Source organism: Halobellus litoreus (assembly GCF_024464595.1).
GTDB lineage: Archaea > Halobacteriota > Halobacteria > Halobacteriales > Haloferacaceae > Haloquadratum > Haloquadratum litoreum.
Genome location: NZ_JANHAW010000003.1, coordinates 287,863 through 399,580 on the forward strand (window position 1 = coordinate 287,863; position 111,718 = coordinate 399,580).

The 111,718-nt window shown below is 64.0% G+C and carries 113 protein-coding genes and 1 pseudogene (2 of these 114 running past the window's edge); 61 read left to right on the forward strand and 53 right to left on the reverse strand.

The window, feature by feature from the left end; genetic code table 11:
• Positions 1-156, reverse strand: partial view of a glycosyltransferase gene (locus NO360_RS15630; protein ID WP_256308781.1) — the beginning only. 975 nt of this gene lie to the left of the window's left edge; the window shows 156 of its 1,131 coding nt (coding positions 1-156); its start codon is at positions 154-156; the stop codon falls past the left edge of the window.
• A gap of 222 nt (positions 157-378) precedes the next feature.
• Here NO360_RS15630 and NO360_RS15635 point away from each other — a divergent pair, with 222 nt between their 5' ends.
• Together NO360_RS15635 and NO360_RS15640 are read left to right on the forward strand one after the other, a co-directional pair.
• Positions 379-1,512 carry an FG-GAP repeat domain-containing protein gene (locus tag NO360_RS15635; RefSeq protein WP_256308782.1) on the forward strand — a complete coding sequence of 378 codons (1,134 nt, stop codon included), beginning with the start codon at positions 379-381 and terminating at the stop codon, positions 1,510-1,512.
• Between the two features lie 446 nt (positions 1,513-1,958).
• On the forward strand, positions 1,959-2,480 hold the full coding sequence (locus tag NO360_RS15640) for a DUF7344 domain-containing protein (RefSeq protein ID WP_256308783.1): 522 nt from the start codon (positions 1,959-1,961) through the stop codon (positions 2,478-2,480).
• A gap of 53 nt (positions 2,481-2,533) precedes the next feature.
• On the opposite strand, the gene NO360_RS15645 is transcribed toward NO360_RS15640, so the two are convergent.
• Positions 2,534-3,157 (reverse strand): DUF7344 domain-containing protein, encoded by a 624-nt coding sequence (locus NO360_RS15645; protein ID WP_256308784.1) that lies wholly within the window; start codon positions 3,155-3,157, stop codon positions 2,534-2,536.
• 468 nt (positions 3,158-3,625) lie between these two features.
• Between NO360_RS15645 and NO360_RS15650 the strand changes: the two genes are divergently transcribed.
• Both NO360_RS15650 and NO360_RS15655 read left to right on the forward strand, forming a co-directional pair.
• On the forward strand, positions 3,626-4,783 hold the full coding sequence (locus NO360_RS15650) for a Gfo/Idh/MocA family protein (protein WP_345780211.1): 1,158 nt from the start codon (positions 3,626-3,628) through the stop codon (positions 4,781-4,783).
• Positions 4,784-4,903: 120 nt separating this feature from the next.
• Positions 4,904-5,350 (forward strand): hypothetical protein, encoded by a 447-nt coding sequence (locus tag NO360_RS15655; RefSeq protein WP_256308785.1) that lies wholly within the window; start codon positions 4,904-4,906, stop codon positions 5,348-5,350.
• Positions 5,351-5,468: 118 nt separating this feature from the next.
• Here NO360_RS15655 and NO360_RS15660 read toward each other — a convergent pair whose 3' ends face one another.
• The 7 genes from NO360_RS15660 to NO360_RS15690 all read right to left on the reverse strand — a co-directional run bounded on the left by NO360_RS15660 (position 5,469) and on the right by NO360_RS15690 (position 14,192).
• Entirely contained in the window at positions 5,469-6,371 is a 903-nt protein-coding gene (locus NO360_RS15660; RefSeq protein WP_256308786.1) for a sugar phosphate isomerase/epimerase family protein, read from the reverse strand.
• 447 nt (positions 6,372-6,818) lie between these two features.
• Positions 6,819-7,928, reverse strand: coding sequence for an ABC transporter ATP-binding protein (locus NO360_RS15665; RefSeq protein ID WP_256308787.1), 1,110 nt, complete (start codon positions 7,926-7,928; stop codon positions 6,819-6,821).
• Positions 7,925-8,899: an ABC transporter ATP-binding protein gene (locus NO360_RS15670; protein WP_256308788.1), complete on the reverse strand. Its 975-nt coding sequence runs from the start codon at positions 8,897-8,899 to the stop codon at positions 7,925-7,927. The genes NO360_RS15665 and NO360_RS15670 overlap by 4 nt, the downstream gene beginning before the upstream one ends.
• On the reverse strand, positions 8,896-9,834 hold the full coding sequence (locus NO360_RS15675; RefSeq protein ID WP_256308789.1) for an ABC transporter permease: 939 nt from the start codon (positions 9,832-9,834) through the stop codon (positions 8,896-8,898). The genes NO360_RS15670 and NO360_RS15675 overlap by 4 nt, the downstream gene beginning before the upstream one ends.
• 2 nt (positions 9,835-9,836) lie before the next feature.
• Complete coding sequence (locus tag NO360_RS15680; RefSeq protein ID WP_256308790.1) at positions 9,837-10,763, reverse strand: ABC transporter permease; 927 nt, start codon at positions 10,761-10,763, stop codon at positions 9,837-9,839.
• Positions 10,764-10,778: 15 nt separating this feature from the next.
• Entirely contained in the window at positions 10,779-12,494 is a 1,716-nt protein-coding gene (locus NO360_RS15685) for an ABC transporter substrate-binding protein (protein WP_256308791.1), read from the reverse strand.
• 276 nt (positions 12,495-12,770) lie between these two features.
• Positions 12,771-14,192, reverse strand: coding sequence for an aldehyde dehydrogenase family protein (locus tag NO360_RS15690; RefSeq protein WP_256308792.1), 1,422 nt, complete (start codon positions 14,190-14,192; stop codon positions 12,771-12,773).
• 90 nt (positions 14,193-14,282) lie between these two features.
• Between NO360_RS15690 and NO360_RS15695 the strand changes: the two genes are divergently transcribed.
• Together NO360_RS15695 and NO360_RS15700 are read left to right on the forward strand one after the other, a co-directional pair.
• A complete protein-coding gene (locus NO360_RS15695) occupies positions 14,283-15,170 on the forward strand; it encodes a DMT family transporter (protein WP_256308793.1) in 888 nt (295 codons plus the stop codon).
• Positions 15,171-15,216: 46 nt separating this feature from the next.
• On the forward strand, positions 15,217-15,606 hold the full coding sequence (locus NO360_RS15700; protein ID WP_256308794.1) for a hypothetical protein: 390 nt from the start codon (positions 15,217-15,219) through the stop codon (positions 15,604-15,606).
• Between the two features lie 4 nt (positions 15,607-15,610).
• On the opposite strand, the gene NO360_RS15705 is transcribed toward NO360_RS15700, so the two are convergent.
• The 3 genes from NO360_RS15705 to NO360_RS15715 all read right to left on the reverse strand — a co-directional run bounded on the left by NO360_RS15705 (position 15,611) and on the right by NO360_RS15715 (position 18,371).
• Entirely contained in the window at positions 15,611-16,750 is a 1,140-nt protein-coding gene (locus NO360_RS15705) for an amidohydrolase family protein (RefSeq protein ID WP_256308795.1), read from the reverse strand.
• Positions 16,751-16,884: 134 nt separating this feature from the next.
• Positions 16,885-17,244, reverse strand: coding sequence for a Rieske (2Fe-2S) protein (locus tag NO360_RS15710; RefSeq protein ID WP_256308796.1), 360 nt, complete (start codon positions 17,242-17,244; stop codon positions 16,885-16,887).
• Complete coding sequence (locus NO360_RS15715; RefSeq protein ID WP_256308797.1) at positions 17,241-18,371, reverse strand: amidohydrolase family protein; 1,131 nt, start codon at positions 18,369-18,371, stop codon at positions 17,241-17,243. The genes NO360_RS15710 and NO360_RS15715 overlap by 4 nt, the downstream gene beginning before the upstream one ends.
• Positions 18,372-18,530: 159 nt before the next feature.
• Between NO360_RS15715 and NO360_RS15720 the strand changes: the two genes are divergently transcribed.
• From NO360_RS15720 to NO360_RS15730, 3 genes are all read left to right on the forward strand, one after another.
• Positions 18,531-20,213: a thiamine pyrophosphate-binding protein gene (locus NO360_RS15720; protein WP_256308798.1), complete on the forward strand. Its 1,683-nt coding sequence runs from the start codon at positions 18,531-18,533 to the stop codon at positions 20,211-20,213.
• A gap of 81 nt (positions 20,214-20,294) precedes the next feature.
• Positions 20,295-21,284, forward strand: coding sequence for a C-terminal binding protein (locus NO360_RS15725; RefSeq protein ID WP_256308799.1), 990 nt, complete (start codon positions 20,295-20,297; stop codon positions 21,282-21,284).
• A 73-nt stretch (positions 21,285-21,357) separates the two neighbouring features.
• Positions 21,358-22,494 (forward strand): acyl-CoA dehydrogenase family protein, encoded by a 1,137-nt coding sequence (locus NO360_RS15730; RefSeq protein ID WP_256308800.1) that lies wholly within the window; start codon positions 21,358-21,360, stop codon positions 22,492-22,494.
• Positions 22,495-22,619: 125 nt separating this feature from the next.
• Here NO360_RS15730 and NO360_RS15735 read toward each other — a convergent pair whose 3' ends face one another.
• The gene (locus tag NO360_RS15735) at positions 22,620-23,999 is read right to left on the reverse strand and encodes an aspartate aminotransferase family protein (RefSeq protein WP_256308801.1); all 1,380 of its coding nucleotides are present in this window, start codon (positions 23,997-23,999) and stop codon (positions 22,620-22,622) included.
• 142 nt (positions 24,000-24,141) lie between these two features.
• Here NO360_RS15735 and NO360_RS15740 point away from each other — a divergent pair, with 142 nt between their 5' ends.
• The 3 genes from NO360_RS15740 to NO360_RS15750 all read left to right on the forward strand — a co-directional run bounded on the left by NO360_RS15740 (position 24,142) and on the right by NO360_RS15750 (position 26,754).
• Complete coding sequence (locus tag NO360_RS15740) at positions 24,142-24,960, forward strand: enoyl-CoA hydratase/isomerase family protein (protein ID WP_256308802.1); 819 nt, start codon at positions 24,142-24,144, stop codon at positions 24,958-24,960.
• Positions 24,961-25,168: 208 nt separating this feature from the next.
• Positions 25,169-26,344, forward strand: coding sequence for a thiolase domain-containing protein (locus NO360_RS15745; protein WP_256308803.1), 1,176 nt, complete (start codon positions 25,169-25,171; stop codon positions 26,342-26,344).
• Entirely contained in the window at positions 26,341-26,754 is a 414-nt protein-coding gene (locus tag NO360_RS15750; protein WP_256308804.1) for a Zn-ribbon domain-containing OB-fold protein, read from the forward strand. Before NO360_RS15745 ends, NO360_RS15750 begins: the two co-directional genes overlap by 4 nt.
• A gap of 73 nt (positions 26,755-26,827) precedes the next feature.
• Here NO360_RS15750 and NO360_RS15755 read toward each other — a convergent pair whose 3' ends face one another.
• The 4 genes from NO360_RS15755 to NO360_RS15770 form a co-directional block, all read right to left on the reverse strand.
• Complete coding sequence (locus tag NO360_RS15755) at positions 26,828-27,760, reverse strand: SDR family NAD(P)-dependent oxidoreductase (RefSeq protein ID WP_256308805.1); 933 nt, start codon at positions 27,758-27,760, stop codon at positions 26,828-26,830.
• Positions 27,761-27,831: 71 nt separating this feature from the next.
• The gene (locus NO360_RS15760; protein ID WP_256308806.1) at positions 27,832-29,502 is read right to left on the reverse strand and encodes a class I adenylate-forming enzyme family protein; all 1,671 of its coding nucleotides are present in this window, start codon (positions 29,500-29,502) and stop codon (positions 27,832-27,834) included.
• Between the two features lie 481 nt (positions 29,503-29,983).
• On the reverse strand, positions 29,984-30,763 hold the full coding sequence (locus NO360_RS15765) for an IclR family transcriptional regulator (RefSeq protein WP_256308808.1): 780 nt from the start codon (positions 30,761-30,763) through the stop codon (positions 29,984-29,986).
• A 185-nt stretch (positions 30,764-30,948) separates the two neighbouring features.
• Positions 30,949-31,593, reverse strand: a complete 645-nt coding sequence (locus tag NO360_RS15770; RefSeq protein WP_256308809.1) for a sensor domain-containing protein — start codon at positions 31,591-31,593, stop codon at positions 30,949-30,951.
• Between the two features lie 198 nt (positions 31,594-31,791).
• On the opposite strand from NO360_RS15770, the gene NO360_RS15775 reads away from it, so the two are divergent.
• The 4 genes from NO360_RS15775 to NO360_RS15790 all read left to right on the forward strand — a co-directional run bounded on the left by NO360_RS15775 (position 31,792) and on the right by NO360_RS15790 (position 35,437).
• On the forward strand, positions 31,792-32,190 hold the full coding sequence (locus NO360_RS15775; RefSeq protein WP_256308810.1) for a DUF5518 domain-containing protein: 399 nt from the start codon (positions 31,792-31,794) through the stop codon (positions 32,188-32,190).
• Positions 32,191-32,616: 426 nt separating this feature from the next.
• Positions 32,617-33,453, forward strand: a complete 837-nt coding sequence (locus NO360_RS15780) for a type II CAAX endopeptidase family protein (protein WP_256308811.1) — start codon at positions 32,617-32,619, stop codon at positions 33,451-33,453.
• A gap of 165 nt (positions 33,454-33,618) precedes the next feature.
• Positions 33,619-34,497, forward strand: coding sequence for a CPBP family intramembrane glutamic endopeptidase (locus tag NO360_RS15785; protein ID WP_256308812.1), 879 nt, complete (start codon positions 33,619-33,621; stop codon positions 34,495-34,497).
• Positions 34,498-34,708: 211 nt separating this feature from the next.
• Positions 34,709-35,437: a hypothetical protein gene (locus NO360_RS15790; RefSeq protein ID WP_256308813.1), complete on the forward strand. Its 729-nt coding sequence runs from the start codon at positions 34,709-34,711 to the stop codon at positions 35,435-35,437.
• 154 nt (positions 35,438-35,591) lie between these two features.
• Here the strand turns inward: NO360_RS15790 and NO360_RS15795 are convergent, their stop codons facing one another.
• Together NO360_RS15795 and NO360_RS15800 are read right to left on the reverse strand one after the other, a co-directional pair.
• On the reverse strand, positions 35,592-36,284 hold the full coding sequence (locus NO360_RS15795) for a CPBP family intramembrane glutamic endopeptidase (RefSeq protein WP_256308814.1): 693 nt from the start codon (positions 36,282-36,284) through the stop codon (positions 35,592-35,594).
• A gap of 219 nt (positions 36,285-36,503) precedes the next feature.
• Positions 36,504-37,355, reverse strand: coding sequence for a hypothetical protein (locus tag NO360_RS15800; RefSeq protein ID WP_256308815.1), 852 nt, complete (start codon positions 37,353-37,355; stop codon positions 36,504-36,506).
• 271 nt (positions 37,356-37,626) lie between these two features.
• On the opposite strand from NO360_RS15800, the gene NO360_RS15805 reads away from it, so the two are divergent.
• Positions 37,627-37,884, forward strand: a complete 258-nt coding sequence (locus NO360_RS15805; protein WP_256308816.1) for a DUF5789 family protein — start codon at positions 37,627-37,629, stop codon at positions 37,882-37,884.
• Between the two features lie 51 nt (positions 37,885-37,935).
• Here the strand turns inward: NO360_RS15805 and NO360_RS15810 are convergent, their stop codons facing one another.
• Together NO360_RS15810 and NO360_RS15815 are read right to left on the reverse strand one after the other, a co-directional pair.
• Positions 37,936-39,546 (reverse strand): hypothetical protein, encoded by a 1,611-nt coding sequence (locus NO360_RS15810; protein ID WP_256308817.1) that lies wholly within the window; start codon positions 39,544-39,546, stop codon positions 37,936-37,938.
• Complete coding sequence (locus tag NO360_RS15815; RefSeq protein ID WP_256308818.1) at positions 39,543-40,340, reverse strand: ABC transporter ATP-binding protein; 798 nt, start codon at positions 40,338-40,340, stop codon at positions 39,543-39,545. The genes NO360_RS15810 and NO360_RS15815 overlap by 4 nt, the downstream gene beginning before the upstream one ends.
• Before the next feature lie 197 nt (positions 40,341-40,537).
• On the opposite strand from NO360_RS15815, the gene NO360_RS15820 reads away from it, so the two are divergent.
• Complete coding sequence (locus NO360_RS15820; protein WP_256308819.1) at positions 40,538-41,536, forward strand: DUF7544 domain-containing protein; 999 nt, start codon at positions 40,538-40,540, stop codon at positions 41,534-41,536.
• An 11-nt stretch (positions 41,537-41,547) separates the two neighbouring features.
• Here NO360_RS15820 and NO360_RS15825 read toward each other — a convergent pair whose 3' ends face one another.
• Complete coding sequence (locus NO360_RS15825) at positions 41,548-42,888, reverse strand: cyclic 2,3-diphosphoglycerate synthase (RefSeq protein ID WP_256308820.1); 1,341 nt, start codon at positions 42,886-42,888, stop codon at positions 41,548-41,550.
• Positions 42,889-42,998: 110 nt separating this feature from the next.
• Here NO360_RS15825 and arcC point away from each other — a divergent pair, with 110 nt between their 5' ends.
• On the forward strand, positions 42,999-43,940 hold the full coding sequence (arcC, locus tag NO360_RS15830; protein WP_256308821.1) for a carbamate kinase: 942 nt from the start codon (positions 42,999-43,001) through the stop codon (positions 43,938-43,940).
• Between the two features lie 51 nt (positions 43,941-43,991).
• On the opposite strand, the gene NO360_RS15835 is transcribed toward arcC, so the two are convergent.
• Positions 43,992-44,432, reverse strand: coding sequence for a DUF2267 domain-containing protein (locus tag NO360_RS15835; protein WP_256308822.1), 441 nt, complete (start codon positions 44,430-44,432; stop codon positions 43,992-43,994).
• 211 nt (positions 44,433-44,643) lie between these two features.
• On the opposite strand from NO360_RS15835, the gene NO360_RS15840 reads away from it, so the two are divergent.
• The 10 genes from NO360_RS15840 to NO360_RS15885 all read left to right on the forward strand — a co-directional run bounded on the left by NO360_RS15840 (position 44,644) and on the right by NO360_RS15885 (position 54,615).
• The gene (locus NO360_RS15840) at positions 44,644-46,080 is read left to right on the forward strand and encodes a PAS domain S-box protein (protein ID WP_256308823.1); all 1,437 of its coding nucleotides are present in this window, start codon (positions 44,644-44,646) and stop codon (positions 46,078-46,080) included.
• A gap of 217 nt (positions 46,081-46,297) precedes the next feature.
• Positions 46,298-46,942, forward strand: a complete 645-nt coding sequence (locus tag NO360_RS15845) for a phosphoribosyltransferase (RefSeq protein WP_256308824.1) — start codon at positions 46,298-46,300, stop codon at positions 46,940-46,942.
• 136 nt (positions 46,943-47,078) lie between these two features.
• On the forward strand, positions 47,079-48,302 hold the full coding sequence (locus NO360_RS15850; RefSeq protein ID WP_256308825.1) for a CBS domain-containing protein: 1,224 nt from the start codon (positions 47,079-47,081) through the stop codon (positions 48,300-48,302).
• Between the two features lie 109 nt (positions 48,303-48,411).
• Positions 48,412-48,858 (forward strand): Hsp20/alpha crystallin family protein, encoded by a 447-nt coding sequence (locus tag NO360_RS15855; RefSeq protein WP_256308826.1) that lies wholly within the window; start codon positions 48,412-48,414, stop codon positions 48,856-48,858.
• Positions 48,859-48,992: 134 nt separating this feature from the next.
• Positions 48,993-49,211 carry a YgaP family membrane protein gene (locus tag NO360_RS15860; RefSeq protein ID WP_256308827.1) on the forward strand — a complete coding sequence of 73 codons (219 nt, stop codon included), beginning with the start codon at positions 48,993-48,995 and terminating at the stop codon, positions 49,209-49,211.
• A 261-nt stretch (positions 49,212-49,472) separates the two neighbouring features.
• Positions 49,473-50,369, forward strand: coding sequence for a HEAT repeat domain-containing protein (locus NO360_RS15865; protein WP_256308828.1), 897 nt, complete (start codon positions 49,473-49,475; stop codon positions 50,367-50,369).
• Between the two features lie 108 nt (positions 50,370-50,477).
• Positions 50,478-51,251 carry a pyrroline-5-carboxylate reductase gene (proC, locus tag NO360_RS15870; protein WP_256308829.1) on the forward strand — a complete coding sequence of 258 codons (774 nt, stop codon included), beginning with the start codon at positions 50,478-50,480 and terminating at the stop codon, positions 51,249-51,251.
• Entirely contained in the window at positions 51,248-52,078 is an 831-nt protein-coding gene (gene proB / locus NO360_RS15875; protein ID WP_256308830.1) for a glutamate 5-kinase, read from the forward strand. Before proC ends, proB begins: the two co-directional genes overlap by 4 nt.
• The gene (locus NO360_RS15880) at positions 52,075-53,424 is read left to right on the forward strand and encodes a glutamate-5-semialdehyde dehydrogenase (protein ID WP_256308831.1); all 1,350 of its coding nucleotides are present in this window, start codon (positions 52,075-52,077) and stop codon (positions 53,422-53,424) included. Before proB ends, NO360_RS15880 begins: the two co-directional genes overlap by 4 nt.
• Positions 53,425-53,565: 141 nt before the next feature.
• Positions 53,566-54,615 (forward strand): ATP-binding protein, encoded by a 1,050-nt coding sequence (locus tag NO360_RS15885; RefSeq protein ID WP_256308832.1) that lies wholly within the window; start codon positions 53,566-53,568, stop codon positions 54,613-54,615.
• A gap of 51 nt (positions 54,616-54,666) precedes the next feature.
• On the opposite strand, the gene msrA is transcribed toward NO360_RS15885, so the two are convergent.
• Together msrA and NO360_RS15895 are read right to left on the reverse strand one after the other, a co-directional pair.
• Entirely contained in the window at positions 54,667-55,215 is a 549-nt protein-coding gene (gene msrA / locus NO360_RS15890; protein WP_256308833.1) for a peptide-methionine (S)-S-oxide reductase MsrA, read from the reverse strand.
• 279 nt (positions 55,216-55,494) lie between these two features.
• Positions 55,495-55,980 carry a dihydrofolate reductase gene (locus NO360_RS15895; RefSeq protein WP_256308834.1) on the reverse strand — a complete coding sequence of 162 codons (486 nt, stop codon included), beginning with the start codon at positions 55,978-55,980 and terminating at the stop codon, positions 55,495-55,497.
• Between the two features lie 142 nt (positions 55,981-56,122).
• Between NO360_RS15895 and NO360_RS15900 the strand changes: the two genes are divergently transcribed.
• Both NO360_RS15900 and NO360_RS15905 read left to right on the forward strand, forming a co-directional pair.
• A complete protein-coding gene (locus NO360_RS15900; protein WP_256308835.1) occupies positions 56,123-56,452 on the forward strand; it encodes a rhodanese-like domain-containing protein in 330 nt (109 codons plus the stop codon).
• Positions 56,453-56,581: 129 nt separating this feature from the next.
• Complete coding sequence (locus NO360_RS15905) at positions 56,582-57,820, forward strand: MFS transporter (protein ID WP_256308836.1); 1,239 nt, start codon at positions 56,582-56,584, stop codon at positions 57,818-57,820.
• A 50-nt stretch (positions 57,821-57,870) separates the two neighbouring features.
• On the opposite strand, the gene NO360_RS15910 is transcribed toward NO360_RS15905, so the two are convergent.
• Positions 57,871-60,990 carry an FAD-binding and (Fe-S)-binding domain-containing protein gene (locus NO360_RS15910; protein WP_256308837.1) on the reverse strand — a complete coding sequence of 1,040 codons (3,120 nt, stop codon included), beginning with the start codon at positions 60,988-60,990 and terminating at the stop codon, positions 57,871-57,873.
• A 101-nt stretch (positions 60,991-61,091) separates the two neighbouring features.
• A complete protein-coding gene (locus tag NO360_RS15915; protein WP_256308838.1) occupies positions 61,092-62,861 on the reverse strand; it encodes an L-lactate permease in 1,770 nt (589 codons plus the stop codon).
• A gap of 364 nt (positions 62,862-63,225) precedes the next feature.
• Between NO360_RS15915 and NO360_RS15920 the strand changes: the two genes are divergently transcribed.
• Together NO360_RS15920 and NO360_RS15925 are read left to right on the forward strand one after the other, a co-directional pair.
• A complete protein-coding gene (locus NO360_RS15920) occupies positions 63,226-63,846 on the forward strand; it encodes an HTH domain-containing protein (protein ID WP_256308839.1) in 621 nt (206 codons plus the stop codon).
• Positions 63,847-63,931: 85 nt separating this feature from the next.
• On the forward strand, positions 63,932-65,818 hold the full coding sequence (locus tag NO360_RS15925) for an Nramp family divalent metal transporter (RefSeq protein WP_256308840.1): 1,887 nt from the start codon (positions 63,932-63,934) through the stop codon (positions 65,816-65,818).
• A 121-nt stretch (positions 65,819-65,939) separates the two neighbouring features.
• Here the strand turns inward: NO360_RS15925 and NO360_RS15930 are convergent, their stop codons facing one another.
• From NO360_RS15930 to NO360_RS15950, 5 genes are all read right to left on the reverse strand, one after another.
• On the reverse strand, positions 65,940-67,064 hold the full coding sequence (locus NO360_RS15930; protein WP_256309016.1) for an MFS transporter: 1,125 nt from the start codon (positions 67,062-67,064) through the stop codon (positions 65,940-65,942).
• A gap of 138 nt (positions 67,065-67,202) precedes the next feature.
• The gene (locus tag NO360_RS15935) at positions 67,203-68,699 is read right to left on the reverse strand and encodes a TrkH family potassium uptake protein (protein ID WP_256308841.1); all 1,497 of its coding nucleotides are present in this window, start codon (positions 68,697-68,699) and stop codon (positions 67,203-67,205) included.
• A 48-nt stretch (positions 68,700-68,747) separates the two neighbouring features.
• Positions 68,748-69,545, reverse strand: a complete 798-nt coding sequence (locus tag NO360_RS15940) for an SDR family oxidoreductase (protein WP_256308842.1) — start codon at positions 69,543-69,545, stop codon at positions 68,748-68,750.
• A gap of 235 nt (positions 69,546-69,780) precedes the next feature.
• A complete protein-coding gene (locus NO360_RS15945) occupies positions 69,781-70,335 on the reverse strand; it encodes a hypothetical protein (RefSeq protein WP_256308843.1) in 555 nt (184 codons plus the stop codon).
• A gap of 219 nt (positions 70,336-70,554) precedes the next feature.
• Entirely contained in the window at positions 70,555-71,979 is a 1,425-nt protein-coding gene (locus NO360_RS15950) for a hypothetical protein (RefSeq protein WP_256308844.1), read from the reverse strand.
• Positions 71,980-72,067: 88 nt separating this feature from the next.
• Here NO360_RS15950 and NO360_RS15955 point away from each other — a divergent pair, with 88 nt between their 5' ends.
• The 3 genes from NO360_RS15955 to NO360_RS15965 all read left to right on the forward strand — a co-directional run bounded on the left by NO360_RS15955 (position 72,068) and on the right by NO360_RS15965 (position 73,243).
• On the forward strand, positions 72,068-72,394 hold the full coding sequence (locus NO360_RS15955) for a hypothetical protein (RefSeq protein WP_256308845.1): 327 nt from the start codon (positions 72,068-72,070) through the stop codon (positions 72,392-72,394).
• A 100-nt stretch (positions 72,395-72,494) separates the two neighbouring features.
• On the forward strand, positions 72,495-72,923 hold the full coding sequence (locus NO360_RS15960; RefSeq protein WP_256308846.1) for a cupin domain-containing protein: 429 nt from the start codon (positions 72,495-72,497) through the stop codon (positions 72,921-72,923).
• The gene (locus NO360_RS15965; protein ID WP_256308847.1) at positions 72,920-73,243 is read left to right on the forward strand and encodes a cupin domain-containing protein; all 324 of its coding nucleotides are present in this window, start codon (positions 72,920-72,922) and stop codon (positions 73,241-73,243) included. The genes NO360_RS15960 and NO360_RS15965 overlap by 4 nt, the downstream gene beginning before the upstream one ends.
• Positions 73,244-73,334: 91 nt before the next feature.
• Here NO360_RS15965 and NO360_RS15970 read toward each other — a convergent pair whose 3' ends face one another.
• The 3 genes from NO360_RS15970 to NO360_RS15980 form a co-directional block, all read right to left on the reverse strand.
• On the reverse strand, positions 73,335-73,547 hold the full coding sequence (locus NO360_RS15970; RefSeq protein ID WP_256308848.1) for a hypothetical protein: 213 nt from the start codon (positions 73,545-73,547) through the stop codon (positions 73,335-73,337).
• Between the two features lie 184 nt (positions 73,548-73,731).
• Positions 73,732-74,808 carry a copper-containing nitrite reductase gene (gene nirK / locus NO360_RS15975; protein ID WP_256308849.1) on the reverse strand — a complete coding sequence of 359 codons (1,077 nt, stop codon included), beginning with the start codon at positions 74,806-74,808 and terminating at the stop codon, positions 73,732-73,734.
• 231 nt (positions 74,809-75,039) lie between these two features.
• Positions 75,040-75,306 carry a DUF2249 domain-containing protein gene (locus NO360_RS15980; RefSeq protein WP_390282200.1) on the reverse strand — a complete coding sequence of 89 codons (267 nt, stop codon included), beginning with the start codon at positions 75,304-75,306 and terminating at the stop codon, positions 75,040-75,042.
• A gap of 121 nt (positions 75,307-75,427) precedes the next feature.
• Between NO360_RS15980 and NO360_RS15985 the strand changes: the two genes are divergently transcribed.
• Positions 75,428-76,558 (forward strand): TIGR04053 family radical SAM/SPASM domain-containing protein, encoded by a 1,131-nt coding sequence (locus NO360_RS15985; protein ID WP_256308850.1) that lies wholly within the window; start codon positions 75,428-75,430, stop codon positions 76,556-76,558.
• 56 nt (positions 76,559-76,614) lie between these two features.
• On the opposite strand, the gene NO360_RS15990 is transcribed toward NO360_RS15985, so the two are convergent.
• Positions 76,615-77,538, reverse strand: a complete 924-nt coding sequence (locus tag NO360_RS15990; protein WP_256308851.1) for a DUF5995 family protein — start codon at positions 77,536-77,538, stop codon at positions 76,615-76,617.
• 192 nt (positions 77,539-77,730) lie between these two features.
• Between NO360_RS15990 and NO360_RS15995 the strand changes: the two genes are divergently transcribed.
• Together NO360_RS15995 and NO360_RS16000 are read left to right on the forward strand one after the other, a co-directional pair.
• On the forward strand, positions 77,731-78,288 hold the full coding sequence (locus tag NO360_RS15995) for a hypothetical protein (RefSeq protein WP_256308852.1): 558 nt from the start codon (positions 77,731-77,733) through the stop codon (positions 78,286-78,288).
• A gap of 292 nt (positions 78,289-78,580) precedes the next feature.
• Positions 78,581-78,952, forward strand: a complete 372-nt coding sequence (locus NO360_RS16000; protein WP_256308853.1) for a hypothetical protein — start codon at positions 78,581-78,583, stop codon at positions 78,950-78,952.
• A gap of 79 nt (positions 78,953-79,031) precedes the next feature.
• Here NO360_RS16000 and NO360_RS16005 read toward each other — a convergent pair whose 3' ends face one another.
• Both NO360_RS16005 and NO360_RS16010 read right to left on the reverse strand, forming a co-directional pair.
• Entirely contained in the window at positions 79,032-81,314 is a 2,283-nt protein-coding gene (locus NO360_RS16005; protein ID WP_256308854.1) for a nitric-oxide reductase large subunit, read from the reverse strand.
• A gap of 224 nt (positions 81,315-81,538) precedes the next feature.
• Positions 81,539-82,693, reverse strand: coding sequence for a multicopper oxidase domain-containing protein (locus tag NO360_RS16010; RefSeq protein ID WP_256308856.1), 1,155 nt, complete (start codon positions 82,691-82,693; stop codon positions 81,539-81,541).
• 212 nt (positions 82,694-82,905) lie between these two features.
• Here NO360_RS16010 and NO360_RS16015 point away from each other — a divergent pair, with 212 nt between their 5' ends.
• Entirely contained in the window at positions 82,906-83,274 is a 369-nt protein-coding gene (locus tag NO360_RS16015) for a winged helix-turn-helix domain-containing protein (protein WP_256308857.1), read from the forward strand.
• A gap of 94 nt (positions 83,275-83,368) precedes the next feature.
• Here the strand turns inward: NO360_RS16015 and NO360_RS16020 are convergent.
• Positions 83,369-83,953, reverse strand: a pseudogene (locus tag NO360_RS16020) (halocyanin domain-containing protein); the annotation flags it as partial.
• A 229-nt stretch (positions 83,954-84,182) separates the two neighbouring features.
• Between NO360_RS16020 and NO360_RS16025 the strand changes: the two are divergent.
• From NO360_RS16025 to NO360_RS16040, 4 genes are all read left to right on the forward strand, one after another.
• Complete coding sequence (locus NO360_RS16025) at positions 84,183-84,824, forward strand: helix-turn-helix domain-containing protein (RefSeq protein WP_256308858.1); 642 nt, start codon at positions 84,183-84,185, stop codon at positions 84,822-84,824.
• 165 nt (positions 84,825-84,989) lie between these two features.
• Entirely contained in the window at positions 84,990-85,262 is a 273-nt protein-coding gene (locus NO360_RS16030) for a DUF7521 family protein (RefSeq protein ID WP_256308859.1), read from the forward strand.
• Positions 85,263-85,342: 80 nt separating this feature from the next.
• On the forward strand, positions 85,343-85,576 hold the full coding sequence (locus NO360_RS16035) for a DUF2249 domain-containing protein (protein WP_256308860.1): 234 nt from the start codon (positions 85,343-85,345) through the stop codon (positions 85,574-85,576).
• A 9-nt stretch (positions 85,577-85,585) separates the two neighbouring features.
• Entirely contained in the window at positions 85,586-85,999 is a 414-nt protein-coding gene (locus tag NO360_RS16040) for an SRPBCC family protein (protein ID WP_256308861.1), read from the forward strand.
• A gap of 182 nt (positions 86,000-86,181) precedes the next feature.
• Here the strand turns inward: NO360_RS16040 and NO360_RS16045 are convergent, their stop codons facing one another.
• The 3 genes from NO360_RS16045 to NO360_RS16055 all read right to left on the reverse strand — a co-directional run bounded on the left by NO360_RS16045 (position 86,182) and on the right by NO360_RS16055 (position 88,477).
• On the reverse strand, positions 86,182-86,913 hold the full coding sequence (locus NO360_RS16045; protein ID WP_256308862.1) for an IclR family transcriptional regulator: 732 nt from the start codon (positions 86,911-86,913) through the stop codon (positions 86,182-86,184).
• Between the two features lie 65 nt (positions 86,914-86,978).
• Positions 86,979-87,362 (reverse strand): Rieske (2Fe-2S) protein, encoded by a 384-nt coding sequence (locus tag NO360_RS16050; RefSeq protein WP_256308863.1) that lies wholly within the window; start codon positions 87,360-87,362, stop codon positions 86,979-86,981.
• A complete protein-coding gene (locus NO360_RS16055; RefSeq protein ID WP_256308864.1) occupies positions 87,359-88,477 on the reverse strand; it encodes an amidohydrolase family protein in 1,119 nt (372 codons plus the stop codon). Before NO360_RS16055 ends, NO360_RS16050 begins: the two co-directional genes overlap by 4 nt.
• 619 nt (positions 88,478-89,096) lie before the next feature.
• Here NO360_RS16055 and NO360_RS16060 point away from each other — a divergent pair.
• The 4 genes from NO360_RS16060 to NO360_RS16075 all read left to right on the forward strand — a co-directional run bounded on the left by NO360_RS16060 (position 89,097) and on the right by NO360_RS16075 (position 92,355).
• A complete protein-coding gene (locus NO360_RS16060; RefSeq protein WP_256308865.1) occupies positions 89,097-89,432 on the forward strand; it encodes a CGCGG family putative rSAM-modified RiPP protein in 336 nt (111 codons plus the stop codon).
• A gap of 70 nt (positions 89,433-89,502) precedes the next feature.
• Entirely contained in the window at positions 89,503-90,099 is a 597-nt protein-coding gene (locus tag NO360_RS16065; RefSeq protein WP_256308866.1) for a DUF7998 family protein, read from the forward strand.
• 163 nt (positions 90,100-90,262) lie between these two features.
• Entirely contained in the window at positions 90,263-90,892 is a 630-nt protein-coding gene (locus tag NO360_RS16070) for a TetR/AcrR family transcriptional regulator (protein WP_256308867.1), read from the forward strand.
• Entirely contained in the window at positions 90,889-92,355 is a 1,467-nt protein-coding gene (locus NO360_RS16075) for an MATE family efflux transporter (protein ID WP_256308868.1), read from the forward strand. Before NO360_RS16070 ends, NO360_RS16075 begins: the two co-directional genes overlap by 4 nt.
• 108 nt (positions 92,356-92,463) lie before the next feature.
• Here the strand turns inward: NO360_RS16075 and NO360_RS16080 are convergent, their stop codons facing one another.
• Positions 92,464-92,703 carry a DUF7120 family protein gene (locus tag NO360_RS16080; RefSeq protein ID WP_256308869.1) on the reverse strand — a complete coding sequence of 80 codons (240 nt, stop codon included), beginning with the start codon at positions 92,701-92,703 and terminating at the stop codon, positions 92,464-92,466.
• Between the two features lie 227 nt (positions 92,704-92,930).
• Between NO360_RS16080 and NO360_RS16085 the strand changes: the two genes are divergently transcribed.
• The 6 genes from NO360_RS16085 (at position 92,931) to NO360_RS16110 (ending at position 98,723) form a co-directional block, all read left to right on the forward strand.
• Positions 92,931-93,182, forward strand: coding sequence for a hypothetical protein (locus NO360_RS16085; RefSeq protein ID WP_256308870.1), 252 nt, complete (start codon positions 92,931-92,933; stop codon positions 93,180-93,182).
• Between the two features lie 461 nt (positions 93,183-93,643).
• A complete protein-coding gene (gene rdfA / locus NO360_RS16090; protein WP_256308871.1) occupies positions 93,644-94,273 on the forward strand; it encodes a rod-determining factor RdfA in 630 nt (209 codons plus the stop codon).
• Positions 94,274-94,873: 600 nt separating this feature from the next.
• The gene (locus tag NO360_RS16095; RefSeq protein ID WP_256308872.1) at positions 94,874-95,197 is read left to right on the forward strand and encodes a Rieske (2Fe-2S) protein; all 324 of its coding nucleotides are present in this window, start codon (positions 94,874-94,876) and stop codon (positions 95,195-95,197) included.
• A gap of 58 nt (positions 95,198-95,255) precedes the next feature.
• On the forward strand, positions 95,256-96,320 hold the full coding sequence (locus NO360_RS16100; RefSeq protein ID WP_256308873.1) for an amidohydrolase family protein: 1,065 nt from the start codon (positions 95,256-95,258) through the stop codon (positions 96,318-96,320).
• A gap of 104 nt (positions 96,321-96,424) precedes the next feature.
• Positions 96,425-97,129: a triose-phosphate isomerase gene (locus tag NO360_RS16105; protein ID WP_256308874.1), complete on the forward strand. Its 705-nt coding sequence runs from the start codon at positions 96,425-96,427 to the stop codon at positions 97,127-97,129.
• 115 nt (positions 97,130-97,244) lie between these two features.
• The gene (locus NO360_RS16110) at positions 97,245-98,723 is read left to right on the forward strand and encodes an AMP phosphorylase (RefSeq protein WP_256308875.1); all 1,479 of its coding nucleotides are present in this window, start codon (positions 97,245-97,247) and stop codon (positions 98,721-98,723) included.
• 34 nt (positions 98,724-98,757) lie between these two features.
• Here NO360_RS16110 and NO360_RS16115 read toward each other — a convergent pair whose 3' ends face one another.
• On the reverse strand, positions 98,758-100,137 hold the full coding sequence (locus NO360_RS16115; protein ID WP_256308876.1) for a nicotinate phosphoribosyltransferase: 1,380 nt from the start codon (positions 100,135-100,137) through the stop codon (positions 98,758-98,760).
• A 147-nt stretch (positions 100,138-100,284) separates the two neighbouring features.
• On the opposite strand from NO360_RS16115, the gene NO360_RS16120 reads away from it, so the two are divergent.
• Positions 100,285-100,689, forward strand: coding sequence for a secondary thiamine-phosphate synthase enzyme YjbQ (locus NO360_RS16120; protein WP_256308877.1), 405 nt, complete (start codon positions 100,285-100,287; stop codon positions 100,687-100,689).
• Between the two features lie 47 nt (positions 100,690-100,736).
• Here NO360_RS16120 and NO360_RS16125 read toward each other — a convergent pair whose 3' ends face one another.
• Entirely contained in the window at positions 100,737-102,188 is a 1,452-nt protein-coding gene (locus NO360_RS16125; RefSeq protein ID WP_256308878.1) for a DUF8147 domain-containing protein, read from the reverse strand.
• Between the two features lie 171 nt (positions 102,189-102,359).
• On the opposite strand from NO360_RS16125, the gene NO360_RS16130 reads away from it, so the two are divergent.
• Entirely contained in the window at positions 102,360-103,118 is a 759-nt protein-coding gene (locus tag NO360_RS16130; protein ID WP_256308879.1) for a ZIP family metal transporter, read from the forward strand.
• A gap of 147 nt (positions 103,119-103,265) precedes the next feature.
• On the opposite strand, the gene NO360_RS16135 is transcribed toward NO360_RS16130, so the two are convergent.
• From NO360_RS16135 to NO360_RS16145, 3 genes are all read right to left on the reverse strand, one after another.
• Positions 103,266-103,718: an Hsp20/alpha crystallin family protein gene (locus NO360_RS16135; RefSeq protein WP_256308880.1), complete on the reverse strand. Its 453-nt coding sequence runs from the start codon at positions 103,716-103,718 to the stop codon at positions 103,266-103,268.
• A 148-nt stretch (positions 103,719-103,866) separates the two neighbouring features.
• Positions 103,867-104,079 carry a hypothetical protein gene (locus NO360_RS16140; protein WP_256308881.1) on the reverse strand — a complete coding sequence of 71 codons (213 nt, stop codon included), beginning with the start codon at positions 104,077-104,079 and terminating at the stop codon, positions 103,867-103,869.
• Positions 104,076-104,822 carry a SagB/ThcOx family dehydrogenase gene (locus tag NO360_RS16145; protein ID WP_256308882.1) on the reverse strand — a complete coding sequence of 249 codons (747 nt, stop codon included), beginning with the start codon at positions 104,820-104,822 and terminating at the stop codon, positions 104,076-104,078. The genes NO360_RS16140 and NO360_RS16145 overlap by 4 nt, the downstream gene beginning before the upstream one ends.
• Before the next feature lie 125 nt (positions 104,823-104,947).
• Here NO360_RS16145 and NO360_RS16150 point away from each other — a divergent pair, with 125 nt between their 5' ends.
• Positions 104,948-105,868 (forward strand): sodium:calcium antiporter, encoded by a 921-nt coding sequence (locus tag NO360_RS16150; RefSeq protein WP_256308883.1) that lies wholly within the window; start codon positions 104,948-104,950, stop codon positions 105,866-105,868.
• Between the two features lie 13 nt (positions 105,869-105,881).
• Here the strand turns inward: NO360_RS16150 and NO360_RS16155 are convergent, their stop codons facing one another.
• Together NO360_RS16155 and NO360_RS16160 are read right to left on the reverse strand one after the other, a co-directional pair.
• Complete coding sequence (locus NO360_RS16155) at positions 105,882-106,856, reverse strand: aldo/keto reductase (protein ID WP_256308884.1); 975 nt, start codon at positions 106,854-106,856, stop codon at positions 105,882-105,884.
• A gap of 158 nt (positions 106,857-107,014) precedes the next feature.
• Positions 107,015-107,392: a VanZ family protein gene (locus NO360_RS16160; protein WP_256308885.1), complete on the reverse strand. Its 378-nt coding sequence runs from the start codon at positions 107,390-107,392 to the stop codon at positions 107,015-107,017.
• A gap of 499 nt (positions 107,393-107,891) precedes the next feature.
• On the opposite strand from NO360_RS16160, the gene NO360_RS16165 reads away from it, so the two are divergent.
• Complete coding sequence (locus NO360_RS16165; RefSeq protein WP_256308886.1) at positions 107,892-108,326, forward strand: universal stress protein; 435 nt, start codon at positions 107,892-107,894, stop codon at positions 108,324-108,326.
• Positions 108,327-108,502: 176 nt separating this feature from the next.
• Here the strand turns inward: NO360_RS16165 and NO360_RS16170 are convergent, their stop codons facing one another.
• Entirely contained in the window at positions 108,503-108,700 is a 198-nt protein-coding gene (locus tag NO360_RS16170) for a hypothetical protein (RefSeq protein ID WP_256308887.1), read from the reverse strand.
• Between the two features lie 138 nt (positions 108,701-108,838).
• Here NO360_RS16170 and NO360_RS16175 point away from each other — a divergent pair, with 138 nt between their 5' ends.
• Complete coding sequence (locus tag NO360_RS16175) at positions 108,839-109,291, forward strand: ester cyclase (RefSeq protein WP_256308888.1); 453 nt, start codon at positions 108,839-108,841, stop codon at positions 109,289-109,291.
• Positions 109,292-109,365: 74 nt separating this feature from the next.
• On the opposite strand, the gene NO360_RS16180 is transcribed toward NO360_RS16175, so the two are convergent.
• On the reverse strand, positions 109,366-109,995 hold the full coding sequence (locus NO360_RS16180) for a phosphoribosyltransferase (protein WP_256308889.1): 630 nt from the start codon (positions 109,993-109,995) through the stop codon (positions 109,366-109,368).
• 189 nt (positions 109,996-110,184) lie between these two features.
• Here NO360_RS16180 and NO360_RS16185 point away from each other — a divergent pair, with 189 nt between their 5' ends.
• Entirely contained in the window at positions 110,185-110,826 is a 642-nt protein-coding gene (locus NO360_RS16185) for a dienelactone hydrolase family protein (RefSeq protein WP_256308890.1), read from the forward strand.
• A gap of 129 nt (positions 110,827-110,955) precedes the next feature.
• On the opposite strand, the gene NO360_RS16190 is transcribed toward NO360_RS16185, so the two are convergent.
• Positions 110,956-111,591, reverse strand: coding sequence for an IS6 family transposase (locus NO360_RS16190; RefSeq protein ID WP_256308891.1), 636 nt, complete (start codon positions 111,589-111,591; stop codon positions 110,956-110,958).
• A gap of 100 nt (positions 111,592-111,691) precedes the next feature.
• Between NO360_RS16190 and NO360_RS16195 the strand changes: the two genes are divergently transcribed.
• On the forward strand, positions 111,692-111,718 hold the beginning of the coding sequence (locus tag NO360_RS16195) for a CBS domain-containing protein (RefSeq protein WP_256308892.1). Its footprint extends 366 nt past the window's final position; the window shows 27 of its 393 coding nt (coding positions 1-27); it begins with the start codon at positions 111,692-111,694; the stop codon falls past the right edge of the window.

Genomic DNA, 111,718 nt, shown 5'->3' on the forward strand with positions numbered 1-111,718 from the left:
CCCCCGGAGGAGCGGGAATGCCCACCCCGCATCGGTCGCCGTAACCTCGACGCTGCGGGTCTCTAATCCCGCGATCAGTTCGGACTGGTACGGGTTCGATTCCCTGTAGTCCGGACACATCAGCACCGTGAGTTGGTCGCTGTCGGGTACGGTCATCGCCACCGTCTGCTCGCGTGCACGAACATCACATACTCCGAGAGGCCGACGAGCGACATTGTTATGGGCTTTTGAACGGTCGTGTGATCGGCCTTCGGACCGAATTCGACATCACAACCCGGGGTCGATGGCTGGTGGACGAGTGGTGCAGCTAGGAGGGGGCGACCAGCTGGACGCGTTTAATGAGCGTCTACTCTTGGCCAGTCGATTCGAAGCTCCGGTGTGAAATACCGACACGAACGTATCGACGACAATCCTCCCTGTGGCCGACTCGGGTTCTGCCTGACGCCGGACCTCACCGGCAACGGACGGCCCGACGTGCTCGTCGGCGGAATGGGTTCGAAGATGGAAGTGGAGGTACTCGGCAAACGGGTCGTACTTCGGTACCTGCCGGTCGTCGGGTCGGTTATCGAACGGCTCGAATCTAACGTGTTCTGGTACGAGAACCCCGGTTGGGAGCGCCACGAAGTCGCACGGATCCCCGATCTCTCGGTCGGCGGGTCGATCGGCGACCTCGACGGCGACGGGAATCCCGAACTCGTGATCGGGCAGAACGACGGGACTGACCTCTATTGGTTCGACATTCCGTCGAACCCGCGACGCACCTGGACCAGACGCCTCATCACCGACGAGTTCCGGAAGTACCACGATACGGCGATAGCCGACGTCGACGACGACGGCGAGCCGGAGGTCGTCGTTCTCTCTCAGCAGAGCGAGACGGTCTGTTACTACGACGTTCCCGAAGACCCATCCGTCTCTCCGTGGCCCGACGACCACAGACACGTGATCGCCGACGACCTGAACGTCGAGGGTGTCGCCGTCACCGACCTCGACGGAGACGAGACCACCGAAATCGTCGCCGGACCGAACGTGTTTCGGCGGAACGGATCCGAGGACGAGTGGGACCGCGAACGCTTGGGCGACGACTGGCAGTGGACGCGAGTCGGCGTTGCAGACCTCGACGACGACGACGACAAAGAGATCGTCTTGACCGAGGGTGACCTTCCGTACCAAGGAGACCGCCGAGGTCGGGTCGGAATATTCGACCCGCCGGACTGGTCCGTGATGACACTCGACGACGATCTGTACAACCCACACACGATCCAGACCGCTGACTTCGACGGCGACGGCCGACCGGACCTGCTCGTCGCCGAAATGGGATTGGACGGCAGGGAGACCCCACGAATGTTCGTCTATCGGAATACGGACGATGGGTTCGAGCGTGTCGAGATCGATCGCGGAGTCGCGACTCACGAAGCGAAGGCGGTCGACCTCACCGGCGACGGTTCGATCGACATCGTCGGCAAGTCGTACGGTCCCGACTGTCACGTCGACGTCTGGTACCGCCGGGACTGATGCTCGCAGCCCAGTGCGATTGGGGACGTGATCGATCGGACGCATTGGCCGAAAGAGAGAACGACGATGTACCCGGAGAGGATACCCCACCTGCCGTCAAATCCGCCCGTACCGTCGTCGCCAAACGCCCAAGACGCACCGTGACCACACAGCTACTTCTCCGCGTACTCGATAGATAGTTTGGCCTTCCGGTCGCGGACCGTCAGACACTGTTCAGTCGATCTGCCGACTATATCAAATATATAGCAATAGCGATTGCTAAAACCCGAGCGGGAGCGTTATCGTGTATCAATCCCGCTCGTTCGGATGGACTGTCTCCAAGTCAGGAAGAGCATATTCGCGATATGGACGTGATAACAAATTGAATGAAGCACAATATACGGGTATTCGGATCGCTTGGACACCGAGGGGGCGAAGAACCCGCTGTTGGACAATGAGATTATGTCATGAACACGACGGAGGAACTCACGAAAGACGACGTATTCGAGGTGCTGAGCAGTTCGAGACGGCGACGGATCCTGTATCACCTCCACCGTCGCGGCGGTACCGCTGACCTGCGGACTCTCGCCCGGGATACGGCGGTCGACGAGACGGGTGAATCGGTCGAAGACGACGTCGTGAAACGATTCTACATCTCGCTGTACCAGACACACGTTCCGAAACTCGAGGAGGTCGGGATCGTCCGGTACGACAGCGACGAGAAGACTGTCTCGCTGACGGATCGGGTTGAGGACATCGCACGGGTGCTAAACCACGATGTCGGTCCGGACCGACAGTGGGCGACGTACTACGGGGGGCTCGCAGCGTTCGGAGTACTCCTCGCAGTCGGGCAGATCCTCGGGGCCATCCCACCGGCGACGAGCCTCCTGTTCGCTGGCGCCGTGCTGGCGCTGGCGCTGTACCAGTACTACGAAACGAACGTCAAGGCGGTCGAGTACTCTTTTCTCGAACATCTCATCAACGACTGACGCGGGACTCGGAGTGACACCGACCGGCAGAACCGGATTCGGCATCGGGCGTGTCACTGCCAATACTGAATTCCGACGATGAGGACGATACCGACGACGCTCACCAGCGTCCATCCCGTCGGCGGAACCCTCGAGAGGGCACCGACACCGACGGTGCCAAGGGAGACGACGACGACGAGGCAGGCCGCGATCGCGGGAACCGTCCAGTCCCACTCCATTTCCCGCCCGTCTTCCACCGGATCGACGTACGGTAGGAGCTGTGTCACCGATTCCTGTAGTTCGATCGTCCCGCGGTTCTTGTCGTACTCGACGACGCCGAGTTTGTCCATCTTCGGGAGGTGACACTGGTACAAACCGATGTACACGCGCTTGCGCTGGTCAGAAGAGAGCTGTCTCACCGTCGTATCGTTCTCCTCGGCCGCGATGTGTTCGGCGACGTCTTTCAGTTCCGCGCTGCCGCCGTTGTCCCGAAGGTACTGAATCGTGCTCCGGCGACGACTGTTTTTCAGTAGGTCGAAGATCTCGCCTTTGTCCAGATCAGACCCGTTCGATCGAGATTCCTGGCCGATCATTTCTAAGTTGCCATTGTCGTCGGTGTCTGCGGCATCCTCGTCCGTCGAACCGTCTGTTTTCCCGAGCGATCCCCTGTTGAGTGACCCCGATTTTCCCGCGCTCATAGGGCCCCTTAATCGTTCTTGTACTATAGATATAATTAACTTAACGGTGAATCTACAAGTGAGCCCCGTTCCCACACATTGAGAATGACCGAGTAGAAATTTCAGTGAATTGGGGGGTCTGTCGTCCGATTTTGGTCGGTAATGACTCCTTAACAGGCTCCCTTCGACTGTCGAATCGATTCGGTCCGCCGTCGACTGAGAGCTGACATACGACTGAAGACAGCGCGCGCGACCCGGAGCTCCATAGGCGGAGTAACACGGTTTCATTCGGAAAGTACATTACTATTAATGAGACTGTGTGCTCGAATCGAATTCGAGTGATTCCGCTTCGAGATACGTCGGTCGCACAGGACCCCGAGAGCGGCCGATCGGGATTGGGGGTCACCGCCTGGTTCCGTGTCATCAGGAACGTTAGACCGCGGCGTTAGCAGCCGTATACTATTGCTTCGATCCCGAGAGGGTCCGACAATGACACACCGTGTGGCGATCATCGGAACGGGGCCGGACCCCGAGACGAGAGACCGAGACGGATACGCGATGGCGTACCGACACGCCGCGGGATACCAACGGCTCGATTCGTGTTCGCTCGTCGCCTGTGCGGACATCGTCCCCGAGAACGCGCGGGCGTTCGCCGACCACCACGACCTCACCGAGGTCTACGAAGACCACGAAACGATGCTCGAAGCGGTCGAACCGGACATCGTGAGCGTCTGTGTCCCCCCGGCGGTGCACGCCGACCTCGTGGTAGACAGCGCTGAGACGGCCTCCGTCGACGCCGTGCACTGCGAGAAGCCGATGGCGACGACGTGGGGCGACTGCCAGCGAATGGTATCGACGTGCGATGCCGAGGACGTCCAGTTGACGATCGATCACCAGCGACGGCTCGCAGAGCCCGTCCAACGTGCCAAGAAGCTCCTGAAAGACGGCGAGATCGGTGAACTCGAACGGCTGGAGTGGTCCGAGGTGAACCTCTTCGACGCCGGCTCACACCTCTTCGACCTCTGCGATTACTTTGTCGACGGCGCGCGCGCCGAGTGGGTGCTGGCCGGGATCGACTGCTCGCACGAGAATCGGTGGTTCGGCGCCCTGAACGAGACGCGGGCCATCGCCCGCTGGCGATACGCCGACGGTACAATCGGGTTCGCGTCGACCGCCGAGGACGGCGACACCGTCGTCGACGCGTACCTCCGGATCGTCGGGGAAGACGGCGTCATCGAGATCCATCCCGACGACGGACCGCCGCTCAGGATTCGCACGGACGGCGGGTGGAACGAGATCGACACCGACGAGAGCGTTTACGGACCGAAGCCCGGTATCGTTCATCTCGGACTCGAGAAGGTCACAGAGCGTATTCCGTTCGTGCCGTCGCCCTCACGTCCCCCTAATCACTACGAACAGGCCATCGAGCACCTCGTTTCGTCCCTCGATGCCGGAAGAGAACCGGTCTTTTCGGGCCGGCGTGCCGTTCGTGGGACGGAGTTGATCTTCGCCAGTTGGGAGTCGGCCCGACAGCGGGGCCGGGTCCACTTGCCGCTCTCCGTCGAGGGGAATCCGCTCGAAGAAATGTACGAATCCGGGCAACTGGGGGGGATGGACGAGTGGGCAGAGACGCCGCTCGCCGAGTAGCGGAGGAGTGCGTGCCGACGAGCGGTATCGGCGGAACTATCGCCCGTTGAGACATTCTTTCATTGGTGTATATGTAAATTTCCGAATATTTATTGCGGTTAATACCGCATTAACGCTCGCATGGCACGCAAGCTGGCACACGATTCGGAGTCCGGTAGCACGGAGCGGGAGTCGAACGGCGTCGGTCCTCCCGAGGAGCAGTCGACCGAAAGTAGCACCTTCGAACGCCGGGGGTACGTTCGTCTCGGTGCCGCGGCGGTCGCGACGGTTCTCTCACTCGGGGGTTCTGTCACCGCCGCAGTGGCGACCGAAACCGAGCGCGACGACAAAGAACACCACCTCAGGATCAGCGGCACCGGAACCGCATCGACGTACGAACTGACTGTCGACGGTGAGTTGGTTCCGGGTGAGGATTCGAGTTCGGACGCCGCGGCTCGCATCTCCGAGTGCACCGCCGAGGGGGCGATCACGACCGGCGACAGGCGGTATCGATTCAGCGGCGAACTCCGCGACCTGCAGGTCGACGGCGACGCTGCTGTCGTTCTCGACGGGGTCGACGTTCGGTAGTCGTACCCCCACACATCTCTGCGTTTGCGCCCGGAGACACGCCCGACCAACCGCTACCGGGCAACGACGTGAACAGACGACTAGTAACGCGCCGAGAACTCGTAGCACCAGCCCCGTCCTACCCGACCGAATCCAGAGCGAACAGAGAGCTACCGTGTCGAATCGCCGTTTCGGGTGTCTCCGGATCGTCATCCTCGTAGACGATCCAGTCGACGTCGGCCCGACGAGACGCCTCGAGGACGCGATCGAGGTCGAGGATCCCGTCACCGGGCGGGACCGATCGATACAGGGGCGGGAACCGTCGCGTCCGCCGAGTGTCGGCGACGTGGATCAACGCCACCCGATCGTCGAGGTAGTCGAACAGCTCGACGGGGTCGTACCTGGCCGCGGCGATCCACCCGACGTCGACCTCGAAGGTCAGATCATCGGTCTGTGATACGAGGCGACCGAATGCCGTGGTCTCGACGGCGCGAGCGGATCCACGGATCGTGAGATCGATCGCTTCCGCGAGGAGTCGCCAGACGACGTCCGGCGTCGGGAGGTCCACTGTGGGTCCGAGCCCGAAACTGTCGAGTCGGGGGAGCAACGGCTCCCGCGAGACGTGATACGAGAGCTGTATCCCGTAACTGTCCAGACGGTCGGCGAGGTTTTCGAGGCGCAACGCGAGCCCGTCGATGTCGGACTTCGTCCTGAAGTAGCCGCCACTGAGGTGGGGAATGATCGCGTGCCCGCAGCCGACGTGCCGCAGTCGGTCCGCCAGCGCCTCGACGTTCGATTCGATCCGCGTCAGGTCCACGTGAGCGGCCACCGGCGTCACGCCAGTTTCGTCGAGGGACTCACGAACCACGTGCGGATTCGATTCCAGGAATCTCCCGGCGAATTCGACGCCCTCGAAGCCCGCGTCTGCGACGCGCCGTATCGTGCTCGGGAGCGGGCTGTCGATATCTCGGAGTGTATGAAGTTGTATCGCCGACCGGGGTCGAGATGTCGGTTCCGAATCCGCAGCGGTTTTCTGCGCCATTACCGGGCGTTCGGTGGAGGAGAAAAGGTAATGAACCGCATATATCACGGTAGATACCAGTTATATCTCCGGGATCGATGCAGTTGCCCGAACCGACGGCGCAGTCGCCCCTCGTGACACGACGCGTCTTCGTATTCCGTTCTCGACAGACCGGCTCCCGATCGTGGACCGCGCGGCGCGAGCGAATGAGTTCGGGTCGCACGGGGTTGCCTCTGTTCGGATCATAGAAACGATCCGACGCTTCGCTCCGACGGACACGACTATTTACCCCTTCTGTGCTCCGAGGGAACCGTACCCTCTCGGAGAGTCACTCACCCCATCCGAGACGCATCTCGGCTGTGAGAGGGTGGTCCGCGAGTCGTTTTCCGGATGAAAGTTCTACGTGGGTCCTGGGATATCCTGCTCCTTTCGGGTACCCACTAGGTGGTGAACGGGAGACGAGCCCGCCTACTCCTGGCGTGCGTCCTCGTACTGCGCCGCGGACAGGCCGGGACGGTCGGTGCTGCTGGTACCGGCCGCAGCGCTGTCCTCGGTCGAGCCGATTTCCTCTGCCTCTGGGACGCGGATGCAGCGCACTTCGTGTCGATCGTGCGATTCGAACGCGGGGAAGTCCTCGGCACACTCCTCGGTCGCGATGGGACATCGCGGATGGAACCGACACCCGGCCGGTGGGTCGCTGGGTTCGGGAACGGTACCAGGAAGCGTGATGTCGTTCTCGGCGGTATGGTGTGGGTCCGGGACCGGAACGGCGGAAATGAGCGCTTGCGTATACGGATGCTTCGGGTCCCCGAACAGGGCCTCAGTTGATGCTTTTTCGATCACGTTGCCGAGATACATCACCGACACGTCCGTCGCGAAGTGGCGGACGACCGAGAGGTCGTGGGTTACCATCACGTACGTCAGATCGTACTCGTCCTTGATTTCGTCCAGCAGTCGGAGAATCTTCGATTGAACGCTGACGTCGAGGGCGCTCGTGGGTTCGTCTAGGAGGAGGAGGGAGGGATTTAGACTGATGGCCCGGGCGATTGCCACCCGTTGCTGCTGGCCGCCCGAGAGTTCGTGTGGGTAGCGCCCGTAGTACCGCGGCCCGAGTCCGACGTCATCCAACAAGCTCACGACCCGTGCGTCGATCTGCTGCGTCGATGCCTCCGTATGCAGATGCAGCGGTTCGCTGATTATCTGGCCGATGGTATTGCGCGGATCCAGCGAGGATTCGGGATTCTGAAAGACGATCTGGATCTGGCTTTTGAGCGCCCGCTTTTCGGAACCTGAGAGGTCACCGATCGACGTCCCATCGTACGAAATAGTCCCGGCCGTCGGCTCTTCGAGACCGAGAAGCGTCTCCAGCAGCGTGCTCTTTCCACATCCGGACTCGCCGACGATGGCGTGTGTATCACCGGGATAGACGTCGAGGTCGACACCGTCGACGGCGCGTACCGTTCCGGTCTGTCGCCGGAGGATGCCCTCTTTGATCGGGTAATGCTGTTTCAGCCCTCTAGCCTTCAGCAGCGGCTCGTCCGTCGTCGCGTCCGCTTCTGACTGCGTGTGGTGGCTCATTGGTCCCCTGCGTCGTGCACCAAACACGAGGCCTGGTGCTCTTGTCCCTCGACGCTGTCGGGACGTGTCGTCTCACACTGCGGCTCTGCATCGGGACAGCGCGGGTGGAAGGCGCAGCCACTCGGTGGGTTCCGCATATTGGGGACCGTTCCCTCTATCACGCGCAGCTCTTCGTCTGCGCGCTCGATGTTCGGAATCGTCCGCAGTAACTCGCGCGTGTAGGGATGTGCAGGTCGATCGAAGATGTCGTACACGCTGCCGTATTCGACGACCTCCCCCGCGTAAATGACCGCGATCTTGTCGCAGAACTCGGCGACTACCCCTAAGTTATGAGTAATCCAGAGTACTGATAGGTCTTTCTCAGATACGACGTTTTGGAATATGTCCATTACCTTTTTTTGGACCGTTACATCCAGTGCAGTCGTTGGTTCGTCGGCTATAATAAGATCCGGTTCGAATCCTAACGCCATCGCGATAGATACGCGTTGCTTCATTCCTCCTGATAGTTCGTGCGGGTAGCTATCCAGAACCCGTTTCGGGTTCGGCATATCGACCATCTCGAGGTATTCGATCGCGACCGACTCCGCTTCGGAATCACTGAGGTTCCGATTGTGCCCGATCGTCTCGATCATCTGGCTTCGGATTGAGTACACGGGGTCGAGCGAGGTCGACGGGTCCTGGAAGATCATCGTGATGTCACGGCCCCGGACGCTCTGCATCTGCGACGACGAAAGCGACAGCAGGTCCTGTCCGTTGAGTTCGATCGATCCGTCGACGATCTGACCGGGCGAATCGACCAGTCTGAGGATCGACTGTGCGGTGACCGACTTGCCGCTTCCGGACTCGCCTACGAGCCCAACGCGTTCACCTTCGTTGATCGTGAGGTTCACGCCCCGAAGCGCGTTTACCGTGCCCGAGTTAGTGTCGAACGTGGTTCGCAGATCGTTGATTTCGAGGAGTTTCTGTGTCATCGTTTGTCCTCCAGTTTCGGATCGATCGTGTCGCGGAGTCCTTCACCGAGGAAATTGAACGACATAATCACAAGAACGATCGCAAGTCCCGGGAATACCGAGATCCACCACGCGGAGGTGATGTACTGCCGCCCGGTAGACAACATAATACCCCACGAAGGGGTCGGGGGTTGGACGCCGAGTCCCAGGAACGACAGCGAGGCCGCCACCGCGATGGCGTTCCCCATCTGGAGCGTGACGACGACGAACGCGGGGATGATCGCGTTTGGGATGAGGTGTTTGAAAATGATCTTGGTGTCGCTCAGACCGATCGCCTCCGAGGCCTTGATGAAGTCGAGTTCACGGAGTGACAGGACCTCGCCGCGCACGAGTCTGGCGAAGACTCCCCAGAACACCAAGCCGATGGCGACCAGGACCGTCGTGAGGTCCGGTTCCAGAATCGACGCCAGCGCCAGTCCCATTATGATCGCCGGAAACGCCCACGTCGTGTCGATCGCCGTCCGCACGGCAGCGTCGACCCAGCCGCCGTAATATCCGGCCAGCGCACCGAGCAGGGAGCCGACGACGAAGGCAATCCCCATCGACGTGACGGCGATCTGGAGCGCGATCCGAGTGCCGAAGATGACTCGAGAAAGGATGTCCCGACCGAGGCTGTCGGTTCCCATCGGATGCGCCACGGACGGCGCTGCTCTGACCGCCGTCGGTTGGACCGCAGTGGGGCTGTAGGGGGCGATTTGGGGCGCGAAGATGGCGACGACGGCGACTCCCAACAGCAGCACTCCGCCGACGATCGAGAGGCGATGGCTCGACAGGTCCTTGATAAAGAACCAGACGCGTTCGAAGCGGGACTCCGCGCTGCTGATCTCCGCTACCTCCTCGTTCCACTCTTCGAGTAGTCCGTCCCAGTCGATTTCGGTCGTTGTGCGTTCACTCATTGTTACTCGTAGCGGATCCGCGGATCGACCAGGCCGTACAGGATGTCGGCCAGGAAGTTACCGAGCATAATCGTCGTGACCAGAATCATCAGGATCGCGCGCACCACCGGGTAGTCTCGCTTGAAAATGCTGTCGACGAGTAGATGGCCGACGCCGGGGCGGTTGAACACGATCTCGATCACCAATCCCGACGCCAGAATGTACCCCAATCGCAGTCCGAATAGGGTGATGATCGGGATGAGCGCGTTTCGAAGCGCGTGTTTGAACACGACGCTTCGCTCCGGGAGTCCGTGAGCGCGCGAGGCGGTGATGAACTTCTCGTTCAGCGTCTCGATCATCGAGGATCGCATCACTCTGGTCTCTATCGCGCTGCCGCGAAGTCCGAGGGCGACCGCCGGGAGCACGAGCAACCCGATCGTCCCATAGCCCACGGCAGAAACCCACTGTAACTGGATCGCGAAGATCAAGATGAGGATGATCGCGAACCAGAAACTGGGGAACGAGATGGCGAGGAGCACGAACCCCATCGAGAGGTAGTCCCAGGTGGTGTGCTGCTTGATCGCGCCGACGATGCCGAACGGGATCGCGACGGCGTACGAGATCAGCAGCGCCAGAGCCGAGAATCTGAGACTGATCGGGACCCGAAGGGCAATCATATCGGTGACTGGTCGTCGCGTTGCGGCCGACAGCCCGAAATCACCCTGCAGCATATTCGCCATCCAGGTCAGATACTGGATGTACAGCGGTTCGTCGAGACGCCACTTCTCTCTCAGAGCCGCGAGTTGTTCGGGGCTCGCTCGGGGGGGTGCCAGCGTGGTGACGGGGTCGCCGGGAGTGACCTGTACCAGGAAGAACACCACTCCCGAGGCGATGAGCAGCTTGGGAATCAGCCCCAGCGTCCGGCGTGCGAGATATGATTGAAAACTCATCGGTAGCCTGGCGACCTACCACTCTTCGCTCTCGACGGGCCACATTACCGCGCCTTTGTAGTGCGGTTGCCAGTGCTGGATGTGGCTTCCCCAGGCGTCCGCCGCCTTGGGATACATCAGGTAGATCATCGGGACGACGTCTTCGAGGAGGTACTTGTGCGCCTCCTTGTACCGTTGTGTGCGTTCTTCGAGCGTGGTCGCGTCCTGCGCCCGATTCGTCAGTTCGGTCGCCCGTGGGAACTGCTGCCACGCGTTGGAGTTGAGGTAGTACGAGTCCTCCGCGTCTTCGCTCGTCGCCCACCAGAGCTGGTCGGCGTTGCCCCAGTCGTAGAAGGTTGACATCCCAGCGGCGAAGTTACCGCTGCCGACGTCTTCCTTGAACGTTGAGGTGTCTGTCGTGCTCACCTCCATTACGACCCCGATGTCCTGCAACTGCTCTTTGATCAGTGTCGCTCGCCGCCGCGACAGTTCCGTGTTCTGCGTCAGTAACGTGAAGCGCGCCTCGCGCCCGTTCTTCGTGCTGACGCCGCCGGGATTCACCGTCCAGCCGTTCTCACGCATCACCGTTCGCGCCCGTTCGAGATCGTAGGTGTAGTTGTACTCATCGGGGATGTTGTGCGCGTCGACGGTTGGAACCAGGTAGTTCGGTGCGGGTTCGCCCACGCCGTTGAACACCACGTCGACGATCTCCTGCCTGTCGATCCCGTACGAGATTCCCTTCCGGAGACTCAGGTCCTCCGCCAGCACGGGTGCCGTGCTCGTCTCCGGATTCAGGTTGAGCATAATGAAGATCTGTTCGGTACTCGCCGGTGGCGTCCCGGTGTTGTACTGGTCGCTCTCCTGGTAGTTCGGGTACTTCGAGTACGGCACGCCGGCGATCATTCCGTCGATGTCGCCGGCCTCGAACGCGGAGGTTCGGGTGGCCGTCTCGGGATAGGACTGATATTCGAGTCGCTTCGGCCGCACCTCGACGTCACCCTCGTACAGTTCTTCCTGCCAGGGCTTCGGCCAATCCCACTCCTCGTAGCGTTCCAGTACCGCGTGACTCGTGTCGTGTTCGACTTCCTTGAACGGCCCGGCGCTGACGACTTTGCCGCTCTGACCGTATTGATCCCCGTACTCCTCGACCGCCTCGCGGCTGTGGATCTGCCCCCACGCGGAGGCGAGGTCCCAGAGGATGTAGGGGTCCGGCGAACTGAACTGTACTCGGGCACGGTACGTGTCCTCGACGACCACGTCGTCGACGTTGCTGACGATATAGGACGTTCCCGACCCGTTCGCGAGGAAGTCCGTGAGGTGCCACTTGACGTGTTCGGCGTTGAACTCCGACCCGTCGTGGAAGACGACGTCTTCCCGCAACTCCATAACCAGTTCGTTGCCGTCGTTCTCGAACGACCAGTCGGTCGCCAGATGCGGTTCGACGGCCCCCTCTCGATTGAACGTCGTGAGCGTGCTGATGACCCGGTAGTTGTGTGCGCCGTCGTCGGCTGCCTTCCGGGTGTCCATTATCGACGGAATCGGCTCCGGAACCCCGATCCGAACCGTCCCCCCGCCCCCCGAATCGTCCATATCGCCCGAATCGCCGCTGCTGTCGGTTTCGGTCTCCCCTTGGCCTTCCGTCTGGAGACCGGTTTGTGCACCGTCTTGGTCGCTACTGCAGCCGGCGAGCCCAACTGCACCCAGCAGTGCGCCTCTTCTGAGGAGCTTGCGTCGCCGCATGACGTATGCCATCTATGAACATAGATACAAAAATTTTTCTACCATAGGAACCGTGAGCGGTTACTCACGCCGCGAACAGATACTTTCGAATAGATCCAGAAATAAAATAACGAGCGAACAGGTCCAAACTGATCGCTGTTCATTTGAGTACTCCGATCGTAATCGAAATCGTAGACGGTTCTCACCTCTGGGGCCGTCGGGGCGTCCCGATATATTCGCGCGTGTCCAATCCACGGTGTGCGACACGATGACGACGCGGACTTGGACGGACCTCGACCATCGAGCTGTTCAGTCGCTGTAGTCGATCGCGACGGACTTCAGGTGCGTCATCGAATCGAGATGCCAGCGGCCCTTGTACTCACCGCCGCTGCCGCTCTGTTTGACGCCGCCGAAGGGGAGCTGGTGCTCCCAGACGTTGTTCGTTGCGTTGACGACGACGCCCCCGGATCGAAGTCCGTCGATCACCTGATGTGCATCACGGATTGATTCGGTGAAAACGGCTGCCTGGAGTCCATACCGCGTGTCGTTTGCGATCTCCACCGCTTCCTCGCGGTCTGCGACGGGAATGATCGGAGTGAGCGGACCGAACGTCTCCTCGGTCGCCGCCCGCATTTCTGGCGTGACGTCGGCGAGCACAGTGGGTTCGATGTACCGGTCACCGACGGAACCACCAGTGGTTACGCGAGCGCCCGCCTCGACGGCCGCCGTGATCTGTCGCTCCGTGGTCGACCTGACGTCGTCGTTGATGGGCGGCCCGACGTCGGTTTCTTCCTCTCGGGGGTCTCCGACCGTGAGTTCCTCGGTGCGCTCTGTGACCGCCGAAACCAACTCGTCGTAGACCGGTTCTGTCGCGATCACGCGCTCGGTCCCCGAACACGACTGCCCGCAATTGTAGTTGCTTCCTAACACGATCGCGTCTGCCGCCCGCGCTACGTCCGCGTCGTCGAGTACCAGTACCGGATCTTTTCCCCCGAGTTCGAGCAGACACTCCGCGCTCCGCTCGGCCGCCGCCGCTGCGATGCCCTGTCCCACGTCGGTGCTGCCGGTAAATGCCAGGAGCCGGACATCCCGATGGCCGCTCAGTGCCGCACCCACAGTCCCACCGGCCCCGGGAACGAAATTGAACGCTCCCTCGGGGAGCGAAGTCTCCGCGAAGGCCTTCGCGATGTGGGTTGCGGTCAGCGCGGCCTCGGACGCTGGCTTCCACGTGACCGGGTTCCCCGCGACGAGGGCCGCCGAGAGGTGGTCCGTCGGAATTTCGAACGGGTAGTTCCACGGCGTGATGATGCCGGCGGGACCGTACGGCTCTCGCCGGGTGAAGTTGTGACGGCCGTCGAACCGCGAACGCGTCACGTCGCCGGAGAGTCGAACGGCGTCGGCCGCGTACGCGCGGCCCGACCGGACGGCGCTGGCGACTTCCTCCCGGGCTTCGCCTCTCGTCTTCCCCACTTCCGACGTCATCGTCTCGGTAATCTCGTCGGCCCGGTCTTCGATGACGTCCATCGCTGCCTCGACGGCGTCGGCGCGTCGGTGCACGTTCATCTCCCGGAGCGCGTCCGACGCGCTGACAGTCGCGGCGACTGCGTCGTCGACGTGTTCCGCTGTCCCTGCGCCGACCGTTCCCAGTTCGCTTCCATCGATCGGGGAGGTCACACGGATTCCGCCGGAATCCGGTTCGATCCACTGACCGTTGATGTACAGCGGCTCCATTGGTCCGTGGTATGGTACACGACCGCATAAATTTTTGTCGCCTCCACGAAACGTTTTTGTCCGCGCCAATACGCCGTTTCAGTGGGAGCGATGTCAGCTACGCTTGCCGTCATAGCGCTGTCGCTTGCCTCGGGGGCCCTGTGGGGAGTCGGGCCCGTCTTCTCGAAACTCGGTATGGAACGGGGCGGCCAGCCGCGGCGAGCGACGCTCATCGTCCTCTTTGTCGGGGCGGCGGTCTTTTGGATCGTTCCGCTCGTTGGGGGGTGGAGTCACGGGTTCGTGACCCGACTGCCCGTGATGGACATCACCGTGTTCGTCTTTTCGGGGGTCGTCGGGACCTCACTGGCCTGGTTGCTGTGGTTCCGAGGAATCAGACGGGTGGGGGCGAGCGTCGGTAACGTCCTCTTCTACACGCAACCGCTCTTCGCGACGCTTCTGGCGGCTCTTTTGCTTGGCGAACGGCTGACGTCCGTCACCGGGGCCGGTGTCGTCCTGATCGTCCTCGGCGTCGGATTGCTGTCACTGTCGGACGGGACGAACGTTCGACTCCGGTTCTCGAAAGCGCTGTTGCTCCCGCTGGCGGCGGCGGTGTTCGCCGCGGTGAGCAACGTGGTGAACCGCTTCGGGTTCGAGACGTCGGCCGCGACGCCGCTGGAGGCTGCGGCGATCAATCTGACCAGCGCACTGCCGCTCGTCGTCGGACACACCCTCGGCTATCAGCCAGAAGTGCTGACAGCGCCCGGCCGCTCCGACGCGTACTTCCTCTGCTCGGGACTCACGAACGTGGGTGCCGTCTTCACGATGTTCACAGCCCTCGCGAACGGACCGGTAGTGGTGGTCGTACCGCTCGTGAGCACCTCACCGCTGTTCACGACTGCGCTGGCATACGTCTTTTTGAGCGACGTCGAGACGATAACCTCGCGAACCCTGATCAGTGCGGTACTGACGGTGGTCGGCGCAGCGATAACGGCTCTTTGAATCGGCTGGGGTAGCGTTATGCTTCTCCGGTCGGGTACGCTTAGCTATGCCAGACGACGATCCCCCCCGGCCGGCAAATCTCCCACCCGGGTTCGACGAGGAGTCTCCGTACACCGAGGCCGAACTGGAAGCGTTTCCCGAGTGGTGGAGACGAAACGTCGAGGAGTTTCGAGACCACGAAATGCGGCCCTACCGTCCGCCGCGTCTGGCCGACGGGACGGTCACGACGGAACTCGTTGACCGCCTCGAGTCGGCGTACGGCGTTGACATTCGTATTCGAGCGGTCGATCCGCACGACGGCGGCGCGTGGGAGATCCTCGTCGACGACGAGGTCGTCCGATCGGTCGAGCGAACTCGGACCGAAGCCGGCAACACGCGGTACGAGATAACCGAGCGCGGGTTCGAGGCCGCCGTGACGGACGCCGTCACCGAGTGACCGGCTACGAAAGCCCGTAGACGCGTTCGACGTTGTCGGCCATTATCGCCCCGAGTTCCTCCGCGGTGACCGACTCGGCCAGTCGATCGACGACCGTCTCCGGGAGGTCGCTGATCCCGTGGGGGAGGTCCGACCCGAACAGGACGTTCTCGGGACCGATCATGTTCACCATCGCCGCGAACTGCGGGTCGCCTTGGGGCGGCTGGTTCATCGGTTGCGTCGTCCAGTAGAACGACTCGGAGAGATACGCGCTCGGCAGTTGCGTGAGCGCGGGAATCTCGTACCCGAGCTCGAGGTAATGGTCGTCCAGCCGGTGGGTGAAGGACGGGACGAAGCCGATGCCCGCCCCCTGGACGACGAAGTCGACGTCGTACTTTTCCGGGATGCCTTCGAACAGTATCGACGTGAGGTTGCGCATCTGGACGAATCCGTGCTGATAGACGAAGTCCTCGGGGAACGACTGGGCCCACCAGTACTGCTGTCCGAAGCTCTTGTTCCCGACCGTCGACTTCATCGCGATCGGGAGGTCGTGCGAGTCGGCGGCGTCGTATATCGGTTCGTACTGGCGGTGGCCCGGCGGCGGCAGGAGGCCGCTCGCGGGCAGTTGGACCCCCACGATGTCGTCCTCGTCAGCGAGTCGGTCGATCTCCTCGGCCGCGCGAGTCGGGTGTTGCGGGGCGACGACGGCGTTCCCAACCAGGCTCGGACAGTCGTCGAGTTGGGCGAGCAGCCAGTCGTTGTACGCGCTCGCCAGCGCGACAGCGAAGCGGTCGTTGTTGACTTCCGCGAGGCCGAGGTTCAACGTGGGATTGACCACGCCGGCGTCGATTCCCGCGGCACGTGCCCGGTCGGCGAGTTCGGTCGCACCGATAGCGTCGTCGACGTCGTCGTCGGCGACGCTCTCGCCGCCGCCGTTGGTCCGTTTGTACTCGTAGAGCGGATAACTGGACGGACCGGCATAGATCATATCGTGCCGGAGTTCCGTGAGCGAGATGACCCGGTGGGCACCCGAGGATTCGTCCATATGCTCCAACAGCGCCTCGGGCGTTTCCTGCACCTGCGCGTCGGCGTCGACGATCCGGTCGAGGTCCTCGGCACTCCCGAGTCTGTCCTCCTCGGGGACCTGCAGTGCGCTGTCCAGCATAGTCACGCGTTGCGATGCGGGGCACATAATACTATCGTGGCTCCGGATGTTTCGCTCGGCCCGATTGGCGGCGTCCGGGCTGAGGCCGCACACGAAGCACCCTCTCGGGCGACGACCGGCGGAAGCGATAGCCGTCACCGAACGGCGTAGACGGTGCCGTCTTCGACCTCGACGTCGTAGGTCGGGACGGCGTATCGCTCGTCTTTGGGGCTCCGTCCGGTCTCGATGTCGAACATCCACCCGTGCCACGGGCAGACGACGTAGCGCTCCTCGTCGTCGTACGCCCAGTCCCATCCGTCGTCGTCCGTGGTGATGCTGCCGCTGAGCGCGCCTTCACACAGCGGGCCAGCCTGATGAATGCAGTAGTTCGCGAGCGCGTGATACTCCCCTTCGTGCCGGAACACGGCTATTTCCTGCCCCTCGACTTCGGTAATCACGCGCGATCCGTCACCGCTGAACTCGTCCACGTCGGCGACCGCGTACCGTTCAGTCATTCGATATCGTACACGTCCATCGCGTTTTCGCCCATCATTGCGGTCACCTCGTCGGCGCTGAAGTACGCGCGCACCCGGTCGAAGAGTTCCTCCGGTGTGTCGAAGTCGGGATGAGGTGCGTCCGCGGCGAACAGCAGGTTCTCCGGTCCGACGAGTTCGACGAGCCACGCCAGGTGTCGAGGCGTCTCGGCGGTGTGACCGAGCGGCTGCGTACACCAGTAGAACGTCTCGGCGACGTAGTCACTCGGCGGCGCCGAAAGCGCGGGCACCTCGTCGGGGAACTCGTGATACGCGGTGTCCAGACGGCCGAGCAAGTACGGCACGTAGCCGATCCCGGCCTCCTGGAACACGAACGTCAGCTCCGGGAACCGCTCCGGGACGCCGTTGAGGAGGAGCGACGTGGCGTTCACCGTATGGGCGAAGGGGTGCTGCGTGACGTGATCCTCGGCGTACGTTTCCGCCCAGAACGACTGTTCCGGGAACGGCTTCATTCCGGCACCGCTCGTATGCATACTGATCGGGAGGCCGTTCGCCTCGGCCGCTTCGTAGATGGGATCGTACGAGGCGTGCCCGGCGGGCGGAACGAGCGCCGTCCCGAGCAACTGGACTCCGGCAATGTCGGCTTCGTCAGCCAGACGGTCGATCTCCTCGGCGGAGCGGGTCGGGTCCTGCGGCGCGACGACGAGATTCCCGACCATGTTGTCGTACCGATCCAACTCCGAAACCAGCCAGTCGTTGTACCCCTGCATAATCGCGACGGCGTAGTCGCGTTCGCGGACGAAGTTCAAGTTCAGGATGAGGGTCGGGTTCACCACTCCCGCGTCGACGCCGATCCGTTCCGTCACTGCCGCCGTCTGTTCGAGGCCCGCTTCGTCGTAGAGACCGGTACTCTCGTCCTCCCGGTCTTTCATATCCTCGTACAGGTACGTCGGCGTCGGGGAGTGATAGAGGTTCATCTCGGTCCCCGGCGCGGGCGAGGACTCGAAGAACGACTCGAAGCGTTCGTGGGACCCGTCGAGGTGCGCACGGATGTCGTCCCACGACGCTTGGGCGTGAGCGTCGGCGTCGATGACCGTCTCGACCTCGTCGAGCGACGTAAGCGATCGCTGTTTGATATCCTGTGTCATTATCAACGATTTGTAGAATCCGAATAAAAAATGTTGTGACCGGCCGAATTCACCCAGGCGACGCGCTCGCTGATTCCACGAACCGAGTTACCGTGCCCCGCTGGATCAGACAATTTTTGCCAGTGGAGTACGAGGCGCTGACTGCTGTTGACAATACCCATGCAATCTGAGAACGTAACCGGTTCCGAGCTGTTCGTCGAAGCGTTGGAGTCGTACGGGGTTACGCATCTCTTCGGTAACCCCGGGACGACGGAACTACCGATTATGCGCGCGATCGCCGACTCCGACCTGACGTACGTGCTCGGCCTGCACGAGGACATCGCGGTCGGGATGGCGGGCGGCTACGCGAGCGCACGGCGGTACCAGGCCAACCACGATGCGTCGATTACGCCGCTCGGCGTCGTGAATCTCCACGTCGCGCCGGGGTTGGCGCACGGACTCGGGAATGTCCAGAACGCCTCGTGGTCCGGGGCGCCACTCCTCGTCACGGCAGGAAACCACAGCACCGACTTCCAGCACGAGGAGCCGATCCTCTCGGGCGAACTCGCCGGAATGGTCGACGAGTACTGCAAACTGAGCGCCGAGATCACCGACGTCTCGAACGTGTCGACGATGGTGAGACGCGCGGTCAAAACAGCGCTGACGCCGCCGATGGGCCCGGTTTTTCTCGGACTTCCGATGGACGTGATGCGCGCCGAGACGTCGGATTCCCCGGACCGGCTCGGCGCGGTGCCATCTCCGGGACGCGGGGAACGGTCGCAGATCGAAGCCGCGGCGGCCGCCCTGGAGACCGGCGACGATCCGGTACTCGTGCTGGGTGATCGGGTGGCACGAACGGGACCGGACGCAATCGAGGCGGCGGTCAGGTTATCCGAGTCGACCGGCTGTGCCGTGTATAGCGAGATGAACACCTGTGAAATCAACTTCCCCCCAGACCACGAGCAGTGGGTCTCGTATCTCACCCCGGATCCGGAGATGGGGCGCGCGGCGTTCGAAGCCGACACGCTCGTGTTCGTTGGCTGTACGACGAACACGCCGTACATTCCGTACGACGAGCCCTACGTGCCGTCGGACGCGACCATCGTAGACATCGACGTCGATGACGCCGACATCGCGAAAAACGACCCCGCGGACGTCGCCATCGTCGGCGACTTGGCGTCGGTGATGGGGGAGTTGGCCGACTCGGTAGACGTATCCGAGCAGCGTCGACGAGCGCGCAAGCGGGACCTGCCCGATCGCCGCTCGGAAGCGGCGGCGTTTCTCAGTGTCGGGAGCGAATCCGCAACCGACGGATCGATCTCGAAAGACACGCTGGCCGCGGCGATCGCCGACGTCGCCCCCGACAGCTACGTGCTCAACGAGAGCAACACCAGTAAATTCGCGCTGCTCTCTCGGTTCCGCCCGGGTCCCGAGCAGTTCGTCTCGAACAAGAACGGCGGACTGGGGTACAGTCTCCCCGCGACCGTGGGGGCTGCGGTCGCACACAGGGAGGGAGGCGACGACCGCCCGGTCGTCGGCTTCATCGGCGACGGTTCCTACCTCTACTACCCGCAGTCACTCTACAGCGCGGCTCGATACGACCTCGACCTGACCGTCGTGGTGCCGAACAACCGGAACTACCGGATTCTGAAAGACGGGATGCTCGACATCTACGGTGGGTCCGACGAGGAGCACGACTACGTCGGGATGGACTTCGATCCGGCGGTCGACCTCGCGGCGAACGCCGAGAGCCACGGCGCGAGCGGCTACAGGGTCGCGGAGGAGTCAGAACTATCCGACACGCTGGCCGAGGCCATCGAATCCGGCACGCCCGCCGTCGTCGACGTCCCCGTGCGCGACTGAGGCGGGCGCGCGTCGTTCGGCCTCCACCGAAAGCGGCGACCGACCAAAGAAGTATGTGGCCGTCGAGTGAGTGTACACGTGATGTCTTCCGAGACGCCAGTGCGAATCGTACACATCGACCCGGACGGCTTCGAAGACGTGGCAATCGAACGATCGACGTTGGAGGCGGAACTGGGCTCGATCGCGTTCGAGACGGTCGACGTCGGCGGCGCGGACGTCGCCGAGGCGGTCGACGCCGCCGACATCTTGCTCACGCACTACGCGTCGGTTCCGGCCTCGGCGATGGACGCCACGGGATGTTCCGTCGTGACCTGCTACGCCACCGGGGTCGACAACGTTGACGTCGAAGCGGCCACGGAGCGAGGAATCGCCGTGACAAACGTGCCGAAATACTGCGACGAGGAAGTGGGCGAACACATCGTGACGCTCGCGCTCGCGTTGCTCCGCGGGCTCCCGCAGTACCAGACACACACGGCCGAGGGCGGATGGGACTGGCGAGCGGCCGACTCGGTACGGACGGCCGAGACCCAAACGTTCGGGTTCTTCGCCTTCGGACGGAAGGCCCGCGTCGCAGCGGCGCGGGCGAAGGCGTTCGGATTCGATGTCGTCGCACACGACCCGTACCTCTCCGCCGAAGAGATACGGGAGGCCGGCGCGGATCCCGTCTCGTTCGACGACCTCGTCGACGAGTCCGACGTTCTCTCGCTCAACGCACCGCTGACACCGGAGACCGAACAGCGGTTCGACGCGTCGGTCTTCGATCGGATGCGGCCGGGGTCGATCTTGATCAACACCGCCAGGGGGAAACTCGTAGACGAAGACGCGCTCCTCGACGCCCTCGACAACGGGCCGCTTCGCGGTGCCGGACTCGACGTTCTCGCCAGCGAACCGCCCGAGCAGACCAACCCACTGCTTCGGCATCCCGAGACGATCGTGACACCGCACGCGGCGTGGTACTCGCCGGGGGCCGTCGAGCGGGTCCGACGACGGGGATCGAAGATCGCTGCCGCCGCCTACAGGGGTGAAGCAGTCGACGGCGTGGTGAATCCCGACGCGCTCCACGTCGAGTGATCTCTCGTGCGCGATCACTGGCTGGGTCGGCGGCCCATGCCTATATTTATCGTGCGGCCGAACGGGCGGTCGTATGAGGCTGTCAGATGCGGAGTCAGAGCTTCGGGAGCGAGCAGCGTCTTTCGCCGCCGAGCGAATCGAACCTCTAGCGGTCGAACACGAGCGGACCGGGACGCATCCGACAGATATCGTCCGGGCGGCCGCTCGAGAAGGGCTCACTTCGGCGGCGCTCCCCGCGGAATACGGGGGCGGCGGTCTGGGAATCACCGGAAGCCTGCTGGTGCGCGAAGCGCTGTACGCGGCTGACCCGGGAATCGCCGAGGCGATTACCGGGTCGATGTTCGGCTGCGAGATCATCGCCGAGGAGGGAACCGACGCGCAGGCCGAGCGATGGGTACGGCCGGTGACGGACGGCGAACTGATCACGGGCGCGGCGATGACCGAACCGCGCGGCGGGTCCGACTTCGCGAACACCGAGACGCGAGCCACCCGGGACGGCGACGAGTACGTCCTCGACGGCGAGAAGATCTTCATCGGGAACGGTCACATCGCCGACGCCGTTCTCGTGTTCGCCCGCACGAGCGACACCGACCCGCCGCACAGGGGGCTTTCGTCGTTCGTCGTCGAGGCCGGGACCGACGGCTTCCGTCGCGAGGAACTCGAGGGGTTCGTCGGACCGGGCGCGATGGCGCTCGGTGAACTCACGCTCGATGGCGCTCGAGTCCCCGTCGAGGCGCGCATCGGCGACGAGGGAGACGGGTTCTACCAGGCGATGCGGACGATGAACGGGAGTCGGCTCGAAATCGCGGCGAGTTCGATCGGTGCCGCCCGCGGGGCGCTCGATCGGACGATCGAGTACATCTCCGAGCGCGAGACGTTCGGGAAACCGGTCAAGGAGCGCCAGGCCGTCCGTCACCGCATCGCGAACTACGAGGCCCGACTCGAAGCGCTCCGAACGTTCACCTACGCGACGGCACGTGATCTCGAAGAGAACGTCGACCTCGCAGAGGAGCCGGCGATGGCGAAGCTGTTGGCTGCGCAGTTGGCTGAAGAAGTGGCGAGCGACGCGATCCAACTGCATGGCGGGTACGGCCTCCTCGACGAGTACCGCGTCGAGGAGTACCTCCGGTGGGCGAAGATCGCTCAGATCTACGACGGGACGAACGAAGTGATGCGGAGTATCATCGCCGAATCCGTCCTCGACGAGTAGTCAGTTCAGTGCCGGCGGCGACCCAGCGCGGCGCTACACCGGACCATCGCCGGTCGGATCACCTCTAGAGGTAGTAGCTCGCACAGGCGCCAGTGATCTCACAGCCCGCGATTCCGATTCCCCCCTCAGCGACCCGTCTCGTCGGTCACTGTACCGACCACGTCCTGGAGGATGTCCATTCCCACGTGCGCCTGTTCGTCGGTCAGGACGAGCGGCGGGAGCAGTCTGAGGATGTGTCCCTCGATCCCGGCCGTCCACACGATGAGGCCACGCCGCAAACAGCGTGTTTGGATAGACTCGACGAGATCCGGAAGCGGGGCTCCATCGGCGTCACGGAACTCGGCACCGACGAGCAGCCCGCGACCTCGCACGTCGACGAGTCGCGGACACTGTTGCTTCAGTTCCCGGAGCCGGTCCTGCAGATAGGCGCCGAGTTCGGTCGCGCGGTCGAGTAAGTCGTGCGCTGCTATGTACTCGATCGCCCGGGAACCCGCTTTCATCGCCGGAACGTGCCCACGGAAGGTCCCGGCGTGAGCACTCGGTCCCCACGTGTCCAGCTCTTCGCGGTACACCGTCGCCGAGAGCGGCAACCCGGCGCCGCCGACGGCTTTGCCGACTGTCACCGCATCGGGGGTGATATCGGCGTGATCGCTGGCGAACCACTCGCCAGTTCGGCCCATCCCGGTCTGGATTTCATCGACGATCAACAGCACGTCGTGTCGGGCGGTTATCTCGGCCAGTTCCTGCAGAAAACCGTCCGGGGGAACGACGACGCCACCGGAGCCCTGGATAGGCTCCACCCAGAGGCCAGCGGGCGGCGTTTCGAAGTCCTCCGAACGCCCGCTGACGACGGCTCGGACCTCCTCGAGTGAGGCTTCGAGCGCGGCTTCCGACGTCTCGTACTCGTTCGGGCGCGGATACGGAACGTGAGCGACGTCCGGGAGCAGGGGGGTGTAATCGCTCTTGTACGAAGACCACCCGGAGAGACTGAGCGCTCCCATCGTCCCCCCGTGATAGCCGCGATCGAACCCGACGATCCCGTTTCGTCCCGTGTTGTACTTCGCCAACTTGATCGACGCCTCGATGGCGTTGGTACCCGTGGGGCCACCGAACGCCACTCGGCTGTTCCCGGGGAGCGTTCCCGGGGCAATCGAGTCGAGCGCGTCGATGAACTCGAGGCGGGCCTCGGTCGGGAAGTCGATGGTGTGTGCGACCGCACCGAGTTGTTCCTGGGCGGCCTCGAGCACGTACGGATTGGAGTGTCCGACGTTCGCGACGCCGATACCTGCAGCGAAGTCGAGATAGACGTTCCCGTCGACGTCTTCGATCGTCGCTCCACGTGCGGAGTCGATCGCGATGGGTAGCGACAGCGGGTACGCCACCGTGCTCGCTTCTTTCGCGGCCTGTTCGTCGAGTAGGTCGCTGGACCGCGGACCGGGGATCGGTTCCGTCACGGTCGGCCGCTGCGAGAAGTGAAGCTCCTCGGGCGGCGGTCCGGTTGACATACCCACACACAGCGACGCGAACAAGTAAATTATTGCGGCGATCGGGAGTCTCCTCGACCGGAGCCCCCACCGCGTCCGACCCGGTCCCGTGATCCAGCGGGTATGAATCTTTAGGTAGTTGTGGGCAGCAGCATCAACCGGTATGCCGACCGACTACAGTGACCAGTTCGAGACCATCCGGTGTCAGTTCGACGACGAGAGCGGAATCGGTCGGATCGTCCTCGACCGACCGGACTCACTGAACGCGATGTCGACGAAGACCCTCGAGGAGCTCCCGACAGCCATCGAGACCTTCGATCGACTCGACCGGGACGGCGACCGAGTCTCGGTCCGGTGCGTCGTGATCTCCGGTGCCGGCGACGACGCCTTCTGTGTCGGCGTCGACGTCGACGACATCGGCGGGGAGCGATACCCGTTCACTGCGTCGTCGTTCCGGGAGGCGCTGTTCAGCGTCGAGTCGTTCGGCGCACCGGTGATCGCAGCGATCGATGGCTACTGCGTCGGCGGCGGTCTTGAGCTCGCGCTGATGTGCGACTTCCGGGTGGCGAGCGAGGAAAGCGAACTCGGCTTTCCCGAGGTCGACTTGGGGATCTTCCCCTCCGGGGTCGGAACGACACAGCGGCTCCCGCTTCTCGTCGGTCCGAGCCGGGCCAAGGAGCTGTGTATGACGGGCGAGTTCCTCTCCGGGTCAGAAGCCGCTGCGGAGGGGCTGATCAACGAGGCCCATCCGGCGGAGGAGCTCGCGGACGCCGTCGACGAACTCGCCGGAGAACTCGCGGAGAAACCCCCTCTCGCCCTCCGAGCCATCAAGGATACCATCAATCAGTCGCGTAACGTCGGCCTTCGCGATGGAATCGAGTACGAGTACCGCGCCTATCTCCCGCTTTTGCACACCGAGGACTACGCGGAAGGTGCCGCGGCGTTCGCGGCCGATCGAGATCCGGTCTGGCAGGGTAAGTGATGCCTGATACGGCCTGTTCGGGCTCTCTGCGAGCCACTGCGCGATCGAACGACTCCTCTGTGCGATTCGAGTGAACCGCCTCCCTCACGCGTCGCGGCGATCACCGGATTTACCCGAACACTAATCAACTACCCCTCGGTAACCCTGGGGTGGTGACTGCGTAGGCCACGTGATGCGGTCGCACAGTCATCGGAGTACACGACCTACTATGAGCACGAGTTCGGACGCCACAGCCTACATCGCGGGTGCCTTCGAACATCCGACGCGAGAGGCACCGGAAAAGTCGATCGCACAGTTGCACGCAGAGGCTGCCGCCGGGGCCCTCGAGGACGCCGGGCTGGCAGCAGAGGACGTGGACGGGTACCTCACGGCGGGGGAGAACTACCAGGTCGGCCGGTATCCGCCGCTGGCGATGGCCGACTACCTCGGCCTCGACGTCTCGTACTTCGACTCGACCGACGACGGGGGTTCGGCGTACGTCAACCACGTCGGAGAGGCAGCGAGTGCGATCGCCGACGGGAAGTGTGATGTCGCGTTGGTCACGCTCGCGGGTCGGATGCGGACTGACGAGCGAGCCCATCCGGAGGTGGAGGCGACGATTCTGCAGGAGAACTTCGAATCGATCTACGGTGCCGAGACGCTCCCGCAGTACGCGCTCGCCGCTCGCCGTCATATGCACGAGTACGGGACAACCGCTGCGCAACTCGCCGAGATTCGGGTCGCAGCGTCACAACACGCACAACACAACGAGCACGCGATGTATCGGGACCCGGTGACTGTCGAGGAGGTCCTCGACTCGCGAATGGTCAGCGATCCGCTCCACCTGTTGGACTGCTGTGTGATCTCCGACGGCGCGGGCGCGTTCGTCGTCGTGTCCGATTCGGTGCGACGACAGATCGACCGAGAGTGTGTCGAGATCCTCGGGCACGCGGCGGCGGTCGACCACCACGACGCCGGCCGGATCGATCTCACCGAGACGGCCGCGCGGAAATCCGGCCCGCGAGCACTCTCCCGGGCGGGTGTGGACCACGCCGACGTCGATTACGTCTCGATTTACGACTCGTTCACTATCACCGTCCTACAGACGCTGGAGGACTTGGGGTTCTGTGAGAAGGGGGAGGGCGGAGCATTCGTCGAAGGCGGGACCTTACAGGCACCACACGGTGCGCTTCCGTTCAACACGGACGGCGGCGGACTGTGTTCGAACCACCCGGACCGCGGCGGGATGACGAAGGTAATCGAGGCAGTTCGCCAGTTACGTGGGGAGGCGAACGCGCCGGTACAGGTGCCCGATGCGAGCGTGGCGCTCGCACACGGGACGGGAGGGTACCTCGGCACGAGACACGCCGGATCGACGGCCGTCCTCGGGAGGATCGGCCGATGAGTTGGGAACCGCGACCGGTGCCGACCGTTACTCCGGAGACGGCCCCGTACTGGGAAGCAGCGGCGGAGGGCCGTCTCCTCATCCGGCGCTGCCTTGACTGCGAACTCTCGTTTTACTATCCGCGGGCGCGGTGCCCGGACTGCCTCGGAGACAACGTCGACTGGATCGAAGCCGATGGAACGGGGACGGTGTACGCCCATACTTCGACGACGAACGTCGCTGCGTGGCCGGACGACGATCTCCCACTCGTACTGGCCTACGTCGAACTCGACGAGGGGCCGCGAATGCTGACCGCGCTGTCTGACTGCACCGGGGAATCGGTCGAGATTGGCACTCCCGTCGAAGTGGCCTTCATCCCGACAGCGAGCGAAGACGTGTCCATCCCGGTCTTCGAACCGATAGACGACTAGTCGGAGCGGAACCGACCCGGTCTGCCGTCTTCGAGAGCGATACCGACACACAGCGCGCTCGGTGAAGGGTCACTCAGTTCTGTACGTTCGGAATGCTCGGCTTCGACGTGCGCTTCGTCTCGTAGCCGTCAGTGAGATTGTCCCAGGCATCAGCGATCTGTTCGGGCGTCCAGCCACCGGTTTTCGTGTCTGCGGGCACCTCTTTGATGATCTTCCGTTCGCGGTCTGGGTCGGAGATGAACGAAAGTTCTCCCGACCCGAGTCCGACCGTGCAACCCGTGATGTCTGTCGCCGCCTCGCTCGCCAAGAACGCCGGGAGCGGTGCGACGAGCTGCGGACCGTGTGTCTCGTCTGTCATCCCGTCCGGTTGGTACTCCTCGGGAATGGACTTGTACATACGGGTGTAGGCCTCGGGCCAGAGGCTGTTCACCCGAACGTTGTAGCGTTCCAATTCCTGGGCGCAGTTCCGTGTGAGACCGAGGACGCCGGCTTTCGCGGCGGCGTAGTTCGGTTGTCCCGCCCATCCGATCGCCGCCGAGCTAGACACACCGAGGAAGGACCGTTGCCGCTCGAATTCCTCCGCTTCGTACCGCGATTTCCAGTGTTGAGAAGCGTTCCGGAGCAACGAGAAGTGTCCCTTCAGATGGACATCGATGACCGCGTCCCACTCCTCCTCGGTCATATTGAAAATCATCCGGTCACGGAGGATCCCGGCGAAGTTGGTGATGCTGTGGACCGCGCCGTATTCGTCGACGGTGTCTTCGATGAGCTGGTCGGTATAGTCCAAGTCGGTGATATCGCCGTAGTGGGCCATCGCTTCCCCGCCCGCCTCGACGATGTCGTCCACCGTCTGCTGGGCTGGCTGGGTATCCTCGCCCTCTCCCGACAAATCCGCACCCAGGTCGGCAACGACGACTGCGGCTCCCTCATCGGCCATCAGTTTCGCCGTCTCCTCGCCGATACCGCGACCTGCTCCTGCGACGATGCAGACTGTGTCTTCCAACATACTACCTATCTCATACTGTGCGCGGTGAATAAGTTTTTCCCACAGTGCCGTGCGCTCGTGACCTCGCCTAATCAGCCGCCGAATTTGATCCCGAACTGCAGCGGTTTCGGAACCAGTTCTCCGCGTTTTAGTTTCCCGTTTTGATTTCGTGGAAGCTCGTCGACGACTCGGAAAATATCCGGGATCTTGTATTCGGCGAGACGTTCCTCACAGGCTTCCCGAAGCATTTCTTCGGTGACGCGGTGTCGTTCTTTGGGGGCGACAACCGCGATGATTCGTTCTCCGAGGACGTCGTCGGGAAACGAGGTAACTCCGGCCTCTCGGACTCCAGTGACGGCAAGTAGCGCGTCCTCGACCTCGACGGGGTAGACGTTCTCACCGCCCCGGATCATCATATTCCCTTTGCGGCCGCGTAGCGTGATGAATCCGGATTCGTCGATAACCCCGATGTCTCCGGTGTAATGCCATCCGTCGTCGAACTCTTCGTCGGTATCGTCCGGCGAACTCAGGTACCGCTCAGCGACGAATGGGCCGTACATCGCCAATTCGCCGATCTGGCCGGGCGGCAATCGGTTGCGGTTCTCGTCGACGACGGCGAACTTCGTCGTCGGAGTCGGCATCCCCACGACTTCCGGGTGATCGTCGATATACTGGTCAGGAATCATCGCGGCAATACCAGCGAAGTTTTCCGTCTTCCCGTACGAGTGGTACAGTTTTATTTCCGGGAAGGCGTCGCGTATCTTCGGGATCGCATCACGCGGCATCGGTGCCCCGCCGTACGCAAACTTCTCGAACGATGACGTGTCGTACGTCCCGCCGCCTGCTTTTTCGGCGGCCAGGACGATATGAGTCGGGACGCCCATACAGTAGTTCACGCGCTCGGTGCCGATGTAGCGGAGGAAGTGCTGTGGGTCGTACTCCCGCATAATCACTGCCGTGCCGTTGACCGAGATGGCCGTGAGAAGGCCGCAGACGAGCCCGGTAACGTGGAAGAGCGGCGACGGGACGAGAATCCGGCTTCCGTCTCGTACGCCGTGAACACTGGCGTTGTTCAGGGCCGCGTTGACGGCTTGGAAGTTGTCGATCGGGACGGCCTTCGGTTGGCCTGTCGTGCCGGACGTGTACATAACACTCAGAAGATCGGCCGCTGTGGCAGACGGCTCAATCTCTTCGTTTCGGCTGTGGGCTATCAGACCACCGTACGACTGGTCCATCCCGGCCGAATCCAGCACGCACGTTCTGTCGTTCGAAGGTTCGTATGCCGATCCCTCAAGCTTATCCGCGTATTCGTCCCCGACGAAGACGAGAACAGGGTCGCCATCGGCGAACATGTCGCGGATCTCCCCCGGAGAGTGTCGAGTGTTCAGCGGACTGACGACGGCACCGACCCGCGCCGCAGCGAGGAATAGCTCGACGAATTCGAGTTGGCTATCGACGAGGAGGACGATGCGATCGCCCGTCGAAACCCCTTCCGATCGCAGTCCTCTCGCCAACCGGCTGACGCGGTCGGCCGCCTCACGATACGATAATCGAATATCGGAGTCGGGGAAGACAACGAACTCCCGTTCCGGGGTGTCGTTCACTGCGGTGGCGAACAACTCGAACAACGACTCCGATCTGTCAGCGAACGCGCGAACCGTTTTGCCACGGTGCTCGGTCTCCTCAACTCGCGGGAAGGCGTCCATTCGATGCGTTACGACGTTGTTTTCCCAGATGATGGTCTCGTTTGTGAATTCCTGCATCACTTACCCCTACCGCGGTGTGTGACCACTATTACCAAACTGGATCTAAAAGTGTGTCGCCGATCCAGTTCCTGGGCGATAAGGATCCGCTTCCGTCCAGTAGAGCCGTTTTCGTTGAGGGAACAGTTCGACAACGATTTGTGAGCGCGAAACCCGTCGTCGACACTCAACACCCGCAGTCGTGAGCCACTAGCCCTCCTACGCTGGCGTCGACGATGGGAAACGAATCGAAATCAAGCGCCGTGCTATCCGGCCGCTCGTCGTCGAGACCACGAAAAAATATCGAAGTAGTATATATATCTTACTTGCATCGCTCCGCTGTGAGCCCCGGTCGCCACTGGTCTTCGTCAGAACGGTGTTGACATATGCAAACGCAACTGTCGTCGAACGTGGAGGCAGGTCGGATCATCGAGGCGAATCTCCTAACAAGCGTACTTCTGTTAGCCGTGTCTCTTTTCTTCGTGTGACCGGTGGCGGTCGATCACTGCCACGGAGAGGACACCGACCCGCGAAGTTCGATTTCGTTGATCACGCCGCCTATGAGGTCGGGGAGCGTGTCTGTATAGTACTCGTCCGACATCCGGTTCTTCGGTCCGCCGATAGTGATCGAACCGATCGTTTCGCCGTCCAAAGTCACGGGGGCACCCACAGCACGGTAGCCGTCGATCGCCTCCTCGTCGTTGAACGCCACCCCGTCCTCGCGAACGCGCTCGATTTCCGCCAGCAACTCTTCGCTATCCGTAATCGTCTGCTGCGTGTATGCCGGAAGGCCGTGCGTCTCTATAATCTCTAAAATCCTATCATTACTGTACCCCGAAAGGATCGCTTTTCCACCAGCGTGAGCGTGCATAAACTCTCTGTTACCTATCCGACCGCGAAACTTTGCGTTTAGGTTCCGCTCCCCTTCGATGATGTCCAGCGTTACCAGTTTCCCGTTGTCCTCGCTCGTGCACCACCCTATTTCTCCGGTCTCGTCCACTAGATCGCGCAACGATGGCCGAGAGATCTCGATCATCGGATGGTTGTCGCGGGCGTACATCCCGTGGTCCAGATATTTCAACCCGATATGGTACGTCTGATCTCGCTTGATCACGTATCCTTCTTCTCGAAGCGTCATAAGGTACTGATACGCCGTACTCCGACCGATATCCAAGCGATCAGCGATAGCGCTGGCTCCGGCTCCGTCCAGTTCTTGAAGCGTCTCTACGATGCGATGCGCCGTCTGGAGCGACTGTATTTTCCGCGGTGATTCTCCGGTCATACACAGTCATTTTTGTTCTGATAGTAAAGTTCGCCCGGTGGTTCCGTCGATCAGATATTCGGCGTCCACAAAAATATAGCACATTGACAACAACGTATTATAGTAAATTGTATTACTAATATACGGACTTACAGAATCCGATACATTTCGAGCCCACTCGGGCGAACCCCTGATGTGCGCGCGATTCACGTCCTCCCATCGCCTACCTGAAGCAACTCGGCAGTGTAGCGGGCGTGGAATTGAGCGAGGGCATTCAGGAGGTTGACCGCGACGAACAGAAACACCACGCCGACGACCACGGCCGCGAGTGTCTCCGGGAACGTGTCGACGACCCAGGGACCGACGGCGTATTCCCCGTCGACGACCAGTCCCCCGACACCGAGGACGACATCCGGGTCCTCGTAGATGAACGGGGCCGCCAGAAATGCTCCCGTCACGGCTCCACTGACCGCGAGTGCGACGAACGAGATGAGTCCGAACACGAATTTCGCGAGCAGCAGGACGACGCTCGTCCAGGCACTCGGGGCCGTCACGAGCCGCTTGACGGCCTCGACGAAACCGTTTCCCGGGAGGGCGAGTTCGCTGGAGACGTCGAAGTCCTCGATGAACGCCGGGACGGAGGCGTCGACGCTGCCGAGGCGTCTGGCCAGAGCGGCCTCGAAGCCGGCCACGGCCGTCGCCGCCAAGAGCGTCACGAGGAGTATCGGCAACCCGATCCACGTGACGAGCGTACCGACGCCGAGGGCGACGCCCACCGTGAGACCGACGAAGTAGACGAGTCCGAGCGGGAACGCGAGGGCGAGGTAGAGGAGGTTCTTGTACGTCTGCACCGCTAACGGAGCGGCGAGACCTCGGCGAAGTCGGCTGGAGAGCGAAGACTCAGCTGCCTCCGAGGACTGACCTGGATCGGAGTTCGAGAGCATCACGGGGCACATAATGTAACTTAAAAATGTATTATTTTAGAGGGTAATTCTCAGCCCGTGAGAACAGCAGGCAGAAGCTACCTCGTTGGCGACTCGATAATCCGTATGGTCGAACGAACGGAACTCCGCAACGCAGCCATCGGCGCAGTGATAACGATCTTCCTCTCGTTTACGGGTTTCTCAGCATTACTCGGCGGCGGGGTCGCGGGCTACCTGCAGCAGGTGCCGCCGAAACGCGGCGCGAGGACCGGGGCCATCTCGGGAGGTATCGCGGCCATCCCGATACTCCTCGTTCTCGTGCTCGGATTCGGGCTCTTCCTCTTGCAGCCGTCGGCGTTGGGGGTTCCCGGGGGTGTGGAACTCGCGATCATCCTCTTGATTATGTTTCCGCTGCTGTTCGCCTGGATCATCGGACTGAGCGCGGCCGGCGGCTACGTTGGGGCGTACCTCCGCGCGGAATCTCAGTCCTCGAACAGTGAACGGGGGGCACCGGAACGAGGATGAGAGCGGAGTCTCCGACCGTCTCCCACTCGGCGTGGAAGACCGTCGCCGCAGCGCTCCGATGTCTCCCTCCGAACCGGCGTTCGACGGCACCGGTCTGCTCTCTTCGTCTTGCTCACGTTCGTTCTGACGTGGGTCCGTGAGGATCCACTTTCGTGGCACTCCGCGCCGCACGGTCCGACCTGGTGACGCCGCTCGTCCTCGTCGGTAAGTTTCGGCCGTTCGCGGCCGCGATCATCGCGTTGCCGGTGGCGGCGACGACCGGTCGTGGCCCGGAAACGAGTTTGCGAACTCGCCCCGCTCTCTCCCACGGGCGACACTCATATCGGATCCGCCCTCGTCTTTCGACGTAGACGAGCGTTGACGAACCTCGGAGTGAGTCGACGGCAGCTATCAGAACATTGGGATATCCGCACGGAGGTCGACAGTATGCGAAACGTGGTGCGAAGGGACGGGAGTTCCCCGGGGGACTGGCGGGGGATCGCAGCGTTCCTCGCGGTGACGTTCGGCTGGTCGTGGGGGTTCTGGATCCCGAAGGCCGTCGCCGCCTCCGGATTCGTCCAGCGCGTCCCGGTACTCCCCGATCTCGGTGCATTCGGACCGACGGTCGCCGCCTTCGCCCTCGTGACGTACGCGAACGGGCGGCCGGGCGCGAAACGACTCGCACTGCGAGCGCTCAGTCGTGACTACCCAAAGCGGTGGCTTCTCCCGGCACTCCTCCTGACGCCTGCCATCGTGTTCGCGTCGCTCGCCGTAGCCGACCTCACCGAAACCACCCCCGCGTACCCGTGGGCCGACGATCCGGTCGTGCTTCCCGCCGCGTTTCTCGTTATCCTCGTTCTCGGCGGACCGCTCCAAGAGGAGTTCGGGTGGCGGGGTTACCTCCTCGACCCGCTGCAGGAGCGGCTGACAGCATTCGGCGGTGCCGTCGCCGTCGGTCTCGTCTGGGCGGTCTGGCACCTCCCGCTGTTCTACATTCCGAGCGAAACGATCTACTTCCGCAACCCCTTCCTCGGGTTTGCGGTCTCCATCACGCTACTTTCGGTCCTCATCACCTGGGTGTACAACAACACGGAACGGAGCCTGCTCCCGGCCATCCTCTTCCACGCGAGCTTCAATTGGTCGCAGGCGATGTTCCCGGTCCTCGACTCGGACCCTGCCAGCCTCACGATGGTGGGGCTCCTCGCGCTCACGACTATCGCAGTCGTGCGCTACTGGGGACCGAGCCGATTGACCAGGGCCAGTGGAGAGAGCTCTTTCGGCTAGACCTGATAAGTCACTAACTCGTATGACGCACACAACTCGCCAGGTGTATGAAATCGTGATCCCGTCGTTCACCCCCTCGATACCCGCTCGGTCCCGTCGCGATCGGTTCTCGTCCGTCCGGAATACCCTAATTTCGGTACTTGTGTCGATACTCTGCCGTCGGATATGATCGAAGAGCCACGGCTGCCTGGGTTCGCCGTCGACCTCCTGGACCGGCGGCTCCTGAGTTGGCGCTTCCTCGGTGCGGTGCTCGCGGTCGAGCTACTGCTGACCGTCTTCATCAACCTGATCCTGTTCCGAAGTGCGTGGGTTTCGGCGGTTCTCTTCGATCCGGTCCGAGGCGCTACGGGCGGGCTGGTGACCGCGACCTTGTTCGTGAACCTGCTGAACTTCGCCGTGGTGGTGGTCGGTCTCCTGCTGGTAGCCGGCGGTCTGCACCGGCGAGACCTCGGACTGGTGCGGTCGAATCTCCCGACCGCCGTCGCGGTCACCGTCGGTCTCTGGATGGCGCTCCAGGCGGCCGCCGCCGCCGTCTCGCTCGCCCGGACGGGGACAGTCGGGATGAATCCCGGCTGGAGTCAGGCTGGGGTCGGCGCGACGCTGGGGCTGCTCGTCGCGCAACTGTTCGGGAACGCCCTCTACGAAGAGATCCTCTTCCGAGCGGTGTTGCTCGACCAGATGGTGTTGAAACTCCGGGACCGACGGTGGGGGTTCACCTCGGCGCTCGTCGGATCGCAGCTAATTTTCGCACTCCTGCACGTTCCGAACCGTCTTCTGCGGGGATATACGCTCACCGGGATGGTCGACGGACTGGGACTCCTGTTCCTGATGGGGCTGCTCTTCGCGCTGGTGTACCATCGGACGGGAAACCTCCTGATCGCCGTCGGCGTCCACGCCCTCAACAACGCGCCGACGATGCTGGTGGCCACGCGGCTGTCCGGGCAGTCCCTCGTGACCTTGCTGCTGGTGGGACTGGTGACCGCGTGGCCGGTCCTTCGACGACACCTGGGACGCGGGACTCCGAATCCGTCTACCAGCCAGTGAACCGAGTACGCACATACCACCGTCGTGAGCGATTCTGAGATGAAGCTGGAGTACGTCGGGCATCCGTAGTCGGGATGCTTCTCGTCGCTGGCTGTTCCGTCACGTGACGACTCCGAGGGGGAACCGTCGATCAGTCCGGATTCTCGGCGGCTGGCAATCACCCGCCTCAGTCTTGGGTTCCGAGGCCCTCTATTCAGACGGAGGAACCAATATGGCAGCCGTTTCCAATATTGCAGAAGAAGCCCCGAGACCGGCTGGAAAGACGTGGCGACGTCGTCTGGGGTGGGTCTCGGGCGGCGCGCTCCTCGGGATCGCCTACTGGACCCTGGTCCGACCGCGGATGCTGAACTGGGGCGCGACGCCCGCGGAGGTCCGAGCGTCGCTCCCCGGTGACGATCGGCTCCCCGACGCGGACGCCGAGTCGACGATGGCGATCAGTATCGACGCTCCACCAGACGAGATCTGGCCGTGGTTGCGCCAGGTCGGTCAGGAGCGAGGCGGATTCTACAGCCACGAGTGGGCAGAGAACCTCGTCGGCCTCGATATTCACAACGCGGACCGTCTCGTGCCGGAGTGGCAGGACCTCTCGGTCGGAGACACCGTTCGGCTCGGCCGGGAGGACCGATTCCCGGACGCGACGCTGGACGTGGTCGGGCTGGATCCGGAGCGGTCGTTGATTCTGCAGACGCCCGACGAGCCGACGTGGTGGGTCTGGTCCTTCGTGCTCGACCCGATCGACGACGCGACGACTCGGCTACTGGTTCGCTCGCGCATTCGACTTCCCGAGAACCCAGTCGTCGGCGTTCTCGCCCGGGTGGTGCTGGATCCGATAACGTCCGTGATGACCCACGGAATGCTCGGCGGGATCCGATCGCGGGCCGAGCGGATCGAGCGGCTGCAGGCCGAGACGGAGGTGTCAGGTCAGAGCGCATCGCCGTGAGTGGCCCCCGCCCGGCTGTTCGACCTTTCGTGGCGATTCGAGCGCGATACGTCTCTGGGTACACAGGCCGATCTGTCCGAGAAACGGACCGATCGTGAAGTGCATCGAACCGAGAGTAGCGTGGACAGTCGAGTTCGAGGCCCTCAACGAGCGGTCAGAGGAACGAGGGCAGAACGAAGACCATCGCGACGTTGATGACACCGTGTGTGAGCATACTGACCACCACGTTACGACTCCAGACGTACACGCCGACGAGGACGGCGGTGAAGACCGCCTGCGGAATCGCTCCGGCGAGGCCCCACGCCGGGTAGTGAACCGCGAGGAACACGAGGCCGCTGATACCGGCACCGACCCAGAGTCGGTCCGTCAGCTCGGCCAGCCGTTCGATCGGATACCCGCGCCACAGGATTTCCTCGACGATGACGGCCGTTCCGACGACGGCGAGTTGTATCGGGAGCGAGAGTCGAGTGATCGCCGACAGCGTCTCCGGCTGCTCGAGACGCAGCGTGACGACGGCGACGCCGGTGACGAGCAGACCGAGCACGACCCCGCCGAACCCGGCACCGATTCCGACGGCTACCTCCCTCCGCGTCGGCATTCGGAGACCGATCGATCGCAGCCGCCGGTCCTCCCAGTGAAGGACGACAACGAGCAGCGCGCCGACCAGCAGCCAGCTACTGAGCGAGTTGGCCAGGATCGAACCGGCGGTCGACGTCCCGACTTCCCGCGGGAGATCGAACCGTCCGAGCACTGGCGCTCCGAACAACGAGACGAATAGCCCGACCAACACGGCGACTGAAAGACCTGAACTGGTCTCTCCCCGAGCTTCGCCGGCGGTGGCGGACATACGGAGAGCTTGGTTTTGAATTCATATATAACGGCGTAATCGTTCCCCGTCGCCGAGAGGACGAGTGATCACTGGCCATCGAGGCGCGGCCAATTCGTGTCTCACTACCGGGTGCGTGACTGTTTCGACACCGGTGGCTACCGGTGACGGCACCGAATCAGACCGTATCGGTCTCGGGAACCTATCCGTGGCGGCGATTGGAAGTCGAGTCCGGTTGTCTCAGGCGCTCTGACGGTCGCCTTCGTTCGTCGACGGTTGCCGCTCTCGCTTCATCGAGAACACGTACGTCACGGCCAACACTGCAGCGACGAGGACAGGCAGATAGCTGAAGAAGGCAGCCACAGGCGACACCGTGACCGCGTCCCCCCGTCCGAGGACGAGCGTCATCGAGGCGATCGAGGCACCCAGCGTCGCGCCGAGGACCAGGACGACACCGGCGAAGACGAAGCCCCAGGTGCGTCGCTGATAGAGCCAGGCCGCCGCGAGAAAGATCGACGGCACGACGACGCCGAGGTCGAGGACGTGGCTCGCCATCGCCTGTGGCCCCGCTTCCTCGACGATGCGCGGCGTCGTCCCGCTGAGCAATGCCGGGACGATATCCGACAGCCACAGCGCCGCGAGGCCGACCCCGATGAGGACCAGGAATCCGCTGTAACGCGATGGTCTGATTCGGTCCTCCACAGAGTTCCGGATGGCCTCGGCGTCGGTCGTCACGAACCCGCCGATCAGCGTGAACAGCGAGAGGCCGAACAGCGCCACGTACACGAGGAACAGTTCGTTGAACGTGATCTGAATAGCGACGCTGCCCCAGAGATACGTCGCGTATGCGAGGCCACCGAGCCAGACGACCCGACCACGGGGTGATCCCCGCATCGCGTACCAGAGGCCGACCGCGAGCACGGGAATCCCGACCACGAGGATCGCGAGATCCTGCATCTGGTAGGACTCGACCAGCCCGGGCGCATCGTTGTAGTGTCCCGGGCGAAAGAGCCCGAGCAACGCGGAAAGCGCAGAGAGAGCGAGAATCGAGAGGGTGGCCAGGACGTGCCATCGATGGAGGTCACCGGTCATTTCGTCCCACCAGGTGAGAGTACGCTGACCCACGAGTTAGCTGATGCCGGCGGTTCTCACCGGGCGGGAACTCGGCGGGCCGACGGGCGACACGGAACGCTTCTCGAATCGGTCCGCACGACCGGCGTACCACACCGGCTTTCGTTGACGAGTACGGGAACAGTGACCGCCGAAATAGTCTCAGCCATCTCTGTGAGGCCTTACGTTGAACTCACCCAACACCGACCGTACGGACGTATAGCTTGAAGTGTTCAGTCGACGTAGTGATACTATGGACAGCGAAGTACGCTTGAAAGACGTCAGCGAGGTGCTCGATGAACTCGAGTACCCGATCGAACAATCGGAGGCCGGTGCGGAACTAGCCGACGTCACGCTGATCTTGGCGGACGGAAGCGAGAACTTCGGTGACCTCGTGGAACGGACCGGCAGCGACGTGTTCGAGTCGGCGTCGGACCTGGAGGCCGAACTCCACAACGCGCTCCCGCGGGAAGCCGTCGGGGAACCGTATCAGTCCGAAGGCGACGCCTGAACGCGTCCGAGACGTCGATATCGACGGTCGATAGCGCTCTGCAACCCGCGCCTAATCGAGCGCGTATCGGCGGTACCGTCGAACGGAGTAGCGATAGGAGCCGTACGAGACGCCGAACGTCGTCAGGACGTACACGGCGACCCCGCCGACGACGAGCGGCGTGGGGTCGAGAGCACCCGACGCCCCGAACCAGGTCGCGACCAGGCCGATCACCGTGCCGCCGCCGACCACGAACAGGTACGCCATCATCACGAGCGTCGAGGGCACGACCGTCTCCGCGCCCCAGAACTCGCGTTCCTCGTAGACGGGATAGGACGCTCCCAGTCCGACCGAAAAGAGCGACGCGGCGGCGCACATCGGGACGCCGACCGCGGCGAACGCGACTGCCACCGCTGGCGCAGTCCCCAGCGCGACGGACGCCAGTGGGACGAGCACGGCGAGGGGCATCGCAATTGCGAGGCCGGCGGTAACCCGACCGCGAATCTGCGTTCGTGGCGGCGTCCCGCTGAGAAGCACGAGTGGAAGTTGCGGCCGGTCGTCACCGAGCGGATTCAGTCCGAACGTCGCACCGGCGAGATACGTCGCGAGGCCGACGCCGGTCGCGGCCGCGAGCGCCCCGAACGCCTCGCCGGAAGACTGGACGAACGTCGTTCCGATCGGACCGAGGAAGAAGACGATCATCACCAAGTGACTGAACTTCTGCGGGTGCCGGACGGCGCGAACCAGGTGGCCCCACGCGATCCGTCCGGGTTTCGTGGCGACGAACGGACGCGGCGCCCCGAAGCCCCCGCTCGACGTCTTCGCCCGCGTCGCGCTCTCTGACTCCGGCGCGTCGGTGAACCAGAGGGTGGTCGCCGACCGCGTGGCGACCGCGAGTCCGAGTGGGGTGAGCGCGAGCAGCAGGAGCAAAACGGCGACCCCGCTCGGGGAGAGCGGTCGCGAGAGCGGAGTGGCGACGAACGCGAGGGCGACGTACTCCATCAGCGGACCGAACGTGAACGCGTCGAGAAGGGCCCCAGCCGAGAGCGTCCCGTCGGCGAGGCGGCGGCCGATCGACTGCGAGGCCAGGACGAGCGCGAGCATCCCGACGAAGCCGCCGATCTTGACCGCGCGGCCCAGCGCGGGCAGCCACCGGAAGAGCCGCAGGAGCCCGACTCCGAGGGCGTATCCCCAGACGGCCGCCCAACAGAGGAGCGGTAGGAGCACGAACGCGACCGTCATCGGAAACGTGGGTGACCCGAGTCCGAGGGAGAACGCGGCGACGACGGCCGCTATCGGCAGCCCGAACCAGACGGCCAGCCGTGCGATCTCGGCACCGACGAGTCCGACGACGACGGCGCGAGGGTGGACGGTCGACAGGAGGAGCGCCTCCGCTTCAGGGCTCCCGATTCGCTCTAACGTCCGCAGGGCGGCCAGCGAGACGAGGAGCAGCGGGAGCGCGGTCGCGGCGGGCCCGAGATACGGGATCGACGCCGCCGATCGTACCGTCCGTCCCAGGACGTACGCGGTCGGCAGGGTGAACAGGAGGTTTCCGCCGAAGAACAGGAGGGCCACGGCGAGTCCGAGGAGTCGACGGCGGTCGCGGGCGTACCCGCGGACGCTCCGGACGAACTCCGCGCGGGCGATACGCAGGGCGTGTGCGAGGTCGGTCCGGAGGGTCATACGCCCTCGGAGCCGCCGCCGGTTTCGCCGGCCCCCGCGACCTCGCTCTCGCCGCTCGTGACCGCGAGGAAGGCGTCCTCCAGGGACCCGCTCTCACCCGTTTCCGCGCGAGAGGTCACCGCTTCCGGCGCGCCTTCGGCGACGAGGCGGCCTTCGTAGAGGACGCCGACCTCGTCGGCGACGGCCTCAACGACCGGGAGGATGTGCGTCGAGAGGAACACCGTCGTCCCCGAGTCGGCGAAGGCCAGGATCGACTCGCGGATCCGACGCGCCGCGCGGGGATCGAGTCCCGACGTCGGTTCGTCCAGGAAGAGGACGTCCGGGTCGTGGATCACGCTCTGAACGAAGGCGGTCTTCTGTTTCATCCCCTTCGAGTAGGCCTCGATCCGCTTGTCGGCGTCCTCGCCCAACTCGAACTCCGTCAGATACCGCTCGATGCGCGCTTCGGCGACGTCGGCCGGAAGGTCTCTGAGGTCGGCGACGTATTCGAGTTGCTCGCGCGCGCTGAACTCCTCGTACAGCGGCGGCGTCTCGGGGAGGTACCCGACGTGGGGCGCCAGCGCGCGGCGGTCGGACACGTCGACCCCACAGACCCGGACGGTGCCGCTCGACGGCCGCGCGAGTCCCGTCAAGAGTCGCATCGTCGTCGTCTTCCCCGCACCGTTCGGTCCGAGGAAGCCGTACACCGTCCCGGTGGAGATCGAGAGCGAGACGCCGTCGAGGGCGACCTCCGAGCCGTACCGTTTCCGGAGGTCGTCGGCGTCGATTGCGGTGGTCGTGTGTGTGGAGGGCATCGCGATGATTGCCCTTGGGGAGCCACCCCCTAACGGTTGTGGATCGCGGAATCGCCCCCGCTTCGATCGAAATTGTTATTTCGTTGTGAGGTGACCTGCCACACGATGTGTCGAATTGGTCCCTCCCAGCGGAGCGGTAGTCGAAGCGACACCGTCCCTCCGAGCCGCGACGGCGATGACGCCCGGAGGGTCGGGTGATGACTCTGTACGCGGTCGATGCCATCGACGACGCTATCGACGCGGCGCGGGCGTTCCTCTGGCCGTTCGATCTGGGCCGGTGGGCGCGACTCGCCCTCGTGATGTTATTCGTCGGTAGCGCTGGCGGCACGCCGCCGTTCCAGTTCGGCGGCGGCGCCCCGAGCGGGTCGGGATCGCAAACGCCCGACGTCTCCGGGATTCCCGAGACGCTCCCCCCGCCCGGTGGCACGGAACTCGCGGTGATCGCAGCGATATTCGGGATCATCCTCCTCCTCGGCCTCGCGTTCCTGTTCGTGGGATCGGTGATGGAGTTCGTGTTCGTCGAGTCCCTTCGGCGCGAGGACGTGAGGATCCGCCGCTACTGGAGCGAGCGCTGGCGACAGGGCGCTCGGCTGTTCGGGTTCCGTGTCGTACTCGGGGCGCTCACCCTCGCGATCATCGGGGGCACGCTCGCCGCGGTTCTCTGGCCGCTTCTCGTCGGCGAAGGCGCGTTCTCGATCGGACTGTTGTTCCTCGCGATCCCGGTGTTCGTGGTCGTCAGCGTGATCAGTGGCCTCGTCGGCGGCTTCACGACGATGTTCGTGGTGCCGGTGATGATCGTCGAGGAGAGCGGGCTCCTCTCGGCGTGGCGGGAGTTCTGGCCGACGGTGACCGGCCAGTGGAAGCAGTACGTCGTCTACGCCGTCCTGAGCTTCGTGCTCCAACTGGTCGCCGGGATCTTGGCGAGCATCGTGACGGTACTCGGCGCCATCGGAGTCGGCATCCCGCTCGGCGTGTTCGGACTCGTTGGCGTGGGTCTGTTGAGCGTCTCCCACCTCGCCGGATGGGCGATCATCGCCCTAGCGGTGCTGCTCTTCGTCCTCGCCGCGATCGTCATCGGACTGCTCGTCGCCGTCCCGATCCAGACGTATCTCCGCTACTACGCCTTGCTCGTGCTCGGCGACACCGAGGCGGAGTTCGACCTGATCTCGGAGCGGCGAGCGGCGATCCGGGAGTGAGCAGCCGAGGATCAGAGACCTAAGACGTCGGCGTGCCGGTCGAGCACGGCCGACAGTGTCAGGTTCTTCTCTTCGAGTTCGTATCGAACCCGGACGATCGGCACGTCGACGTCGATCAGCCGCGCCAAGTCGTGCGGCGTCCCGGAGACGACCACGTCCGGGTCAGCCGCCCGAATGGTCGCTTCGAGCTCTCGAATCTGTTCCCCGCTGTAGCCCATCGCCGGGAGGACGGCATCGAGATGCGGGTACTCCTCGAACACCTCTCGGAGGGAGCCGACGGCCGACGGTGACGGATCCACGACCTCGCCGGCGCCGTACTCCCGGGCGGCGAGTAATCCGGCACCGTGCGGGGCGTCGCCGTGCGTGAGCGTGGGACCGTCCTCGACGACCAGGACGCGTTTTCCGGCGATCGCCTCCCCGTCGGCCGTGATCGTCGAGTTGGCGTGGATGATCTCCGCGTCGGGGTTCGTCCGGCGGACGTTCTCCTCGATCTCACGAATCCCGGCCACGTCCGCAGTGTTCTCCTTGTTGATGATGACGTAATCCGCCAGGCGGAGGTTCGTCTCACCGGGATGGTACCGCAGTTCCGCGCCCGCGCGGTGAGGGTCGGTCAGGACGACGTGCACGTCGGGGACGAAAAACGGGAGTTCGTTGTTACCGCCGTCCCAGACGAGGACGTCGGCCGCGTGCTCGGCCTCGGCCAGGACCGCCTCGTAGTCGACGCCCGCGAAGACGGTGTGGCCCCGTTCGATGTGGCCCTCGTACTCCTCGCGCTCCTCGATGGTGACGTCGCTCGCGTCGAGATCCGCCATCGTCTCGAAGCGCTGGACGCGCTGCGCCGCCAGGCCCCCGTACGGCATCGGCTCTCTGACGACGGCGACTTCCTTCCCGCGGTCACGGAGTAGGTCTGCGAGCTTTCGGGCGGTCTGCGACTTCCCGCATCCGGTCCGCACGGCGTCGACGGCGACAACCGGCACTGAGGACGCCAACATCATCCGATCCGGGCCGATCAATCGAAAGTCGGCCCCCGCCGCGAGGACGCGTGACGCCTGGTGCATCACGTCCTCGTGAGCGACGTCGGAGTACGAGAAGACCACGGTGTCCACCGCCTCCTCGTCGATGACCGTTTCGAGTTCCGACTCCGGACGGATCGGGATGCCATCGGGGTAGGCGTCGCCCGCCAGTTCAGGCGGATACCGTCGGTTCGGCAGGTCGTCGAGTTCGCCGATGTTCTGCGTGGGCGTGTGCGTGAACGCGACGACTCTCGCGTCCTCGTCGTCCCGGAACACCGTGTTGAAATCGTGGAAGTCGCGTCCGGCCGCTCCCATAACGACGATTCGAGTCGTGCTCATACTGCGACTAGGTCGGTCGGACGCGGGTAAATGGTTTCGACGCCGACACGAGCGACTGTACTTGCGTCGGCTGCCCGTCACTATAACCCCGCGGCGGCCGAAGGGTTCGTATGGACGGTTCCGCACCCGACCGGCGAACCGGTCCGGTCGTCGTCGCACTCGGAGGCAACACGCTACTGGGAAAGCAGGGACCGTGGACGGTCGACGAGCAGACCGCGGCCATCGAACGAACCGCCCGGGAGATCAGCGAGGCCATCGAGGACGGATACGAAATCGTCCTCACGCACGGGAACGGCCCGCAGGTCGGAACCCTGCTGTTGCAACAGGAGACCGCGAGCGAGACACCGCAGTTACCACTGGACGTCCTGGTCGCCGAAACGCAGGCACAGATCGGCTACCTCTTGCAACAGGCTCTGGACAACGAACTGACCGACTCGACGGACTTCATCACCATCGTCACCCAGGTCGTCGTCGACGGGGACGACCCGGCGTTCGCGGACCCGACGAAACCGATCGGGCCGTTCTACACCGAGGAGGCGGCCGCGGAGAAACCGTTCGAGACGAAGCGCGTGTCGACCGGCGACCGACCGTACCGTCGCGTCGTCCCGTCTCCGGAGCCCGTGGAGATCGTCGAGGGAGACGAGATCGCGAATCTCGTCCACCGGGGGAATCTCGTGATCGCTGCCGGGGGCGGGGGCGTCCCCGTCGTTCGCGACGACGGTCTCAGCGGCGTCGAAGCCGTCGTCGACAAGGACACGACCACGCGACTGCTCGCCTCCGAACTCGGCGTCGGAACGCTCGTGCTACTGACTGACGTCGAGTTCGCGTACGTGAACTACGACACGCCCGACCAGCGACCGATCCGCGAAGTCACCGCGCGGGCGCTCCGGACCCACCTCGAAGCCGGCGAGTTCGGTGCGGGGAGTATGCGTCCGAAAGTCGAGGCGTGCCTCCAGTTCGTCGAGGAGGGTGGTGATCGGGCCGTGATCACCTCGCCGGATCGGTTGCTGGACGCCCTCGCGGGAGAGACCGGTACCCAGGTTCGAGGCTGAACGGGACCAGGGTGCTGCCGCAAGTGGGGACGACCGTCCGATTCGCGACTGTCAGCCGTCCGTCGACGCTCCGTCGGTCTCTTTCCACCCGCCGGCGTCGACCACCTCGAAGAGTTGGCCCCAGTCCTCCTCGTCTTCGGCCTCGGGCAGCGAATCGCGGAGCTGTTGAAAGTCGGACTCCGGAACGAGCGAGTGCACGAGGTCGACGACGACGCGGGCGTGATAGGCCGCTTCCGCCCGGTCGGTGTGTTCGATGCGGCTCACGCGGTCCAGGAACTCGGTCCAATCGAAGCGCTGGCCGTGTTCGTGGACTGCCCCGGTCATATACCACTTGATTTCTATCGGCAGCGACGCGGCGAGGTCCTCGGCGTTGCCCTCGGGGAGTCGTTGCCCGAGTGTCAGAAGCGTCGCCCGAGCGGCCCGTACCGCCTCGCCGGTGCCTGGCAGTCCGAGTCGGTGTTGGATCTGCCCGGTGAACTCGTCGAATTGCATACGCGCGAAACTGTGCACGAGATGACATCAAACGCTAGGGTACTTCCCACGGCGTGAAAACCACGGTCTTTGTCGAGACCGTGTTAAATATAGAGGAGTAGTCAGCGAGGTCTTGGTACCCACACGCATATATGATAAACAAGTGCCACTTCCACTGAAGATAGAGCACGAGTTCAAAATGCATACACGTGTACTGGACTCATTACGACCAATGGAAGACAATGTGAATCACCGAGAAAACGATAAACACGAGTCTGAGTGGTATCGGACGCTCGTTGAAGAGGTAAATGATCTCGCAACAGTCGTCGATACCGACGGGACGATAACCTACGTCAGTCCGGCTGTCACACGGATTCTCGGCTACGACCCCGACGAATTGGTTGGCAACGAGGGATTCGAGTTCGTCCACCCCGAGGACCGGGAACGAAACGCCGACGCGCTTGAGACCGTTCTCTCGGACTCTTCTGAATCCGAGACTGTCGAGGTCCGATTCCGCCATGCCGACGGCTCGTGGCGTTGGATCGAGGCCACAATGCGGAATCGACTTGAGGATGATATCATCGATGGGATTCTCTTTAGCAGTCGAGATATCACTGAGCGAAAAGATTACGAACGCGAAGCCAGGAAATTCGCCGAAGAGTACGAAGCCCTGTTGAACAATGTGGAAGATGCCATTTTTCTCATCAATGTCGAAGAAAACGGGGATAGTGTCCGATTCGAATTTGAACGTCTCAGTCCCTCCTACGAGCGCCAAACTGGCATTACAACCGAGGAAGTGCAGGGACAGACACCACGAGACGTGTTCGGTGAAGAGCAAGGAACTGAGTTAGAAGCGAACTATCACCGCTGTGTCAACGCTGGCGAACCTATCTCGTATCAAGAAGAACTCCGAGTCGGTGAAGGAGCACGCTTCTGGCAAACGAAGCTCGCGCCGGTAGTCTCCGATGATGAAACAACTCGCCTCGTTGGGATCACTCGGAACGTGACGGAACGCGTCGAACGGGAGCGACAACTCCGTCAGCAGAACGAGCGCCTTGAAGAGTTTGCGAGTGTTATATCCCACGATTTGCGCAACCCACTCAACGTCGCACAGGGTCGTGCAACGCTCCTTGCTGAGCAGGCAGAAAGCGATCATCTCGATCCACTACTGCAGGCGCTCGACCGGATGGAGGCGATCGTTGAGGACACGTTGACTCTTGCTCGTCAAGGCGACATCATAAGCGAAACCGAGGCGATCCGTTTGACTGACCTCGTCGGGAAGTGTTGGGGGACAGTAGACACGGGCGACGCAACCATTGAGATCGTCGATGAGATGACCTTCCAAGGCGATCCAGACCGGTTACGGCACGTTTTCGAGAATCTGTTCCGAAACGCGGTTGAACACGGTGGGTCAGACGCAACCGTGCGTGTCGGACGTCACGATGAAAAGGGGATCTATGTCGAAGACGATGGGCCAGGAATTCCACTCGAAAAGCGTGACGAGGTGTTCGAACCCGGGCATACGTCGGCACATGGTGGTACTGGTTTCGGGTTGACCATCGTAAAACGAATCGTGGAAGCCCATAGCTGGGAGCTGTCTGTAACCGATGGAACTGACGGTGGGGCGCGGTTTGAGTTCGAGATGACTGAACAGGGAGAGTTCGTGTGAGTTTTCAGACTAGGTCCGTCACCAATACATCGAGAAGCGCGGTCTCAACTACTAAGTGTAGCGTCTGAGGCATAAGCTCGCTGAATGCTGCACGCGGTTTCTATCAGGTTCTAGGATTTCGAGAGAGTCGGTGAACCTTATTGCAGCGGTCGTTCCTGTGGCGTGGGAATGTCCGGATAATACAGCGTGCTTGAACGGCTATTTCTACGCTGCACATATGACGAGTCCACGACGATTCGACGACCGTACGGACGCGGGTGAACGATTGGGTGAGGCGCTACGAGACCGTGACGTCGACGCGGACATCGTCCTCGCGATCCCGCGGGGCGGGTTACCGGTCGGCCGGGCCGTCGCCGACGCGCTCGGGGTTCCGCTCGACATCGTCGTCGCCTCGAAGATCGGCGCACCGGGAAACCCGGAGTACGCGATCGGGGCCGTCGCCGCCGACGGGGCCGTCTGGCGGAACGAACGGGCCTTCGAACGGGGTGGCGTCGACGAGGAGTACTTCCAGCGGGAGCGCGAGCGCGAGGCCGAGAAGGCACGCCAGAAGGCCGAACGCTACCGTAGCGGCCGATCCGAACCGGATCTGAGCGGAAAGACCGTCGCCGTCGTCGACGACGGCATCGCGACTGGTTCCACGGTCAGAGCGTGTCTCGCGATGCTCGCCGCGACCGACGCGGAACGCATCGTGCTGGCCGTTCCGGTCGGCCCACCCGAGACCATCGCGGAGTTACGGGAGGCGGTGGACGACGTCGTCTGTCTCCGGACGCCGAGCAGTTTCGGTGGCGTCGGACGGTTCTACGACCGATTCGACCAGGTGTCCGATGCGGACGCAATGTCGTATTTGAAGACGGACCCGTAAGCGACGTCGAGCGAGGAAGCCCGCCAGTTTCACGGGACGGGAACGACCGGCGGTTACTTCAAAACTGAGCGACAAATACAACGCGTCGGCAGCGCAGACGGCACCGCAACGCAACCAACACGCCATACCCCCACCGATGGACATCACCGATATCGTTTCGACAGAGTACGTAGAATTACCGCCAGACGCCACGGTCTCGAAGCTCGTCGGGGTCTTCGAGGACCCCTCCGTCACCGGCGTCGTCGTGGCCGGTTCGGAGTTCGAGGGCGTCGTCACAAGACGACAACTCGCCACCTCGCACCGCCAGCCGAACGAAAAGCTCGCGTCGCTGGTCTGGCACGTCCCCCGACTCGCACCCGACGAAGACGTGCGAAAGGTCGCTCAGCTGATGATCGACAGCGACTCGCGGCTCCTGCCGGTGTTCGAGGGGCAGGAGCCCGTCGGCGTCGTTCGCGCCGACGACATCCTCGAAGCGGTGACGCCGTTCCTCGACGCGGCGACCGTCGCGGAGGCGGCCAGCACCGACCTGGTCACGGTCGACCCGACGTCGAGTTTCGGGGAGGCCCTCCACGTCTTCCGCGAGAACCGAATCACTCACGTACCGGTCGTCGAGGACGACGCGGTCGTCGGAATGTTGAGCCTCTACGACGTGATCGATTTCACGGGCCGCTCGGCCGATCGCAGCAAAGGCGGCGACGCCAGCGGAACGGACTCCTTCGGTGGGTCGATTTCCGGCAGTTCGGGACGCGCTCGCGGCGGCGGATACGGCGCTCGGGAGGGTGAGTTGGCCCGGTTGCTCGACCTTCCAGTCCGAGACGTGATGAACTCCCCGGTGCGAACGATCCAGCCGGAGGAGACACTCGACAGGGCCGTCGAAGAGATGTTCGAGATCGGCGGGTCCTCGCTGGCAGTAACCACGGACGGAGAACTGCACGGAATCATCACGAAGACGGACGTCCTCGACGCGCTCACGTGGGAAGCCGGCGGGAACCGGGCAGTCCAGGTCTACGGAATCGACCTGATAGACGACATCGCGTACGAGGACATCGTCGATATGATCGATACGCTCGACGAACGAGACCAGCGGATGACCGTCCTGGACGCGAGAGTCCACCTGCACAGACACGACGAGAAGCTTCGCGGCACGCCGCTGATACTCGCCCGGATCCGACTGCACACCGATCGGGGACTGTACATCGCCTCCGGCGAGGGGTACGGAGCGAAGCACGCCATCAACGAGGCCCGAGAGGTGTTAGAGCGGCAGATCCGGGACAAGAAGACCTATGGCCGCAACAAGAAACCACGGAGTGAGGAGTTTTGGGAGAAGCGATTCGGCTGGCTGCTCGAAGGGGAGGACTGAACGACTCCCCGCTCAGGCTCTCTCGGAGCCGCGGGCACCCCGCACTTCCGCAAATTGAGAACCACTGACAGGAATTATTACCCTGTCAGCCGTAGGTCCACGCGTCGTTATGGCCAACCCGAGAAATCCGTTTCGCGAACTGGACCGGCTGTTCGAACAGATGCAGGAGAACGTCGGGGAAGCGAGTCGCTGGTGGGAGTCGGAGCCGTTCGCCCGGACGGAGCGCGACTCGGCGTCGATGCGCGTCGACCTCAGAGACGCCGGCGACGAACTCGTCCTGACCGCGGAGTTGCCCGGGTTCGAGAAAGACGACATCGACGTGCACCTCACCGACCAATCGCTCGAAATCGACGCCGAACACCGCGAGGAAGTCGAAGCGAGCGACGACGAATACATCCGTCGCGAGCGTTACCGGGCGTCGATGAGCCGATCGATTCCGCTCCCGGAGGCGGTGATGGCCGAAGACGTCACGGCCTCCTACGGCAACGGCGTCCTGACAGTGACGATGCCGAAGAGCGAACCGGAGTCCGAAGGGATCGAGATCGACGTAGACTGAGTGCACCGACCGTCTCGGGCCGTTGGTCGGATCTCCTCGGGGCCGAGGGGGCGAACCGACTGACAGCCGGTGGCGGCGGGTCCGCGACTGTCGTCCGCAAGAACAGTTATGTATTTCTACCCCAATTCTCCGCTATGGAGCAGAATGTCGGCCGAACCGACGGAATCGCACGGGTCGCGATCGGAGCGATCGCCGGAGTGATCTCGCTCGCCATACTGGGCAACGCCGTGTCCGGACCGGCCATCCTCTCGCCGATACTCGGGATCGTTTCGATTATGATGCTCGCGACCGGCGCGACGGGACGCTGCGGCGTCTACTCCCTCATCGGCGTGAACACCTGCAAGGCGCGGTAACCGCCGCGAGCGACCACCCAGAAGGGACTCGCGTCGCTAGCGGCGGGTTCCGTTCGAGGGTGTAGTGAATGCAATGAACATAATTAGTGAATGTAACTGGTGAATATGATTGCTGGCGAGAAACGAGTCCGTCATCGGAAGGTGGACTGATCGCACCTGGACACTCGGGTCCGTGGCGGTCACGACCGCGGTCTGAGCCGCGACCGTGGACCGGTGGCCTTCGGAGGTACAACTAAACGCCCGTCGCGTCTCACAGCACGTATGACCGACGCGGAACGAGCCGCGCGACTCCGCGACGCCGCCCGCCGAGCACCGGCGACCGTCGACCTGGAGGAACTGGGACCGCATCTGGCGGCCGATTCGATCGAAGCACGGGCGCGCGCCTTGGAGACCCTCGGCCGGTTGGCGCTCGCGGGGCGAGACGTCGAGTCGTACGCGGATCGACTCGATCGATGCTACGGCGACCGCGACCTCTTGGACGCCCCCGTGCGGCTGTCGACCGAACGGGACTCCGAGGCGTGGGTCCAACCGCGCGCGCTGGCGTTCGCCGTGGCGGCGCTCGCTCTGACCGGGGCGGTCGACCGCGGCGACGCCATCCGTTCGGCCGTGAACGCCTACGAGAACCAGCATCCGGAGTTCGACGCGGAGATGCGAACGAACACGGCGATACGGGAGGTCGGCTGGGGATTCGCATCGGTTGTGATCTTCACCGACGGCTACGTGGACGTCATCCTGAGCCTCGTCGACCGCGACGACGACACGGTCCGCCGGGTCGGCGCGTCAGCGCTGTCGGACGTCGCAGAGGAGTACGCGCCGATCAGAGACGAGTACCCCGACGAGACGCCCCGACTCGTCGCCGACGCCGCCGAGCGACTCGCGACAGATTCGCATCCGAGGGTCAGATACCACGCGGCGTTTGCGCTCACTGAGTACGCGATGGACCGGCCGGAACTCGTCCGTCCGCGCGCGGACGTGCTTTCGGCGGCACTCCGAGACGAGGCCGCACTCGTGCGGAAAGAGGCAGCGGCGACGCTGGGATTCGTCGGCGCCGCCGACGCGGTGCCCGCGCTGCGGGATTTGGCCGAAACAGACCCCGACGAACGGGTCCGAGAGGCGGCAGCCGACGCCAGAGAGTCCCTGGAGAGCGAGCGCGAGTGACTGCCGGGACGGCAACAGTTCGACCCCGCCAGCGACGCCGAGGTGCCCGGCGATTCCGATCGAAAACCAAAGTTCGTATATCGGCGGCATCTCGTAGAGGGAGACAAGATGATGGACGTGAGCGTAATCGGCTGTGGAAACATGGGCGGAGCCCTGATCACGGGGCTCTCCGATGCGGGCGGCTACCGCATCACGGCCTACGACGTGGACCCCGACGCCTTCGAGTCGATCGAGGCGTACGCCGACCGGACGACGACCGACCTCGACGACGTCCGAGACTCCGAGGTCGTCGTCCTCGCGGTCAAACCGGACATCGTGCCCCTGGTGCTCGAGGACCTCGACCTCCGGGCGGAGCAAACGCTCGTCACGATCGCCGCGGGGGTCTCGACCGACGTCGTCGCGAGCGAGACGGACGCGACGGTCGTTCGGGTGATGCCGAACCTGGCGGCCAGAACCCGTAACATGGCCGCCGCCGTCGCCTGGGAGGCACCCGACGAGAACGTCGAACGGATGCTCGGTGACCTCGGGGAGTTCGTCGTCATCGACGAGAACCTGATGGACGTCGCCACGGCGCTGAACGGTAGCGGCCCCGCCTTCGTGTTCTACCTCGTCGGCGCGATGCAGAAGCGGGCCGTCGAGGAGGGCCTCGACGCCGAGAAAGCGCGCGTCCTCGCGGCCCAGACGTTCAAGGGGGCCGCCGAGACGATCCTCCGGTCCGAGGAGTCCATCGAGGACCTGATCGACGCCGTCTGCTCCCCGGGCGGGACGACGATCGAGGGGATGGACGTGCTGTGGGACAGCGACGTTGAGCAGGAGGTCGGCGACGCCCTGAGCGCCGCGCGGCGACGCTCCGCCGAACTGGCCGAGGAAGCCGAGAAATGAGCGGCGTCGTCGCCGCGGCGGAGGTCGACGAGGCCCGGAAACTGGCCGCGGAGGCCGGACGCGTCGTCGTCAAGGCCGGTACCAACTCGCTCACCGACGAGGAGTCGAACCTCGACGACGACAAGCTCGACAAACTCGTCGACGACGTGGCCGACCTCGTCGAGCGCGACAAGGAGGTCATCCTGGTCTCCTCGGGCGCGATCGGCGCGGGGAAGGGCCGGATCGGGTTCAAGCCCGACGACACCGTCGAGGAGTCCCAGGCGGTCTCGACGATCGGGCAGAGCCACCTGATGCGCCGCTACACCGAGAGCTTCGAGCGCTACGGCCTCACGGTCGCGCAGATCCTCGTGACCGACCACGACCTCGGGGATACCGACCGTTTCACGAACTTCAAGAACACGATCGAGACGCTGCTCGAGTGGGGCGTCGTCCCCATCGTCAACGAGAACGACGCCGTCGCGACCGAGGAGATCCGCATCGGCGACAACGACATGATCTCCTCGTCGATCGCGATCGGCGTCGACGCCGATCTGCTGGTCACGCTCACGGACGTCGGCGGCGTCTACACCGGAAACCCGAAGGAGGACGCCGACGCCGAACTGATCGAGGCGGTCGGCCGGAACTACGACGAGGTCGAGCGGATCATCGACGCGACGGCGAGCGGCTCCTTCGGCGGCATCCGAACGAAAGTGCAGGGCGCCCGACGGGTGAGCGAGCACGGGCGGCCGGCGATCATCGCCCGCTCGACGGAGCCCGACGTCCTCGAGAAGATCGCCACCGAACAGCCCGTCGGAACCATCTTCGTCCCGATCAACGACCACCAATGACCGAAGACACCACGACGGCCGAGAAGTCGGCCGACACGAAAGTGACGGAAGCACAGTCCGCAGCGCTGGCGCTGGCGAACCTCTCGGAATCGGCTAGAAACGAGGCCCTGCACGCCATCGCCGACGGCATCGAGGCGAGGAGTGAAGAGATCCTCGAGGCCAACGCGAAAGACGTCGAGGCGGGCGAAGAGATGCTCGAAGCCGGCGAGTACACGCAGGCGTTCGTCGACCGGCTGAAGCTCTCGGAGTCGAAACTGGAGAGCATCGCAGCGATGGTTCGGAGCGTCGCCGGACAGGAGGACCCCCTCGGCCGGACGCTCGAAGCGCGACGGCTCGACGAGGACCTCGAACTGTACAAAGTCGCGGTGCCGATCGGCGTGCTGGGAACCGTCTTCGAATCCCGGCCGGACGCGCTGGTGCAGATCGCCGCGCTCAGCCTCAAGTCCGGCAACGCCGTCGTCCTCAAGGGCGGCAGCGAGGCGGCGCACTCGAACCGGATCCTCTACGAGGTGATCCGAGAGGCGACAGCGGACGTCCCCGACGGATGGGCACAACTCATCGAGGCCCGCGAGGACGTCGCGACGCTCTTAGAACGGGACGACGCCGTCGACCTCCTCATGCCGCGCGGCAGTTCGGAGTTCGTCAGCTACGTCGAGGACAACACGAAGATCCCGGTGCTCGGCCACACCGAGGGCATCTGCCACGTCTACGCCGACGAGGACGCGGACCTCTCGATGGCCGCCGACGTCGCCTTCGACGCGAAGGTGCAGTACCCCGCCGTCTGCAACGCCGTCGAGACGCTGCTGGTCCACGAGTCGGTCGCCGCGGACCTGCTGCCCGACCTGGCCGCCCGCTACCGCGAGGCGGACGTCGAACTCCGCGGCGACGAGCGCGCTCGCGACATCGTCGAGATGAACGCCGCGAGCGAGGCGGACTGGTCGACCGAGTACGGCGATCTGATCCTCGCGGTGAAGATCGTCGACTCCCTCGAAGACGCCATCGACCACGTCAACACCTACGGCTCGAAGCACACCGAATCGATCGTCACCGAGACCGCCGACCACGCGGAGCGATTTATGCGGCAGATCGACGCCGCGAGCGTGTTCCACAACGCGTCGACGCGCTTCGCCGACGGCTACCGCTTCGGCCTGGGCGCGGAGGTCGGAATCAGCACGGGCAAGACCCACGCCCGCGGTCCGGTCGGGCTAGAGGGCCTGACGACGTACAAGTACCACCTGGAAGGCGACGGCCAACTCGTCGCGACCTACGCCGGCGAGGGCGCGAAACCGTTCCTGCACGAGGACTTCGCGGGCGAGTGGTCGCCCGGACGGCTCTCGACGGAGTGACGGAGTCGCGCCGACCGCATCGGCGGTGATTCGTTCCACTCTCCGACGAACGGCCGCATTTAATCCGTTTTACTCAACGATTGAACGTAATTTTCCGTAGCTTACGAAGAGTATAAACAGATCAACCGTGATCTGCGTCCCGTGGAAGACGCATCGGACGCGGGGACGGACGGAGACCACCCCTACGAACATCTCGTCGAGCACGTCCAGGACGCGGTCGTCGAATTCGAGCTGATCGAGGGGACGCCCGTGGTCCGCGGCGTCAATCGAGCGTTCGTCGACGTCTTCGGGTACGAGGCCGGCACGGTCCGTGGCGAACCGCTCAACGACCTGATCGTCCCCGAGTGGCTCGTCGAGGAGGCGAAACAGCTCGACCAACAGACGGGGACCGGTGCGATCAACTACCAACGCGTGAAGCGGGAGACGGCGACGGGGCTTCGGGAGTTTCTCTACCGGGGCATCCCCTACGAGCGCGAGGATCGGGACGTCGACGGATTCGCCGTCTACACCGACATCACGGACCTCATACGGCAGCAACACCGCCTCCAGGTACTGAACAGAGTGCTGCGACACAACCTCCGGAACGAAGCGAACCTCATCAGCGGTCACACGGCCCGACTCCTCGATCAGTTTCCCGGGGACTCGGGGGACGCTATCGGGGCGGCGGCGACCATCGAACGCGCCGCGGCAGACCTCGAGTCGCTGGCGCGGGAAGCCGGGGAGATCGGCGCGGTCCTCTCGTCGTCGTCGCAGGTCGACGTCGTCGATAGCGTCCCGCTCGTCCACGGCGTCGTCGAAGCGCACAGACGAGAGTCTCCGCGGGCCGAGATACGGGGCGAGTTCCCCGACGAGATGGTGGTTCGGGGCAACGGCCACCTCCGCTCGGCGATCAACAGCCTGGTGGAGAACGCGATCGAACACAATCCCACCGAAGAGCCGTTCGTCCGCGTGTCGATCCGCCCTCTCGACCCCGGATGGGCGGCCATCCGGGTCGACGACGACGGGCCACGGATCCCCGCCGACGAGCGCGACATCCTCACCGGCGACCTGGAGGCAACCCAGACGCAACACGGGAGCGGGCTGGGGCTGTGGTTGGCCAAGTGGACCGCCGAGAGTTACGGCGGTGAGTTGCGGTTCGCGGAGAGCGCCTACGGCGGCAACAGCGTCAGCCTCCGACTGCCGCGGCCCTGACTCCTTCGCAGCCGCGACGGAATCTGATCGGTCGATCCGCTCGCCCGTTCCTCAGTCGGACGTCGTAGACTGCCGATCGGTCAGTTCAGCGAACTTCTCGCGGACTTTCTCGACTTTCGGCCGGGCGTGCATCCGGCAGTACGCGTCCGAGGGATTCTTCTCGAAGTAGTCCTGGTGGTACTCCTCGGCGGGCCAGAACCGCTGCAGTTCCACGATCTCGGTGACGATTTCGTCGTCGTACTCGCCGTCCAGCGCCTCGACGTACGCCTCCGCCTGTCGTTTCTGCTCGTCGTCGTCATACAGTACGATCGAGCGGTACTGCGAGCCGACGTCGGGACCCTGTCTGTTCAACTGCGTCGGGTCGTGCGTCGCGAAGAACACCTCCAGGAGGTCGGGGTAGTCGATCACGGCCGGATCGTACTCGACTTGTACGACCTCCGCGTGACCGGTGGATCCGGAGCAGACCTCTCGGTAGGTCGGGTTTTCCGTGTCGCCGCCGGCGTACCCCGACGTGACCGACTCGACGCCGGCGAGTTCCTTCATCGCCGCCTCGGTACACCAGAAGCACCCGCCGCCGAACGTGGCCGTTTCGGTCGTCATCGGTGACTATTGGGCGTCGAATCGTATGTAGCTGACGCGCCTCCGGAAGGCCAGCGACGCCGACTGCCGCGGTCCACCAGCGGGCGTCGGTTTATATCCCAGGACGGAACCAGGAGGCGTATGGTCTGAGAGCGACCCCACGTCGGGACGCGGTCGTTCGGCACGTCGACGTGGGGGCAAAGACGGGACCCTCCGACCCGTCGTCTGCAGGTGCCGACTGCTCGCCATTTCGACGCTTGGGTCGCGGACGCCACGAACGGCGCGCCAGCGTCTGATCCGTCAGGCCGCCGGCAGGCGGACCCACTCCTCCAGCGTGAACCCCTCCTGCGCTGTGGACGATTCCAGTCGCCACTCTGACTCCTCCCAGGCCGGATAGCGAACGTCGCCCTCGTACTCGCCGGGGACGCGACTCAGCACCATTCGGTCGACGTGGGGCTGGAACAGTTCGTAGATCGCCGAGCCACCGAGAACGTAGGCGACCTCGGCCCCGAGTGACTCCGCGACGGCGACCCCCGCCGCGACGTCGCTCGCGTGGAACGCCGTGTCGACGCCGTACTCCCGCTCGGTCCGGCTCAACACGATCTGGTGGCTGCCGGGAAGGTCGCCCCGCATCGAGTCGAACGTCCGCCGACCGAGGATGACCGGCGCGTCGGCGACCCGGTTCCGGTACTGTCGTTTGTCCGCCGGAATGCTCTCCCAGGGCAGTTCGCCGTCGCGGCCGATGACGCCGTTCTCGGCGACGGCGGCGACTGAAACGAGTTCCATCACGACCTGATACGCGCGGGAGATACAAAACGGGACCGCCAGTAAGTCCGATCGGATTCGGGATAGACGGTCGATCCGAACGGGCGCAGGATCGACGGTCGGTCCGAAATGAGTTAGTGCCGTGAGCCGGTATCCCCCAGGGATGACCGTCGACGAGATCAGTACCGAGGAACTCAAGCGCAAACTGGACGCGAACGAGCCCGTACAGGTGATCGACATCCGCTCGCCTCCGGCGTTCGCGTCCGGCCACGTCCCCGGAGCCGAGAACGTCCCGATGCACGAACTGCCGAGCCGCGTCGACGACGTCGAGTGGGCCGAGGAGGTCGTCGTCGCGTGTCCGATCGGTCAGTCGTCGATCCAGGCCGCCCGGCTCATCGAGAGCTACGAGGGCGTCGGCGAGGGGACGACAGTGAAGAGCATGGCCGGCGGTTATCAGGCGTGGACGTACGACCTCGAAGTCGACGACGAGTGAGGCCGGCGATGCGGTCGCCGAGAGCGAGCGCCAGTGACGATTTCCACGCGACCGATCGCTGAGGACACACGGGTGACGGCGACGGCGGATCGCTGCCTTCTATACCCGGAGCCGACACGTCCCGTACTGATGACAGGTGGACGCGGCGGCGACCAGTCGGGCGGTACCCCGACGGAGGAGTCGAGTGGACGCGACTGGGAAGTCGTCAGCCTCGTCGCGGGAGCGAGTCTGATCTCGACCGGTCTGGCCGCCTACGAGATCGTCCCCGCGAGCGTGACGCCGCTCATCCGCGACTCGCTGGGCGTCGGATCCACGGCCGCGGGGCTCCTCGTCGGCATTATGTTCGGGACGGCCGTCGTCGCGAGCCTCCCCGCGGGAGCGATTCTCGATCGGACGGACACCAGGCGAGTGATGGCGCTCGCCGTGCTCGCGCTGTTCGTCGCCGGGATCTGGGGGTGGATCGCGGGACGGAACGGGGACTACTGGTCGGTGATCGCCTCGCGAGCGGTCGGCGGGGTCGCCTACGTCGTGGTCTGGAACGCCGGCATCGACATCGTCAGCCGGGCCGTGACCGCGGCGAACCGAGCGACGGCAGTCGGAATCTTCACCGCCAGCGGTCCGGTCGGGTTCGCCGTCGGACAGGGAACCGGACCGCTGGTCGCCGCGCGGTTCGGGTGGCCGGCGATATTCCTCGCGTTCACCGGCGTCCCGCTCTTGGGACTCCTGCTCTTTCTGCCGGCGAGCCGGGGGCTGGGCGGAGCCCGCGGCGACGCGCCCTCGCTGGCCGAGTTCGGGACCGTCCTCGGGAACAGCACCGTCTGGCTCGCGGGAACGCTCGGGTTCCTCAGCTACGCGCTGTATCTGTTCATCAACAGTTGGGGGTCGACGTACCTCACCCAGGAGATGGGGCTCTCGCTGGCACTGAGCGGCGTTCTCGTCGCGGTGTTCCCGGCCGTCGGCGTCGTCTCGCGGATCAGCAGCGGCCTCCTCTCGGACCGCGTCTTCGACGGTCGTCGGCAACCCGTCCTGCTCGGGTCCTTTCTCGTCGCTGCACCGCTGATGCTGGTGTTCACGCGATTCGGATCGATCCCGCTGCTCGTCGGAGTGTTGCTTCTCTCGGGGTTCGCGATCCAACTCACGCTCGGGCTCTCGTTCACGTACGTGCGAGAGGTGGTCGAGTCCCACGTCGCGGCCACGGCCGTGGCGTTTCAGACCAGCGTCGGCCTCGCGGGGGCGTTCCTGTCGCCGATCGCCGGCGGGGCGGTCGTCGACGCCGCCGGCTTCGACGTCGCGTTCCTCCTCGTCGGAGCGCTCGCCGTCGGCGGAGTGATACTGGCGTGGCGCGCTCCCGAGCCGACGGCCCGTTGACGGGGGCCGATGGAACGGGTGAGAGTGGATACCCAGAATCCGGGCCGGTTTCAGACGATCGCGTCCGCCAGCATCTCGACCGGATGCGGCGGTTCTTCTTCCCCGTCCCGGTCGCCGAGTTGCGCCCGGCAGGACGCACCGGGTGCGGTGAGGGTTTCCCCGTTCGAGGCATCGATCTGATCGTACAGGGTGCTCGCGACGGCTTTCGACATCGAATAGTGTTCGGCCTCGTAGCCGAAGGACCCGGCCATCCCACAGCAGCTCGAATCGAGCGCGTCGACGTCGTATCCCGCCCGCCGCAGGACGCCGACCGCGTGGTGGTCCTTCTTCGTCGACTTCTGGTGACAGTGGCCGTGGTAGGTCAGCGCTGTCGACGGCGCTCCAGCGGTCACCCCGTCGCGCTCCAGCAGGCGGAAGGTGTCGAAGTACTCCATCACGCCGTAGGTGTTGCCGGCCACCCGCTCGGCATCCTCGCCCGACAGCAGGTCCAGGTAGTCGTGCTGGAACATCACCGCATCGGAGGGTTCGACGACGACGACGTCCCACTCGCCGCCGACGAGCGGCGCGAGGGCGTCGACGTTCTGACGCGCCTTTTCACGCGCCATATCGACGAACCCCTTCGAGTGCGGTGGTCGCCCGGAACCGGTGACGTCGTCGGGAATCTCCACGTGCACGTTCGCCGCCTCCAGCGCTCGGACGGCAGCCTTTCCGGCCTCAGGATGGTTGTAGTTCGTGTACGTGTCGGGGAAGAGGTAGACCTTCGAGTCCGCTGCCGATTCGCTCACGGTCGCCCCGCCGCGCGAATCGAACCAGTCGACGAAGGAGACGCGGTGGAACCGCGGCAACTCCCGCTCGCTGGAGATACCGAGAGCCTTCTCCATCGCGAGACGGGCACCGGGCAGCTCCGGAAGGAGGTTCGAGAGCGGCGCGAAGGCGCTCCCGACCTTCGAGAGGGCACCCACGTTGGCGAAGACCTTGTCGCGGAGGCTCGACCCGTTCCGCTGGTGGTACTCGTGGGTCACTTCGGCCTTCATCTTCGCCATATCGACGCCGCTGGGACAGTCCTTCAGGCAACCCTTACAGCCGATACAGAGATCCAGAACTTCCTCAACGAACTCGTCTTCGAACTGTTCGCCGTCGGAAATCTCGCCGCTCATCGCCTGTCGGAGCATGTTCGCCCGGCCGCGCGTCGACTGGATCTCCTCTTCGGCGGCCCGATAGGTCGGACACATCACGCCGCCGGTCGTCTCCTGCGGGCCGCGACAGCCGGCACAGCCGTGACAGAGCTCCGCCATCCCCTGAAAGCCGTTCTCGTTGTCCCACTCCATCGCCGGGTCGAAGTCGGCGTCGAACTCGTAGTCGGGGGAGAACCGGAGATCCTCGGTCATCTCGTGCGTCGCGGTCGCGGCCGCGTCGTCGGGTCGCACTTCGTCGGGCGCGTAGCCGCAGACGTTGCCGGGGTTGAGCAGCCAATCGGGATCGAACGCGGTTTTCAGCCGTCGGAACTCGGCCCAGAGTTCGTCGCCGCAGAGCTTCCGGTTCCACTGCGTCCGCGCGCGACCGTCGCCGTGTTCACCCGAGACCGATCCGCCGTACTTCACCACGAGATCGGTCACTGCGTCGGCGATGGCCTCGAAGGTCTCGACGCCCTCGGCCGTCTTCGTGTTCACGAGCGGGCGGATGTGGAGGACGCCGGGGCCGGCGTGGGCGTAGTAGGAGGCGAACGTGTCGTGGTCGTCCAGAATCTCCTGGAAGTCCGAGACGTACGCCGGAAGGTTCTCCGCCGGGATCGCCGTGTCCTCGATGTAGGCGATGTGCTTCTCGTCGGTGGTCCGCGACAGGAGGATCGGGAGCCCCGACTTGCGCATCTTCCAGAACTTCGCGCGCGTCTCCGCGTCGTGAGCCTCCATCGCGTCGACCGCGGTCCGCGCCGTGTCCGTCGTCACCGCGCCCTCGCCGGGCGAGCGGTCAGTCGACGCGTCGGGCACTCGGTCGTCGACGAGCTCAGCCACCTGCTGGCGGCCGTGCTCGTCGTCCTCGGCGTAGAACTCCACCAGCAGCACAGAGTCCGTTCCAGAGGGCAGCGTCTCGACGACGTCGGCGAACTCCGGCGTCTCGCGGGCGAGATCCAACAGCACGTCGTCCATCACCTCCACGGCCGCGGGGTCGTGTTCGAGAATCGGAGCGACGTCCTCCATCGCGTCGAGGACGTCGTCGTAGGTGAGAAGCGCCACCGAGGCGGTGTTCGGGATCGGCTCCAGCGACACCGTCGCTTCGGTGACGATGCCGAGCGTCCCCTCCGATCCGGCGAGGAGTCGCGCGAGGTTGACCGTCTCCGGTTCGCTCTCGGGGTCGACCCCGGAGTCGTCCGGGAGTCGGCGCTCGCCGCGCATCTCGTCGACGAGCATATCGAGGTTGTACCCCGAGACGTTCCGTTTCAGATCGGGGTACATTTCGGCGATTTCATCGGCCTCCTCGTCGAGAGTGCGAGAGACAGCCGCGTAGATCCGCTCTTCGAGCGTCCCCTCCGGATCTCCCTCCTCGCGGAGGGTGTCGACGGCGACCTCCCCGAAGGTCGTCACGGTCCCGTCGGAGAGGACCACCTCCACGGATTCCAGGTAGTAATCCGTCTTGCCGTAGCGCAGCGAGTGCGCGCCCGTGGAGTTGTTGCCGATCGCCCCGCCGAGTGCCGATTTGTCCCCCCACGCCGGATCGGGCGCGAACTTCAGGTCGTGGCGTTCCAGGGCCGCGTTCAGGTCGCCGAGTCGGATGCCGGCCTGCGCCGTCGCGGTCCCGGCGTCGGGATCGACTTCGAGCAGTGACCCCAGCCCCGGCATCAGGTCGAGGACGACGGCTTCGTTCACCGTCTGTCCGGCCAGGCTGGTGCCGCCGCCGCGGGGGAGCACCGGAATCCCCTCGGCGGCGCAGTACTCCATCGTGTTCGCGACGTCCGCGGTCGACGTCGGCATCACGACCCCGATCGGCGTCCGCTCGTACGCCGAGGCGTCGGTGGCGTACAGCTGTCGGGAGTACGTGTCGAACCGGACGTCGCCGTCGACGACGGATTCGAGGTCCGCGACCAGGTCCGGGCGCTCGACGTCGTCACTGACGTAGTCGTAGTTCCCCGTCGTGGCGGGATCAGTACCATCTGCGCGCGAATTCGAAGCCATATTGTGTGTCTCTCGTTTGGGCGGGGAACCGCGTCGACCGCGGTCACACCTGAAGCCGGAAGCAGTTGGTCGTGAGGCGGTACGGCTGGGGATCGCCCCGATCAGAAGACCCCCGGGAACAGCACGTAGCTGAACAGCAGCGTCAGGAGCCCGGTCGCCGTCCCGTAGTACAGCAGCGGGATCAGTTCGAGGCGGATGACGCGACCCTCCTCGCCGACGAGGCCGACGACCGCGAGCGCGGCGACGACGTTGTGAACGGCGATGAGGTTGCCGATCGCGCCGCCGACCGCCTGGGCGCCGAGCATCAGCGTGTGTGAGGTGCCGATCTGGTCGGCGACGCCGTACTGGAAGGTTCCGAACAGGATGTCAGAGACCGTGTTCGATCCGGCGAGGAACGCACCGAACGCGCCGACGAAGGCGGCGAAGAAGGGGTAGACGCCGCCCGCGACGCCGGCCATCCCTTCGGAGAGGACGATGAGCATACTGTCGGTTCCGGTCGCTGATCCCGACTGAAGCATTATCTGGACCGTCGCGACGGCGAATAGCAGTGCGACGACCGCCGGGGCGACCTTTTCGATCGTCTCCGCCCAGGCGGCCTTGATCTCCGTCCCGTCCATCCCGTGGAGGGGGATGGTGACGAGGTGAACGGCGACGAACACCGCGCCCGGCAGGTACAGCAGAGCGAAGTCGTTCGTGAGTCCCGTGCCGAGGATCGTCTCCTGGACGAACGGCAGGGCCGCGAGGTCGCTCCAGGCCAGCGTGAATACGTCCATCGTGACGAACGACTGAACGGGGTCGATGACGCGGGTGACGACGAGCAGGAGCGCGACTAGCGCGTACGGCGTCCAGGCCTTCCAGAGCGCCATTCCACCCGTGGGGACGCTCGACTGAACCGTACCGCCGTCGGCGGCGACGGCGACGTCGTCGCTGGTCGACTCGCCGGGCTGGATCTCGCCGATCCAGTGGTCGGGCCACGCTTCCTGGGGCTCGAAGTCCCACTCCTCGTCGGGGTGGAAAAAGCCGGCCTTGAGCGCACTGACCGTAACGAGCAGGCCGATCATCGACCCGAGAAGACCGGGGAACTCCGGCCCGAGGAAGTACGCGGTCAGGAAGTACGGCACCGAGAACGAGGCCCACGCGAACAACGTAAGCGGCAGCACTTCGAGCGCGGGGCGAATCGACCGCTCCTCGCCGAAGAAGCGGGTCATCATCGCGACGCCGATGAAGGGGAGCGCGATGCCCACGATCACGTGGTAACTCGCGGCCCACAGCGCGATGTCGGCCACCCAGGTCGCGATGTCGGGGTAGGTCCCGCTGCCCACGACGTCGGCGGTGATCGTCTCGACGCTCTCGAAGATGTCGATCATCCCGATGATGAGCGGGGTCCCGACCGCGCCGAACGTGATCGCCATCAAGTTGCCCGTGAGCGCGACGACGACGGCCGCGAGCGGCGGGAAGCCGAGTCCCACCAGAAGCGGTCCGACGATGGCCGCGGGGGTCCCGAAGCCGGCGGCGGCTTCGATGAACGATCCCATCAGGAACACGAGAAGCACGACCTGCACGCGGCGGTCCTCGCTGACGGAGGCGAAGCCGGCGTTGATCGCGTCGAACGCGCCCGTCTGCTTGAGCGTGTACAGCAGCAGGATCGCGCCGAAGACGATGTAGAGGATGTTGGCCGCGGTGATGAAGCCGTTTATCGTCGCGGCGGCGATCCACGTTCCGTTCATTCCCCACCCGACGACGCCGGCCGCGACCGCGACGACCCACGCCACCGGCATCGTTCGCGTCGCGGGCCAGTAGAAGCCGACCATCAGCACCGCGATAGTCAGGAGCGGCAGCAGCGCGACGAGCGTGTCCACCGCGCTAACCATGCCGTTCAACTCCGTGATCTATGCCAGTCGATTCCGTTCCAGGTCCGTTCCTGTTTCCGTGCATCGTGAGCTATTCGACCCAACTATTGTTATATATAGTTATCGTTCATCGCGGATCCGGCCGGTGCCACCGGCTTTCCGAACGCCCGGTCCACGACGCCACTACAGTCGTGTAATGAGGGCATAAATCGGAGTATTACGCCCCAAATCCCGTATTTTGGGTGTATTATGGTCGTCTCCAGTATCGGCGTCGACGACCTGTCGAGAGTACCAGTAAACACGTGTGAAAAGGATGTGTGCACGTGTGTCGTGGCGTTTCTCACGAGTGTAAAGGCTTATACTCTCGTGTGAAGAGGGAATACCTGTGACCGACGACGCTCGCGCGCGCTCCAGGAACGAGCACGGCCAGTACGTCGACCGGATCCCGCTCGATCGGGTGATAGCGGTGTTCGAGGAGCGTGAGGACCAAGCGCGGCCGCTGACTGCCTCTGACGTGATGGAGGCGCTCGACTGCTCTCGGCGGACCGCTCACAACAAACTCAACGAACTCGAAGAGCGGGGCGACCTGAAGACCCGGAAGGTCGGGGCGCGCTCGCGGGTGTTTTGGACGCCGATTCCGAGCGAGTCGGCGACGGCGAAAGCCGACGCCAAGAACCGAGAACCCACCGCGTCCGCGGCTGAGACCGACGATGACGCCGTCGACGAGCGTCCGGCCGTCTCCGAGGCGATCGCCGACGCCGACCTCCCCGGGAGCGGGCCGATGCTCGACGCGCGACGGGAGGCGCTGTCGGCGGCCTACGAGTACCTCGCGGAGCATCCGGAGGCGAAAAAGGCCGACTTCCTGCGGGACGTCTACCACGAGTATCCGGCGGGCTTCGAGTCGGCCGAGGGATGGTGGAACGCCATCCAACCGGCGCTGAAGCAACTGCCGGGGGTCAACCCGCCCAAGGAGCGGGGACACATTTGGCACTTCCTGGGCGGGTAGTTTCCGAATTCCGACGGCGTTCGTCGCCCGGCCGTGAGCCACGGCATTTATCATATCCTGCATCGGAGTATGGTCCGACACAGCGATGGATTCCGACTCGACCGACGACGGCCGGTCCTCCGCTCCGTCAGGAGGCGATCCGTCTCGGTGGGGCGGCCCCGACGCCGACGCACCCGCTGCCGCTGACGACGAGAGAGCGGCAGAGGAGAGTTCGGAACCGGGCGATCCCGATTCGGGGGACCGTCACGCCGGCCCCTCCGGCGGCGACGACGTGTACGCCCCGGAAGTGGAGGGACGACAGTACCGCGGGACGTGGTATCTCCCCCTGCGCTACGACGAACTCAAACGGGCCGGCGACACCGACGAGCACCCCGACCGGGGAACGGGCGGCGCGTTTCGGCTCACCGACCTGCCCCGGGTCCCGCGCGTCGGCCACATCGTCGGTCCGTCGGCGATCATGCTCGGGGCGTCGCTCGGGAGCGGCGAGACGCTCTTCTGGCCGGTTCTGACCTCGCAGTACGGGTGGACGCTCCTCTGGGCGTTCGCCGTCGGAGTGCTGACCCAGTTCGTCATCAACACCGAACTCCAGCGGTGGACGCTGGCGACGGGTGAGAGCGTCTTTCGCGCGTTCGCTCGCGTGGCAGACTACTGGCCGTGGCTGTTCCTCGCCGGCGGGCTGATCAGCCTCGGCTGGCCCGGGTGGGCGGCCGGCGCGGCGCGGGTCGGGACGACGGCCCTCGGGATCGGCGGAGCCGTCGACCTCCTCGGGGTCACGCTGGCGACGTGGAAACTCGTCGCGGTCGGCCTGATGGTCCTGATCTGGCTCTCCTATCAGGTGTCGTCAGTGATGTACACCGCCGTCGAGGTGTTCCAGATCGGCCTGCTGTTCGTCTCGATCGTCGCCGCCGTGCTGTTGGTCGGCGTGTCGGGCTCGTGGATCGAGTTCGCCGACCTCCCCGCAGCGGGGGCCGCCGTCGGGACGCTCCCGTCTGACCTCGGCATCGCCGTGTTCCTGGGCGGACTCGCGTTCGCCGGCGCGGGCGGGTACCTGAACCTCTCACAGAGCCTCTGGGCCCGCGAGAAGGGCTACGGGATGGGGAACTACCAGGGGCGCGTGAAGAACCCGTTCCACGACGAGGACCCGGAACCGATCGAGCGCGACGGCTTCAGCTTTCCGCCGACGCCGACGAACCTGAAGCGGTGGCGGGAATGGTGGCGGGTCGTCCAGCTCGAACACCTGCTGACGTTCGTCGTCGGGCTGTTCGTGGTCGCGCCGGCGCTGATGAGCGTCGCCATCCGCTACGCCCCGGGGACCACCTCTGACGCCCTCGAGATGTGGCTCACGGACGTCGCACCCGCACTGGGCCCGATCGGGACCGTGCTCGTCTTCCTGGTGCTCTTCGTCGCGCTGTTCACCACCGAGTACGCGATCGTCGAGTCCTTCGTCCGCAACAGCGTCGACGCGATCTACGAGGCGTACGGTCGCGAGGCCGGCTGGGACCTGGAGACGCTCTTCTGGCGCGTTCTGACGGGGTTTTGCCTGTGGGGTATCGTCATCATCCTCGTCTTCACCTCGCCGTTCGAGGGTCGGGAACCGTTCTTCTTCCTCGTCGTCGGCGCGGCGATGTCGGGTGTGATGATGTGGCCATACACCGCGCTCGTTCTCGTGATGAACACGACTCGACTGCCAGAGCACCTCCAGCCGGGGTGGGCGCGAATCGCCGCGCTGTGGTGGGCGTCGGGCTTCTACGGTTACTTCAGCGTCCTCCTCGTCGCCGACACGCTCGTCGAGTTCGGGCTGCCGGCCTTCGGTGCCGCACCGCTGGTCGCGGGCAGTGAGGTCGGCGGCTACGCCCTCTGGGCCGTCTTCTTCGTCGTCCAGTCCTACGCCGTCGCGGTCTCCGCAGGCGCAAAGCGAAACGCCGCGGGAACAGTCGAAAACGCCGAGTTGGCGGCCGGGCGCTTCTCGTAACCGGAAACGGACGGGAGCGGCTCGATTCGGCGAGGAGAGTGCGTTAGTCGATGCTGGTGAGGGTGGGATCCAACTGTCGGAGAGCTCTGCCGCAAGAGGCACTCGATCGGTTCGGGAACGGTCACCCGGTGCGGAACAAGAGCGCGGCCGCGACCAGCAGACAGACGACGAATCCGCCGAAGGCGGCGTCGTAACTCACGTACGTCGCGACGATGCCGACGTAGGCGGGACCGACCGCGTTCGCGCTGAGAAAGAGCGCTCTCGCGGCCCCGAGGTCTGCGCCCATCCCGCCCGACGGCGCCCCGTCGAGAATGATCGCGTCAGAGAGGGGAAACCCGGTCTTGTAGCCGAGCGCGAGGAGTCCGACTGCCAGCCAGATGGCGACGTTCGAGCCGGCGAAGACCAGTGCGACCAGCGCGGTCGCTGCGACGAGGAGTCCGGTGACGGCGATGGCACGCCTGGAGAACCGATCGCCGAGCGTGCCCGCGACGGGTTTGACGGCGAACCCCACGGCGAACACGATGGCGAACGTCAGCCCGGCGAGGCTCTCGGAGAACCCCTTCGTCTGGGCCAGATACGCCGGCGCGAAGTTGATGAACCCGCCGACCATGAAGTAAAACAGGGAGAACGCGAGGAGCGTCTCGCGCTGCCGGGAACTCTGAACCAGCCGCCCGACGGTGCTCCGGAGTTCGAGCGAGGTACTGCCGACCCGGTACCCCTCGCGAGTCTGGGAGGCGTAGACGAGGGTGATGACGGCGAGCGCGAGGGCGACGGGGAAGAAGGGCGTCCGCCAGGTCGCGTACGTCAGCGCCAGCACAGCGATGCCCGAGGAGAGGAGGCCGCCGAGGTCCGTCCCGGCGGCGTAGATCCCGAGTGCTCGGCCGCGTTTCGCCGTGAACAGGTCCGAGAGCAACGCTCGCGAGGGAATCGCGAACAGCCCCTTCCCGACGCCGACGACGGTCGCCGCGACGAGGAACGTCGCCAGTCCGGTCGACAGCCCGAACAGCGTGAAGCCGACCGCGAGAACGACCAGACCGGGGACGATCAGCGTCGTCCGGTTCCAGCGGTCCGAGTACTCGCCGCCCGGATACTGGACGAGCGCGTAGGCGCCGCCGAAGATCGAGAGGGCGATGCCCGCGGTCGCCTCGGTGATTCCGAGATCGGTGATGATCGTCGGCAAGAGCGGCGAGAGCAGGAACCGACCGGTCTGCAGGAGCGCCCAGCCCAGCGAGACGGTCACGAGCATCCGTCGCGCGTAGCCCGTCGCCTCCGTCGTCGAGTCGGTCACGACTCCCGGTCGGAGACGAACGGTAACGTGATTTCCGATTCCCGTCTCCCGATTTCTCGCTCCCGACCGGCCGCCGAAGCCGCCGACCCGACGGCTCTACGATCGCCAGAACGACGGGGTCAACAGCACGAGGACGGGAATGATCTCGATCCGGCCGATCCACATCAAAAGCGTCATCGTGACCTTCGTCGTCGCCGGGAACGACTCGTAACTCGCGAGCGGGCCGGCGATCCCGAAGGCGGGGCCGACGTTGAAGAACGTCGCCGCGACGGCGCTCATCGCCTCGAATTCGGTGACGGCGACCTGGACGCGGGAGGCGTCGATCACGACGAAGACGGTCCCGAGGATGAAGAACACGAGGCTGACGAGGGTGTACGCGTAGATATCTCGGACCGTCTGCTCGTCGACGACGTTGCCGCTGAGCCGGACCGGACGGATCGCGCTGGGCGTCGTCGCCACGAACAGGTCCCGGCGGAACGCCTTGATCACGACCAGCCAGCGGAGCGCCTTGATCGAACAGGTCGTACTGCCGGCCATCCCGCCGATGAACATCCCGACGAAGAGCAGGTGTTTCGCCGCCGGCGACCAGAGGTCGAAGTCGATGCTCGCATAGCCCGTCGTCGTGACGATCGAGACCACCTGAAACAGCGCGTGACGGACCGTCTCCTCGGCTGTCAGGTCCGGTACTGGGTCCGTGAAGAGGACCGCGGCGACGGCCGCCGTGAACACGCCGAGGATCCCGAAATAAAACCGGAACTCGTCGCTCTTTCGGAGGCGGGCGAAATCCCCCTGGAGGACGAAATACAGGAGCACGAAACTCGTCGCGCCGAGGGCCATAAACGGCACGACGGCCCACTGGACCGCGGGAGAGAACGCCGCGATGCTGTCTCCGCGCGGCGAGAATCCGCTCGTCGAAACCGCGGTGAACGCGTGGGCGACGGCGTCGAAGAGGGTCATCTCGGGAGCGAGCCCCACGACCTGGAGCAGCGTGAGGACGGCGATCATCAGGGCCGTCAACCCCACGTAGAGCTTCCACAGGAGCGCGGCCGTCTCCGAGATCCGGGGCGTGAGTTTGTTGACATCCTGCGTCTGCGTTTCGGTCTCCATCAGTTGCGCGCCACCGACGGACAGCTGTGAGAGCAGCGCCGTCGCCAGCACCAGGATCCCGAGGCCACCGAGCCACTGGAGCGTCGAGCGCCACAGGTGGATCGCTCGGGAGTGCCGCTCGAAGTCGACGACGACGGTCGCTCCGGTGGTCGTGATCCCGCTCATACTCTCGAAGAGCGCGTTGACCGGGGTCGCGAGCGTGCCCTTCCCGGCCAAGAGGAAGGGAACGGTCCCCACGAGCGCGATGCTCAACCACGTGAGCGCGACCATCAGGAACGCCTCTCTGGCCTGCAGGTCGCGAGTCTCCGGGAGGCGTTCGAGGCCGGCGCCCACGAGCAGCGTTCCCACCATCGGAACCAGAAACGGGACGATCGGCGTGCCGTCGTAGAGCGCCAGCGAAAACGGGAGCGTCAGCGGCACCCACAGCCACTTGAGGATCGTCCCGACGAGACCGACGCTGACCCGCCAGTCGACGCGGAGCGTCACCGCGACGACCCCCGTCGACGGCTCATCGCAGGGGTACCCGTCGGCCGGTCATAGGTTCGACGCGCTGGCTCCCCCGTCGATCGGGAGTGCGACCCCGGAGATGAAGGACGAGACCGGAGACGAGAGGAACGCCACCGTCCGTCCCAACTCCATCGGATCGCCGAGGCGACCGACGGGAATCTCTCCGGCCCAGTCGTCGAGGCCCGCCTCGTAGGAGTCGTAGTCACCGGTTCGGACACCTTCCTCGACCAATTCCTCGACGCGCGGAGTCTCGTGTGTGCCCGGGAGCACGGCGTTCGCTCTGACATCGGGAGCGAGCTCCGTCGAGAGCGTCTTCTCTAGGCCCACGACGCCCGCCCGCACCGAGTTCGAGAGCACGAGGTCCTCGACCGCCTCTTTGACGCTTATCGAGGCGATCGTCACGATCGTTCCGCCGACCCCCATCCGGAGGTGCGGTTCGGCGGCCCTGACGGTCCGCACGACGCTCATCACGAGGAGGTCGAACGCGGCGTCCCACTCCTCGTCGGTCGTCTCGACGAACGGCTTCGCGGGCGGGCCGCCCGCGGACGTGACGAGATGGTCGAGACCGCCGAAAGCCTCGACACAGCGCTCGACGAGCGCGTCCGGCGCGTCGGGATCGGTCAGGTCCGCAGCGTGTCCGATCACGGTCGCGTCGGCCGCGGCGTCCGAGCGGACGTCGTCGACCGCCGCCGCAAGGCGCCCCTCGTCGCGGCCGTTCAGCACCACGTTCGCACCCTCGGCGGCGAGCGCCCGCGCGGAGGCCTTTCCGAGACCGCTGCTCGAGGCGGTCACGAGCGCGGCGTCGCCGGCGAGTTGCAGGTCCATACGGACACCTGTGAGGGCGGGGACTAAAACGTTGACAGAGTCGGACCCTCTAGTCCGGCCTACAGCGGGAGCGGGCCCATCAGTGGCACGCGAATGGTATCACCGGATTCCCGGTACTCGGGGGTATCGAGCGGGCGCTGGTCGTCGGTTCGAAGCCGACGACAGCGAGGTCGCCCTGGCCCTTTCGAAGTCGGCCGCGAGCGTGATCGCCCGCCGTCCGAAAAAGACCTGAGCGTTACCCGGCAACCCCCGCTATCGCGACGGCCTCGCGATAGCACGCCGCAGCCAAGAGCAGATATCCGCCGCCCAGAAGCGCCCACTCGCGTCGCGTCAACGACCAGTCCCGCGGCGATCGGACGCGCTCGAACGGTTCCTTCCACCGCGGCCCGGACGCCTGGTGCCAAAGCATAATCCCGCGGGTCGCGACCACGATCGCGACCATCGCCGTGATCTCCATCGGGCCGCTGCGTTCGACGAGGACGGAGAGCGACGGCACGATACGGTCCCCGCTCCCGATGGCGAGCGACCCGGTTCCCCAGACAGCGCCGTACCGAGGCGCCTGGACGACCTCGACCACGTATCCCAGCGGGGAGTTCACCGACCGGAAGGTGTTCGCGTCGACGGCGATCGCGGAGACGGCGACGTTCCACCCGAAGAGGGTCAGAAACTCCAGCGGAACGCTCCCCGCGTACTCCGCGGTGGCCGCTGGGTTTCCGCCCCGCAACAGCCCTCGGGGCAAGAAGTTGTAGCTCAGCACCCACGCGACCGTGAACACCGTCGCAACGACCACTCACAGCGAGACGAACCGAACGAAGACGTTCTCGTGGTTGACGTCGGTCCCGACCGACGACAGCATACGTGGAGACTCCGTCGGCAGCCGCATCAGTATGCTGGTGCGGAACACACCGGGTCGAGCAGACGACAACGGTCGCTCGGGGGGTCGACCAGGGTCAGCCGACACACTCCGAGCGGTCGTGGCGCTCGGATCGCTGAAGAAAGCCGGTTCGGGTCAGTCGAATTCCTCCGGCGGAGACCCGGCCGGCGAATCACCGGTCCGCGAATCGCCTGCCACGGGATCGCGGGCGCTTCCGTCTCCAGCGGTGCCGATCGAAAACAGCGATCGATCGCCGTGTCGTCGAACCGTCATCGCGAGGTTAACCGCGAGGACCGCGACGCCAGCGACGGAGGCGGCCCCGCCGAGGACCAGCAACGTCGAGTCCGAGCCGACAGTCGGGGCCCCGATTCGAAGCACCTGCGCCGACTCGCTACCGACGAGGAGCGCGGCCCCGATACCCATCGCCGCGAAGTCGATCCGCGCCAGGCGGTCGTCGTAGAGGTCGTCGATCATCGGGACCGCTTCGAGGCCGAGACGGTCGCTGTAGCGGTGGACCCACACGATGAACGGAACGACGTGATAGAGGGTCCCGGCCACGACGAACCCGACGGCTCCCAACAGCAGGAGATGCGTCCCCGCCGGCGACCCGAACGTCGCGGTCGGGTCGAGGGGCGACGAGAGCCAGACGGGAAGCGTCACGAGCGCCCAGCCCACCATCGCGCCGGCGGCGACGGCGTATCGGCGGAGCATCGGGTTCCAGGCCACCGCGGTCTCGACGAGTCGGCGTCCCAGGATGAGTCCCATCGCACCGACTCCGGCGAGTACGAGGAGCCCACCGATTCGGGCGACGGTCGGGTCGGCGAAGAGCCGTCCGCCGGCCAGCGCCACGACGCCGAACGGGTACCCGAGTTCCTCGATCCGTCGGAGGTGTATGTCGACGCCGTGGAGTTCCGTCTGCGTGAACATCGTTCCGAGTTGGTACAGCGCGCCGAATACCGTGGTCAACACGGCGCCGAAGACCGCCAGCGTCGCGTGCGAACTCCGGAGCGCGCTCCGAGTGAGGGGACTCTCGACGAACAGGGGACGGGCGTAGCCGACCGCCAGCAGGAGACCGAAGAACGTCACGAGGAGGAAGAAGCCGAGCGCGACCGCGAAGTGGCGCTCGGTCACGTCCCAGGGGCGAACGCCGAGGAGGGTCCGGCCCACGTTGTAGACGAAGACCCAGAACCCGGCCAGAATCAGGACGCCGAACGCCGGCAGCACCCCGTAGAAGCCGCCGAGGAGGCAGAGTACGAACCCCGCGAGGCCGCCAGTCACGGTCCACAGCTGGATGGTAGACAGCCGACGCGAGTGCAGCGCCGTCCCGGACCACACCGGAACGAACTGCGTCATCGCGCCCATAATCGTGATACAGACCCACCCAACCAGGAGCAGGTGGACGTGTGCGAGCCCCGTCGCTCCCGGGAGTACGCCCAGCGGGGAGAGCGTGCCGAGGAGCGTTCCGGCGAGGAGGAACGCCAGCCCCACCAGGAAATGACGCAACGGGATCGCCATCGGCGGTTGCGCGTCCGTCTCGATGTCGGCCGGGATGGCGCTCATACGTGCGTGTTGCGGTCGGATCACCCTGTTCGTACACGCGAATATGTTCGCCTAAAGGGGGAGGCGGGCGGACGGCCACGATCAGACGATGGCCGACGCCGACTCGCCGCACGGACGGGAGGCGACGCCACGGGAACTCGCCGAGCGAGCGTGCGACCACGACGCCGTGACCGACGCGTTCGTCGCGAAGAGTTTCACTGACCTGCTCGTGGTCGTCGACCTGGCACCCGACGAGCGCACCGTCCCGGCGGAGTTGGTCGATCTGTTCGAGTCCCACGGGTGCCTCGGGGCGAACGAGGTGTACGACCGCGAGAGCGAAGACCGGTCCTCGGCCGGCGGCTACGATGGGGGCGATCGGCACCAGTTCGTAGACACCGAGACGCGGGGAGAACACCAGTCGTACGTCGTGGAGTGAGTGGTCCCCCACGCGACGGAAACCGAGTCGACGACGCCCGCGAACTCCGCGAACATATTCGTGCCAACGGGCAACAGTGCGGAGGGCGACCGTCCGTACGATGCCACGACTCGACATCGACGAGGCGCGGGCCTACGACGGAGACGCGTTTTCGGCGAACGGCGTGTTCCGAACCGCGCGCACGAAAGTCGTCTACGCCTGCTTCGAACCCGGACAGTTCATTCCGGTGCACGCGCCCGACAGCGACGTCGTCGTCGACGTCCGATCGGGGCGCGGCCTGGTTCGAGCGGACGAGAGCGACCACCGAGTCGGACCGGGAGACGCCGTCGCCGTCGAGGCCGGGACGGAACGCGGGATTCTGGCCGACTGCGGAGAGCGTCTGGAAGCCCTCCTGGTGACCGCTCCGCCGCCGACCGACGCCGAACACGATCCGGTGCGGCGCGGCCTCCGAAACGACGAGTTCGAACCGCCCGTGTCGGGCGGGAAGCCCGACGAAGCTTCGGCCGACGGCGCGGAGGGATCTCGATGACAGAGATCACGGCCCTCGCGGACCTAGACGGGGAACCGCACGCGAACGTCTTCCCTGGAACCGAGCCGAAGACCGTTCGGTTGTCGCTCGCGGCGGGCGAGCGCGTTGCCGCCCACTCCCACCCGGGCCGCGACGTCGTCCTCCACCTCCTCGACGGCGCGATCGAACTCGATCTCGACGACGAGACGCACGCCCTCGAGGCAAACGACGTCGCGCGATTCGACGGCGAGCGGGAGATCTCTCCGGTCGCGACGGAGCCGAGTACCGCGCTGATCGTTCTGGCGCCCCGATCCACGGGAACGGGGGCCGATACGGGATAGCGTCCACCGCTCCGGCGGGGCGTACCGGCGTTGTCTCGCTGGTCGAAACCAGCGTCGATCGGTCGATACGCTACCGGCGTTGGTCGGTCCGTTACCGGCGTCGGTCGGTCGCCGTGTCCGGGATTCTGATCCGTGTCAACCCGATCAGTAGTTCGCCGGTCATCTGCGCAAAGGCCGCGACGACCGCGAGGGCGAACACGGCGACGGCAGCGGTGACGAGCGGTTCGCTGGCGAGCACTTCGCCGAAGAGCGCGGCCACGATCGAGACGATCTGTATTCCGAACAGGCGGTTCAGTCGGTTCATATTCGTATCGAGAGTTGCGTCTCGACGGTAATAGGGCGTGCGCGAGACGTGTCGGCAGGGGCCCCGGTACCGTGAGATACGGTGGCCTGGAGTACGGTACCGTATCGAAAACGCAGTCGAGGAACGACTCGGTTCCGGGCAGAACTGCAAGGACTCACTCACCACCGAACGGGAAGCGCGTCCGTCACTGGGGATCGGGATCGAAGATCTCGGGGCGCTCCTCGCCCTCGGCGCGGACGACGGCCATACACCCCTTGCGGGCGACCCGCGACAGGGAGTGGTCGACGAGCTTGAAGTCGCCGGGAACCGGGGAGTTCATCGTCGCAATGGTCGTACTCCCCGGCGGGACCTCCCGGGTCTGGATGTGCGTCTGGGGGGCCGTGCTGAGCGATCCGTCGGGGTACAGCTCCTCCCAGACGCTCCCGATCGGGTGGAAGCTACTCGCGAGGTTCGGGCCGCCGTCGACGAAGAACACTCTGACGGTCTCGTCGGTGCCGGCGGTCACCGCCGGGCCGCGGCCGGCGGGCGTCCACGCGTACTTCTCGCCGTTCATCAGCACGTACGTCGGCTCCTCGTTCCGCATCGACCCCATATCGAACTCGTGGTGGCCCTCGTCGCCGGCCGATTTGTTGGTGTAGAGTTCGTGCTGGCCGAGATATATCTCGTGGTCCACCTCGGGCATCCCCTCGGGCGGCTCGACGAGGATGATGCCGAACATCCCCGCGCTGATGTGCATATCCAGATTGGCCACGGCGCAGTGGTAGATGTACGCGCCGGGGTAGGTGGCCTGGAACCGAAGTTCCGCCGACTCCCCGGGGGCCGTCGTCGTCGCCTCCGCGCCGCCGCCCGGACCGGCGACCGCGTGGAAGTCGACGTTGTGCGGGAGGGAGTTCGACTCGGCGTTCTCGAACGTCAGGTTCACCGTGTCGCCCTGCCGCACGCGGATGAACGGCCCGGGAACCTGGCCGTCGTAGGTCATATACGTGAAGGTGACGCCCTCTTCGACCTCCGCGACGACCTCCTCCGAACGGAGCGTCACGTCCACCTCCGCGGGCGAGTCCCGATCGATGGGGTCGGGAACGTTCGTCGGGTCCCTGGCGATCCGGTCGGTATCGACAGGCTGCGGGGTTGTCGTTTGGGCGGGCGCGTCCGTCGCCTTCGATCCGTCAGCCGTCGGTGCGCTGCTCGCACAACCGGCGAGCGATGCCGCGCCGCCGAGGCCGAGCGCCTGAAGCGTCCGTCGTCGAGTAGTGGCTAACATCTGCCTTCATCCTCCAGTTGGACGAAGGCACCCGTGTCGGGTATAAGCGGCAGACGGTTACTTCATCGGTGTACACCGGACGAACATATTCCCAGGCGTGCGTTAAATGAATCCGACGCGCGGTGGACGGATGGTACCGACACCGAAAATCCGAGAGGAGTCCGCTTCCGGGAGCCGCCGCTCGCGGAACTCGTCGTGAGCTGCACCGAATTCGAGTCCTCGGAGCGACGACTACGATGACGGTCGCCACATTGCGGTGACGACGCCGTCGTCGGTTTCGACGGTTTCGTAGACGATCCCCTGATCGTCGAGCTTCGGGAAGAGGAACTGCGGGACGCGATCGTTGAGTTGGACGAAGACGGTCGACTCGTCGAGGTCGGCGAGGCGGTTCATCGTCTCCTGCAGTGGCTCCGGCGGCGGGAGTTCGCGCGCGTCCAGGAAGTCGACGGCCCGATCGGACGACACGTCGACGTCCGCCAGGTAGGCTTCGGGATCCATACTCGGGGAGACGGGAGCGAACAGCACGTAATCGACGCCGAATATGTTCTGTCGCGAGGGGCGTCGTCGGGCGAACCTGTTCGGCGTAGCATCCTGGGAGAAGGCAGCGTAATCCGGACGTATGAGCACTCCACCACACCGCACCGGATCGACGAACGCTGCGCCGGACCCGCGCTCGATAGACACCGACGACCGGCCGTTCGTCCTCGTCTGGGAGGTCACGCAGGCGTGCGACCTCGCCTGCGACCACTGCCGCGCGGACGCCCAGCCCGCTCGGCATCCGAGGGAACTGACCACGACGGAGGGAAAGCGGCTGCTCGACCAGGCGCGGGAGTTCGGCGGGGGGCAACTCGTGGTCCTCTCCGGCGGCGACCCGCTGGCGCGGCCGGATCTGCTCGAACTCGTCGAGTACGGCACGGAGATCGGGCTCCGAATGACGCTGACGCCGAGCGGGACGTCGTCGCTCACGCCCGCCGTCGTCGAGGACCTCGCGGACGCGGGGATCAGACGGATGGCGCTGAGCCTCGACGGCGCGTCGGCGGAGACCCACGACGACTTCCGGGGCGAATCGGGGAGCTTCCAGCAGACGGTCGAGGCCGCGAAGGCAGCGCGAGCGGTCGGGCTTCCGCTACAGATCAACACGACCGTCTGCGCGTCGACCGCCGGAGAACTACCGGCCCTGCGGGATCGCGTCTCCGACCTGGATGCGGTCCTCTGGTCCGTGTTCTTCCTCGTTCCCGTCGGTCGGGGTCGGCTGCTGGATCCGGTGTCGTCGGAGCGCGCCGAGGAGATACTCGCGTGGCTCTCGGAGGTGACCGAGGAGTCAGACTTCGGCGTGAAGACGACCGAAGCACCGCACTACCGGCGCGTCGCGATCCAGCGGCGGCGTGACGCGAGCGAGGCCCCGGCGGCGGACGACATCGGTCGTCGCCTCGGCATCACCGCCGGCGACGGCTTCGCGTTCGTGAGCCACACCGGAGAGCTGTATCCCTCGGGGTTCCTCCCGGCGTCGGCGGGATCGGTCCGCGATGGGACCCTGACCGAACGCTACCGCGACAGCGACCTCTTCCGATCGCTCCGGGACCCGGACGCACTGGGCGGGAAGTGCGGAGCGTGTGAGTTCCGGCACGTCTGCGGCGGCAGTCGGTCCCGGGCCTACGCGCACACTGGGGATCCGACGGCGAGCGATCCGCTGTGTGCGTACGTTCCGGAGGGATACGAGGGTCCGATGCCGCCCGGCCGGGCGGACTGAGGATATCTCCGCCTCTGGGGGCTCGGTTGCGTCGTGCCCGAAGTGAGTCGCAACCGTCACTCGAGAGTGACCGTCCCATACCGGCGGTCGAGCAGGTCGATCGCGTCCCCCAGATCGAACTGGTTCCGTTCCACCCGCTCCAGTGCCCGCGTCACGGTCGGATCGAGTGTCGGTCCGAGGATGAACACTGCACCGCCAGTGGCGGTCGTCCGAAGAACCCACCGCGCGTAGGACTCGATCGGTCGAACATGGAAGTCGACTAATACGACGCCGACGCGCCAGGCCTGCTCTCGGGCCTCGGCCAGCGTGAACAGCGAGACAGTTTCGTCGAAGCGGCCCAGCGCGGTATCGATCTCGTCAATCCCCGGCGCATAGAGGTCAGCCAGCGCCTCCTGCTGTGCGTCGACGAGTTCCGCCAGGATCTCGTTGATCGCCCGATGGTCGTCGCGCTTTCTCTCGCGGTGCGGGTCGATACCGACGTCGCGGATGGTGAGCGCGAGATCGTAGTTGATGTGGGCGTTGATTCCGAGAAACGCGTCCTGAGCGACGAGTGCGTCGCCGGCTACCGCAGTCCCGAACGCGATACGCCACGGTTCGGGTACCGCCTGAGTCCGGCGCTCTTCGAACGCCAGAAAGGCGTCCCTGTAGTAGTTCGCGAACGTCAGTGTGTAGGTCCGCATCCACTCGGAGTCGGCGAATCTTCCCCTCCCGATGCTCTGTTGCACCGCACGGGTCATCGCAGTGTAGATCGTCAGGAAGACCGCCCGTCGGTCGTTCCGGCGGCGCAACAGCTCCTTGAGCCGTTCGAGCCGATCCCGCGCTCCGGAGAGGGATTCGTAGGGGTCGGCGACGAGATCGACGAGATCCTGATCAGTCTCGCGGGAGCGATCGAGCGTCACCGCGTCGCGGCGGGCAGCGAGGTAGATCGCTCGAAGCCGTCGGGGATCGAGCAGCGTTGCGACCGTAGTATAAGGCGGCATACACTGTCGTATGCCACCACGCATAGCGTCGGCAAGTAGCTACTGGGAAGAACGGCACAGAAGTGTTCGCACCGCCCTGGGGGGACGACGCTCTCCACTGGCACTCCCCAGTTGTCACACTCGTTCGAGCGCTGTTCCACGGTGCTGCGGCCCGCCGGAAGTGATTAAGTGCCTGATTAGTAATTAATAAATATGAAGGATACAAAGAGCGGTTCCGCCGTCGGAGACGGTGGGACTGATGCCGACACGAGCCGGCGGAGCGACGACGTGAACCTCTGGGACGTCGTCCGCGTTCCGTTCGACGCGATCCGGAAGGGCTACCGGGAACTGCGGAAGGTGCTGTTCACCGCGTCCCGACCGACGGGAGAGTATCTCGTCGTCGATGAGTCGATCGAGACGATCGAGCGCCACCTCGGAAAACAGAGCTACGCGCCGAACTGGGAGTTTTCCTACTACGAACGCGGCGAGGTGCTCAACCTCGCACGGGTGGTCTACGAGCGTGCCGAGGCCGGCGGCGAAACCAGAGTCTGGTGGCAGACCCACGTCCGTGGCTGGAAGAACGACGCGGGACAGATCGAACTCCACGGCCACTGGGAGCTCGAACCGACCGAGAACGGGAACTTACACATCGACGGCGTCGGGTTCTCCTTCGAGCGGGGGATGGAAAACTTGCGGTCGGCCCTCGACGAGTCCGATCTCGAATACGAATCGACGACGATCGAACTGAACTCCGGCCGGGATCACGCCTGAGGGGGTCGGTTCGGCGACTCCAGCCGCGTGAACCGCGGGCTACCGGCGAATGCCACCGTTTGCGGGCTCGAAATCCAACGACAACTGGCCAGAGCACCGCCGGGGAGAAAAATATCGAACCGCACCTGCTGTGGTTTGTATCAACGTCGGATAATAAATGGTAACACTGCACATCCCGTTGGGGTAGATATGGTCGCAACGAATCGACACGTTCGGACGGCGACGCCGGAAGAAGAGAACCGGGAGTGTCCGCATAACTGGCAGCAGAAACGCGCCGCAAGGAGCTAAGGTTATGGCGTTCCCGGACCTCGCGGTCAACGCCATCTATACGATTCTCTGTTTAGTGCCGGGATTCATCAGCGTGAAGACGCTGACCTACATCGGAGACCTCGATACGGATATGAGCGAGTTCGAGAAGTCGACGTGGAGTTTCATCGCGAGCGGCGTCTCGCTGTCGGTGACGTACTTTGCGTACGTCGCGTGGACGACCGTCACGACCGGACGCTTCGTGCTGATTCGCTCGCTCGACATCACCTGGATAGAGGTCGTGACGATCTATCCGGTCCTGCTTTTGGTGGCGGCCGTAGTGGGATACCTCAGCGCGAAGGTGTTCGTCCGCACCCTCGGTAACCCGACGGGCCCCCGGCCCGAGAATGTCCAGTAGGAGTAGTCGGAAACGACTTCACGGCGATATCGTCGGGGCGGAGAAAGAACAAACGGAGAGCGGCCGCTCGTGGTGGCCGTCAGTCGTCGCTCAACACGCCCTCCGCCACGGCCATATCCTCGACGGCCGGGTCGTCCTCGGAGCGCCGGAGGACGAACCGCTTTCTCAGGAGGTCCGCCGCGTAGATGGCGGTCCCGACGATGATGAGCGTGTCACCGGGGAGCCGCGCCCAGAACAGCGTCTGGACGATCGGCTGTTCGTAGAAGGCGAGGCTCCGTCCGGCGGCGTAGCCCTGGGTGAACACCGTCTCGAGCTGGAGGAACCCGACCGGGAGGACGGAGACGAACACCATCAGCGCGAGGCCGACGTTCCAGCACCAGAACGCCGCGCGGAGCCAGGAGCCGTCCCAGCGCTCGGGGTCGATCGAGAGCTGGAGCATGTACGTCACCATCCCCAGCGCCAGGAAGCCGAACGCGCCGAACATCGCCGCGTGGGCGTGGCCGACGGTGAGGTAGGTCCCGTGCTCGTAGTAGTTGATGAGCGGGAGGTTGATGAAGAACCCGAGGACGCCCGCGCCGACGAAGTTCCAGACCCCGCTGGCGACGATGAACAGGAACGGGAGCCGGTAGGGGAACTCGTCGACGGTCATCGCGCTGTACTGCCCGAGCGCCTCGTAGAGGATGAACACGAGCGGGATGAGCTCCAGCGTCGAGAAGACGCTCCCGATCGGCACCCACATATCGGGCATCCCGACCCACCAGTAGTGATGCGAGACGCCGATGACGCCGGTGCCCATCACGAGCAGCGCCTGCAGCATCACCGCCTTCTCCGCGCTGCGGCGCGAGAGGAGGTTCATCGAGACGAGCGTCAGCCCGATGATGGCGACGATGAAGAACTCGAAGGCGCCCTCGACCCACATGTGGACGACCCACCAGCGCCAGAACTCCGTGACGGCGATGTTCGTCGAGGGCGTGAAGAGGAATCCGGCCGTGAACAGCAGCGCGATCGATCCGCCGGCGTAGAGGATCATATGGGCGAGCCCGTAGATCGGCTCGCGGTCGAGCAGCGGCTTCAGCCCCCTGACCGCCAGCACCGCCCAGATGCCGAAGCCGAGGAGGATGCCGCCCTGCCAGAGCTTGCCGACCTCCAGGTATTCGAGTCCCTCGTTGCCGAGCAGCCACCAGAGCTGGTCGCCGATGTAGCCGTTCGACCCGAGCCAGATGCCGGCGAGTCCGCCGACGACGACCACGACGATGGCGGCCAGGAGGCCGTTGACGTACGTCGACTGTCGCTTCGGCTCGTGGCCGGTTAGGAGCGGCGGGAGGAACAGCCCCGCGCCCAGCCACGTCGCCGCGATCCAAAGGATCCCGAGGTCGATGTGCCAGGTCTTCGCGATGGCGAACGGGAGCAACTGGAGAATGTGAACGCCGAAGATCTCCTCGATGCCGAAGAACCCGGCGCGCTCGATGTAGAAGTGCGCGAGCAGGCCACCCAGGAGCACCTGCGCGAGGAACAGCCCCGCCGCGACCGGGACGAACCGGAGCGCGGCGCGCTGGCTCGGGAAGACGCTCACGTCGCCGGGCTCGGGGACCGAAATGCCCGCCGCCTCGGGTTCGGGAAGTTCGACGGATCGATAGAGCCAGATGCCGGCTCCCGCGCCCGCGACGAGAAGCACCATCGCGATGACGCTCCAGGTCATCGCGGCGGGCGTGGCGTCGTTACCCGCGCCGGGCTGGTAGGGCCAGTCGTTGGTGTAGGAGTGGGAACTCCCCGGGCGGTCGGTGTGGGAGAACCACGCGGTCCACATCGCGAAGTCCGCGAACTGGCGCGCGTCGGACGCGGAATCGATCATCCCCTCGCCGACGCCGCGCTCGTGTGAGCCCTCGTGGTACCGCTGAACGTACTCCTCGCGGACCTGCTCGTGGGCGTACAACTCCGCGGCCGAATAGCGGATCGCACCGCTCTCGTAGGACTCATCGAGGTCCTGCTGGACGACGTCGGCAACGGCCGCCTGACGCTCGGAGCTGAGGTCGGCGTAGCCGTCGCCGTACCGCTCCTGCGCGTAATAGTCGCGCATATGTTGCACTTTCAACTCCAACGCGTCGGCGGTGTAGTCGGCGCCGTAGTACGCGCCGTTGCCCAGGATCGAGCCGTGATTCATCAGACCGTTCCGCTGGAACGTCCGCTTGCCGTCGCGAATCTGTTCGTCAGTGACGACGACGTCGCCGTCGGGGCCGACAACCTGCTCGGGGATCGGCGGTGCCTCTTCGTACGCGAACCACGCCCCCGTGCCCATCACGGCGAGGTTGAAGACGAACACGACGGCGATGGCTTTCGCGATGGTCTTACGTCGTATCTGCATACACGAGGACCTTCGAGAGGCAGTTCAAACAAAAAGCGCGTCAGTTCCCGAAGCCGTCGACGCGGGGCGAACATATTCGGCTCGGAAGCGGCCGTGGTCACGGTGGTGGTGGGATCGGCGCCTACCGTCGGCGGTGAGCTCGACGGACTCACGTCGACCGTAGACTCGGCGGACGGACCTTCGAGACCGTCGACAGAGTCTCGTCGACGCCCGCGACTCCCGCGCTACACCTCGTAGCCCGCGTACTCCATCAACTGCGCGAAGATGTCAGTGTCCATCGCGTCCTCGTAGACGACGCCGCCGAGCATCCCGCCGGGGTAGAACCCGCCGTTCATCACGTGGTTCACCTTGTGGCAGTGCAGCAGGTAGATACCGGGCTCGGCGTCGGCGGTGAACTCGATGGTGTGCCGCTCCGCGGGCGCGACGTTCGTGACGTCCATCCCGTGACGCGCGTTCTCCGGAATCTGCCCTCCGTCTTTCTCAACGCGCTCGAACCGGTGGTTGTGGATGTGGATCGGGTGGCTCATATAGCCGTTGTTAGCGAGGTGAAGCCGGACCTGATCGCCCTCGCTGACGATGATCGGCGATCCGTCCTCCGGATGGAGCGTCCGCGGCGCGCTCTTGCCGTTGATCGTGAAGACGTCGGGATTGCGGTTCCGCGGGTCGTAGCGCACGTCTTCGCCGGCCATCTGCCGCGGGAGCCGGGAGTCCCAGTCCTTCATCGTCATAAAGTACTCCCGGTCGGCGGGCTCGTAGCCCTCCGGATCGACCCGGAACACCCCGTACATTCCCATTTCGATGTGCCTGTGGGTCTGGTAGTGGCAGTGGTACAGGTGCGTGCCCGGGACGTTCGCGGGAATGGTGTAGGTGTGTTTCTCGCCGGGGTCGACCCGGATGCCCGTCGTCGTCGGGACGCCGTCGTCCTTCCAGGCTTTCCGGACGCCGTGGAAGTGGAGCGTGTGCGGACGCATCCCCTCAGTGTTGTCGAGCGTCACCTCCATATCGCTGCCCTCGGTCGTCCGAAGTATCGGACCCGGGACGCTCGGCTCGCCGTCGTCGGCCTGGAACGCCCAGACCTGCGGGAGTTCGACGGGGCCGCCCATCGAATCCAGCGGGTGTGCGGAGTGCCGCGCCGGAAGTGACTTCAGTGTCACCGACCCGCCTTGCTCGTCGACGTTCACGACTTCCGGCGGACTGGTCGACGGTAACGATCCCCCTTGCGACGCCGCCGCGTCGGTCCCCTCCTGCATCGCGGCCTGCGTCCGCTCGTTCGTCGGCGCGGTACAGCCAGCGAGTCCGAGAACGCCAGCACCGCCCGTCGCAGCCAGGAACTCGCGTCTGGACATCGTCGAACCGGGTGCGCCTACGTATCTGCTCATTACGTTCGTCGCTGGGGGGCTGACGGTCGTATAAGGTCGACGCGGTTCCAGCACAGCCGGAGGGTATCGAACATATTCGGGGGAGGGCGGAACCCGCACCGAAGCCAACGGTCGGCAATGAGACTGACTCGACGAAACACAGCGTTTAGGACGCTTCGCCAGCGAACGTCGGATCGGACCGTCGGTCTCTCGGGAGGCGACTAACGAAACGAATGTCTTCGAACCCACTGTCTGAGGCGCTCGAACCGGACTTCGACACCGTCTTCGGCGCGCTCACGAGCGAGCAGTGTTGGGACGTCCTCCGGTCGCTCGACTCTCCCCGAACGGCGGCGGAGATCGCGAGCGAGTGTGACCTCCCGCGGTCGACCGCCTACGCGAAACTCGAATCGATGGTCGAGGCGGGACTGTTGCGGAAACAGGCCGGTGAGGACGCCGCCCGCTACGTGATCGACTTCGAGGAGGTGGTCGTGACCTACCCGAACGGCGACCTGGAACTCACTGTCGAACAGCCCGCTCGGTCCGCCTCCGACCAGCTGTCCGAGCTGTGGGACGAGGTCAGAGCCGAGACGAGCACGGACTAGCGTTCGTTACCGGGGGGTTCGCTCGAAGCCACTCGCTCGGTTGAGGCCCCAAAAGTGTCAGTTATGTCATACTCGCGCCGGATCATAGAGGCGATCAGCTCTCGCCGCGCTCTCTGAACCAGAGGAACGCACCGAACAGACCCGGCGAGGCGAGCGCAGCCGCGAAGACGCCGCCGAGGGCGAGCCCCCCGAGATTTCGCGCGCCGGAGTCTCCGAACGGGGCGGCCACGTCCGCGTTGCCTCCGCCATCGCCACTCCCGCCGCTTCCACCGCCCGCGGCGACCACGACGGCTCCCTTCATTCCCATCGTCTCGTGGGGGACGCACGAGTACGTGTAGGTGCCCGCGCTCTCGAACGTGTGTTCGAACGTGTGTCCGGAGGAGTCGACGAGGTCGGACTCGAAGTCGCCCTCGGTGTCGACGACGTTGTGAGAGCCGCCCTTGCCGGTCCACTCCCAGGTGACCGTCGTCCCCGGCGAGACCCTAATCGCCGCGGGGCCGAAGCCGAACGCGCCCTGGTTAGCCTCGACCCCGACTTCGACGGTCACCGCGTCGCTGCCGGTCCGGTCGACGACGCCGTCGTAGTTCGAGGTGTTCTCCAGCCACGAGTCGACGCCGCTCCCCGACGACTGTGCCCGGACGCCCGAGGCGGCGGTTCCGAGAGTCGTACCGCCGGCGGCGACGCCCCCGAGCGTTCGGAGTGCGGTTCGGCGCGAGACCTGCCGGTCGTCACGCGGACTATATCGTTCGCCATCGCACCCGGCATCTGTGTCCGTAGCGGTCATAGTACATTCGGACGGACGACTCCACCGAGGAAAACACGCCCCGGCAGTTCCCGAGGCGCTGCGGAACGACCGAACATATTCGTGCGTACTTTAGTTCCCGCGCTCGAAGAAGGATCTATCAACGATGCCCCGAGCGACGCTCTGTCTGGAGATCCCCGAACAGGTGTGGGTCTCGGCGCTGTCGAAGCGGTACCCCGACGCGGAGTTCACGGTGCTCGCGGCGATGCCCGCGGACGAGACCGGGGTCGGCCTCGTCGAAATCACCGCCGGCGACATCGAACCGATCGTGACCACCATCGATAGCTACGACACCGTCGTCTCCGTGACGATCCTGGAGGCACAGGCCGACCGCGCGCTGGTCCAGTTCGAGACGACGGAACCGCTCCTGATCCGCTCGCTGAGCGAAGCGGGGATTCCGCTGGAACTCCCGATAACCATCGTCGACGGTGAGGTGACGCTCGAACTGACCGCGCCCCGGGAGAAGCTCTCGGAACTGGGCGAACTCTTAGAGCAGTTCGGAATCCCGTTCGACCTGCTGTCGATCACCCAGTCGATCGACACCCAGTCGCTCCTCACCGACGAGCAGTACGAACTCCTCGAGACGGCGATCGACCGCGGCTACTACGACACGCCGCGGACCTGCACCCTCACCGAGCTGGCCGACGCCGTCGGCCTCGCGAAGTCGACCACGAGCGAGAAGCTCCACCGCGCCGAGGGGAAGGTGATAAAGGAGTTCGCCGCGGGCGGGGACGGAGGCCTCGAGTGAGAACGGTGCAACGACGAATCGATCGGCGCGCCGACGCCGGTGGCGTTTTTGACACTGCGCAACCGCCCCGAACACCTTCGGCGGGATAGCCAGGATGGCCCGCCGTGTACCGACTGTTACGATGACGAGCCGCTTCGAACACGCGCCAGGAGGGAGGAGACGCAGATGAGCGTCACGATGAGTGCCGTCGCGCTGAAGACGATCACCCTCCTCCTGGGCGGGTCGATCACGTTCTACTCCCTCCGCGCGTATCGGCGTACCGGGTCCTCGGCGCTCCGCGCGCTGACGGTCGGATTCGGGACGGTCACGGTGGGCGCGCTGGTCGCTGGCGTCGTCGATCAGTTTTCGCCGCTCGATCCGAGCGTCGCGCTCGTCGTCGAGAGCCTGTTCACGACCGTCGGGTTCGCGGTGATTCTCTACTCGCTGTACGCTGACTGAGCCGTCGGATCGTATCTCAGCACGACGATGCAAACATATTCGGCGAAACGGTTCCCTGACTGGTGATGATAGGTTGCGGTATGGCAGCCACGACACTCGACCTCAGGGACGTGCCACCGGCGGACCGCCACCCGAAGATCCACGACGCCTTCGAGTCGTTGGAGAGCGGCGAGACCCTCGAACTCGTCAACGACCACGAACCGAAGCCGCTCTTCTACGAGCTACGGGCGGAGGTTCCGTCGTTCGACGCGGAGGGCTACGAGGTCGAACGGCGGGGCCCGACCGAGTTCGTCGCCCGCCTGCCGAAGGAGTAGGACGACTCGATGACGAGCGTTTCCGTATCGAGGGTCCTCGACGAGGACGTGGAGGTGGTGCGAGAGCGGATGCACGACGTCGAGACGTTCCTGCGAGCGGCCGGCTTCGACGAGGTGCGCCGGGACGACTCCCGGGTCGTGATCACGAACGAAGTCGGACCGGCGACCATCGAACTGACCCTCGAACCGTTCGACGACCCCGACGCCGAACTCGCGTACCGACAGCGGGAAGGGATATTCGAGGAGATGGTCACGACCTACACGGTGACGAGTGATCAGGCGTCGACGACCGTCGTGGCAGAAACCGAGTTCTCACTCGACGTCGCCCTGGTCGGTTCGGTCCTGGATTCGACGGTCATCAAACGCCAGCGACGACGTGAACTTAACGCGCAACTGGCGTATCTCGGTTCCGGAACCGTCTGAGTCGACCGACCATCGCGTGAGTGCCGACTCAGACGCCCGAACAGTAGCGTTCGGCTAGATCCTTTACTGTCGATTCGACGAGAAGCTTCACAGGCTGCTATCCGAACGGGTGTTCGGCCGGACGAAGCACGGTCGGTTCCCCGGTCCCGATTTCGTCTATTTTCATACTTATGAAATATATATTATCCTGATAAATTTTTCGCCACCCGATCGACAGCGGCCGAGAGCGCGTCCAGGACCGGCTCGCGGTCCTCGGTAACCAGGTCGTCCGTCGGACTCGCGACGGAGAGCGAACCGAAGACCTCCCCCGCGACGACCACCGGCATCCCGATTGCGTAGATGCCGGAGATGTCCTCGCCCTGGTTGATCGCGTACCCGCGTGAGCGGACGTACTCAAGTTCGGTTCGTAAATCGGCAGCGGCGTATCGCTCGTCAGCTGCCTTCTGGCCGACGATTTCGGCCACACGGTCCTCCGTGAGGTGAGCGAGAATCGCCTTCCCCGCCGCGGTCTGGGTGATCGACGACCAGTCGCCGAGGAGGAGGTCGGGGTTGTGCGTCGGGTTCGCGCCGGCCCCGTCGACGAACATCAACTTTCCGCGTTCCTCGATAGCGCACCAGGCAGTGCTCCCTGTCCGCTCTGCGAGCGTCTTCAACGCACTTCGGGACGCCAGATAGAACGGTTGTCGGGACTTGACGGTCGTTCCGACGTGGAACCACTGGTGTGAGAGACGGTACGTTCCGTCCTCGTTGACGGCGTACCCGTGCGCCGCCATCGTCTGGAGGTGACGGTGTGCAGTGCTCTTCGTGAGTTCGAGGCGGTTGGCGACCTCCGTGACGCCCATCGGTCCCGTTTCGGCCATCGCCTCGACGATCCGAAAGAGCGTTTCGTCAGCCCCGACGAGAGAGCCGGTCATACTCTACAGACGCGAGGGCACGCGATAAATCTGCGGTCCGGAGCGAGCCGTGGGCCGCGCCGTCGCTACTGACCCTTCGGGTCCCCGACGTACACGACACCGTCCTCGACGACGACCTCGTAAGTCGGCAGCGCGATGTCGTCGTTGCCGAGGTGTTCGCCCGACTCGATGTCGTAGGACCACCCGTGCCAGGGACAGGAGATAACGCACTCCTCGTCCGTGTAAGTGCGCTCAACGCGCTTTCCGGGCTCTTCGAACTCCCCGATCAGTTTCCGATGTGTCTTCCCCTCACAGACCGGGCCGCCGTCGTGCAGGCAGTAGTTCTGCAGCGCGTAGTACTCGTCTTCGACCTGTAGGACGCCGACCTCCGTACCGTTCACTTGCACGAACTCGCGGTCCCCGTTCTCGAACGCGTCGTCGGGTTTGACCTCGACGAGTCCGTCGCTCATAGGCCGAACACCTCGGCGGCGTTCTCGGAGAGGATACCGCGCTTTTCGTCCTCCGAGAGGAACGGCAGGTCGATGACCGTCGTGGGGCGGTCGTAGTCCCAGTGTGGGTAGTCGGAAGCGTACAGCAGTTGCTCCGGGCCGACCATATCCACGCACTTCTCTAAGAACTCCGGATCGGCCGACACCTCCAGCGGTTGCGTTCCGTAGTAGAAGTCGGTGATGTACTCGCCCGGTTCCTTTTCGAGGAGCGGAGCCTCTTCGGGGCGCTTGAGGTACTCCTCGTCGAGGCGGGTGATGAGGGAGGGGAGATACGTCACCCCGGACTCCATAAACGCGACGTCGAGATCGGGGAACTTCTCGGGGACGCCCTGGACCACTAGACTGACGATCTGGGACATATTCGACTCGAGGAACCCCAGCGTGTGCGTCTCCAGCATCTCCTGATAGCCGCCGCGGACGTACTCGTCGAGGCCGGCCCCCCCGGTGTGGAACACCGCCGGCAACCCCATATCCTCGCAGCGCTCGTACAGCGGGTCGTACTTTCGGTTGCCGAGCGGTGGCGTGGCCCCGGCCGTGACGAAACACGCTCCGGCGTACTCCTCTGTACCCTCGATACGGTCGAGGATTTCCAGCGACGCGTCGATGTCGGCGTACGGAATCGGGGCCAGCCCGTAGATGCCGTCGTCGGGATCGAGCACTTCTTCGCTCATATATTCGACGTACGCCTTCGCGAAGGCCGACTGCCGCGTATCGTCCGCCGTCGTCCCGGCTCCGGCCAGAATCAGATGCGAGATGAGAAGCGTCTCGTCGACACCGATGGAAGACATCCCCTCGCGGATCCGCTCCGGAGTTTCCGGGGAATCGGGGTACGAGGAGTGTTCGCGCGTGATCTTGCCGTGTGCCTGTCGATCACCGGTCGAGAACGGGAAGAACGAACTCAGGTTTTGTTTGGCGCCCTTCTCGTCGAAGTTACTTCCCTCGAACTTGGTCTTCCAGGGTTCGTCCATGTACTCCGCGACGTCAGTGAACGACTCCATATAGTGGCAGTCGCAGTCAACGACGTGATACGAATTCAGCTCATCGGCTCTCCGAGACGCAGTGTCCGGCTGGGACATACTTCGTAAGTGGAGTAAAAGTATATAAATTTATTGTAATTCTATAATCAGAACTACTACACGTATCCCGCGGCACCGTTTCGATTTCGCCGTTATACTCCCGTCAGAATTGCTCTACAGTCGTAATTCTGATTTGGATAACAAAGTACGGAGCCGGATTTAACGCTGACTTACTGTCCCAAATGAGGGAACGAAGTTTTACTCGCTACTCTCGGAATTCGTATCAATTTAGAAATACGTATGGGCACAGTGATCGCTTGCCAAGTCGCCAATCGCGCGCTTATGCCTCCCCAGTAACGACGGTCGGCGGGCTGTGCAGTGCTGGGGACGGGGAAGGGCCGATTCCAACGATACGTCGCCTTCGACACCGAATGCAATTGCGTCCCGTAATGTGGAACAAGAAATCGAGTCGGGAACGCGTTTAGGATAACAAGCGTACTTTTGTTTGTATCGTGGACTGCACACAGTACGAATAGTATCGATATCGTATATTTCGCAGTACGTTCTAGATTCGATATACTTCGCTACCGTCGGAGCGAACGACGACCCGGATACGACTCCAAACAGTGCGAACACATTCGCCCGGTTCCCTATGCGATCGGGGACCCGAGGTGCGGGTATGAGTACAGACGTAAGCGACGATTCCGCACCGGAAGTCGAGGACGACGAGCACGACCCTGCCCCCGTGACCGAGCGAGTTCACGACAACTCGTGGTCGGCGAATCTCGAAGGGCCTGAACACGCGGCGAATCGAAGCCTACTCGTCGAACAGGCGATCGACGCCGTCGAACACACCACACCCGGAAACCACGTCAATCTGGTCACGCACGGCGCCCACGGGCATCCGGAGACGTACCTCTACGATGCACTCGACGACGCCTACGGTGACGAGGTGGAGTGGGAGTACGTCGATCAGTGCGGCTGCGGCGGCCACGTGGTCAGGGTGCGTCCCTGATCGGCCACTCACCGGATTCCCGAACTCGTTCGGCACTATCGATACCACCATCGGGCGTCGAGTGGGAAGTATGGTCGAGATTCCGTCCCCGTTCGGGAGCGACGACGGCGGACACTTCGACGACCCCGACGCGTTCGTCGCCGATCACCTCCCCGAACCGGGACCGTTCCTGATCGATCAATCCGTTCTTGCCGACGACGACCACGTCGAGGTCCACGAGGTAGCCAGGACCGTGTTCGAAGAGCGAGGCGTCTACGATATGACGTTCGGCTACAACCTCGCGCGATTGAACGCCGACGCTCGTCATCCGAACGCCGGCTATCGGTACGCGGAAGCGAAGGAGTCGAACGACCTCCGGGCCGAATTCACCCCAACGACGCCGTTCTGTCCCCAGAGTCACACGCTCGCGATCGGTTCCTTCCGCGCGTGGAACGGACTATCGGACAGACACCAGTACGACGTCGTGCGTGTCCGGGTACATCCGATGCACAACGAGTCCGCGGAGATCAACCGACGGTTGACGGCGGCGGAGGAAACCTACCGCGAAACCGGCTCGGTTTCGGACACTCCGACGGAGAGCGAGCCTGGGAGCTCGACGGGGGCCGGTAGGACTGGAAGCGATGCGAGTGGTCGGGAAGCCGATTTCGAACCCGAATCCCCGTTCTGAGTCGCTGACGGTGGGTTTTCCGCTGAAGGAGGGTAGAAGCGATATCGAGTTCCATCGGTCTCACCGTCGTGGACGAAGTGGGGGAAAATACGTTGCGGCGGGGCTCGATTCGAACTCTTTTTGACTGACCGGACAGTCAGTTGTAACAACGACAAGTAACCAAATGACCGACGCCCCAACCGACATCCTCCACGCGACGCATCGCGCGCTCTGCGAGCACGGGTATGCCGAGCTGACGATGCAGGACATCGCCGACGAGACGGACCTGAGCAAGGCCTCGATCCATTACCACTACGACTGCAAGCACGATCTCCTGGTGGCGTTCCTGGACCACCTCTACGAGCGGTTCGAAGAGCGAATCGACGACCCTGACGGCGAGACGCCGGCGGAGCGCCTCTGTACGCTCGTCGACTCGCTTATGGCGAGACAGTCGGACGCACCGGCGTTTCAGACGGCGCTGTTGGAGATCAAGGCCCAGTCCCCCTACGACGACGCGTTCCGCAAGCGACTGCAGCGATTCGACGACGCGTTCACCGACGCGGTTCGCGAGGTCGTCTCGGAGGGCGTCGCGGACGGGACCTTCAGGGAAGACGTCGATCCCGACGTCGTGGCGTCGTTCCTCACGACGTTCGTCAACGGAGCCCAGACGCGTCACGTCGGCGTCGGACACCCGCTCGACGAGTCAGCGGAGGCGGTTCACGGGTATATCGGCGATCGGCTTTTATCCGATTCGAGAGCGAACGTCGCCGTCGGTTCGAGCGAGGGCGTCGACGTCGGAGGCGCGTCCGAATGAGCCTCCTCGATCGGATCGATTCGTTGCTAAAGGGACCCGAGGAATTGAACCTGACGAGCGGGGGAATCGCCAAGCCGCTGTTTTATCTCTCGCTGCCGATCGTCATCACGAACCTGCTCCAGACGGCCTACAACCTCGCGGACACGTTCTGGCTGGGGCAGTTCAGCACGGAAGCACTGGCGGCGATCAGTTTCGCCTTCCCGATGGTGTTTCTCCTGATCTCCCTCGGGATGGGCCTCTCGGTCGCCGGAAGCGTGCTCGTCGCCCAGCACATCGGGGCGGACGAGGAGGATGAAGCCGAGTACGCCGCGTCCCAGACGGTCGCGTTCTCGATCATCGGTTCGATCATCCTCGGGTTCTTCGGCTACTTCGCCGTCGGCCCGTTCATCGGTTTCCTCGGTGCGTCGCCCGCGGTGCACCCGCTCGCGACGGGGTATATGCAGGTGATCTCGGCCGGGATGCCGTTTATGTTCGGCTTCTTCGTGTTCATCGCCCTGATGCGCGGGTACGGCGACACCGTCACGCCGATGTTGGTGATGTTCGGCTCCGTCGTCCTGAACATCGCGATCGATCCGATCCTCATCTTCGGATTCGACAGCAACCCGCTGTTCGGAATGCTCGGAATGCGCGGTCTCGAGGCGACGCTGCTCGCGGCGACGGGGTACACCGGTTCCGGGATCACCGGCGCGGCGATTGCGACGGTGTTCTCCCGGGCGCTGGCCTTCATCGTCGGCATCGCGGTGATGCTGCAGGGCGTTCGCGGGGTGATGATCCATCCGAGTCAGATGCGACCGAACTTCGCTTACCTCCGTCAACTGCTCGACATCGGCCTGCCGGCCTCCGTCGAGGTGACCGGCCGCTCGCTCTCGGTGAACCTGCTGCTCCTAGTGGTCGGGATGTTCCCGACGACCGTGGTGGCCTCGTTCGGGATCGGCGTCCGCGTCTTCTCGGTCATCTTCCTCCCCGCAATCGCAGTCGCTCGGGGTGTCGAAACGATGACCGGCCAGAACATCGGCGCGGAGAAGCCAGAGCGCGCCGGGGCGGCAGCGGACTTCGCTGCAAAGACGATGTTCGTCGTCCTCACGGCTATGGGCGCGATCGCGCTGTTCGCCGCCGAACCCATCGTGGCGGTCTTCACCAACGATCCGGCGGTAATCGAGGAAGGCGGCAACTTCCTGCGATACGTCGCGCCGAGTTTCGGATTCATCGGCGTGATGCGGGCTTACACGGGAAGCTTTCGGGGAGCAGGCAGGACACTCACCGCTGCCGCAATATCGGTCATAATGCTGGGACTCATTCGGATTCCCGTCGCCTACGGCGCCTCGCTCAGTTGGGGGGCAGAGGGAATCTGGCTGGCGTTCCCAATCTCCAACGTCGCGGGCGCGCTCATCGCCTTCGCGTGGTACCGTCGAGGCTCCTGGCAGACCGGATCCGTCCGTCGTCCGACCCCGGCCGACGACTGAGACCGGACGGGCCCCGAAGAGTCGAAACGGCGATTTTCGTCAGCAAGCGATAGCATCAACTCGGCGCGTAATCGGGTCGACCGAAGAACGGGTCGCCGCGAGAGAAAATTACAGTCGATCGTCGTCGAGACCGCCCGGGTCGGAAGCGGTGTCGAAGAGGTTGTTCTCCGCGCCGTCCATAAAGTCGTCACCGGGCTCGCTGTCGTCGACGACTTCGACGTTGTAGGCGTCGATACCCATACTCAGCAGCTCTTCGACGGCCTGTTCCTCGGTTACGAACTCCTCGTCGACTAACTGTTCGAACTCGCTCAGCAGTTCGTCCGGGAGCGTGACTTCGACGATTGGCATTGGGCACCTCTTCGTTCTCCTGGTACTTGAGTGGCAGGCTTCCGAGCACGGGAACTGGTCAGATACCCGATTGCTGACGGGGGCCGATCTCGGACTGGATGGGAAGGGGGCCGACTTCCTCCGAACGCCTGATTTCGAGCCTTCCATCGACCATCACTCACAAATTCCAGCAAGACCGAGAACACCAGCGAACATTCAAATGCTTTCGGAGCGTCACTTTCGTGACAATGGACCAAGACTCCCAGACAGTCACGGACAAGCAGAGGCAACTCTGGCCGCTCGGATTTCTCGGCTTTCTCTCGTTTATGGGATTTCAAGCCTTTGAGCGATCAGATCCGTTGTTTCTGTTCTGGTTCGCGTTCGCCGGGTTCTTTTCGTACTTCGGGTATCGCTGGAACCGGCTCAAATACCTCGGTCTGCTCGGGGTTCTCGGGTTCGTGATCGCCGTTCTTGGACTGCTGGGCGTTGTCCGGATCTGATCATCGACGCCCAACCGACGGGAAATTCAGAGAGTCAAGTTACACGGAAGGACACTATAGAGGGATCGGCGCACGCTGCAGAACAGTGAGGTACGCGCTCTCGTTCTTCGTTCTCGCCCGGTGACCAGCGACTTCTCACTGATCGAGTCGCCGGTGATGTCTTCTTCGAGATGAGTTCCGGAACTCTGGGGTGGCGGCTAAGAAGACCTCGGGTGGCGCGGAATATGTGCCAATACTATCCCTGTGGGACAATGTGCTCCTCGGATTTCTTCGACGGCGTCTCAGAACACCGTCGTTCCGAGCACAAGTGCGGATAGTAAACGCGAATATATCATATCTCTATTTATAGATGATATTTTATAATTATGCCTTTGGTGGCGGAGCCGTACAGACCTCCGTCAGCGGAATCGGGGTCGTGAATCCGGTACTATCTTTAACACGGAACACACCCAATTCGGCGTATGACCGAGAATTCCGATCCGACCCGTTCTAAGGTCGGACGACTCCTCAAGTCCCACGAGATGACCGCGGTGGGTCAGGAACTCGAAGATCGGTGGCTCGGTGACGGCTACGAAAGCCAGAGCCTCCGCTCGCTCGCGGACTGGTTCAACAAGCGGTTGCTCGCCGCGAAACTGGAGGATGCGGGTCAGAATCCGATCGACGGTGAGGTCGAAAACCTCTATCGGTTGCTCACGGCCGACGACGTCACCGCGGGAATGCGCGTGGACGCCGAGGCGGCACTCGAGCAGCAGGGCATCGACCCGGAGGACCTCCGATCGGAGTTCGTCTCTCACCAGGCGGTGTACACGTATCTCACCGAGTTCAGAGGCGCCTCGAAGGGGCGATCGTCGGAAAACCGAGTCGGGAGCGTCCGCACCACGATTCAGCGCCTCCAGAGCCGTCTCGTGGCCGTCGTGGAGAACAACCTCGCTCAGTTGCGAGACAGCGGGAAACTCGTACTCGGGGAGTTCAACGTGCTGTTAGACGTGCAGGTGCTCTGTGAGGATTGTGGAGCCAGTTACCCCGTCACGGACCTCCTCGAACGCGGCGGTTGTGACTGCGAGTCGACGACGACCGAGGCCGAAGAGTGAATCAGAGGCGTTCCCGTGGCCGGAAACTAAATCCACACAGATAGATCCGAGAGTTTCGAGTGAGTAGGGGATCAGATGGCTAATGCGAATACCAGGAACACCCCTCCTCGAACCATCAGCGACGCACGTGCTATCGTCGAGCCCCGGCGCGAGAGAACCGAGGACAGCGAAGAGCGGTCGAATAGTGAAATTCTATCCCCGGAAAACGAATCCGCGGCTTACCGGGAGATGCCAGAAGTTCTATTACAGTGTTACCTGCGTCATACCTGCGTCGACATAGGTGGTTGTGTCGATTGCAATGGTTCCGAGATTATCGAATCCGTTGGCAAATATATTCGGGGTGGGCCGAACGCAGCCGGTAGATCAAAATCAGCAATAGAGGCAGTGAAGCGCCGTATTTCGGATAGAAAACCGAGGTTCGTGACTGGTTTCAGGAATCGGCTCGATTTTCGGTCGGTGAGAGCCGAGTAAACGAGTGGGTAGCTGGTGTGATACGTCCGACCAATTCGGAAAATCTGGTAGTTCGATCTGTGGATTGGGCCATCCGTGAAGTATCTCACAAAAGAAAACGTAATATACGTGCATTCCTTCGCACCGGGTATGCCAGACTCCAGCGCGGACGACCCGTCGCTCCACAGAGTGGCGTCAGTCGGTGAACTCGAAGCCGGGGACTCGTCCGTCGTCGACGTCGACGGCGAACAGGTCGCACTGTTCCATTTGAACGACGAGTACTTCGCGCTCAGTAACGTCTGCCCGCATCAGGGCGGGCCGCTGGGACAGGGCCGCGTCGAGGACGAGTGCGTGTACTGCCCCTGGCACGGGTGGCAGTTCGACGTCGAATCCGGCGAACACGTCCAAGGCGACGACGTGGTTCCGACGTACGAGGTAGTGGTGGAAGACGGCGACATCCACGTTCGCGTGTGAGGGGTTTCTGACACGATAAATCGGGAATATTAAGTTCAGATCCTGCTATGAGGTAGCTATGGATCACGCGGTAATTGATGGCGAGTGGCACAGTGCGGAGTCCGGAGCCGACATCCGGGAGTACATCTCGGACGACGAGATGCGGGAAAACGAGAAGCAGGGCTATCTCGCGGGCCCCGAGGAGTGGGGGCCGATCCAGTGGGACGGCTGGGATCGGAGCGCGGGCGGTCGGACTGAGATCAACATCCACTCGCCGGATATCACGGACGCGGAGGACGTCGATCCCGTCCGGAAACAGCTCGGAATCGACACGGTCGTCTTCTCTCCCGGGCAGTTCCGGATGACCACGATTCCCGCACAGGACAAGCAGGTGATGTACATGCGGGCGTTCAACGATCTCACCGTCGATCGGTTCGCCCGCGGCGACGGGACGTATTACGCGAAACTCTACATCTTCGGCGATCACCCCGAGGAGAGCGCCGAAGAGATCGAACGCCACGGCGACAAGGACGGCGTCGTGGGCGCGATGATCACGGACGTCGGCCCCACGTTCCCGATGGGGCACAAGAGCTACGAGCCGATCTACGAGGCCGCTGAGAAGCACGACCTCCCGATCATCCTCCACTCGACCACGGGAATCGTTCCGGGGTTCCCCATCGCCGGAATGCAGCCGAAGAACTTCGCGGAGTTCCACACGCTCGGACACACGATCCCGAAGATGTGGCACGCGAACAGTCTGATTCTCCGCGGTATCGTCGAGAAGTACGACGTCGACTTCGGCTTCTGGGAAGGCGGCCTCTCGTGGATCCCGGCGCTGGGAGAGCGCCTCGACCGCGAGTATCTCGAACGATCCAGCGAGTTCGCCGACCTGTCACAACTCCCGAGCGAGTACCTCTCGGAGTTCTACTACGGCACGCAACCCCTACCAGAGGAGGCGACGAAGATGGTCGACGTCGTCGACCTCATCGAACGGGCGGACCTCGAAGATCAGGTGCTGTACTGCTCGGACCGTCCGCACCAAGACTTCGACGCGCCCGCGGCGGTCGATAATGTCGAAGGGCTGACTGACGAACAGAAGCATAAGATATTCGAACATAACGCTCGCGAGCTGTTCGGTATCTGATCGTCGCGGTCGCGACTGACGCCACGGGAAGCGCTTCCGAGGCAGTCACCCGCACGCGACCGAGACAACGCTAAAACCGGTGGGTCACCACCGTCCGAACGACGATGACACTGGACTACCCCACCTTCCTCGTCAATTTCAAACTCTACGCGGGAACGGCCGGCGAGGAAGGCCTCGACCTCGCTGAGACGATCGCGTCGGTGACGGAGCGGACGGGCGCGTCTCTGGCCGTCGCTCCGCAGACGCCGGACCTCTACCGAATCGCCTCGGAAACCGACCTCCCGGTCGTCGCCCAGTCCGTCGATGCGGTGAACGCGGGGCGAGGGACCGGCAAGGTCGCCCTCCCGACCGTCGCGGCAGCCGGGGCGGACGGGGTCCTCGTCAACCACCCGGAGTCCCCACAGACGCTCTCTGAAATCGAATCGATCGTCGAGAGCGGTAAAGATCAGGGCGTCGAATCGATCGTCTGCGTCGACAGCGTCGAGACCGGTCGCGCGGTGCTCGCGTTCGACCCCGACTGCCTCCTGTTCGAGAAGCCCGCAGACATCGGAACGGGGCGCTCGCTCCCGAGGACTGCCCCCGAGCGCGTGGAGGCGTTCGTCTCGATGGTGGAGGAAACGAATCCCAGGACCCGTGTCCTTCTCGGTGGGGGGATCAGCTCGTCGGCCGACGTGGAGGCGGCCCTGAAACTCGGTGCCGACGCGGCCGGCGCTGCGTCAGCGTTCGTCGACGCGACCGATCGGGAGGCCTGGCTTTCCGAGGTCGCTGAGACGCTGGTCTCGGAGGCTTCCGCGGACAGTCGGCGATAGGCGTTGGAGGACCGATCAGGTTCGACGAACCGCCCCGGGATCGAACGACGCTGCACGCGCCGAGTGTGTGAGACAACACCCACTCTTATGCGAAGAGTGCGCCAACCGATTCGGTATGAAACTCACGGCAGAGGAGATCGACATCGGCACTCGGACGCCGACGGTGTTGCTCAACTCGACCGACGCGAGCGAACTGGGCGCACATCCGCTCGATCGCGTTCGGATCCGCCACGGTCCCGACGTGGCGACCGGGATCGTCGAGATCACCGACGAACTCGTCGCACCCGGACTGCTCGGCGTCACGCGCCAAATAAGCCACATTACGGGTGACGTCGAGATAACGCTCGCCTCGAAACCGGATTCGGCGGCCTACATCACGAAAAAGCTCGACGACGTCGAACTCGAACACGACGAGATTGCGGCCGTCGTCCGCGACATCAACCACGACCTGTTGAGCGACGTCGAACTCGGGGCGTTCGTCTCCGGTCTGTACGCCCACGGCCTCTCGCGGGCGGAAATTATGAACCTCACCGACAGTATGGTCGACATCGGTGAGACGATCGAGTGGGACCGGAAGCCGATCGTCGACAAACACTCGATCGGCGGCGTCGCCGGCAACCGCGTCACGCCGATCGTCGTCCCGATCGTCGCCGCGGCGGGCGTGCCGATTCCGAAGTCCTCCTCGCGTGCGGTGACGTCGGCGGCCGGAACAGCGGACACGATGGAGGTGTTCTGCGACGTTTCGTTCTCCGTCAGCGAGGTACGGGAACTCGTCTCGAAGACTAACGGGTGTATGGTCTGGGGCGGTGCGGTCAACCTCTCCCCGGTCGACGACAAGATCATCCGCGCGGAGACTCCCCTCTCGCTGGATCCCCCTGGGCAGGTCATCGCATCGGTGCTCTCGAAGAAGAAGAGCGCGGGCGCGACCCACGTCGTCATCGACCTGCCGTACGGGGAGGGTGCCAAGGTCGAAAGCCTCCACGAGGCCCGCGAGATGGCCGAGGACTTCACGCGCGTCGGAGCGAACCTGGGAATGGAGATCGACTGTGCGATCACGCGGGGCGAACAGCCCATCGGACGGGGGATCGGACCGGTGCTGGAGGCACGAGACGTTCTCGACGTCCTCTCGGGGGATGGGCCGGCAGATCTCAGATCCAAGAGCGTTCGACTCGCGCAGATCCTGCTCGACGCTGCCGGGGTCGACGAGACAGCGTCGGGCCTCGTCGAACGCGGCGCGGCGGAATCGAAGTTCCGCGAGATCATCGACGCGCAGAACGGAGACCCGGACGTGTCGCGGGAGGACCTCTCGCCCGGGAGACACCAAGAGACTGTATATGCCGACCGCGACGGCGTCGTCACCCACGTCGACAACAAGCTCGTAAACGAACTGGCCCGCCGCGCTGGCGCCCCGAAAGATCACGGTGCGGGCGTCTATCTCCACTGTCGAGCGCGCGACGAACTGACCCAGGGGGACCCGCTTCTCACGCTGTACGCCGAAAAGCGCGAGAAACTAGACCAGGCACAATCGTTCTGGGCGGAGAAGGCACCGGTCAGGGTTCACGAATCCGGGGAAGTGGTGATCGAACAGTGGTGAGGACCGCCGCGAAGTAATCGCCCAGTCACCGGCGCTACAGACCCATCTCCGCTCGAAGCTCCGACCGAACCCGCTCGGCGGTCGATTCGAGGCCCTCGCTGACTTCCACGGGGTACGCCGCGGGATCCTCGATGGCTCGAACGTCACGAGGCAGTCGTTCGAGGGTCGCTAACGTCCGCTCGCGGCTCTCGTCGAGCGTCGGGAACTCGTAGACGACATCGCCGTTCGTGACGACGTCAACGAGCAGCCCCCGCCCCCCGATCGCCTCGTCGGCCCCCGCGAGGACGTCGCGCTGGAACGTCTCCTCGCCGAAGCGGTGGACGCGTTTCGCCCCGGGATAGGTCACTTTTCCCTCCGAGAGCTTCATACTGGGTTGCATTTCGCCGTTCTCTTCGGCGGCGACCAGTTTGTACACGGGATTCAGGGTCGGTGCGTCGTCGCTCGTCGTCAGCGACGTCCCGGGACCGAACCCGTCGGCGACGCCGTCGTCCTCGAAGAAGGAACGGAGGAAGAACTCGTCGACTCCCGAGGAGACGAAGACGTCCATACGCTCCGGGAGGACGTTCCTCACCTCCTGGGAGAGGGCCGCCAGATCGCCGGAGTCGAGACGAACTCCCCGGACGTCGACGCCTCGCTCGTCTGCGACCGCCACGGCGGTTTCCGCACCGGCGACGGTGTCGTACGTGTCGATCAGGAGGACCGCCTCCTCGCCGTACACGTCGACGAACGTCTCGAAGGCGGCCCGTTCGCTCGGGAAGCTCTGGACCCAGGAGTGGGCCATCGTGCCGTACACCGGAACCTCGAAAATCGAACCGGCGGCCTCGTTGGCGGTCCCGTCGACGCCGCCGACGTACGCCGCGCGGGCGGCTTTGAGGCCGGCGTCGGTGCCGTGCGCTCGCCGCCCACCGAAATCGACGAGTTGCTGGTCGTCGCCCCGCCGGCGAACCACGTCTCGCATACGAGCGGCCTTCGTCGCGATCAGGCTCTGAAACCCGATCTGATTCAGCAATAGCGTCTCGAACAGCTGCGCCTGATCGATCGGGGCGGTTACTTCCAACAGTGGCTCGTTCGGGAAGACTGCGGTCCCCTCCGGAACGGCGCGGATGTCGCCGGTGAACTCGAAGGCTGCCAGGTATTCCAGGAACGCCTCCGGAAACCCCTCGTCGCGGAGGTGAGCGAGCTGGTCGGCGCCGAACGTGAGGTCCTGCACGTACGCGATGGCCTGCTCCAATCCCGCGGCGATCACGTACCCGCGGTTGGTAGGCAAGGACCGAAAGAACAGCGAGAACGTCGATTTCGGCGTGTGCTCGGCCTCTCGGTACCCGCGCATCATCGTCAGTTCGTACTGGTCCGTGAACAGACTGAGATCCGCGGGCGAGAGGTGGCCGAACCGAGGAGCGGAATGAGTTCTCATACTAATGTATACGGATCGGTCGACAAGTTTCTGTCGGGGGCGGAACGTGATACCGGACCAAACCCTCCGCGGAGACCGACGCCTGGCATCGCGACGGCCGCGCCCGCGAGGGCCAGACTGATCACGTCCGATGCCGTACCCGGACGTATGTCCATCCGGGTCGAAACCGACGAACGCGTGGAGATACGCGACGTGACCGCTGACGTCTCGCGGGCGATTTCGGACGGCGTCTCGGAAGGAGTGTGCACCGTGTTCGTTCCACACACCACCGCTGGCGTCGTCGTCAACGAATCGGAAGGCCGACTCATAGCGGACGTCGAGCGAGTGCTCGAGGGCCTCGTGCCGCGCGGAGACGGGTACGAGCACGACTCGATCGACGACAACGGCGACGCCCACCTGCGGGCGATGCTTCTCGGAACCAGCGTTTCGATACCGATCGAGAACGGCAGTCCGGCCCTTGGAACGTGGCAGTCGATCCTGTTCGTGGAGTGCGACGGGCCGCGATCACGCTCGCTGGAAGTGGTCACCGTCTCCGCCGAAGGGATCGACTGACGTCGCGTGCACCCCGGGAGTTGCCGCCGCGGGTTTTTCCGGCAGATTCACGCGCGGTAGTTGCCGCTGCCGGTTTCGAGGTCGCCGACCGCGACCTGCCACCCCGACTGCGGGCCGCGCAACTCCACGAACGTCCGGTCTCGGTATTCGTTGCCGTTCCAGCCGCCCGAGAACCACTCGTTGCGACCGTAGAGTGTCGCGGCGACGGATACGCTGGTCCCCTCGGCAGCGCCATAGTCTGCGTACACTCGGCTTTGGTAGCTGTAACACCGCTGGGTGTCGAAGTACTGCGACGGGCACTCGATCCGGGTTCGGTCGTACCGGGGAGCGAGCACCGGTTCCGTGCCGAACGGATCGGCGGTGTCGATGGACTCCTCGGCGGTCATCGTCACCGTGAAACTGAAGCTTCCGTCGTGGGAGACCCCCATCGATGGATCGTCGGAGTCGTACTCGGCAGCGTCGATCGGCTCCCGCCAGCCCATCGTCTCGTTTTCGACCTCGCGGTAGTAGTACTGCGAAACCTCGATTCGGTCGGCGGAGATCTCGATCATCCGCCCGTGTTCGGTCTCGACGAGTGCATACGAGAAGTTCACCGGCGACGGTCCCTCGCCAGGAGCGACGCCCGGGGTGTCGCGATCGTATCGAACGTCTTCGACGAACACGTCAGAGAGGTGGACGTCGTCGGTGTCAGTCGGAGCGGGGACGTAGAACGTCGGTTCCCGAAGCGTTCCGTCGGCCTCGACGGTCACTTCGTACTCGTAGGTGCTCTCGTAGCTCGCGTCGGCGCGGTCCTGGCCGACAACCCACAGTCCTCCCAGGAGGAGCCCGAAGACCACGACGACGGCGAGTACTCCGAGACCGACTGCTCGCCAGTGTCGGTCCGTCCCCGGTTTCCGTCTGAAAAACGCGTAGCTTCCGACCGCGACGGCGGCGCCGGCGACGACGCCGACCGGCAGTCCGACGAGCGCCGACGGCCAGATCAGCGGATCGAGGACGGCGGTGACTGCGACGGCGACGACCGCGAACGTCGCCACACCGGCGATCACGCTCCCGGTGATGGAGAGAATAGTAGAACCACGCCCGCCGCTCTTCATCGCGCCGGTGTCTGCCTGACCGCGTCGTCGGTGTGTCGCCTCGAGTATGCCGCCGAGGGCTCCGCCGACAGCCGCCACCAGAATCTGCCCGACGACCGCCCCGAGCGAAAGTGCGGTCGCGATGGCGAGTCCGGCGAGCGGCGCATCCGCCACCGACGGGAGCAGCGTACCCAGCCGGACCGCCAGTACGATTCCCGAGAGCACGGCTCCGAGAAGCGCCATCAACACGCCCGCGATCGCGCCTGCGACCGCGCCGCCCCGGGCGTCCCTCCGTTCGAGATACCCCGCGACGCCACCCCCAATGAGCGGCGCAACGAGCAGTACCAGCGGGACGACTCCGAGGACGACGCCCGCGATCCCCCCGATGATCCCGTTTCGGACGGTTCCGCGAGCGATCGAATCCATACCACTAAATTGTCTCTCAGTTATCTTAATCACCCCCGTTCAGTACTTCGAGGATCAGTCGGTCGCGTGGTGACGGTCGTCCCCGACCCGCCACAGTGCCGATCCCCCCGGCTCTCGATCAGCCTGTGCGATAGAAGACTTTTGATACCTGCCCACACGCTGTGACGTAAGATGAACGCGTTCGGTTCGATAGTCCTCGCCACCTTCGGCATCAGTCTGACAGCGTGGATCGGACTCCTGGCCCTGTACTTTCGCGAGGAGTTACTGGAGCGGATACTCCTGGGATTGGTCGCCTTGGCTGCGGGGAGTCTCCTGGGTGGCGCGTTCTTGCATCTGCTCCCCAGCGCGATCGCGGAAACGGGACCGGACGAGACGGTCCCCCTGTTCCTGTATCTCCTCGGCGGGTTCTGTTCGTTCTACGTCCTCGAACAGTTCCTCCACTGGCACCACCAACACACTGCGACCCACGAGCGTCAGCCCATCTCGTATCTCGTGCTGGTCTCGGACACGATCCACAACTTCATCGACGGCCTCGTCATCGCCGGGTCGTTTCTGGTGGGAGCGCAGATCGGAATCGTCACCACGCTCGCGATCGCGCTTCACGAGGTTCCGCAGGAGATCGGCGATTTCGGCGTCCTGGTCTACGGCGGATTCGAGCGCCGTCGGGCGCTGGTACTCAATTATCTCACGCAATCGACCGTCGTCCTCGGCGGCGTTACCGGCTTCTTCCTCGGCGACCTGATCACCGGGGTACCAGCGGTTCTGTTACCGTTTGCGGCGGGAAATTTTATTTACATCGCGAGCTCCGATCTGATTCCGGAGATCAAGCAGGAGGAGGATCTGCTCCGGTCCAGCCTTCACTTCTTGGTGTTCCTCACCGGAATCGCGCTGATGTTCGGGATCAGAGTCCTCCGGGGAGTCCTGGGTTGATCCACCCGACGCCGACAGTGCGACTGGTCTAGCAGAGGTTCGTCCGTCGACTACGCGTCACATAATCGTTGACCTCATCGATTCCAGTGGGTGGTCGAGAGCAGAGCAAGTGCCGCTGACGATCGCAAAAAATAACCGACGCGGGGACTACTCGCTTTCGATCTCGATCTTACGAGCCTCTTTGACTTCGAGTTTCGGAACCGTGATCGTCAGCACGCCGTTCTTCATTCGAGCGGACACGGCCTCCTTGTCGACTTCGTCAGGGAGTCGGATCGACCGCTCCGTAGACTTGTGACGCCGTTCTTGCCGGAGGTACTCCGCCTCTTCTTCCTCGATTTCTTCCTCGTGTTCTGCCTGGATTCGAAGCGTGTGATCCGTGACCTCGATCTCGACGTCGTCGCGTTCGAAGCCGGGCAGATCGACCGTCACGACGAACTCGTCGTCGTGGTCGACGAGGTCCACCGCCATCGATTCGGCTTGCGAAGACCACTGTCCGAAGGGTCTATCGGACTCCCACATCCGAGATGCTTCGTCGAACTGACGGCTCATCCGTTCGAACAGGCGTTCCATCTCCTCGAAGGGGTTTCTTCGTGTGCTCATACTTGCCTCCGATTGGAAATACGGTGAACGAAATGAAATATCATCGGGTCGATTCCCGCGGCGTCGGATCACCTGCGCCCTCTCGACTACGTCCCGCAGTGACTTCCGGGGGGCGCGTTGGCGTAGCGCCCCCGCCTCGCGCGAGCGGTCAGATCGGGACGACGAGGTACGTCGCGATCAGATACGCGACTAAGAGCACGCCAAACGCCGTATGCGCGACTCGGATGACGCCGCGCCACCGACCTCGCGGCGGGTAACCGTATCGTTCGGCGAGCAACACGACTCCGGTGACGAGTGTCAACACGGCGTGGGCGACGGTGGTCGTTGCGAGTCCCCGGTGGCTGAAGACGACTTCGGTCATTGTGCTCGCCCTCCGATCGGAAAGATGTACAGCGGTCGCTGGGTCGCCGGAGCCTCCAAAATGTCTCGGACGCGGTCGTCGCGAAAGGCGCCGATCGAGACGGTCGCCAAGCCGAGCGACTCCGCCTGCAAATAGAGATGCTCACCGGCGTGACCGGCCTCCATCGGGACGTACCGCCGTCTCCCGCGCTCCCCGTACTTTCCGGTCGTTCGCTCGTCGACAGCGCACAGGACGATGTCGACCGCTGCCTCCTCGACGGCTTCCTGGTCGATCGCGGCTGCTCGCAGCTCGGGCTGCACGTCACCGGTCCTCCCGCGGCCGAGTTCGTGTCGTCCCGGTCGGTAACGATAGACGCCACTCTGGAGTCCCTCGACACCCTGAGACCCGACCACGACGTACACCTCGAGGGGATACAGCGCGCCTGCGCTCGGCGCGGCCCTGAATCCCCGTGCCCGGTCGGTCACGCCCTGGGTCGCCCAGAGCAACTGCCCGAGTTCACGGCGTTCGAGCGCGCGGTCGCTGTACGTCCGCCGGGAGCGCCGATCCGCAATGGCTTCCTCGACCGAGACGGCGCTCTGCTCTCGCGGCGTCGGAAGCGAAATTGACCCATCGGCTTGCCAACCGTTTCCCCCGTCGGGTCGCACGATTTTGAACGCGCCGAACACGAGGTTTACCACCAGCGACAGACCGGCAACGGCGAGTAATGTGAGTGCTGTTCGACGTGAGGGACGTTCGAGCGTCATATGCTAACAGTGTTCGTTGAATACGAAAAATCCAGGCCCGGTTCCGGATGGGCGAGATCGGTTCGGTGAAAGAAGACGCGAGGGAGACACTTTTTACTCGGTCCCAGGCGACTATCGGGTATCAGATGCTCCTCGAAGGCGGCGGGTTCCTGCTGGGTCTGACGCTACTCCTCGTGGGAGCCGACCGAACCGTCGACGCGGCCGCCGAACTGGCTCTGTACTACGGCCTTTCGACGTTCTTCATCGGAGTCACGATCGTCTCCATCGGCACCTCGATCCCGGAGATGACCACCTCGATCTACGCCGCACTCTACAGTGCAGGTGATCTTCTGGTCGGCAACATCGTGGGCTCGGAGACGGCGCAGATCACGCTCGCGATCGGGGTCGTCGCTCTCATTGCACGCATCGAGGCCGAGCGGAAGAACGTCCTCGTATACGGCGGGGCGATGGTCCTCGCGATGATCATTATGATACTCGTTCTCGAAGACGGCGAAATCATTCGCTCGGAGGGCTTTCTGATGATGATCGCCTACGTCGCGTTCATCCACGATCTGTACTCGCACGAGGGGGGAGAAGAGGTGACCACGGAAGTGGTCGAAGAGCGCGCACCACCCAGGAAAGCGGTACCGTGGATCGTCGCGGGGATCGCACTCGTGGTCGTCGGCGGTCACCTGATGGTGACCAACGGCGTCGCGATCGCTCGCCTCATCGGCATTCCCGAGTTTCTCGTCGGACTGCTGACCGGGCTCGGAACCACGACGCCCGAGATCGCCGTCGCGGGCCTCGCGGCGAAGCGAGGTGACGCCGGCATCTCGGTCGGATCGCTACTCGGGAGCAACATCACCGATCCCGTGTTCTCACTGGGCATCGGCGCGCTCGTCGCCGACGTGGCCGTCACCAGCCCCCAGGCCGTCTTCGTCTCGACCGGGTACATGCTCTTCGTCTCGCTCGTCGTCCTGGGAGTGATGTACTGGCGACGAGGAATCGGCCGACGGGGAGCGGTGGTCTGTGTGCTCCTCTATCTCCCCTCCTTCGTTCTCTTTTAACCGTCGTCTCGGATCATTGGCCGGCTTCGGCAAGTCGGACGAACTGCTCGTCGCTGAGGGAGATCTCGCCGGCAGCGAGATCCGCCTCCAACTGATCGACGGTTCGCGCTCCGACGATGGGAGCCGTGACGGCCTCGTGCTCCAGTAACCACGCGAGCGCGACCTGCGTGGGAGTCGCGTCGACCGCGTCGGCCACGGACCTCACTTCGTCGAGGACCGCGAAGTTCGAGTCGATAAGGTATCGCTCCCCGAACTCGGGTTCCCGCGCCGCCCGGGAGCCGGCCGGCGGTTCGACGTCTCGCTGATATTTTCCCGTGAGGAAGCCGCCGGCGAGGGGACTCCAAGGAACCACAGCGAGACCGTACTCGCGGCACATCTCGAGATAGTTCCCCTCGATTTCCCTGTCGACGAGGTTGTACCGGGGTTGCGCGACCGTGAACGGTTCGTATCCCTCTCGACGGGCGATTTCGTTGGCCTTCGCGACTTTCCACGCGTTGGGACGCTGCGTCGACGTACCGAGGTAATCCACGCGCTCGTCTGCGACGAAGCGATCGAGCGTGCGCATAAACTCCTCTGCGGGCGTATCGTCGTCCCAGCGATGGATGTACAGCAGATCGAGGTAGTCCGTTCGCAAGCGATCGAGAATGGCGTCGAGTTGCCGGCGAAGATGTCGCCGGTTCAGCCCCCGCGCGTTCGGATTGTCTTCGTTGGTCGGCCAGTAGATCTTGCTGGCGATCACGTAGTCCTCGCGCTCGCGGTTCTGGAGCCAATCACCGATCAGTTCTTCGGCGAAGCCATCGCCGTACGAATCGGCAGTATCGATGAAGGTGCCGCCGTACTGCTCGTAGGTATCGAGCAAATTGTACGCTCGCTCCCGTTTGATTTCGACCTCGCCCTCGTGCGTCTCCCGCCCGAACCGCCACGTACCGATCGCGAGTTCGCTCACTTTCAGGCCCGTTCGTCCGAGTGGAACGGTGTCGAGTACCATACGCTGATCTACCCGGAGCGCGAGTATAAAGCGTCTGTCCGAGCGGCCGCCGCGGCGACGGATCAGACAGGTCTCAGACAGGCGGGCGTGCGAGGTGCAAATGTTGGGTGGTCTCAGATCGAACATCTCAAGAGGCGAACGCGGTCTGACGAGAGAGGTCAGGTTCGCGAACCGGCGAGCGCGTACCACCCCAACGCGGCGAGGACCGAGCCGATCAGGCCGGCGACGACGTCTGCGGGTTCGAACGACCGTCCGGGGACCAATTTCTGGAGCCCTCCGGTCACGAGACTGAGCAGTGTCGAGATGCCGACCGCGAGAAGAGCCGCTTCCCGGTCCGGACATCGGTTAGCCCCGAAAGCCTCGGCGAGTGCAACCGCGTAGCCCGCGTGTCCAACGAGATGCAGGAACTTGTCCGGACCCACGTATTTCCATTCTGCGTGCCGTCGAAGCGGTGAAGGCACGATCGACGCGAGGAGGAGGATGCCAGTCGAATAGGCAACAGACCTCCACGGAGAGTCGGGGAATCGGTTTCGCATATGCACGCATAGGTCTCGTCACATTTGGATCTCGGGGATCCTCACCGATCGAACTCGAACGCTGAACCCCTCCGCACGGCCCCAATTTCCGAGCGCGCTACGGGTGCCACTCAACGGTCCCGTCGGTCGCCTCGTCGTCAGTCGCTCATCCGGGAAGCCCTATCGCTCGAACTTGAGATCTCGTTCGGGGGCTTCGGCGACGACCCACCAATGCAGGTCTTCTTTGGGATGGCGGCGCTCAACGTGATCTTTGAATTGGTCCCCTGTTTCGAAATCCTTGCCACAGAGATTACACCGGTGATGGCGTTTCGACACCATAGCTCGACGTTCGGCGTCGGTAGTACTGGATTCTTGGGCGACACCCGCTGCGTCCGACCCTCGATAGCGAGCGGCTGTGGAATACTGTGCGGCCTCGTCCGCAGGAACGCTCGACATCCGCGTTGTCTCACCCGCCTCCGACACACCTTCTTTACGCCGCAGCCTGTACGTACGAACCGTCGTGTACGAGAACATTCTCCTCCCCACCGACGGCAGCGACGGAACGGCAGGGGTCGCCGAGCACGCGGTCCACGTCGCTCGGCTGGCTGGCGCAACGTTGCATATCCTCCACGTTGTCGACACGTCAGTAGTCCCGCTCGATGCACACAGTCGGGGAATCTACGACGAGATGGAAGCGACAGGTCGCGAATCGGTCGAGAAGATTCGCGACCGGGCACTGGACGTCGGAATCGATTCCGTCACCACCATTCGCCAGGGGACACCGTTCCGAGAAATCCTCGACTACGCCGAGGAAAACGAAGTCGACCTCGTCGTCATTGGAACACACGGCCGGACCGGCCTGCAACGAACGGTTCTCGGCAGCGTCGCCGAACGGGTGGTACGGCTCTCGGACGTCCCGGTGCTCACGGTGCGGACCGCGCCCCATGAAAGATGAACCGATCGTTCTGCTCCCTGACCGGGTTACATCTTCGTACGACTCTCCCGAGTCCCGCCCTGCGGGAGTCAGTGTCGGACCCGCAGTGGATTCGCCGTCTCGGTTCCCGGGCTCAGTCGGAACCCGATTCCGCGGACACGGTGCTCATAAAACAGCTGTTCGCTAAAGAGGGCGTTTCACGCGGAGGAGTCGGGTTCGGTGGTCTGATCCGCAACGTTCAGCGACGAAACGAAACTCCCAATCAGTCCGAACAGCCCGATCCCGAGTGAAGTGAGAACGATACTGTTCGAGGTGCCGTACCCGCTGGCTTCGATTTGAACGGCCCACAGCATCAACACGATACTGAACAGGAGGACGTCTCTTGACAAAGACATACATCACCTGCTACCAGCGAACGGTTTAGCTTTCCCGGTCGCCTCCCTCACGGCGAGACCACTCCCGAGCGTCGTTGCTGGCAGAATCGGAAGTGAGACTTATTGCGTTCGTGATCGAAGCGTTCGAATCGAGTCCAGATGGCAACAACGGCCGAGGAGAACAAGCGTATCGTCCGTCGTATCCGCGAAGAGATCGAGGAACAGGGGAATCTCGACGCAATCGACGAGATATTCGCCGAGGACGTGGTGGTGCATACGCCGATGGGGGAGTTCAGTGGCCGGGAGGCGATCAAAGAGATGTACGAAAGTGACCGCGAGGGGTTTGCAGACTCAACGGAGACGATTCACGACATCGTCGCGGAGGGCGATACCGTCGCGATCCGACTGACTGAGCGCGGCACCCACGAAGGTGAGTTTATGGGAATCGAGCCGACTGGCAAGGAGTTCGAGATACAGACGACGGCGTTCTTCCGGCTGGAGGATGGGAAGATCGCCGAGTGGTGGATGCAACCGGACACCCTCGGGCTCGTCCAACAGCTCGGCTTAGACCCCGAGGATCTCAGTGCGGCTGTGCAGGCCGACGGCGACTGAACCCGGGTCCCCGCCGCTTTACAGGTCGAAACTCGAGAAGTTCGTCCATCGTGGCAAGCAGAACTGGGATCTTCTCAGTCGTCGGACGTCAAGTAGGCCTTGGCCTCGCTGTCCGAGACCTGTCCGAAGGAGTCGTAGAACTGCCCCACTGCTCTGAAGTGCGGCGGCGTCTCGACGCAAATCACTTCGTCGGCCTCGCCGGTGAGCCGGTCGACCGTATCCGGCGGGGCCACCGGCACGGCCAGAACGACCCGTTCGGCGCCCTGGTTTTTGACCTGTCTGAGACATACTATCGTCGTCGCCCCCGTTGCGATCCCGTCGTCGACGATGAGCACCGTCTTCCCGCGTAATTCCAGCGGAGGCCGACCGGCTCGGTACCGTTCCACCTTCTCCAGAGCAGCCGCCCGTTCGCTTTCGATTCCTTCGTCGATGTAGGTCTCTCCGACGCCCAGGTCGCGGATCGTCGATTCGTTCAGCCAGACGGTTCCGTCACTCGCGACGGCGCCGATTGCGAGCTCCGGGTTACCCGGTGCGCCGAGCTTCCGTGCCGCAACGATATCCAGTGGCACGTCTTGAGCGTCCGCGACCGCGCGGCCCACGGGGAGTCCACCACGCGGAATCGCCAGGACGATGTCCGCTTCGACGTCGTGGTCGTCGAGCACGTCGGCTAACTTCTGACCGGCGTCGGTCCGATTTTTGAACATAACAATCTCATCCTCCGGTTCGCGCTCGTATTCGTTCGGGGACCAGCCAATTGAACCATTCGGCGAGGCGGCTGTCGAAGTGGTATTTTTTAGGATGGCGGAGAGCGCGATTTCGGCGCAGTGTGACCCCCGCCGGATCCTCGTCTTCCGGGAGGAACGTTAACAGTCACCGACGTCGTTGAGTCGACTATGGTCGACCAGAGAGACGACCTCCTCGACATACCGATCGACGAGGTCGAACTCGAAGGCGAACTCGTCCTGCCGGATGGCGCGACCGGGCTGGTAGTGTTCGCGCACGGGAGCGGGAGCAGCAGGAACAGTCCGCGCAACAAGTTCGTCGCCGAGGTGCTTCAGTCACACGGTCTGGGGACGTTACTCTTCGATCTGCTCACCGAGGCGGAGGATCAAGAGTACGAGACTCGGTTCGACATCGATCTCTTGACCGAACGGCTGCTCGCGGCCACCGAGTGGCTTCGCCGACGTGAGGAGACACGTGAACTGAATCTGGGCTATTTCGGATCGAGCACCGGCGCGGCGGCCGCCCTACGCGCTGCGGCCCACCGCGGTGACGATGTCGGAGCCGTGGTGTCGCGTGGGGGACGCGTCGATCTCGCGTCGGAACAGTTGCCGGAGGTGGCAGCCGCAACGCTGTTCATCGTCGGTGGCGCCGATACGCAGGTGCTCGAACGCAATCGCGAGGGACTCGATGAACTCACGTGCACGAAAGAACTGGAGGTGGTCGAGGGGGCGGGTCACCTCTTCGAGGGCCCGGGCGAACTCGAAACGGTCGCCGAACTCGCTGCCCAGTGGTTCGGGAGTCACCTCTCGTGAGAACGGCCGTAAAGTCCACCACGGAAGTCTCGCATCCCGATTCCAGTCAGGGTCGCTCCCGACCGAAATCGGCATGTCTCACCGTTCCCGGAGATTGCACACTGGGTGCGACCCTGAAACGGGTAGTGTTTAGTTTGGAGCATTGAGCCAGGTAGCAAATGCTTGGAGCCAATTTTCAGCAGTTTCAGGCTGTACGTGGCTGAAACAGTTGGAAAACGACGAAGTCCGACGCTTAAATTCTCGAAAAATTCGCTCGATGGCGTTCCGATTTCCATTTCGTTCAGTTTGAAATCGGAGCCCAGCTCTGGCCAGCGCAGTTTGGAGGTGTTGAGCACCATCGACCAGAAACACAGCAGATTCGACGTTGTGTTTCTGGCGAAGTTCTCGGAGAAAGATCTCGGTTAATGCGGTCGTTGTCGTCGCAAACAGCCGCAGATGCAGCAACTCGTTTGTGTCGGGATCGGCCGCGGCGTACAGCCAGAATTGCTGATCGTTGATCCGAATCACAGTTTCGTCTACGGCAACGTGATTCGGGCTTCGACCCTCTGCAGGCTGTAAATCGGCCTTTTGGACCCAATCGTGGATGGCTTTGCGAGATCGTTCGACACCCAGTTCTTCGAGGACAGAGACGGTATTCGACAGCGACAACCCTGCTAACTGCAGTTGAATACCAAGCTTCATCGCACGCTCGGGTGTCCGCTGTCGTTCCACAAAATCCAAATCAATCCAGTCTGTACATCCACTGAGGCGGTTGATTTTTGGCATAGAGCACCACAAAATCACACCGCCTCACTCTTCATCCTTAACTAAACACGACCCTGAAACGCGAGCAAACCTCTTTGTGCCAATAGAACCGATGCGTCGTATGGTGGAGCTTTACGTCGACCAGATT

Excerpts from the sequence above, each read along its gene's own strand:
- NO360_RS15735 (WP_256308801.1), bottom strand. The coding sequence starts at position 23,999 with ATGTCAACCGGACCGCCGCCCGAGGAGCTTCACTTCTCGCAGCGGCCG.
- NO360_RS16170 (WP_256308887.1), bottom strand. The coding sequence starts at position 108,700 with ATGTCTTTGTCAAGAGACGTCCTCCTGTTCAGTATCGTGTTGATGCTG.
- NO360_RS16085 (WP_256308870.1), top strand. The coding sequence starts at position 92,931 with ATGGACCAAGACTCCCAGACAGTCACGGACAAGCAGAGGCAACTCTGG.
- NO360_RS15690 (WP_256308792.1), bottom strand. The coding sequence starts at position 14,192 with ATGGAGCCGCTGTACATCAACGGTCAGTGGATCGAACCGGATTCCGGC.
- NO360_RS15680 (WP_256308790.1), bottom strand. The coding sequence starts at position 10,763 with ATGAGTTTTCAATCATATCTCGCACGCCGGACGCTGGGGCTGATTCCC.
- NO360_RS15780 (WP_256308811.1), top strand. The coding sequence starts at position 32,617 with ATGCGAAACGTGGTGCGAAGGGACGGGAGTTCCCCGGGGGACTGGCGG.
- rdfA (WP_256308871.1), top strand. The coding sequence starts at position 93,644 with ATGACCGAGAATTCCGATCCGACCCGTTCTAAGGTCGGACGACTCCTC.
- NO360_RS16155 (WP_256308884.1), bottom strand. The coding sequence starts at position 106,856 with ATGGTACTCGACACCGTTCCACTCGGACGAACGGGCCTGAAAGTGAGC.
- NO360_RS16040 (WP_256308861.1), top strand. The coding sequence starts at position 85,586 with ATGACGAGCGTTTCCGTATCGAGGGTCCTCGACGAGGACGTGGAGGTG.
- NO360_RS15815 (WP_256308818.1), bottom strand. The coding sequence starts at position 40,340 with ATGCCCTCCACACACACGACCACCGCAATCGACGCCGACGACCTCCGG.
- NO360_RS16160 (WP_256308885.1), bottom strand. The coding sequence starts at position 107,392 with ATGCGAAACCGATTCCCCGACTCTCCGTGGAGGTCTGTTGCCTATTCG.
- NO360_RS15665 (WP_256308787.1), bottom strand. The coding sequence starts at position 7,928 with ATGAGCCACCACACGCAGTCAGAAGCGGACGCGACGACGGACGAGCCG.
- arcC (WP_256308821.1), top strand. The coding sequence starts at position 42,999 with ATGGACGGTTCCGCACCCGACCGGCGAACCGGTCCGGTCGTCGTCGCA.
- NO360_RS16150 (WP_256308883.1), top strand. The coding sequence starts at position 104,948 with ATGCTCCTCGAAGGCGGCGGGTTCCTGCTGGGTCTGACGCTACTCCTC.
- NO360_RS16130 (WP_256308879.1), top strand. The coding sequence starts at position 102,360 with ATGAACGCGTTCGGTTCGATAGTCCTCGCCACCTTCGGCATCAGTCTG.
- NO360_RS16045 (WP_256308862.1), bottom strand. The coding sequence starts at position 86,913 with ATGACCGGCTCTCTCGTCGGGGCTGACGAAACGCTCTTTCGGATCGTC.
- NO360_RS15755 (WP_256308805.1), bottom strand. The coding sequence starts at position 27,760 with ATGTTGGAAGACACAGTCTGCATCGTCGCAGGAGCAGGTCGCGGTATC.
- NO360_RS15715 (WP_256308797.1), bottom strand. The coding sequence starts at position 18,371 with ATGACACAGGATATCAAACAGCGATCGCTTACGTCGCTCGACGAGGTC.
- NO360_RS15725 (WP_256308799.1), top strand. The coding sequence starts at position 20,295 with ATGTCTTCCGAGACGCCAGTGCGAATCGTACACATCGACCCGGACGGC.
- NO360_RS15835 (WP_256308822.1), bottom strand. The coding sequence starts at position 44,432 with ATGCAATTCGACGAGTTCACCGGGCAGATCCAACACCGACTCGGACTG.
- NO360_RS15775 (WP_256308810.1), top strand. The coding sequence starts at position 31,792 with ATGGTCGAACGAACGGAACTCCGCAACGCAGCCATCGGCGCAGTGATA.
- proC (WP_256308829.1), top strand. The coding sequence starts at position 50,478 with ATGATGGACGTGAGCGTAATCGGCTGTGGAAACATGGGCGGAGCCCTG.
- NO360_RS15790 (WP_256308813.1), top strand. The coding sequence starts at position 34,709 with ATGGCAGCCGTTTCCAATATTGCAGAAGAAGCCCCGAGACCGGCTGGA.
- NO360_RS15860 (WP_256308827.1), top strand. The coding sequence starts at position 48,993 with ATGGAGCAGAATGTCGGCCGAACCGACGGAATCGCACGGGTCGCGATC.
- NO360_RS15685 (WP_256308791.1), bottom strand. The coding sequence starts at position 12,494 with ATGGCATACGTCATGCGGCGACGCAAGCTCCTCAGAAGAGGCGCACTG.
- NO360_RS16105 (WP_256308874.1), top strand. The coding sequence starts at position 96,425 with ATGACACTGGACTACCCCACCTTCCTCGTCAATTTCAAACTCTACGCG.
- NO360_RS15750 (WP_256308804.1), top strand. The coding sequence starts at position 26,341 with ATGAGTTGGGAACCGCGACCGGTGCCGACCGTTACTCCGGAGACGGCC.
- NO360_RS15705 (WP_256308795.1), bottom strand. The coding sequence starts at position 16,750 with ATGCTGGACAGCGCACTGCAGGTCCCCGAGGAGGACAGACTCGGGAGT.
- NO360_RS15655 (WP_256308785.1), top strand. The coding sequence starts at position 4,904 with ATGGCACGCAAGCTGGCACACGATTCGGAGTCCGGTAGCACGGAGCGG.
- NO360_RS15795 (WP_256308814.1), bottom strand. The coding sequence starts at position 36,284 with ATGTCCGCCACCGCCGGCGAAGCTCGGGGAGAGACCAGTTCAGGTCTT.
- NO360_RS15855 (WP_256308826.1), top strand. The coding sequence starts at position 48,412 with ATGGCCAACCCGAGAAATCCGTTTCGCGAACTGGACCGGCTGTTCGAA.
- NO360_RS16015 (WP_256308857.1), top strand. The coding sequence starts at position 82,906 with ATGTCTTCGAACCCACTGTCTGAGGCGCTCGAACCGGACTTCGACACC.
- NO360_RS16065 (WP_256308866.1), top strand. The coding sequence starts at position 89,503 with ATGGTCGAGATTCCGTCCCCGTTCGGGAGCGACGACGGCGGACACTTC.
- NO360_RS15985 (WP_256308850.1), top strand. The coding sequence starts at position 75,428 with ATGAGCACTCCACCACACCGCACCGGATCGACGAACGCTGCGCCGGAC.
- NO360_RS15930 (WP_256309016.1), bottom strand. The coding sequence starts at position 67,064 with ATGCTCGTGACCGTCTCGCTGGGCTGGGCGCTCCTGCAGACCGGTCGG.
- NO360_RS15675 (WP_256308789.1), bottom strand. The coding sequence starts at position 9,834 with ATGAGTGAACGCACAACGACCGAAATCGACTGGGACGGACTACTCGAA.
- NO360_RS15990 (WP_256308851.1), bottom strand. The coding sequence starts at position 77,538 with ATGCCGCCTTATACTACGGTCGCAACGCTGCTCGATCCCCGACGGCTT.
- NO360_RS16100 (WP_256308873.1), top strand. The coding sequence starts at position 95,256 with ATGGATCACGCGGTAATTGATGGCGAGTGGCACAGTGCGGAGTCCGGA.
- NO360_RS15925 (WP_256308840.1), top strand. The coding sequence starts at position 63,932 with ATGGATTCCGACTCGACCGACGACGGCCGGTCCTCCGCTCCGTCAGGA.
- nirK (WP_256308849.1), bottom strand. The coding sequence starts at position 74,808 with ATGTTAGCCACTACTCGACGACGGACGCTTCAGGCGCTCGGCCTCGGC.
- proB (WP_256308830.1), top strand. The coding sequence starts at position 51,248 with ATGAGCGGCGTCGTCGCCGCGGCGGAGGTCGACGAGGCCCGGAAACTG.
- NO360_RS15865 (WP_256308828.1), top strand. The coding sequence starts at position 49,473 with ATGACCGACGCGGAACGAGCCGCGCGACTCCGCGACGCCGCCCGCCGA.
- NO360_RS16125 (WP_256308878.1), bottom strand. The coding sequence starts at position 102,188 with ATGGATTCGATCGCTCGCGGAACCGTCCGAAACGGGATCATCGGGGGG.
- NO360_RS16185 (WP_256308890.1), top strand. The coding sequence starts at position 110,185 with ATGGTCGACCAGAGAGACGACCTCCTCGACATACCGATCGACGAGGTC.
- NO360_RS16145 (WP_256308882.1), bottom strand. The coding sequence starts at position 104,822 with ATGACGCTCGAACGTCCCTCACGTCGAACAGCACTCACATTACTCGCC.
- NO360_RS15995 (WP_256308852.1), top strand. The coding sequence starts at position 77,731 with ATGAAGGATACAAAGAGCGGTTCCGCCGTCGGAGACGGTGGGACTGAT.
- NO360_RS15645 (WP_256308784.1), bottom strand. The coding sequence starts at position 3,157 with ATGAGCGCGGGAAAATCGGGGTCACTCAACAGGGGATCGCTCGGGAAA.
- NO360_RS16055 (WP_256308864.1), bottom strand. The coding sequence starts at position 88,477 with ATGTCCCAGCCGGACACTGCGTCTCGGAGAGCCGATGAGCTGAATTCG.
- NO360_RS16175 (WP_256308888.1), top strand. The coding sequence starts at position 108,839 with ATGGCAACAACGGCCGAGGAGAACAAGCGTATCGTCCGTCGTATCCGC.
- NO360_RS15955 (WP_256308845.1), top strand. The coding sequence starts at position 72,068 with ATGGCCGACGCCGACTCGCCGCACGGACGGGAGGCGACGCCACGGGAA.
- NO360_RS15905 (WP_256308836.1), top strand. The coding sequence starts at position 56,582 with ATGACAGGTGGACGCGGCGGCGACCAGTCGGGCGGTACCCCGACGGAG.
- NO360_RS15850 (WP_256308825.1), top strand. The coding sequence starts at position 47,079 with ATGGACATCACCGATATCGTTTCGACAGAGTACGTAGAATTACCGCCA.
- msrA (WP_256308833.1), bottom strand. The coding sequence starts at position 55,215 with ATGACGACCGAAACGGCCACGTTCGGCGGCGGGTGCTTCTGGTGTACC.
- NO360_RS15910 (WP_256308837.1), bottom strand. The coding sequence starts at position 60,990 with ATGGCTTCGAATTCGCGCGCAGATGGTACTGATCCCGCCACGACGGGG.
- NO360_RS15940 (WP_256308842.1), bottom strand. The coding sequence starts at position 69,545 with ATGGACCTGCAACTCGCCGGCGACGCCGCGCTCGTGACCGCCTCGAGC.
- NO360_RS15845 (WP_256308824.1), top strand. The coding sequence starts at position 46,298 with ATGACGAGTCCACGACGATTCGACGACCGTACGGACGCGGGTGAACGA.
- NO360_RS15840 (WP_256308823.1), top strand. The coding sequence starts at position 44,644 with ATGGAAGACAATGTGAATCACCGAGAAAACGATAAACACGAGTCTGAG.
- NO360_RS15980 (WP_390282200.1), bottom strand. The coding sequence starts at position 75,306 with ATGGATCCCGAAGCCTACCTGGCGGACGTCGACGTGTCGTCCGATCGG.
- NO360_RS16135 (WP_256308880.1), bottom strand. The coding sequence starts at position 103,718 with ATGAGCACACGAAGAAACCCCTTCGAGGAGATGGAACGCCTGTTCGAA.
- NO360_RS16115 (WP_256308876.1), bottom strand. The coding sequence starts at position 100,137 with ATGAGAACTCATTCCGCTCCTCGGTTCGGCCACCTCTCGCCCGCGGAT.
- NO360_RS15880 (WP_256308831.1), top strand. The coding sequence starts at position 52,075 with ATGACCGAAGACACCACGACGGCCGAGAAGTCGGCCGACACGAAAGTG.
- NO360_RS15970 (WP_256308848.1), bottom strand. The coding sequence starts at position 73,547 with ATGAACCGACTGAACCGCCTGTTCGGAATACAGATCGTCTCGATCGTG.
- NO360_RS15950 (WP_256308844.1), bottom strand. The coding sequence starts at position 71,979 with ATGAGCGCCATCCCGGCCGACATCGAGACGGACGCGCAACCGCCGATG.
- NO360_RS15785 (WP_256308812.1), top strand. The coding sequence starts at position 33,619 with ATGATCGAAGAGCCACGGCTGCCTGGGTTCGCCGTCGACCTCCTGGAC.
- NO360_RS15825 (WP_256308820.1), bottom strand. The coding sequence starts at position 42,888 with ATGAGCACGACTCGAATCGTCGTTATGGGAGCGGCCGGACGCGACTTC.
- NO360_RS15745 (WP_256308803.1), top strand. The coding sequence starts at position 25,169 with ATGAGCACGAGTTCGGACGCCACAGCCTACATCGCGGGTGCCTTCGAA.
- NO360_RS15960 (WP_256308846.1), top strand. The coding sequence starts at position 72,495 with ATGCCACGACTCGACATCGACGAGGCGCGGGCCTACGACGGAGACGCG.
- NO360_RS15670 (WP_256308788.1), bottom strand. The coding sequence starts at position 8,899 with ATGACACAGAAACTCCTCGAAATCAACGATCTGCGAACCACGTTCGAC.
- NO360_RS16070 (WP_256308867.1), top strand. The coding sequence starts at position 90,263 with ATGACCGACGCCCCAACCGACATCCTCCACGCGACGCATCGCGCGCTC.
- NO360_RS15765 (WP_256308808.1), bottom strand. The coding sequence starts at position 30,763 with ATGACCGGAGAATCACCGCGGAAAATACAGTCGCTCCAGACGGCGCAT.
- NO360_RS16005 (WP_256308854.1), bottom strand. The coding sequence starts at position 81,314 with ATGCAGATACGACGTAAGACCATCGCGAAAGCCATCGCCGTCGTGTTC.
- NO360_RS16060 (WP_256308865.1), top strand. The coding sequence starts at position 89,097 with ATGAGTACAGACGTAAGCGACGATTCCGCACCGGAAGTCGAGGACGAC.
- NO360_RS16035 (WP_256308860.1), top strand. The coding sequence starts at position 85,343 with ATGGCAGCCACGACACTCGACCTCAGGGACGTGCCACCGGCGGACCGC.
- NO360_RS16180 (WP_256308889.1), bottom strand. The coding sequence starts at position 109,995 with ATGTTCAAAAATCGGACCGACGCCGGTCAGAAGTTAGCCGACGTGCTC.
- NO360_RS16140 (WP_256308881.1), bottom strand. The coding sequence starts at position 104,079 with ATGACCGAAGTCGTCTTCAGCCACCGGGGACTCGCAACGACCACCGTC.
- NO360_RS15900 (WP_256308835.1), top strand. The coding sequence starts at position 56,123 with ATGACCGTCGACGAGATCAGTACCGAGGAACTCAAGCGCAAACTGGAC.
- NO360_RS16010 (WP_256308856.1), bottom strand. The coding sequence starts at position 82,693 with ATGAGCAGATACGTAGGCGCACCCGGTTCGACGATGTCCAGACGCGAG.
- NO360_RS15895 (WP_256308834.1), bottom strand. The coding sequence starts at position 55,980 with ATGGAACTCGTTTCAGTCGCCGCCGTCGCCGAGAACGGCGTCATCGGC.
- NO360_RS15700 (WP_256308794.1), top strand. The coding sequence starts at position 15,217 with ATGCCAGACGACGATCCCCCCCGGCCGGCAAATCTCCCACCCGGGTTC.
- NO360_RS15810 (WP_256308817.1), bottom strand. The coding sequence starts at position 39,546 with ATGACCCTCCGGACCGACCTCGCACACGCCCTGCGTATCGCCCGCGCG.
- NO360_RS16075 (WP_256308868.1), top strand. The coding sequence starts at position 90,889 with ATGAGCCTCCTCGATCGGATCGATTCGTTGCTAAAGGGACCCGAGGAA.
- NO360_RS15640 (WP_256308783.1), top strand. The coding sequence starts at position 1,959 with ATGAACACGACGGAGGAACTCACGAAAGACGACGTATTCGAGGTGCTG.
- NO360_RS16120 (WP_256308877.1), top strand. The coding sequence starts at position 100,285 with ATGTCCATCCGGGTCGAAACCGACGAACGCGTGGAGATACGCGACGTG.
- NO360_RS16050 (WP_256308863.1), bottom strand. The coding sequence starts at position 87,362 with ATGAGCGACGGACTCGTCGAGGTCAAACCCGACGACGCGTTCGAGAAC.
- NO360_RS15730 (WP_256308800.1), top strand. The coding sequence starts at position 21,358 with ATGAGGCTGTCAGATGCGGAGTCAGAGCTTCGGGAGCGAGCAGCGTCT.
- NO360_RS15965 (WP_256308847.1), top strand. The coding sequence starts at position 72,920 with ATGACAGAGATCACGGCCCTCGCGGACCTAGACGGGGAACCGCACGCG.
- NO360_RS15805 (WP_256308816.1), top strand. The coding sequence starts at position 37,627 with ATGGACAGCGAAGTACGCTTGAAAGACGTCAGCGAGGTGCTCGATGAA.
- NO360_RS15820 (WP_256308819.1), top strand. The coding sequence starts at position 40,538 with ATGACTCTGTACGCGGTCGATGCCATCGACGACGCTATCGACGCGGCG.
- NO360_RS15760 (WP_256308806.1), bottom strand. The coding sequence starts at position 29,502 with ATGCAGGAATTCACAAACGAGACCATCATCTGGGAAAACAACGTCGTA.
- NO360_RS16000 (WP_256308853.1), top strand. The coding sequence starts at position 78,581 with ATGGCGTTCCCGGACCTCGCGGTCAACGCCATCTATACGATTCTCTGT.
- NO360_RS15915 (WP_256308838.1), bottom strand. The coding sequence starts at position 62,861 with ATGGTTAGCGCGGTGGACACGCTCGTCGCGCTGCTGCCGCTCCTGACT.
- NO360_RS16030 (WP_256308859.1), top strand. The coding sequence starts at position 84,990 with ATGAGCGTCACGATGAGTGCCGTCGCGCTGAAGACGATCACCCTCCTC.
- NO360_RS15800 (WP_256308815.1), bottom strand. The coding sequence starts at position 37,355 with ATGACCGGTGACCTCCATCGATGGCACGTCCTGGCCACCCTCTCGATT.
- NO360_RS15660 (WP_256308786.1), bottom strand. The coding sequence starts at position 6,371 with ATGGCGCAGAAAACCGCTGCGGATTCGGAACCGACATCTCGACCCCGG.
- NO360_RS15650 (WP_345780211.1), top strand. The coding sequence starts at position 3,626 with ATGACACACCGTGTGGCGATCATCGGAACGGGGCCGGACCCCGAGACG.
- NO360_RS16095 (WP_256308872.1), top strand. The coding sequence starts at position 94,874 with ATGCCAGACTCCAGCGCGGACGACCCGTCGCTCCACAGAGTGGCGTCA.
- NO360_RS16025 (WP_256308858.1), top strand. The coding sequence starts at position 84,183 with ATGCCCCGAGCGACGCTCTGTCTGGAGATCCCCGAACAGGTGTGGGTC.
- NO360_RS15710 (WP_256308796.1), bottom strand. The coding sequence starts at position 17,244 with ATGACTGAACGGTACGCGGTCGCCGACGTGGACGAGTTCAGCGGTGAC.
- NO360_RS16110 (WP_256308875.1), top strand. The coding sequence starts at position 97,245 with ATGAAACTCACGGCAGAGGAGATCGACATCGGCACTCGGACGCCGACG.
- NO360_RS15740 (WP_256308802.1), top strand. The coding sequence starts at position 24,142 with ATGCCGACCGACTACAGTGACCAGTTCGAGACCATCCGGTGTCAGTTC.
- NO360_RS15695 (WP_256308793.1), top strand. The coding sequence starts at position 14,283 with ATGTCAGCTACGCTTGCCGTCATAGCGCTGTCGCTTGCCTCGGGGGCC.
- NO360_RS16190 (WP_256308891.1), bottom strand. The coding sequence starts at position 111,591 with ATGCCAAAAATCAACCGCCTCAGTGGATGTACAGACTGGATTGATTTG.
- NO360_RS16080 (WP_256308869.1), bottom strand. The coding sequence starts at position 92,703 with ATGCCAATCGTCGAAGTCACGCTCCCGGACGAACTGCTGAGCGAGTTC.
- NO360_RS15720 (WP_256308798.1), top strand. The coding sequence starts at position 18,531 with ATGCAATCTGAGAACGTAACCGGTTCCGAGCTGTTCGTCGAAGCGTTG.